General features: G+C 65.6%; 103 protein-coding genes and 2 pseudogenes (1 of these 105 cut by a window edge). 49 read left to right on the top strand and 56 right to left on the bottom strand.

Annotated elements, in window-relative coordinates:
- Positions 1–676, bottom strand: the 5' portion of a protein-coding gene (locus tag U5760_RS15525; protein WP_322012960.1) for a helix-turn-helix transcriptional regulator. The gene continues 143 nt to the left of window position 1, outside the view; the window shows 676 of its 819 coding nt (coding positions 1–676); it begins with the start codon at positions 674–676; its stop codon lies off the left edge, out of view.
- Positions 677–805: 129 nt separating this feature from the next.
- Between U5760_RS15525 and U5760_RS15520 the strand changes: the two genes are divergently transcribed.
- A complete protein-coding gene (locus tag U5760_RS15520; RefSeq protein WP_322012959.1) occupies positions 806–2068 on the top strand; it encodes an FAD-dependent oxidoreductase in 1263 nt (420 codons plus the stop codon).
- Between the two features lie 13 nt (positions 2069–2081).
- Positions 2082–2609, top strand: coding sequence for a hypothetical protein (locus U5760_RS15515; RefSeq protein WP_322012958.1), 528 nt, complete (start codon positions 2082–2084; stop codon positions 2607–2609).
- On the opposite strand, the gene U5760_RS15510 is transcribed toward U5760_RS15515, so the two are convergent.
- Complete coding sequence (locus U5760_RS15510) at positions 2543–3910, bottom strand: sigma-54 dependent transcriptional regulator (protein WP_322012957.1); 1368 nt, start codon at positions 3908–3910, stop codon at positions 2543–2545. The genes U5760_RS15515 and U5760_RS15510 overlap by 67 nt on opposite strands.
- Positions 3895–5364 carry a HAMP domain-containing sensor histidine kinase gene (locus U5760_RS15505; RefSeq protein WP_322012956.1) on the bottom strand — a complete coding sequence of 490 codons (1470 nt, stop codon included), beginning with the start codon at positions 5362–5364 and terminating at the stop codon, positions 3895–3897. Before U5760_RS15505 ends, U5760_RS15510 begins: the two co-directional genes overlap by 16 nt.
- Before the next feature lie 352 nt (positions 5365–5716).
- Here U5760_RS15505 and U5760_RS15500 point away from each other — a divergent pair, with 352 nt between their 5' ends.
- The 5 genes from U5760_RS15500 to U5760_RS15480 all read left to right on the top strand — a co-directional run bounded on the left by U5760_RS15500 (position 5717) and on the right by U5760_RS15480 (position 15598).
- Positions 5717–6841, top strand: a complete 1125-nt coding sequence (locus U5760_RS15500; protein WP_322012955.1) for an efflux RND transporter periplasmic adaptor subunit — start codon at positions 5717–5719, stop codon at positions 6839–6841.
- A gap of 13 nt (positions 6842–6854) precedes the next feature.
- Positions 6855–9950, top strand: coding sequence for an efflux RND transporter permease subunit (locus U5760_RS15495; protein ID WP_322012953.1), 3096 nt, complete (start codon positions 6855–6857; stop codon positions 9948–9950).
- 6 nt (positions 9951–9956) lie between these two features.
- Positions 9957–13184 (top strand): efflux RND transporter permease subunit, encoded by a 3228-nt coding sequence (locus U5760_RS15490; RefSeq protein WP_322012951.1) that lies wholly within the window; start codon positions 9957–9959, stop codon positions 13182–13184.
- Between the two features lie 2 nt (positions 13185–13186).
- Complete coding sequence (locus U5760_RS15485; RefSeq protein ID WP_322012949.1) at positions 13187–14701, top strand: efflux transporter outer membrane subunit; 1515 nt, start codon at positions 13187–13189, stop codon at positions 14699–14701.
- A 153-nt stretch (positions 14702–14854) separates the two neighbouring features.
- Positions 14855–15598, top strand: a complete 744-nt coding sequence (locus U5760_RS15480) for a Crp/Fnr family transcriptional regulator (RefSeq protein WP_322012948.1) — start codon at positions 14855–14857, stop codon at positions 15596–15598.
- A gap of 27 nt (positions 15599–15625) precedes the next feature.
- Here U5760_RS15480 and U5760_RS15475 read toward each other — a convergent pair whose 3' ends face one another.
- From U5760_RS15475 to U5760_RS15450, 6 genes are all read right to left on the bottom strand, one after another.
- On the bottom strand, positions 15626–15880 hold the full coding sequence (locus tag U5760_RS15475) for a hypothetical protein (RefSeq protein ID WP_322012947.1): 255 nt from the start codon (positions 15878–15880) through the stop codon (positions 15626–15628).
- A 201-nt stretch (positions 15881–16081) separates the two neighbouring features.
- Positions 16082–16801 carry a hypothetical protein gene (locus U5760_RS15470; protein ID WP_322012946.1) on the bottom strand — a complete coding sequence of 240 codons (720 nt, stop codon included), beginning with the start codon at positions 16799–16801 and terminating at the stop codon, positions 16082–16084.
- Positions 16802–16954: 153 nt separating this feature from the next.
- On the bottom strand, positions 16955–18847 hold the full coding sequence (locus U5760_RS15465) for an AI-2E family transporter (protein WP_322013248.1): 1893 nt from the start codon (positions 18845–18847) through the stop codon (positions 16955–16957).
- 59 nt (positions 18848–18906) lie between these two features.
- Positions 18907–19560, bottom strand: coding sequence for an ABC transporter substrate-binding protein (locus U5760_RS15460; protein WP_322012945.1), 654 nt, complete (start codon positions 19558–19560; stop codon positions 18907–18909).
- A gap of 227 nt (positions 19561–19787) precedes the next feature.
- Positions 19788–20453 (bottom strand): O-methyltransferase, encoded by a 666-nt coding sequence (locus tag U5760_RS15455; RefSeq protein WP_322012944.1) that lies wholly within the window; start codon positions 20451–20453, stop codon positions 19788–19790.
- Between the two features lie 8 nt (positions 20454–20461).
- Positions 20462–20869, bottom strand: coding sequence for a VOC family protein (locus U5760_RS15450; protein WP_322012942.1), 408 nt, complete (start codon positions 20867–20869; stop codon positions 20462–20464).
- Positions 20870–21281: 412 nt separating this feature from the next.
- Between U5760_RS15450 and U5760_RS15445 the strand changes: the two genes are divergently transcribed.
- Positions 21282–21557: a hypothetical protein gene (locus U5760_RS15445; RefSeq protein ID WP_322012940.1), complete on the top strand. Its 276-nt coding sequence runs from the start codon at positions 21282–21284 to the stop codon at positions 21555–21557.
- A 42-nt stretch (positions 21558–21599) separates the two neighbouring features.
- On the opposite strand, the gene U5760_RS15440 is transcribed toward U5760_RS15445, so the two are convergent.
- Positions 21600–22202 carry a PAS domain S-box protein gene (locus U5760_RS15440; RefSeq protein WP_322012939.1) on the bottom strand — a complete coding sequence of 201 codons (603 nt, stop codon included), beginning with the start codon at positions 22200–22202 and terminating at the stop codon, positions 21600–21602.
- Positions 22203–22390: 188 nt separating this feature from the next.
- Here U5760_RS15440 and U5760_RS15435 point away from each other — a divergent pair, with 188 nt between their 5' ends.
- Positions 22391–23113, top strand: coding sequence for a hypothetical protein (locus tag U5760_RS15435; RefSeq protein ID WP_322012938.1), 723 nt, complete (start codon positions 22391–22393; stop codon positions 23111–23113).
- A 365-nt stretch (positions 23114–23478) separates the two neighbouring features.
- On the opposite strand, the gene U5760_RS15430 is transcribed toward U5760_RS15435, so the two are convergent.
- On the bottom strand, positions 23479–23928 hold the full coding sequence (locus tag U5760_RS15430) for a hypothetical protein (RefSeq protein ID WP_322012937.1): 450 nt from the start codon (positions 23926–23928) through the stop codon (positions 23479–23481).
- On the opposite strand from U5760_RS15430, the gene U5760_RS15425 reads away from it, so the two are divergent.
- From U5760_RS15425 to U5760_RS15415, 3 genes are all read left to right on the top strand, one after another.
- Entirely contained in the window at positions 23917–25527 is a 1611-nt protein-coding gene (locus U5760_RS15425; RefSeq protein ID WP_322012936.1) for a hypothetical protein, read from the top strand. The two genes, U5760_RS15430 and U5760_RS15425, sit on opposite strands and share 12 nt — an antisense overlap.
- A gap of 106 nt (positions 25528–25633) precedes the next feature.
- Positions 25634–26851, top strand: a complete 1218-nt coding sequence (locus tag U5760_RS15420; protein WP_322012935.1) for a hypothetical protein — start codon at positions 25634–25636, stop codon at positions 26849–26851.
- A 50-nt stretch (positions 26852–26901) separates the two neighbouring features.
- On the top strand, positions 26902–27528 hold the full coding sequence (locus U5760_RS15415) for a hypothetical protein (protein WP_322012933.1): 627 nt from the start codon (positions 26902–26904) through the stop codon (positions 27526–27528).
- On the opposite strand, the gene U5760_RS15410 is transcribed toward U5760_RS15415, so the two are convergent.
- From U5760_RS15410 to U5760_RS15395, 4 genes are all read right to left on the bottom strand, one after another.
- The gene (locus tag U5760_RS15410; RefSeq protein ID WP_322012932.1) at positions 27464–27682 is read right to left on the bottom strand and encodes a nitroreductase family protein; all 219 of its coding nucleotides are present in this window, start codon (positions 27680–27682) and stop codon (positions 27464–27466) included. The two genes, U5760_RS15415 and U5760_RS15410, sit on opposite strands and share 65 nt — an antisense overlap.
- A 116-nt stretch (positions 27683–27798) precedes the next feature.
- The gene (locus U5760_RS15405; RefSeq protein WP_322012930.1) at positions 27799–28818 is read right to left on the bottom strand and encodes a zinc-binding alcohol dehydrogenase family protein; all 1020 of its coding nucleotides are present in this window, start codon (positions 28816–28818) and stop codon (positions 27799–27801) included.
- Between the two features lie 55 nt (positions 28819–28873).
- A complete protein-coding gene (locus tag U5760_RS15400; RefSeq protein ID WP_322012929.1) occupies positions 28874–29173 on the bottom strand; it encodes an antibiotic biosynthesis monooxygenase in 300 nt (99 codons plus the stop codon).
- A 147-nt stretch (positions 29174–29320) separates the two neighbouring features.
- The gene (locus U5760_RS15395; RefSeq protein WP_322012928.1) at positions 29321–30220 is read right to left on the bottom strand and encodes a LysR family transcriptional regulator; all 900 of its coding nucleotides are present in this window, start codon (positions 30218–30220) and stop codon (positions 29321–29323) included.
- A gap of 163 nt (positions 30221–30383) precedes the next feature.
- Here U5760_RS15395 and U5760_RS15390 point away from each other — a divergent pair, with 163 nt between their 5' ends.
- Positions 30384–30842 carry a GNAT family N-acetyltransferase gene (locus U5760_RS15390; RefSeq protein ID WP_322012927.1) on the top strand — a complete coding sequence of 153 codons (459 nt, stop codon included), beginning with the start codon at positions 30384–30386 and terminating at the stop codon, positions 30840–30842.
- A gap of 16 nt (positions 30843–30858) precedes the next feature.
- Here U5760_RS15390 and U5760_RS15385 read toward each other — a convergent pair whose 3' ends face one another.
- Positions 30859–33144: a putative bifunctional diguanylate cyclase/phosphodiesterase gene (locus tag U5760_RS15385; protein ID WP_322012925.1), complete on the bottom strand. Its 2286-nt coding sequence runs from the start codon at positions 33142–33144 to the stop codon at positions 30859–30861.
- Between the two features lie 366 nt (positions 33145–33510).
- On the opposite strand from U5760_RS15385, the gene U5760_RS15380 reads away from it, so the two are divergent.
- From U5760_RS15380 to U5760_RS15370, 3 genes are all read left to right on the top strand, one after another.
- Complete coding sequence (locus U5760_RS15380; RefSeq protein WP_322012924.1) at positions 33511–34653, top strand: HPP family protein; 1143 nt, start codon at positions 33511–33513, stop codon at positions 34651–34653.
- An 85-nt stretch (positions 34654–34738) separates the two neighbouring features.
- Positions 34739–35152 carry a MarR family winged helix-turn-helix transcriptional regulator gene (locus tag U5760_RS15375; protein WP_322012922.1) on the top strand — a complete coding sequence of 138 codons (414 nt, stop codon included), beginning with the start codon at positions 34739–34741 and terminating at the stop codon, positions 35150–35152.
- A 5-nt stretch (positions 35153–35157) separates the two neighbouring features.
- Entirely contained in the window at positions 35158–36957 is a 1800-nt protein-coding gene (locus tag U5760_RS15370) for a chloride channel protein (RefSeq protein WP_322012921.1), read from the top strand.
- Between the two features lie 251 nt (positions 36958–37208).
- Here the strand turns inward: U5760_RS15370 and U5760_RS15365 are convergent, their stop codons facing one another.
- From U5760_RS15365 to U5760_RS15345, 5 genes are all read right to left on the bottom strand, one after another.
- On the bottom strand, positions 37209–38453 hold the full coding sequence (locus U5760_RS15365; protein ID WP_322012920.1) for an acyl-CoA dehydrogenase family protein: 1245 nt from the start codon (positions 38451–38453) through the stop codon (positions 37209–37211).
- Positions 38454–38498: 45 nt separating this feature from the next.
- Positions 38499–39263 carry an SDR family oxidoreductase gene (locus U5760_RS15360; RefSeq protein ID WP_322012919.1) on the bottom strand — a complete coding sequence of 255 codons (765 nt, stop codon included), beginning with the start codon at positions 39261–39263 and terminating at the stop codon, positions 38499–38501.
- 59 nt (positions 39264–39322) lie between these two features.
- A complete protein-coding gene (locus U5760_RS15355; RefSeq protein WP_322012918.1) occupies positions 39323–40339 on the bottom strand; it encodes a phosphotransferase in 1017 nt (338 codons plus the stop codon).
- A gap of 25 nt (positions 40340–40364) precedes the next feature.
- Positions 40365–41039 (bottom strand): histidine phosphatase family protein, encoded by a 675-nt coding sequence (locus tag U5760_RS15350; protein ID WP_322012917.1) that lies wholly within the window; start codon positions 41037–41039, stop codon positions 40365–40367.
- A gap of 112 nt (positions 41040–41151) precedes the next feature.
- On the bottom strand, positions 41152–42057 hold the full coding sequence (locus U5760_RS15345; RefSeq protein ID WP_322012916.1) for a LysR family transcriptional regulator: 906 nt from the start codon (positions 42055–42057) through the stop codon (positions 41152–41154).
- A gap of 264 nt (positions 42058–42321) precedes the next feature.
- Here U5760_RS15345 and glgX point away from each other — a divergent pair, with 264 nt between their 5' ends.
- On the top strand, positions 42322–44514 hold the full coding sequence (glgX, locus tag U5760_RS15340) for a glycogen debranching protein GlgX (RefSeq protein ID WP_322012914.1): 2193 nt from the start codon (positions 42322–42324) through the stop codon (positions 44512–44514).
- Positions 44515–44539: 25 nt separating this feature from the next.
- On the opposite strand, the gene U5760_RS15335 is transcribed toward glgX, so the two are convergent.
- From U5760_RS15335 to U5760_RS15310, 6 genes are all read right to left on the bottom strand, one after another.
- Positions 44540–45847 carry an NAD(P)/FAD-dependent oxidoreductase gene (locus tag U5760_RS15335; RefSeq protein ID WP_322012912.1) on the bottom strand — a complete coding sequence of 436 codons (1308 nt, stop codon included), beginning with the start codon at positions 45845–45847 and terminating at the stop codon, positions 44540–44542.
- Between the two features lie 22 nt (positions 45848–45869).
- A complete protein-coding gene (locus U5760_RS15330; RefSeq protein ID WP_322012911.1) occupies positions 45870–47291 on the bottom strand; it encodes a cytosine permease in 1422 nt (473 codons plus the stop codon).
- A gap of 112 nt (positions 47292–47403) precedes the next feature.
- Positions 47404–48597: an acetylornithine deacetylase gene (gene argE, locus U5760_RS15325; protein ID WP_322012909.1), complete on the bottom strand. Its 1194-nt coding sequence runs from the start codon at positions 48595–48597 to the stop codon at positions 47404–47406.
- Between the two features lie 37 nt (positions 48598–48634).
- Positions 48635–49060, bottom strand: coding sequence for a RidA family protein (locus U5760_RS15320; protein WP_322012908.1), 426 nt, complete (start codon positions 49058–49060; stop codon positions 48635–48637).
- A gap of 182 nt (positions 49061–49242) precedes the next feature.
- Entirely contained in the window at positions 49243–50748 is a 1506-nt protein-coding gene (locus U5760_RS15315) for an aldehyde dehydrogenase (RefSeq protein ID WP_322012906.1), read from the bottom strand.
- Positions 50749–50805: 57 nt separating this feature from the next.
- Positions 50806–51477 carry a DUF1028 domain-containing protein gene (locus U5760_RS15310; protein ID WP_322012905.1) on the bottom strand — a complete coding sequence of 224 codons (672 nt, stop codon included), beginning with the start codon at positions 51475–51477 and terminating at the stop codon, positions 50806–50808.
- Between the two features lie 267 nt (positions 51478–51744).
- Here U5760_RS15310 and U5760_RS15305 point away from each other — a divergent pair, with 267 nt between their 5' ends.
- Positions 51745–52668 (top strand): LysR family transcriptional regulator, encoded by a 924-nt coding sequence (locus U5760_RS15305; RefSeq protein ID WP_322012903.1) that lies wholly within the window; start codon positions 51745–51747, stop codon positions 52666–52668.
- Between the two features lie 31 nt (positions 52669–52699).
- Here the strand turns inward: U5760_RS15305 and U5760_RS15300 are convergent, their stop codons facing one another.
- Positions 52700–54088, bottom strand: coding sequence for an aspartate aminotransferase family protein (locus U5760_RS15300; RefSeq protein ID WP_322012901.1), 1389 nt, complete (start codon positions 54086–54088; stop codon positions 52700–52702).
- 55 nt (positions 54089–54143) lie between these two features.
- On the bottom strand, positions 54144–55562 hold the full coding sequence (locus U5760_RS15295; RefSeq protein WP_322012900.1) for a purine-cytosine permease family protein: 1419 nt from the start codon (positions 55560–55562) through the stop codon (positions 54144–54146).
- A 296-nt stretch (positions 55563–55858) separates the two neighbouring features.
- Here U5760_RS15295 and U5760_RS15290 point away from each other — a divergent pair, with 296 nt between their 5' ends.
- The 8 genes from U5760_RS15290 (at position 55859) to U5760_RS15255 (ending at position 67405) form a co-directional block, all read left to right on the top strand.
- Positions 55859–56890 (top strand): histone deacetylase family protein, encoded by a 1032-nt coding sequence (locus U5760_RS15290; protein WP_322012898.1) that lies wholly within the window; start codon positions 55859–55861, stop codon positions 56888–56890.
- A 379-nt stretch (positions 56891–57269) separates the two neighbouring features.
- Positions 57270–58451, top strand: a complete 1182-nt coding sequence (locus U5760_RS15285) for a metallophosphoesterase family protein (protein WP_322012897.1) — start codon at positions 57270–57272, stop codon at positions 58449–58451.
- 384 nt (positions 58452–58835) lie between these two features.
- Positions 58836–60038, top strand: coding sequence for a nitrate/nitrite transporter (locus U5760_RS15280; RefSeq protein ID WP_322012895.1), 1203 nt, complete (start codon positions 58836–58838; stop codon positions 60036–60038).
- 46 nt (positions 60039–60084) lie between these two features.
- Complete coding sequence (nirB, locus tag U5760_RS15275; RefSeq protein WP_322012894.1) at positions 60085–62520, top strand: nitrite reductase large subunit NirB; 2436 nt, start codon at positions 60085–60087, stop codon at positions 62518–62520.
- 17 nt (positions 62521–62537) lie between these two features.
- A complete protein-coding gene (gene nirD, locus U5760_RS15270; RefSeq protein ID WP_415914113.1) occupies positions 62538–62858 on the top strand; it encodes a nitrite reductase small subunit NirD in 321 nt (106 codons plus the stop codon).
- 5 nt (positions 62859–62863) lie between these two features.
- Positions 62864–65596, top strand: coding sequence for a molybdopterin-dependent oxidoreductase (locus U5760_RS15265; RefSeq protein ID WP_322012891.1), 2733 nt, complete (start codon positions 62864–62866; stop codon positions 65594–65596).
- A 50-nt stretch (positions 65597–65646) separates the two neighbouring features.
- The gene (locus U5760_RS15260; RefSeq protein ID WP_322012889.1) at positions 65647–66222 is read left to right on the top strand and encodes an ANTAR domain-containing response regulator; all 576 of its coding nucleotides are present in this window, start codon (positions 65647–65649) and stop codon (positions 66220–66222) included.
- A 10-nt stretch (positions 66223–66232) separates the two neighbouring features.
- Positions 66233–67405, top strand: a complete 1173-nt coding sequence (locus U5760_RS15255) for a CmpA/NrtA family ABC transporter substrate-binding protein (RefSeq protein WP_415914105.1) — start codon at positions 66233–66235, stop codon at positions 67403–67405.
- A 40-nt stretch (positions 67406–67445) separates the two neighbouring features.
- Here the strand turns inward: U5760_RS15255 and cobA are convergent, their stop codons facing one another.
- Positions 67446–68210 (bottom strand): uroporphyrinogen-III C-methyltransferase, encoded by a 765-nt coding sequence (gene cobA, locus U5760_RS15250; protein ID WP_322013246.1) that lies wholly within the window; start codon positions 68208–68210, stop codon positions 67446–67448.
- A 452-nt stretch (positions 68211–68662) separates the two neighbouring features.
- Between cobA and U5760_RS15245 the strand changes: the two genes are divergently transcribed.
- Positions 68663–69538 carry a peptidoglycan DD-metalloendopeptidase family protein gene (locus U5760_RS15245; RefSeq protein ID WP_322012888.1) on the top strand — a complete coding sequence of 292 codons (876 nt, stop codon included), beginning with the start codon at positions 68663–68665 and terminating at the stop codon, positions 69536–69538.
- Here U5760_RS15245 and U5760_RS15240 read toward each other — a convergent pair whose 3' ends face one another.
- Entirely contained in the window at positions 69539–70516 is a 978-nt protein-coding gene (locus U5760_RS15240; RefSeq protein WP_322012887.1) for a LysR family transcriptional regulator, read from the bottom strand.
- Positions 70517–70644: 128 nt separating this feature from the next.
- Here U5760_RS15240 and U5760_RS15235 point away from each other — a divergent pair, with 128 nt between their 5' ends.
- Complete coding sequence (locus U5760_RS15235) at positions 70645–71412, top strand: transporter substrate-binding domain-containing protein (RefSeq protein WP_322012885.1); 768 nt, start codon at positions 70645–70647, stop codon at positions 71410–71412.
- Between the two features lie 63 nt (positions 71413–71475).
- Entirely contained in the window at positions 71476–72594 is a 1119-nt protein-coding gene (locus U5760_RS15230) for a succinylglutamate desuccinylase/aspartoacylase family protein (protein WP_322012884.1), read from the top strand.
- Between the two features lie 91 nt (positions 72595–72685).
- Here U5760_RS15230 and U5760_RS15225 read toward each other — a convergent pair whose 3' ends face one another.
- The 4 genes from U5760_RS15225 to U5760_RS15210 form a co-directional block, all read right to left on the bottom strand.
- Positions 72686–72979, bottom strand: coding sequence for an antibiotic biosynthesis monooxygenase (locus U5760_RS15225; RefSeq protein ID WP_322012882.1), 294 nt, complete (start codon positions 72977–72979; stop codon positions 72686–72688).
- Positions 72980–74254: 1275 nt separating this feature from the next.
- Positions 74255–74815, bottom strand: coding sequence for a transglycosylase SLT domain-containing protein (locus U5760_RS15220; RefSeq protein WP_322012880.1), 561 nt, complete (start codon positions 74813–74815; stop codon positions 74255–74257).
- On the bottom strand, positions 74812–75396 hold the full coding sequence (locus U5760_RS15215) for a hypothetical protein (RefSeq protein WP_322012879.1): 585 nt from the start codon (positions 75394–75396) through the stop codon (positions 74812–74814). The genes U5760_RS15220 and U5760_RS15215 overlap by 4 nt, the downstream gene beginning before the upstream one ends.
- Entirely contained in the window at positions 75393–75731 is a 339-nt protein-coding gene (locus tag U5760_RS15210; RefSeq protein ID WP_322012877.1) for a PAAR domain-containing protein, read from the bottom strand. Before U5760_RS15210 ends, U5760_RS15215 begins: the two co-directional genes overlap by 4 nt.
- 152 nt (positions 75732–75883) lie before the next feature.
- Between U5760_RS15210 and U5760_RS15205 the strand changes: the two genes are divergently transcribed.
- The 3 genes from U5760_RS15205 to U5760_RS15195 all read left to right on the top strand — a co-directional run bounded on the left by U5760_RS15205 (position 75884) and on the right by U5760_RS15195 (position 77934).
- The gene (locus U5760_RS15205) at positions 75884–76114 is read left to right on the top strand and encodes a hypothetical protein (protein ID WP_322012875.1); all 231 of its coding nucleotides are present in this window, start codon (positions 75884–75886) and stop codon (positions 76112–76114) included.
- 161 nt (positions 76115–76275) lie between these two features.
- Positions 76276–76590, top strand: coding sequence for a hypothetical protein (locus tag U5760_RS15200; protein WP_322012873.1), 315 nt, complete (start codon positions 76276–76278; stop codon positions 76588–76590).
- A 60-nt stretch (positions 76591–76650) separates the two neighbouring features.
- Entirely contained in the window at positions 76651–77934 is a 1284-nt protein-coding gene (locus U5760_RS15195) for a LysR family transcriptional regulator (RefSeq protein ID WP_322012872.1), read from the top strand.
- A 390-nt stretch (positions 77935–78324) separates the two neighbouring features.
- On the opposite strand, the gene U5760_RS15190 is transcribed toward U5760_RS15195, so the two are convergent.
- The 3 genes and pseudogenes from U5760_RS15190 to U5760_RS31655 all read right to left on the bottom strand — a co-directional run.
- The gene (locus tag U5760_RS15190) at positions 78325–79647 is read right to left on the bottom strand and encodes a type II toxin-antitoxin system HipA family toxin (protein WP_322012871.1); all 1323 of its coding nucleotides are present in this window, start codon (positions 79645–79647) and stop codon (positions 78325–78327) included.
- Complete coding sequence (locus tag U5760_RS31660) at positions 79644–79823, bottom strand: hypothetical protein (RefSeq protein ID WP_415914115.1); 180 nt, start codon at positions 79821–79823, stop codon at positions 79644–79646. Before U5760_RS31660 ends, U5760_RS15190 begins: the two co-directional genes overlap by 4 nt.
- Before the next feature lie 12 nt (positions 79824–79835).
- A pseudogene (locus tag U5760_RS31655) lies at positions 79836–79967 on the bottom strand (helix-turn-helix domain-containing protein); the annotation flags it as partial.
- 533 nt (positions 79968–80500) lie between these two features.
- On the opposite strand from U5760_RS31655, the gene U5760_RS15180 reads away from it, so the two are divergent.
- Positions 80501–82717, top strand: coding sequence for a TonB-dependent siderophore receptor (locus tag U5760_RS15180; protein WP_322012869.1), 2217 nt, complete (start codon positions 80501–80503; stop codon positions 82715–82717).
- A 16-nt stretch (positions 82718–82733) separates the two neighbouring features.
- Here the strand turns inward: U5760_RS15180 and U5760_RS15175 are convergent, their stop codons facing one another.
- A complete protein-coding gene (locus U5760_RS15175) occupies positions 82734–83708 on the bottom strand; it encodes a DMT family transporter (RefSeq protein ID WP_322012867.1) in 975 nt (324 codons plus the stop codon).
- A gap of 102 nt (positions 83709–83810) precedes the next feature.
- Positions 83811–84446, bottom strand: a complete 636-nt coding sequence (locus tag U5760_RS15170; protein WP_322013245.1) for a TetR/AcrR family transcriptional regulator — start codon at positions 84444–84446, stop codon at positions 83811–83813.
- A 78-nt stretch (positions 84447–84524) separates the two neighbouring features.
- On the opposite strand from U5760_RS15170, the pseudogene U5760_RS15165 reads away from it, so the two are divergent.
- Positions 84525–84941: pseudogene (locus tag U5760_RS15165) on the top strand (LysR substrate-binding domain-containing protein); the annotation flags it as partial.
- 8 nt (positions 84942–84949) lie between these two features.
- On the opposite strand, the gene U5760_RS15160 reads toward U5760_RS15165, so the two are convergent.
- On the bottom strand, positions 84950–86143 hold the full coding sequence (locus tag U5760_RS15160) for an alpha/beta fold hydrolase (RefSeq protein WP_322012866.1): 1194 nt from the start codon (positions 86141–86143) through the stop codon (positions 84950–84952).
- 237 nt (positions 86144–86380) lie between these two features.
- Here U5760_RS15160 and U5760_RS15155 point away from each other — a divergent pair, with 237 nt between their 5' ends.
- The gene (locus U5760_RS15155; protein WP_322012865.1) at positions 86381–87097 is read left to right on the top strand and encodes a hypothetical protein; all 717 of its coding nucleotides are present in this window, start codon (positions 86381–86383) and stop codon (positions 87095–87097) included.
- A 5-nt stretch (positions 87098–87102) separates the two neighbouring features.
- Here the strand turns inward: U5760_RS15155 and U5760_RS15150 are convergent, their stop codons facing one another.
- Positions 87103–87564, bottom strand: coding sequence for a carboxymuconolactone decarboxylase family protein (locus U5760_RS15150; protein ID WP_322012864.1), 462 nt, complete (start codon positions 87562–87564; stop codon positions 87103–87105).
- Between the two features lie 24 nt (positions 87565–87588).
- Positions 87589–88005, bottom strand: a complete 417-nt coding sequence (locus tag U5760_RS15145; RefSeq protein WP_322012862.1) for a cupin domain-containing protein — start codon at positions 88003–88005, stop codon at positions 87589–87591.
- A 93-nt stretch (positions 88006–88098) separates the two neighbouring features.
- Here U5760_RS15145 and U5760_RS15140 point away from each other — a divergent pair, with 93 nt between their 5' ends.
- Positions 88099–89505, top strand: coding sequence for a PLP-dependent aminotransferase family protein (locus tag U5760_RS15140; RefSeq protein ID WP_322012861.1), 1407 nt, complete (start codon positions 88099–88101; stop codon positions 89503–89505).
- Between the two features lie 47 nt (positions 89506–89552).
- Here U5760_RS15140 and U5760_RS15135 read toward each other — a convergent pair whose 3' ends face one another.
- The 3 genes from U5760_RS15135 to U5760_RS15125 all read right to left on the bottom strand — a co-directional run bounded on the left by U5760_RS15135 (position 89553) and on the right by U5760_RS15125 (position 92305).
- Positions 89553–89678 carry a hypothetical protein gene (locus U5760_RS15135; RefSeq protein ID WP_322012860.1) on the bottom strand — a complete coding sequence of 42 codons (126 nt, stop codon included), beginning with the start codon at positions 89676–89678 and terminating at the stop codon, positions 89553–89555.
- Positions 89679–89725: 47 nt separating this feature from the next.
- The gene (locus tag U5760_RS15130) at positions 89726–90646 is read right to left on the bottom strand and encodes an alpha/beta fold hydrolase (protein WP_322013243.1); all 921 of its coding nucleotides are present in this window, start codon (positions 90644–90646) and stop codon (positions 89726–89728) included.
- A 102-nt stretch (positions 90647–90748) separates the two neighbouring features.
- Positions 90749–92305, bottom strand: a complete 1557-nt coding sequence (locus U5760_RS15125; RefSeq protein WP_322012859.1) for an MFS transporter — start codon at positions 92303–92305, stop codon at positions 90749–90751.
- 181 nt (positions 92306–92486) lie between these two features.
- On the opposite strand from U5760_RS15125, the gene U5760_RS15120 reads away from it, so the two are divergent.
- Positions 92487–93377, top strand: coding sequence for a LysR family transcriptional regulator (locus U5760_RS15120; RefSeq protein WP_322012858.1), 891 nt, complete (start codon positions 92487–92489; stop codon positions 93375–93377).
- A gap of 87 nt (positions 93378–93464) precedes the next feature.
- On the top strand, positions 93465–94076 hold the full coding sequence (locus U5760_RS15115) for a LysE family translocator (protein WP_322012857.1): 612 nt from the start codon (positions 93465–93467) through the stop codon (positions 94074–94076).
- Between the two features lie 24 nt (positions 94077–94100).
- On the opposite strand, the gene U5760_RS15110 is transcribed toward U5760_RS15115, so the two are convergent.
- Positions 94101–95573 (bottom strand): MFS transporter, encoded by a 1473-nt coding sequence (locus U5760_RS15110; protein ID WP_322012856.1) that lies wholly within the window; start codon positions 95571–95573, stop codon positions 94101–94103.
- 151 nt (positions 95574–95724) lie between these two features.
- Here U5760_RS15110 and U5760_RS15105 point away from each other — a divergent pair, with 151 nt between their 5' ends.
- Positions 95725–96597 carry a LysR family transcriptional regulator gene (locus tag U5760_RS15105; protein WP_322012855.1) on the top strand — a complete coding sequence of 291 codons (873 nt, stop codon included), beginning with the start codon at positions 95725–95727 and terminating at the stop codon, positions 96595–96597.
- 12 nt (positions 96598–96609) lie between these two features.
- On the opposite strand, the gene U5760_RS15100 is transcribed toward U5760_RS15105, so the two are convergent.
- A complete protein-coding gene (locus tag U5760_RS15100; RefSeq protein ID WP_322012854.1) occupies positions 96610–97785 on the bottom strand; it encodes an alpha-hydroxy-acid oxidizing protein in 1176 nt (391 codons plus the stop codon).
- A gap of 204 nt (positions 97786–97989) precedes the next feature.
- Between U5760_RS15100 and yfcF the strand changes: the two genes are divergently transcribed.
- Positions 97990–98622 (top strand): glutathione transferase, encoded by a 633-nt coding sequence (gene yfcF / locus U5760_RS15095; protein ID WP_322012853.1) that lies wholly within the window; start codon positions 97990–97992, stop codon positions 98620–98622.
- A gap of 10 nt (positions 98623–98632) precedes the next feature.
- On the opposite strand, the gene U5760_RS15090 is transcribed toward yfcF, so the two are convergent.
- Both U5760_RS15090 and U5760_RS15085 read right to left on the bottom strand, forming a co-directional pair.
- Complete coding sequence (locus tag U5760_RS15090) at positions 98633–99301, bottom strand: O-methyltransferase (RefSeq protein ID WP_322012852.1); 669 nt, start codon at positions 99299–99301, stop codon at positions 98633–98635.
- Between the two features lie 102 nt (positions 99302–99403).
- Positions 99404–99913 carry a hypothetical protein gene (locus U5760_RS15085; RefSeq protein WP_322012851.1) on the bottom strand — a complete coding sequence of 170 codons (510 nt, stop codon included), beginning with the start codon at positions 99911–99913 and terminating at the stop codon, positions 99404–99406.
- Between the two features lie 273 nt (positions 99914–100186).
- Between U5760_RS15085 and U5760_RS15080 the strand changes: the two genes are divergently transcribed.
- Together U5760_RS15080 and U5760_RS15075 are read left to right on the top strand one after the other, a co-directional pair.
- On the top strand, positions 100187–101233 hold the full coding sequence (locus U5760_RS15080; RefSeq protein ID WP_322013242.1) for a sensor histidine kinase: 1047 nt from the start codon (positions 100187–100189) through the stop codon (positions 101231–101233).
- Between the two features lies 1 nt (position 101234).
- Positions 101235–101966 (top strand): LytTR family DNA-binding domain-containing protein, encoded by a 732-nt coding sequence (locus tag U5760_RS15075; protein WP_322012849.1) that lies wholly within the window; start codon positions 101235–101237, stop codon positions 101964–101966.
- A gap of 21 nt (positions 101967–101987) precedes the next feature.
- Here the strand turns inward: U5760_RS15075 and U5760_RS15070 are convergent, their stop codons facing one another.
- Positions 101988–102647, bottom strand: coding sequence for a glutathione S-transferase family protein (locus tag U5760_RS15070; protein ID WP_322012847.1), 660 nt, complete (start codon positions 102645–102647; stop codon positions 101988–101990).
- Between the two features lie 307 nt (positions 102648–102954).
- On the opposite strand from U5760_RS15070, the gene U5760_RS15065 reads away from it, so the two are divergent.
- Positions 102955–104307, top strand: coding sequence for a polyhydroxyalkanoate depolymerase (locus U5760_RS15065; protein ID WP_322012846.1), 1353 nt, complete (start codon positions 102955–102957; stop codon positions 104305–104307).
- Between the two features lie 19 nt (positions 104308–104326).
- Here the strand turns inward: U5760_RS15065 and U5760_RS15060 are convergent, their stop codons facing one another.
- Complete coding sequence (locus tag U5760_RS15060; protein ID WP_322012844.1) at positions 104327–104767, bottom strand: cupin domain-containing protein; 441 nt, start codon at positions 104765–104767, stop codon at positions 104327–104329.
- Positions 104768–104975: 208 nt separating this feature from the next.
- Here U5760_RS15060 and U5760_RS15055 point away from each other — a divergent pair, with 208 nt between their 5' ends.
- The 3 genes from U5760_RS15055 to U5760_RS15045 all read left to right on the top strand — a co-directional run bounded on the left by U5760_RS15055 (position 104976) and on the right by U5760_RS15045 (position 106777).
- Positions 104976–105353 (top strand): DUF2946 domain-containing protein, encoded by a 378-nt coding sequence (locus U5760_RS15055; RefSeq protein WP_322012843.1) that lies wholly within the window; start codon positions 104976–104978, stop codon positions 105351–105353.
- Between the two features lie 118 nt (positions 105354–105471).
- Positions 105472–106395 carry a hypothetical protein gene (locus U5760_RS15050; protein ID WP_322012841.1) on the top strand — a complete coding sequence of 308 codons (924 nt, stop codon included), beginning with the start codon at positions 105472–105474 and terminating at the stop codon, positions 106393–106395.
- Positions 106396–106411: 16 nt separating this feature from the next.
- A complete protein-coding gene (locus U5760_RS15045) occupies positions 106412–106777 on the top strand; it encodes a copper resistance protein CopC (protein ID WP_322012839.1) in 366 nt (121 codons plus the stop codon).
- A 68-nt stretch (positions 106778–106845) separates the two neighbouring features.
- Here the strand turns inward: U5760_RS15045 and U5760_RS15040 are convergent, their stop codons facing one another.
- The 3 genes from U5760_RS15040 to U5760_RS15030 are packed head-to-tail and all read right to left on the bottom strand — an operon-like array spanning position 106846 to position 108853.
- Positions 106846–107730, bottom strand: coding sequence for an SAM-dependent methyltransferase (locus tag U5760_RS15040; RefSeq protein ID WP_322012837.1), 885 nt, complete (start codon positions 107728–107730; stop codon positions 106846–106848).
- A gap of 15 nt (positions 107731–107745) precedes the next feature.
- Complete coding sequence (locus U5760_RS15035) at positions 107746–107994, bottom strand: hypothetical protein (RefSeq protein WP_322012836.1); 249 nt, start codon at positions 107992–107994, stop codon at positions 107746–107748.
- The gene (locus U5760_RS15030) at positions 107942–108853 is read right to left on the bottom strand and encodes a hypothetical protein (protein WP_322012835.1); all 912 of its coding nucleotides are present in this window, start codon (positions 108851–108853) and stop codon (positions 107942–107944) included. The genes U5760_RS15035 and U5760_RS15030 overlap by 53 nt, the downstream gene beginning before the upstream one ends.
- Positions 108854–108932: 79 nt before the next feature.
- Between U5760_RS15030 and U5760_RS15025 the strand changes: the two genes are divergently transcribed.
- From U5760_RS15025 to rpoD, 3 genes are all read left to right on the top strand, one after another.
- Positions 108933–109274: an XRE family transcriptional regulator gene (locus U5760_RS15025; protein WP_322012834.1), complete on the top strand. Its 342-nt coding sequence runs from the start codon at positions 108933–108935 to the stop codon at positions 109272–109274.
- 405 nt (positions 109275–109679) lie between these two features.
- The gene (locus U5760_RS15020) at positions 109680–110270 is read left to right on the top strand and encodes a class I SAM-dependent methyltransferase (protein ID WP_322012833.1); all 591 of its coding nucleotides are present in this window, start codon (positions 109680–109682) and stop codon (positions 110268–110270) included.
- A gap of 449 nt (positions 110271–110719) precedes the next feature.
- Positions 110720–112699, top strand: a complete 1980-nt coding sequence (gene rpoD / locus U5760_RS15015) for an RNA polymerase sigma factor RpoD (protein WP_322012832.1) — start codon at positions 110720–110722, stop codon at positions 112697–112699.
- Between the two features lie 4 nt (positions 112700–112703).
- Here the strand turns inward: rpoD and U5760_RS15010 are convergent.
- Positions 112704–112999: hypothetical protein (locus U5760_RS15010; RefSeq protein ID WP_322012831.1), on the bottom strand; the 296-nt coding region annotated here is incomplete at its 5' end.

Below are 112999 nucleotides of genomic sequence, written 5' to 3'. Positions count from 1 at the left end.
CCTCCCCGCTCGCAAGCCGCTCCAGCGCCAGCGTAAGCCGCGCCTGCTGGCGCCATTGCACGAAGCTCATGCCGGTCTGCGCGACGAAATGGCGTCGCGCCGTGCGCGCGGAAAGGCCGGCCCACGCGGCCAGTTCGTCCAGCGTTCGCGTGTCGTCGGGATGCTCGATCAGGCGGTTGGCGATCGCGAGCAACCGGCGCTCCGCCGGCATCGGCAAATGCAGGACCTCCTCGCGCGCGCAGCGGATTTCGTCGAGCAGCACGGCCACGATGCGCGCCTGTTCGGGCTCCAGCGCCCCGGCGCCTTGAGGCCAGCTCGCCGCGCGCCGCACGAGCGCGCGCAAGAGTTCGCTCACCCCCATCACGCAGGGCCGGTCCGGCAGCACCGTGCTCACGTCTGGCGTAAGCATCACGCCCCAGCCGCTCAGAGCGCCGCTTACGCTCGCCTGATGGTCGAGGCCAGGTGGAATCCAGCCGGCGCGATGCGGCGGCAGCAGCCACGCCCCTTGCGCGGTGCGCACACGCACCAGACCCTGCTCGATGCAGAACAACTGGCCGCGGGCGTGGCGGTGCCAGCCGTATTCGCGCGTGCCGAGGCGAAACGCGTTTTCCGGTTCGTCGCCGCCCCAGAACGCGAGCAGCGCCGGGCCGTCCGTACGCTCGCTGAAATCTTCCACGCTGCCGCTCCTTTCTCACTTTGGCCGGATTTCATTATTTCTGGTCCAACTGTCATTATCAAGCATAGGCGTTCCACCCTTAGTCTTGATTGCGTCGCGGGTGCAGCCAGTGCCCCGGAAGGAGAATGAATGTCGCCTACGCATGTCCCGATTCATGTTTCGATTGCGGGCGCCGGACCCGGCGGCCTGTGCCTTGCCCAAGGTCTCAGGCGGGCCGGCATCGACTTCGATGTCTACGAGCGCGATCCCGCCTTGTCGAGCCGCCATCAGGGCTATCGGATCAGGATCGATGCCGACGGTCAGCGCGCGCTCGCGCAATGCCTGCCCGCCGACCTCTATGCCCTGTTCCGGCAAAGCGCCATCGTGTCTTCAGGCGCGCGCTTTTTCGATTGCGACCTCTCGCCTGTGGCCGGCCGCGTGCCCGAGCGCTGGCGGACATCGGGGGACACCTCTGCCCCTCACGCACCGGCAGTGGAAGCCGCCCCGGTGCCCGAACTCGCCACGAACCGGCAGACGCTGCGCGAAATCCTGATGTGCGGAATCGAAGACCGGGTGCACTTCGGCATGCCTTTGCAACGATTCGATATCCTTAATAATGAAACCGTGCGCATCGATTTCTCCAATGGAGAAACGCGCCATTCGACCTTGCTGGTCGGTGCGGACGGCGTGAACTCCATGGTGCGCAAACAACTCGCACCCGACGCCGATCCGGCCGACACCGGCGCCGTATGCCTCTACGGCAAGAGCATCGCCACACCGGCGTTGAAAGCCGACGTCGGCGCGACGCTGTACGAGGGCACGGCTGTGATCTTCGCCGACGGCTTCACGACGATCGTGGACCCCATGCTGTTTCCCGAGCCGCTGCCTTCGCTCGCGGCCCGTCTTGCGCCGCAATGCCGCCTCACCACCGTGGACGATTACCTCTACTGGGCCTTCATCGGTCCGCGAGCCAACCTCGGCATTGCCGCCGGCGCGGCGGCCGCGCACCTCCCCGACCACCTGGCCACGCACGTCGCCGCAATCGTGAGCACCTGGCACCCGCAACTGCGCGCCCTGTTCTCGCGCGCGGACGCCGAAGCCATTTCGATAATGCCCGTGCGCAGCGCGACGCCCGCGATCGCCCACTGGCAACCAGGCCACGTGACACTGCTGGGCGATGCCATCCACGCCATGAGTCCCGCAGCGGGCGCCGGGGCCAACACGGCGCTGCGGGACGCCGCCGCGCTCGCCGCTACATTCGTCGCCGCATTTGCCGATGAACGCCGCCCGGCCTCCTTGCGCGAAGGCGTGGCCCGCTACGAGCACGCCATGCGCGACTGGGCCGCAGCCGCGATCCGCGCTTCGGAAAGCGGTACGCGCCTGCTTTCCGGCCGCACCACGCTTTATCACTGACCCAGGAGCCGCCATGACAGGCAACGACACCTTCATCGTGCACGACCTGCACGCCTTCCCTCTGATCTGGTCGCGCCGCCGCGCCATCGTGCCTGGTTACGCGATGCAGTGGACGCAGGAGATGGACGCGCTGCTGGCGCGGGCGGAACCGTTCGTCATCGTTTTCGAAGAAGGGCAGCCGGAAGAATCGCACGAAGACCGCAAGAACCGCGGTCTCTGGCTCAAGCACAACAAGGCGCTGCTCGGGAACATCTGCCGGGCCGTTATCGCCATCGAACCGGATGCGGTGAAGCGCGCCGCCCTGAAGGCGCAATCGGCCCTCGCTTCGCGGGCGTTCTCCGTGGCGATGGAGGTCGTCGCATCGAGCGAAGCCGCGCGCGAGCGCGCGCGTGAAATCCTTGCCGATGCGTCACATTCGGCCCCTGCGCCGGCCGTCGACCCCGGCACGCTCGCCAGGGTAGCGCAGCGTGCCGCTCAGCTCGCCGCGCCCTGCGCTTCCTCGCCCTCGGCGCCCTTGTCCTCCGACACCTCGATACCGTAGCGCTTGAGCTTCGCGTAAAGCAGCTGCCGGTTGATGTTCAGCCGGCGCGCGGCGTCGGTGCGGTTGTTGGCGCTGTGTCGCAGCGCGCGGCGTATCAGCATCTCTTCAAGGCGCGCGAGCGCGGAGGGCAAGTCCTCGTCGGGCCAGTCGAGGACCGCGTCCGCGCCTGCGCGCTCGCCCTGCAGGAAAGCCAGATCGATCGCGTGGATATACTCGCCGCGCACCATCACGGCCACCCGTTCCATCGCGTTCTTCAGCTCGCGCACGTTGCCGGGCCAGCCATAGCGGATCAGGTGCGCCGCCGCATCGGCGGAAAGACGCTTGCGCGTGCCCGCGCGGGCAAGAAAGTGCTCGGCGAGCGGCACGATGTCGGCAATGCGCGCGGAAAGCGGCGGCAGATGGATTGGCACGACATGCAGCCGGTAATACAGGTCTTCGCGAAAGCTGCCCTCGCGCACGCCGCGCATCAGGTCGCGGTGAGTCGCCGCGATCACGCGCACCTGCACGGGCACGGGCCGCCCGCCCACCGGAGTCACCACCCGTTCCTGCAAGGCACGCAGGATCTTGGCCTGCATCGCCATGCCCATGTCGCCGATCTCATCGAGAAAGAGCGTGCCGTGCTCCGCCTGGCGGAAGGCGCCCTCGCGGTCGGCGCTCGCGCCCGTGAACGCGCCGCGTGCATGGCCAAATAGTTCGCTCTCCAGAAGATCGGCCGGGATCGCTGCGCAGTTCACCGCTACGAACGGCCCGCGATTGTGCTGGCCATGCTCGTGGATCGCCCGCGCCACCACCTCCTTGCCCGAACCCGTTTCGCCGGTGATGAGCACGGTGGCGTCGCTATCCGCCAGCACGCCGATGGCCTTCTGCACGGCGCGCATCGCCTCGCTCGAACCGATCAGCGCTTCCGGCTCGGCGCTCGCCGAAAGCGGCTGCGGCTCCACGATGCTCGCGAGCATGCGCTCCAGCACCTGGGCAAGATCGTTGCGGCCGATCGGCTTCGTGAGGTGGTCGAACGCGCCGAGGCGCATGGCCTCGATGGTGTTCGAGGCCGTTGCGTGCGCGGTCAGCACGGTCACGGCCGGCGCGGCCGGCCGCTCGCGCAGCCGGCGCAGCACTTCGAGCCCGTCGATGCCCGGCATGCGCAGGTCGAGGAACATGGCGCTCACCGCCTCGCGCTCCAGAAGTTCGAGCGCCGCCGATCCGTTCGCCGCAAGGCACACGCTGTGGCCGAGGTCGCGCACGACTTCGGCGAGCGCGTCGCGCATGGTCTCGTCGTCGTCGACGATCAGGATGTGAGCCATGGCAATACCATTTCAAAAGTCGTTCCCTGCGCGAGCCGCACGAAGCGAGCCGTGCCGCCGTGCGCCTCCGCCACTTCGCGCACAATCGAAAGGCCGAGCCCCGTGCCGTCGGGCCGGCCGGTAACGAACGGCTCGAACAGATGTTCGAGGATCGCGGCGGGCGGCCCCGCGCCTTCGTCGTGAACCGCAAAGACGGTGGCGCTGCGCTCGCGCCGCGCCGCCACTTCGATACGGCTGCCGGGCGGCGCTGCTTCGATCGCGTTGAGGATCAGGTTGTCGAGCGCGCGCTCCAGCTGATCGGGATCGAAGCGGGCTTCGCCGCCCTCGCCCGTGCGCGTCATCGTAACCTGCTTCGCCGCCGCGCGATCGGCGTGGCGTGCGAGGCACGCGTCGAGGAACGCGCCGATGGCCACCTGCTCGCGCCGCGGCTCGTCGTGCTCGGTAATGCTGAGGAGGCGCCGCACCAGCGCGTCGAGCCGCTCGATCTGGCCGAGTATCACCTGGAGCGCCTGCGGCTGGCGTTCGGGGCCGGCCGCCACGGCGCTTTCGGCTTTCAGGCGCATGGCCGCAATCGGATTGCGGATCTCGTGCGCGACGCCCGCCGCCACGCGGCCGATCGCGGCCATGCGCTCGGCCGTCGCCATCTGCCGCGCGAGCGTATCGGCACGCTGGCGCGCGCTCGAAAGCCGCCGGCCCGCCTCGTTCAGCGCCAGCACGATGCGGTCGAGTTCGCGCTCGCGCGTGGCGGGCAGCACCGGCAAGTCGGCCACGTCATAGGCATTGAGCGCGCTCTCGATCTGCGAAACGTGGCGCGACCAGGTCATCGTGAGGTGGGTGAGAAGCGCCGCCGCCGCCAGCACCGTCACGAGCAGCACGCCCAGCCCCGCCATCAGCTGATGGTAGCTGCGGCCCGCGAACGTGAGCGTCCAGCTCATCGTCCAGGCCGTGAGGTGCGGGATGGGCCCCGGCAGCGGGCAGGCCGCCAGCAGCAGCGTCTGCGACTGGCCGCTATAACGCATGCTGCTCAGGCGGTCGCTCGCGAGCGCCGCCTCGTTGATGGCGCGAATGCGCGGCAGCTCGCCGGCGGGCGGGTCGGTGCGCTCGATGGCGCCGGCGTAGGTGGGATACGCGTAGGCGAACGAACCCGCTTCGCCGCGCCAGACGCCGCCCTGAATGCCGGGCCGGGTGCGCAGCGAACTGTCCAGCAGATCGCCCAGATGGCGTCGCAACGCTGCGTCGTCCGGGCCGTCCTGCAACTCCGGGTGCGCCGCGCTATAGGAGCGGTACGCCGAAGCGATCGCATCGCATGCGTGGCTGTTTTCGGCGGCGGCCTCGCCCAGTTGCGCGGCCGCGGACTGGTGAAACAGGCCCACCATCAGGAAGCCCGTCGCCAGCGCCGCGCCGACGAGAAGAGCAAGCAGCAGGATCAGCCGGCCGCGTAGGGATCGGAGCATGTCGGTTGGGTATCCGGTTTTCTGTCGCGATGAAGAACGAGGGCATTATCCGATGCGAAAGCCATGCCAGGCGAGCGGCCGGCCTCATGGGCTCCCGACGCGCCGCATCGTCGACTCGCCCAGGCTGCCCGTGTGTCGCAAATCACGACACGTCGTGTTCGGATTCGCGACAGCCGCCGGCCCTCCGCGCGCGGCGAATCCCCGCCAAACCCGGATCGCATCGTGTGCGATGCAACTGGCATGATGGTTGCAGAGCCCTGCGGGCGTGTTACCTCTCCCGCGTGGCCGGCATCGTTTCGATCGAACCCGCATGGCGAAGGCGGCGCGCTACCGGGTTCCCGATCGAGGCGTTATGAAAAGAAAACACATCAGCTGGATAGCACTGGCCGTCGTCGTGCTGCTCGTCGCCGTTGCGGCGTGGTTCTTCTACGGCCGGCGTCCCGCCGCAGCCACGGCCGCCGCGCCGCGCGGCATTCCGGTTTCGGCCGTGGCCGTGAAGCTGGCCGACGTGCCCGTCTATATCGACGCGCTCGGCACCGTCACCGCCATCCGCACGGTCACGCTGATCACCCAGGTCAACGGCATTCTCGATTCGGTCGATTTCCAGGAAGGCCAGCGCGTGAAAAAAGGCCAGGTGATCGCGCACATCGACTCGCGTCAACTGGAAGCCCAGCTTCAGCAAGCCCAGGGCACGCTGGTGCACGACCAGGCGACGCTCGCCAACGACCGCCTCAACCTGCAGCGCTACCAGACCCTCATCAAGGCCGGCTCGATCACGCAGCAGACCCTCGACACGCAGGTCGCCACCGTGAAGCAGGACGAAGGCACGGTCACGGCCGACACCGGCAACGTGAAGAACCTCCAGGTGCAGGTGAGCTACTGCACGATCGCCTCGCCCGTGGACGGCGTGATCGGCCTGCGCCTCGTCGATCCGGGCAACTACGTGACGACCGCGAGCACCACCGGCATGGCCGTGATCGCGCAGCTCGAACCCGCCACCGTGATCTACGCGGTGCCGGAAGACTACCTCGGCCAGATTCACGCGGCGATGGAGCGCGGGCCCGTGAAGGTGCTCGCCTACGACCGCGACAAGCGCAAGCTCCTCGCCACCGGCACGCTGCTCGCGCTCGACAACCAGGTCGACACCACCACGGGCACGGTCAAGGTGCGCGCGCAGTTCGAGCATGCCGGCGACGCGCTCTTTCCGAACCAGTTCGTGAACGCGCGCATGCAGGCCGACACGCTCGACCAGGTGCCGGTCATCCCCACCGCGGCAATCCAGCACGGCACCAACGGCGACTTCGTCTTCGTGGTGGGCGCGGGCAGCAAGGCAGTGCTGCGTAACGTAAAGGCAGGCCCCGTGAGCGGCGACGACACGGCCATCCTCGACGCCGGCGTGAAGCCCGGCGAGCGCGTGGTGACCGACGGCGCCGACAAGCTCGACAACGGCTCGGCCGTGCGCGTCGTTTCACACTGAACGGGCCGCCTCCATGAACATCTCGCGCCCGTTCATCGAGCGGCCGATCGCCACCTCGCTCCTGATGGTGGCGGTGCTGCTCGCCGGTCTTCTCGGCTATCACCTGCTGCCCGTTTCGGCGCTGCCCGAGGTCGATTACCCGACGATCCAGGTCTATACGCAATATCCCGGCGCCGCGCCCGATGTGGTGAGTTCGTCGATCACCGCGCCGCTCGAAGTGCAGCTCGGCGAAATGGCGGGCCTGAAGTCGATGAACTCCACGAGCTCGAATGGCGTCTCCGTCATCACGCTCGAATTCGATCTTTCGCTTTCGCTCGACGTGGCGGAACAAGAGGTGCAGGCCGCGATCAACGCTTCGGCCAGCTACCTGCCCGCGAACCTGCCCTACCCGCCCGTCTACAGCAAGGTCAACCCGGCCGACGCGCCGGTCCTCACGCTCTCGCTCACGAGCGACACGCTGCCGCTCACGAAGATCGAGGACCTCGCCGACACGCGTCTCGCGCAAAAGATCTCGCAGATCTCGGGCGTGGGGCTCGTGACGATCAGCGGCGGCCAACGCCCCGCCGTGCGCGTGGAGACGAATACGGGTGCGCTCAACTCGCTCGGCATGTCGCTCGACGACGTGCGCACCGCCCTCGCCGACGCGAACGTGAACCAGGCGAAGGGCAATCTGGACGGCCGCTACCAGTCGTATTCGATCGGCGCCAACGACCAGCTGCAATCGGCCGAGGCCTATACGGACCTCGTGATCGCCTACAAGAACGGGGCGCCCATTCGTCTCTCGCAGATTGCGCAGTCGGTCAACGGCGCCGAAGACGTGCGCCAGGCCGCATGGACCAACGACAAGCCGTCCATCGTGCTCAACATCCAGCGCCAGCCGGGCGCCAACGTGATCGACGTGGTGGACCGCGTGCAGAAGCTCCTGCCGCAGTTGCGCGCGAGCCTGCCGGGCACGCTCAAGGTCGCGGTGCTCACCGACCGCACGCAGACCATCCGCGCCTCGGTGCGCGACGTGGAATACGAGCTCGCCATGGCCGTCGCCCTCGTGGTGATGGTGATCTTCCTGTTCCTGCGCAAGCTCGCCGCCACGCTCATTCCGGCCGTGACGGTGCCGCTCTCGCTGATCGGCACGCTTGCGGTGGCCTATGGCCTCGACTTCTCGCTGAACAACCTCACGCTGATGTCGCTCACGGTGGCGACTGGCTTCGTGGTGGACGACGCCATCGTGATGATCGAGAACATCACGCGCTACCTGGAGATGGGCGCGACGCCGCTCGAAGCGGCATTGAAGGGCGCGAAGCAGATCGGTTTCACGATCATCTCGCTCTCGGTCTCGCTGATCGCTGTGATGATTCCGCTCCTCTTCATGGGCGACGTGGTGGGCCGGCTCTTTCGCGAATTCGCGCTCACGCTCGCCATTGCCATCGTGATTTCGGCGTTCGTCTCGCTCACGCTCACGCCGATGATGTGCTCGCGCATGTTCAAGGCGCACGATCCCGCGCACGAGCAGGAACATCGCGCCGACTTCTTCGACAAGATCAACGCGCAATACGTGAAAGGGCTCGGCTGGGTGCTGGAGCACCGCGTGCTCACGCTGATCTCCGTGGCCGTGACGGCGGCGCTCACCTTCCTGATCCTGTTGCTCATGCCCAAGGGCTTCTTTCCGGAACAGGACACGGGCCTGATCGAAGGCATCTCGCAGGCGGCGCCCGGCATTTCGTTTCCCTACATGGTGAAGAAGCAGGAAATGCTGGTGAGCCAGATCCTCAAGGACCCGGCCGTCGAGAGTCTCTCCTCCTTCATCGGCATCAACCAGACGAGCCCCACGCTCAACCAGGGCACCATTCTCATCAACCTGAAGGACAAGGGCGAGCGCGACAGCAGCGCCGCCGTGATCCGCCGCCTCGCGGATTCCACGGCGAGCGACGCCGGCATGCGCCTCTTCCTGCATCCGGTGCAGGACCTCACGCTCGACGACACCCTCTCCACCACGAGCTACCGCGTGGGCCTGCAGGCCACCGACCCCGACGTCCTCAACGAATGGACCGGCAAGCTGATCGCGGCGCTGCGTGCGGACCCCGCGTTCGCCGACGTGCAAAGCGAGGCGTTGCAGCAGGGCAACCAGATCCAGCTCACCTTCGACCGCGACACGGCTTCGCGCCTCGGCATCACGCCCCAGGCCATCGACGACGTGCTGTACGACGCCTACGGCCAGCGCCAGGTTTCGACCATCTACACGCAGCTAAACCAGTACCACGTCGTGCTCGCGGCCGACCGGGCATCGAGCGACATGACGCACCTGCTCGACGGACTCTATGTCGACACGTCCTCGGGCGGCGTCGCGCCGCTCGCCTCGATGGCGAGCATGAAACTCGTGCCCGCGCCGGTGACGATCAACCGCCAGGGCCAGTTCCCTTATGCGGACGTATCGTTCAACCTGGCGCCGGGCTACACGCTCGGCACCGCGCTCTCGCACCTTTCTGGCGTCGAGCAGCGCATCGGCCTGCCGCAAACCGTGCAGGCGTCGCTCGAAGGCTCGGCGGCCACCTTCCAGGCCTCGCTCGCCAACGAAGCCTTCCTCGTGGCGGCCGCCATCATCGTCGTGTACCTGATGCTGGGCATTCTCTACGAGAGTTTCATCCACCCGGTGACGATCCTCTCCACCCTGCCCTCCGCCGCGCTCGGCGCGCTCGCGGCGCTCGTCATCACCGGCACGCAGTTCGACATCATCGGCCTGATCGGCATCGTGCTGCTCATCGGCATCGTGATGAAGAACGCGATCATGATGATCGACTTCGCGCTCGAACTGGAGCGCAACGAAAAGCTCGCCCCCGTCGAAGCCATTCGCCGTGCCGCCGAACTGCGCTTTCGCCCGATCCTGATGACCACCATGGCCTCGCTCTTCGGCGCCGTGCCGCTCGCGTTCGGCACCGGCATGGGTTCGGAGCTGCGGCATCCGCTCGGCATCGCGATCATCGGCGGCCTGATCGTGAGCCAGCTGCTCACGCTCTTCTCCACGCCGGTGATGTACCTCGCGCTGCATCGCGTGGAGGACTTCTTCAGCAAGGGCGCGCGCGGCGCCGACGAACCGGACGTCGTGGCGGAGTAAGCGGCAATGAACCTTTCCGAACCGTTCATCCGCCGGCCCGTCGCGACCACGCTGCTCGCCGTGGGCATCGCGCTCTTCGGCATGCTCGCCTTCAAGCTGCTGCCCGTCGCGCCGCTGCCCGAGATCGACTTTCCGACCATCAACGTGACCGCCCACCTGCCGGGCGCCGATCCCGAGACGGTGGCAACTTCTGTCGCCACGCCGCTCGAGCGGCAGTTCGGCCAGATCGCGGGCATCACGCAGATGACCTCGGTCAGCTCGCTCGGCGCCACGCGCATCACGATGCAGTTCGACCTGAACCGCAACATCGACGGCGCCGCGCGCGACGTGCAGGCCGCCATCAACGCGGCGCGCACGAACCTGCCCGCGAACCTCGACGGCAACCCCACTTACCGCAAGGTCAATCCCGCCGACGCGCCCATTCTCATCATCAGCCTCACTTCCGACTCGGCCACGCGTGGGCAGCTCTACGACGCTGCCTCCACGGTGCTCCAGCAAAAGCTGCTGCAAACGCCGGGCGTGGGCGACGTGACCGTGGGCGGCGGCGCGTTGCCGGCGGTGCGCATCGAGCTGAACCCGGACCGCGTGAGCCACTACGGCGTGAGCCTCGAACAGATCCGCACCGCCATCGCCAATTCCAACACCGACCTGCCGAAGGGCTCGGCCGCGCTCGGCGGGGTGGCGTACACGATCGGCGCGAACGACATGCTGTACCACCCGGCCGACTACGCGCCGATCGTCGTCAAGCGCGTGGGCAACGACGTCGTGCACATCTCCGATCTGGGCTACGTGCGCCAGGACGTGGAGAACCTGGAAAACTTCGGGCTCTCGGACGGCCAGCCCGCCGTGCTGCTGATCGTGTACAAGGAACCCGGCGCGAACGTCATCGACACCGTGGACAACGTCAAGGCCGAGCTGCCGTTTCTCGAAGCGTCGATCCTGCCTACCATCAAGCTCAACATCCTGATGGACCGCACGACCACGATCCGCGCGTCGCTGATCGACGTGGAAATCACGCTGATGGTTTCCATCCTGCTCGTGACCGCCGTGACGTTCGCGTTCTTTCGCAGCTGGCGCACGACGCTCGTGCCCGCCATCGTCGTGCCGCTCTCGCTGCTCGGCACCTTCGGCGTGATGTACTTCCTCGACTTCAGCCTGAACAACCTCTCGCTGATGGCGCTCACCATTTCGACCGGCTTCGTAGTGGACGACGCGATCGTGGTGGTCGAGAACATCATGCGTCACCTGGAGCGCGGCGAGCCGCCCGTGCGCGCGGCGCTCAACGGCGCGCGCGAGGTGGGCTTCACGGTGCTCACGATCAGCGTGTCGCTCGTTGCCGTGTTCATTCCGCTGCTGCTCATGGGCGGTATCGTCGGGCGGCTCTTTCGCGAGTTCTCCGTTTCGCTGTCGGTGGCGATCCTGATGTCCATGCTGATCTCGCTGACCGTCACGCCCATGCTGTCGAGCGTGGCGCTGCGCGGCGAGCATGCGGGACACAACGAAGAGGAATACCCCGATTCGCGCTTTCACCGCTTCTATGCGCGCACGCTCGGCTGGGTGATCCGCCATCCGCTGCTGATGGGCGTCGTCACGATCCTCGTGCTCGTGCTGAACGTGATGCTCTATGTGGTGGTGCCCAAGGGCTTCTTTCCGCAGGAGGACACAGGGCGCCTGATCGGCTCGATCCAGGCTTCGCAGAGCATCTCTTACCGGCTCATGCAGCAGAAGTTCCAGGCCATTTCGAAACAGGTGCTCGCCAATCCGAACGTGCAGGCCGTGGGGGGCTTCATCGGCGGCACCAACGCGATCAATACGGCACTGCTGTTCGTGACGCTCAAGCCGCTCGGCGTGCGCCATGCCACGGCCGACGAGGTCATCGCCCAGATCCGCAAGACGCTGGGCGACATTCCGGGCGCAAGGCTCTATCTGCAATCGGCCCAGGACATCACCGTGGGCGGACGCCAGAGCGCCGCGCAATACCAGTACACGCTCACGGCCGACGACCAGAGCGACCTCGACAAATGGGTGCCGCGACTGGTGGCGCAGATGCACAGGATGCCGATCCTCGAAGACGTCAACACGGACCAGCAGGACAACAGCATGCAGGCCACCGTCGATGTGAACCGCGACGCGGCTTCGCGCCTCGGCGTGAATTTCGATTCGATCGACAACGCGCTCTACGATGCGTTCGGCCAGCGCCAGGTCTCGACCATCTACAAGTCGGCCAACCAGTATCACGTGGTGATGGAGCTCGCGCCCGAGTACTGGACCGATCCGGCCGCGCTCAAGGGCATCTACGTGCCGGCCGGCGCACCGAGCTCGGGCGGTGCCGGCTCGAGCGGCAGCGGCAGCCCCGCCGGGGCGGCCGTCGCCACTTCGGCGAGCGAGGCGGCGGCCACTGCTGCCGCGGCTGCGGCCGCCGCGGCGGCCGGTCCCGGCAGCACCACCGTCACGCCGGCCACGGCCGTGCTCGCCAACGGCGAGGCGCTTGTGCCGCTCACCGCCATGGCGCGCTTCTCGATCGACCGCACGGCCATTTCGATCAATCACCAGGGCGTGTTCCCGGCCGTCACGGCGTCGTTCAATCTCGCGCCGGGAGCGTCGATCGGCGACGCCACCCGCCAGGTCGACGACGCCGTTGCGCAACTGCGCATGCCCGCCAGCATCATCGGCAACTTTGCGGGCACGGCGCAGGTATTCCAGCAGTCGGTGGCGAGCGAACCGTTGCTGATCGTGGCCGCGCTGCTCTCGGTCTACATCGTGCTCGGCATGCTCTACGAGAACCTCATGCACCCGCTCACGATCCTCTCCACGCTGCCCTCGGCCGGCGTGGGCGCGTTGATCGCGCTGCTCGTCACGCACACGCAGCTCTCGATCATTGCGCTCGTGGGCGTGATCCTGCTGATCGGCATCGTGAAGAAGAACGCGATCATGATGATCGACTTCGCCATCACCGAGGAGCGCGAGCGCAAGCTGCCCGCCGAAGAGGCCATCACGCGCGCGTGCCTGATCCGCTTTCGCCCGATCATGATGACCACGAGCGCCGCGATACTCGGCGCGCTGCCGCTCGTGTTCGGTTCGGGTTATGGGTCCGAATTTCGCAAGCCGCTCGGCATCTCGATCATCGGCGGCCTCATCTTCAGCCAGATGCTCACGCTCTATACGACGCCCGTCATCTATTTGTGGCTCGACCGGGCCTATCAACGCTTGCGTCGCCGCAAGAAGGAAGCATGACCATGAGTACGCCTTCTCTCTTCGCGCAGTTTGCGCTGCGCCGCTGCGCAGCCGCGCTGGCGCTCGCCTGGCTCGCCGGGTGTGCCGTGGGGCCGGACTACCGCAAGCCCACGGTGGAGATTCCGGCCGCCTTCAAGGAAGGCGTGGCCTGGCAGCGCGCCGAGGCCAACCCGCAGGCCTCGCTGGCCAACGACTGGTGGACCGTCTACGACGATCCCGCGCTCACGCAGCTGGTCGAGCAATCGCTCAAGGCCAATCAGTCGATCGTCGCCGCCGAGGCCGCGTACCGCCTCGCCCAGGCCACCGTCGACGCCAACGTGGCGAGCCTCTTCCCCGTGGTCACGGCGGGCCTGTCGGCCACGAAGAGCGGCACGGGCACGAACGCGGCGACGGGCGGCGTCAGCTCGACCACGGGCACGGTGCCGGGCGTTCACAACACCGTTAGCGCCAATGTCGCGGCCAGCTGGGAACCCGACCTGTGGGGGCAGATACGCCGCGAGATCGAATCGAGCAAGGCAAGCGCGCAGGCTTCGGACGCCCAGCTCGCGGGCGAGCGCCTTTCGATCGCCGCGAGCGTGGTGGACGACTACTTCGCGCTGCGCCAGGCCGACGTCGACATCGTGTCGCTCAGGCAGCAGCAGGGTATCGAGGCGCGCCTGCTCGACATTACGCGGGTGGCCTATACGCAGGGCACCGCTTCAAACGACGACGTGCTCGCCGCCCAGGATGCGCTCGAACTCGTGGTGGCCGAACTGCAGACCACGGAAACGTCGCGCGAACAGGACGAGCATGCCATCGCCATGCTGATCGGCGAGCCGCCCGCGAGCTTCACGCTCGCGCCGCGCACGGACTACGCGTTCAATACGCCGGCCGTGCCGCTCGCGCTGCCGTCGCAACTGCTCGAGCGACGGCCCGACGTGGTGGGCGCCGAACGCTCGGCGGCGGCGGCCAACGCGAAGATCGGCGCGGCCGAAGCCGCATTCTTCCCGGTGCTGGATCTGAGCGCGCAGGGCGGCTTCGAGCACAACACGTTCGCCCATCTGTTTTCGCTGCCCAGCCGCGTGTGGACGCTCGGCCCGGATCTCGCCGCGACGATCTTCGACGGCGGCGCGCGAACCGCGGCGGTTCACGAAGCCGAGGCGAGCTACGACGAAGCCGTGGCCAACTACCGGCAGGCCGTGCTGGGTGCGTTCCAGAACGTGGAGGACAGCCTCTCCTCGTGGAACCACCTCGCGCAGCAGGAAACGGCGTACGCGAACATCTACCGGCGCAACCAGGCGCTATTCGCCAGCACCCAGGCGCAGTTGGGCGCCGGCACGGCCAGCGAGGCCAACCTGCTGACGCAGCAGCTCACGCTGCTGCAGGCCGCGCAGAATCTCAAGGATACCCAATCGTTGCTGGTGCAAAGCAGCGTGGGCTTGATCAAGAACCTGGGCGGCGGATGGAACGAGAGCCAGGACGAGAAAGCGGCGGTGGCAGCGGTATCGGCAGGAAGCGGGACGAAAGCGGTTCAATAGCAACGCGGTCCGCTCAGGACGGTCACAGCGGGTCGGGGCAGTCGGACTATCGTCGGTCGGGGCGAGCAGCGTGCAGACTGTATCGGGAGACAGGTGCAAACACCCGCGCTTAAAATCGGCGGATACCCGACTCCCCCTCTATCCGATCCGCCGATGGACACCCCGCAACGCTATCGCCCGCAACTGGAGACCACCGACTGGTTTCGCGGCCTGCCGGCCGACCTCAAGGACTGGCTGACCGGGCACGGCACGCTCGTGACGCTCGACAAGGACCAACGGCTCTACCGCCAGGGCGACCGCTCGAACGGGCTCTATGCCGTGCTGGGCGGCGCGCTTGCCATCGGCACGGTCGGCGCGGACGGCAAGGAAGCGCTGCTGGCCGTGCTGGGCCCGACGGCGTGGATCGGCGAGATTTCGCTCTTCGACGGGCTGCCGCGCCCGCACGACGCCACGGCGGCCAGCCGGACCCTGCTCATGCACGTGCCGGAAGCGGCGCTTCTGAACCTGCTGGAGACCGCGCCGGGTTACTGGCGCGACTTCGCACTGCTGATGGCGCAACGCTTGCGGCTCTCGTTCTCGAACAGCGAAGACATGACGCTCCTGCCCGCCGCGCAACGGCTCGCGCGCAGGCTGCTCTCGATTGCGGGCGGTTACGGCGGACTACTGGAGCGCGGCGACCGCATCCGGCTTTCCCAGGAGCGGCTTGCCTCGATGGTGTCGCTGTCGCGGCAAACCACCAATCAGCTGCTCAAGAAGCTCGAGAGCCAGGGCATCGTCGCCCTTAGATCCGGGGAGATCGCGATTCTGGACTTCGGGCGGCTGCATGCGGCGAGCCGCGGCGAAGAGCGCGCGCAAGCGCTGAAGGACAGTGGCCAGGCGGCTCTAAAGTCACATTGAGCCACATTGGCGAGCGTCCTGATCGCCTTAAAGACCGGCGGCGAAATGGTCGAACGCAGCGGCATCGCGCGCCCTCGGCGCCACGGTGTCGATACGGCCCACGGCTTCCAGCAGCACGCGCCCCGCCTTCGTGAGCGACAGGCGGCGATGGCCCCCGGCACGCGGTTCGAGCGCCACGAGGCGCCGCTCGAGCAGCGTGCCGAGTTCGGTACGGTTCATGTCGATCTGGTCCGGCGAGTGGCGGACCAGCATCAGCGTGGAAAATTCATGCGGGCTCAACATCGGGTCGTCTCCCAGTAACCGTGATGCCGCAACCAGGGGCACAGGGCCGCGTATGATGGGGTACAAATGTGACAGAAGCATGAATGTCACATTTGCGCTTTCGCCATGAGCGGCTCAAGCTTCGGGCGCGCGCGGAAGCCGTGCGGGCACCACCTTCCACACCGTGCGGTTGTATAGCAGGCGGTATGGCTTCGTTCCTGCTTAGTCGAACGTCAACCGGCCGAAATCGATCGAAACGAGCAGCGGCTCCGGCACCTTGCGCATCGCTTCGTCATACGCATAGACGCGGCGCCGCGTGGGCATGCGGATACCCTGAACTTCGCGATAGCCGCTCACGTAGTTGGCGCCGGGCGCGCCGCCGAGAATATCCACCGTGTAGTCGTGACGACGCATCAACCCGTCCGGGCCGAAATGCGTGATCTGCGTCTTCGTATGGCTTGCGACGGAGTCCGGGAACGTGACCTTCAGGCGCCGCCAGACCTCGCCGTCTTCCTGCCACGGCGCGATCTCTTCGGTCTCGAATCCCGGCCAGGTGTAGAGAAAGGGCGACATGAGGTAGGTCCACATGGCCTTGCCCGCGAAGTGGATCACATTCAGCGCGTCCCACGGAGTCGCGACCGTGTGGCCGCTATAAAACGCTTCGGGATTGTCGCGGCTCGCGAGGCGCGTGCCGTCGGCCTTCTCGATCCACACCCGCTCCGGCACGAACAGGGCGCGCCGGCCAGGCGCCTGAAACGGCGCGATGGTCAGCCGCTCCTCGCGCGTGTCGATTTCGAAGGTCACGCGCGCGAGCATGCCCGGGACCTCCTTGACCTGCCAGATCGCGCCGCCAATGGCGACCTCCGCAGTCAGCCGGCGAAACTGGTTCCAGCGTTCGAGACCGCCGTGGGCTTCAATGGCAAAGGCGAGCAAGTCGTTCATGAATGACTCCCGGTGTAACGCATGGCGCGTGGTTCCATTGGGAGTTCATCTTCCGTGCCTCACGGAAAGACCGGTAGCCTTCGAATACGGATATCTGCTATGCGGCGCGCGCATGACCAGCGGGACCGCTGGTATTGGCCGCCGCCGGTCCGCTCAATTGCCGAAGCCAGCCGGCTTCGCCTCGCTCACCGGCCCCGCCGCGCACTCGTCGATCAGATCGTGCAGCGTAGCCGTGAGGCTCGCGCCCGGATCCTCCACGATGACCGGCCCCTCTTCGCGCCGCAGCGTGCCCACACCCACGATGATCCGTGCGTGCGCGCTGCGCTCGCGCAGGCGGCGCACGAGATTGCGCAGATAAGGCGGCGCCTCCGGCGTGTCGAGCGACACGAGGCAAATCACGTGCGTGCTGCGCGGGTCCACCATGCCCGCACGCGTGCTGCGCACCTGCTCGTAGCTCGTGGTGGCGCACGGCACGCCGCGCCGCTGCAACAGTTGCGCCACGATGGCCACGACCACTTCGTCGAAGGCGCCTCGGCCCGGCACGCACAGCACCGGCTGCGGCGCTTCGCCCGCTCTGCCCTGCGCCTCGCGCGCCGCCCCGCCTTCGAAGCCGGGCTCGTCCGGAGGAAGATGGCGCGAGTCGTCGACCGACTCCAGATCCTCGATGATGTCGAGCAGCGCCTGATTGATGCGCTGGAGCTGCTCGGCGGGCAGCACACCGCGCAGCGCGTCGTTGCGCGCGAAGCGCAGGCCCTCGAGCACGACCTGCTCGTAGTAGTCGATGAGCGGCATGCCCGCGAGCAGACGGTCGGCCTGCAGCAGCGCTTCGTGCGGATCGTCGGCGAGCAGGCGCTGGTAGCAGGTTTGCGCGGGCGTGAGCGCGGGCTGGTCGCCGAGCAGGATGGTCAGGAAGTTGAGGCGATCCACATAGCGGCCCAGGGTCACGATGCACAGCGTGAGCGGCGTGGAAAGCACGAGCCCGATCGGCCCCCAGAGCCAGCTCCAGAAGATCGCCGCCACCACGACCGCAAGCGGCGAAAGACCGGAGCGGCGTCCGTAAAGCATCGGCTCCGCGAACTGCCCCGCCACGACATCGACGACGATGAAGAGAATCAGCGTCGACACGGCCATCGTCCATTGCGGCTGGATGGCAGCCGCGAGGATCGTCGCGGACACTGCGGCGATCCAGATGCCGATGTACGGCACGAAGCGCAGCAGCGCGGCCATGGCCGCGAAGAGCAACGCCCCCGGCACGCCGATGCCCGCCAGCCCGATGGCAATGACCGCTCCCACCGAAACGTTCACACCAAGCTGCGCCACGAAGTAGCGCGACAAACGCTGCGAGGCGTCGTTGATGGCCGTGGTGGTGCGATGCAGGTCGTCCGAGCCGAACACGCTGATCAACCGGTCGCGCAAATCCTCGCGCTGCAACAGAATGAAGATCGTCACCACGAGCACGATAAAGCCGGTCTCAAGCGGCCCGACCACCGGCGAGAGCGCGCGCTGCGCAAGCTGCATGGGCGTGGGCGCGGGCGTATGCACTTCCACCGGCATCGGCACCGCAGGCGCATTGCGCGCCGCGCGGCCACGCGGCTGCGGCGGCGCGGGCGGCGGCGTGGGCGTCACGCGCTGCAGCGCCGTGGCGGCGCGCGTCATGAGACTATCGGCGCGGCCCACGGTCTTTTCCTGCACCGTCTCCACTTTCTGCTCGATGGCCTCCTGATACTGCGGCAGATCGGCGGCAAGCTGCACGATCTGCGCAGCGATCAGCGCGCCCACGCCCGCGAGCGCGAACACCGTGACGAGCACTGCGACGAAGATCGAAAAGAACTGTCCCAAGTGCAGCCGGCGCAGCAACATCACGAGCGGCGCCAGCAGGAAGCTCAACATCACGGAGAGCGTGATCGGGATCAGCACCTGGCGGCCGAAATAGAGGCCGCACACCACCACCACGCAGGTGATGACCGAGGCAAGGCCATGCAGCGTGGGCGTGCTCGAAGGAAATACGCGATTGCGCCGGCCTTGCGGCGGCAGCGGGAAATTCATGTCGTAACGTGGCGTCTTCATGGATCGGCCGGGTGAGCCGCGTGCGGGATCGCGCTCGCTCACGACTTGCCCGAAGTGAGTTCCTGGTTACGCGCCGTGAGGAACTGGATCAGTCCGTCGATGCCGCCCTCCTGGATCTTCTCGTTGAACTGCTGCCGGTAGGTCTGGATGAGCCACGCGCCCAGCACGTTCAGGTCGTAGAGCCGCCAGCCCTGCGGCGTCTTGTACAGCCGGTAGTCTATCTCCATGGGCTTGCCGCTCGTCTGGGCGAGCGTGCGCACGACGGCGTCGGTATCCTCGGGCGCCATGCGCATCGGCAGATAGTCGATCTGCTGGTCGGGCTTGAGCTGCGCCAGCGCGCCCGAATACAGATGGATCAGCAGGGCCTGGAACTGCGCGACGATCTGCTCCTGCTGCGCCGGCGTGGCCGTGCGCCAGTGGCGGCCCATGGAAAGCCGGGTCGTGCGCCGGAAATCGACGTAGGGCAGGATGTCCCGGTCCACGACCCCGCGAATGCGGGGGATGTCGTCCGGCGCGATGGACTGGGTGCGCACTTCGTCCAGCACCTGCTGGGTGGCCGTCTTGATGAGCGCCTGCGGGTCGGACTGGTCCACGGTGGTGTCGGCCCGTGCGGGCGCCGCGCCCACGAGCGGGGCCAGCAGCGCGATCAGGAGGACGAGCCTGGAAGAAAACCGGGGAAGGAGCCTGTTCATCGATGTCTCGCAGAGAATGCCAGGGGCACGGGGCCCCGAGGCGTTCAGTCTACAAGGTCGGGCCGGATCGGATCAGAATGCTGCGCCGCAAGGCAGGCCGTGGCGACGGCAGCGGCGGACTCATCATCCGCCGCAATCACGCAAACCTCGTACCAACGATCCAGCACGACAGCCCCGGTGCGAACTCGCGCCCCGGGGCCATCCCGCGTGTAAAAACTACATCGCGCTCAGGCAAGCCGCACCGAAAGCTCCACGTCCTCGGCAAAGGGCAGGGACAGATAGCCGGCTTCCGGCGAGCGCACGCATTCGAGGTACTCCGGGCTGTAATCGGCGTTGTCGGCAACAATCAGCGCACCAGGCCGCAAATGACGCTCGACGAGGCTCAGAATCTCCGGATAGAGCGCCTTCGCGCCATCGAGCAGCAGCAGGTCCACCGTCTCCGGCAGGTCGACACTGAGCGTTTGCAGCGCGTCGCCCTCGCGGATCTCCACGAGATCGAGTACGCCACCCGCCGCGAGATTGGCGCGGGCACGCGCCACCTTGGACGGCTCGAACTCGCTCGTGATAAGGCGGCCACCGCCGTTGTCGCGCAGCGCCGCCGCGAGGTGCAGCGTCGAAATGCCGAACGACGTGCCGAACTCCACAATCGCCCGGGCCTTGCTGCTGCGCGCCAGCATGTAGAGCAGCACGCCTGTTTCGCGCGATACGGCAAGCGGAAAATCCTTCAGTTCTCCATAGAAGTCGAGATAATCCGTCTTGCTGCGCATGAGGCGCGCCTGCTCTTCGGCCGAAATTGCGGCGATGGCCGGATTCGCCATCGGCGAGGCCGCGTCGGCTTCCTTGAAAAGACGGTCGAGCAACGGTGCAACCGGCGCGGTAGTCAGTGTATTCATGTGCGTGTTCATTCGTCGAAGGTGCCCTGGTATTCCGGCGCGGCGTCGCGGCGCGTATTGATCTCGAACATCACGCCGCCCGGCGCCCGGCAAAAGAAGCGCGAGCCGCGGCCATTGTTGAAGACGTCCGTCTCCATCTCGACGCCCTCGGCCTTGAATCGTTCGTACAACTCCTGAACGGCTTCGAAGCTCGGCAGCTCGAACCCCGCATGAAATGCCCTCGGCCATGCGGGTGTTTCGCCGGCGGCATGGTCGATCACCACGTCGAAACCCGGGCGCTTGAGGATATACGACTCGTCCCACGTCCCTGCGATCGTGAAGCCCAGGTAACGCTCGAAGAAAGCCGCTGTGGCAGCCGTATCGGCCGAAGGAAAGCTCAGATGGTTGAGCTTCATGCTCTTGATAAAGTCCGTCATCGTCGTTCTCGCAACTGTGGCGGAGGCCCCATGCCATGACCGCCCGACGAAGTCAGAATATAAGCAAACGCTCACATTTAAAACTCGCATTGAGCGCACGGCACCGAACCGCGCAATCCCAGGCGGGACAGGGGTTTCGGGCTGCCGCGAAGAGATGTGAGGAAACGTTGCTCACATTCGAAACGAAGCGCGCCTCCCGCCTTCCCCCCTCTGATTAGCAGGGTATGACGGACCCACCCTCTTCGCTACGATGATTGCCAGCCGCAAGCGTACCGCCACAAGCGGGAGACCAGCCTGTAGCAACGCAGAGAACGAGTAAAACCCATAGAAAGAGGTATCCGCCACGCGCCGTTTGCGTAGCGATGCTGGACCGTCAAGAGTCGAAAAGACCGTAGCAACCTGAGAGAACCACATGAAAGCACGGGCAGCGGGGGCAAAGCCGGGCGAGGTTCCGCATGGTGCGAAGACCGCGGATGCGGCCATCGCGCATCTGGAACGTGTATTGTCGGTCGCAGAGGCATGCACGATCTTCGGGCAGCGTTACTGGCTCGAACGCGTGCAGCAATTGCTGGCCGCACCCGACCTGCTTCCGCTGCACCGCGACCGTCTGCGTTATCTGATGGAGCGCCTTGCCAGACCGGCCGACACGACGCAAACGTTTGCCGACGAACCCACCCACCTCCGCTGATGCTCCGCCGATACTCCACCCGAATCACACAGGTGCGCTGAGCTATCTTCTGCCTGGCGGCCAGTTTCCCGACGAAAGTTGCTTGAGCCACAAACTCATGAGGCCCGCGCGGCCGCGCACGCCGTATTTGCGAAAGATGCCGGTGATATACGAATGCGTGGTGGAGACGGCCAGCCCCAGCCGTTCGGCGATCTGTTTTTCCGTGGCTTCGGTCAGCAGCAATTCGAGCACTTTGCGCTCGTGCGGCGCCAGCATGACCAGCATCGCAGCCAGTTCCGTATCGCGTCGCCGCAAGTCCGTCACGTTGCGCGCGACGCCCACGCGCAAGCGCTCGTGCGCGAGCCAGCGTGCCGACCAGGTGATATAGACGTCGCTGCCGTCGCTATGGCGATAGCGGTTTTCGAAACCCACCCGCTTGCGGCCCGCGAGCACCTCGTTCGCTTCCCGCAGCGTCGCGTCCTGATCGGACGGCACCACGAAATCGATGATCTGCTGATCGATGAAGGCAGACGGCCCGAATCCGAAGATCTCCGCACACGCATGGCTCACGTAGCGAATGCGTCCTCGCTCGTCCACGAGGAAGGTCGCGTCGGGCGAAAACTGCGCGGCCGTCATGACGAGTTCCAGGGCTTCTTTGCGCTTCATGGCGTCGGGATTCTCCGGTGCGCTGTTGGGTGGGGCTGCCGGAACCGCGATTCCAGCCATATTACGTGGTTGCATCCGCATCGGACAGGCAAATTTCCGGCGAGGCTGGACATTCAACTGATGAATTCTAAAATGCAAACATCCGAAACGTGAGGGATTCACCGCCAGCACGGCAGAGGGAAGACGACATGACCACGAACGCCAATTCGCCGATGCCCGACCCTTCGGAGTACATCGCGCAGCATCTGAAGTCATTCGCCAACCCCGCGCCCGCCGCCGCGCAGCATCCCGGATTCTTCGTGTATCCCCCAGGGCTCGCGCTGGTAGTCGTGCTGTTTGTCGTGCTGGTGGGAGTTGCGATATTCACGGACCGGCGCCCCCCGTTCAGGATCGGTCGAAGCATGACCTTCGGTCAGCGCCTCTCGTTATGGTGGTCCTGCGCCTGGCGCCAGTGGCTTGCCAGCACGTTCGTCTTCGCCGTCTGCTTTATCGCGTTCCACTTTCTCGTGAGGTCGAGCGGATCACTCTGGAACCTGGAGTCGGATCTGGCGGCGCCCCGCCCCCTATGGAGCGCCCCTGGATGGTCCTTCCTGTTTCCCTTCGCGCCCTTGCTGGCGAGCACGCTGATCTACGTCCTGCTGATCCTGCCTCTCGTGGGCTATATGGTGAAAAGCGGGCTCGTTGCGCACGCCATGCCGAGGCCTGAGCGCTTCGGCATGGCCGAGGCAACGCTGATGGGTTTGACCACGTACGCATGGTCGATTCCGGGCAGCCTCCTGATCGCCTATGTGGGCTGGTCGCTGCCGTACCACGCACAAGGGGCGATTCACGCGGTGTGGTTCGTGGCATGGGGGATGTATATCGTGCTGCCGCGGCAGGTGAGGAGGATCGTGCGCCTCGCGGGGCATTGAGGCGGCTGCCGCCGACCCTTCCGGCCACCTGGCGATGGATTGCCATAAACTAATTATCCATTCTCTTAATCCATAAATTCCTGATTAGCAAACATTGCTCAATTCATACGGACCCGTTGAATTTCCACGAATTCAATTGATTCGCAATCGACCATTGCCGATCCATCGAATAACCAAATGCAATCCGCATATAAAGATTATTTGTCTTGATGCATCGCGTCTTAAAGAGATCGAGCGGCGTAAATTCTTTTATAGCCGGACGCTCTCTGTACGGCAGGCCACATACAGTTTTCTGCGGCCCGTCTTCAATGAAAGACGTGATTGAGTGAATCCGTCATTGCCGCTGGCGAAGCCTCAATCCCAGATCACGTACGCGGAAAATCTCCCGTCGCTTCGTTTCGATTCGCTGCCTGACACACCGCAGCCGATTTCGGTATTGCCCCATGCCGATCGAGGATCGCACGATGAACACCATGCCGCACATCACCAAATTCGTGGTTGCCATTCATGGCATCGGCAATCAGCGACGTTGCGAAACGATACGCTCGGCAGCAAACCAGTTCGGCAATTTCATCAATCCCGGATTGCCCGTTCAACCGCTCGGCCATTACAACCTCGGCGGGGACGATCACGTTGTCGTGAGCAAGATCGAAGGCGCCGCCCCGATGAGCGATATCGGCGTTGCGGAAGTTTATTGGGCCGATGTACCTCGCGGCCTCGCACAGCGCGGCGACACGCTCGACGAAAGCAAGGCGTGGGCGAGAACGGTGGCCGGGCGTGCCCGCAGGCTCTATCTGGAGAAGGTGTACCGCCACGGCGCAGCCGGGAAAAACGAAACGGAGTCGCTGCGCCTGAGCGACCAGAAGGAAAAGGACTTCACCCAGGCATCCGGTGTGATCGACGAGATCGTCGAGGGCGTGGCGGTGCTCGAAAACCTCATGTTCCTCGCAGACCGGGCCGGCATTGCCCGGTTCGACCTCGGGCCGCTTCTGGCCGACTACATCGGCGGCGTGCAGCTTGTGGCCGACTTCGCGTTCTATCGCACCGAAATCGTCGGGCGCTTCCACAACGCATTGATTGAAATCGTCAAGCAGTCGGCCAGCTACTGCACGCCGGAGGAACTCGAAATCTATCTGGTGGCGCACAGCGAGGGGACCGTCGTGACGCTCGCGGGGATCCTGGAGGCCCTGCTTGCCCCCACACAGCGGCGGCGTGACGGCGCAAACGAAGTGGACATGAGCTGGATCGGGCATGTTCGCGGCCTGATGACAATCGGCTCGCCGCTCGACAAGCATGTGCTTCTCTGGCCCAACCTGTGGACCGATATCGGACTCCCTTCGCCCGAGGCGGTTTCCGGTGGCCATCGCGAGCCCCAGGCGCCGCCCGGCCTCCCGCCGGACAAGATTCGCTGGCACAACTACTACGATCTGGGCGACCCCGTCGCCTTCGACGTTTCGGAAACCCGGCGCTACCTGGAAGGCATGGGCTTCGATCGCGCCTTTGACTGGACCGATGCGAAGGAATCCGGAGGAATGGCCGACTATGGCTTCAGCCGGTATCTCTGGCCCGGATACGCTCATCTCGGCTACTGGACGGACCCGGCGGTGTTTGGCCACTTTATCCGCAACGTGGCGTTCAGCGAATTAACCGGCGTGCCCGACGCTCCCCGGCCACCTTCGTCGAATCTGGTCGATCGTGCATGTCGCTGGATTTCGTTTGCCATTGCGTTCGTCGTGCAGTTCGTGGCCGTCGCCGTGCTGGTCGGCACGCTGAATCCGTTCGTCGCTCCCGGAAACCAGTTGAGTCTGCTGCGATGCGTCGTCATCACCCTGGGAATGGGTTGCCAGCTTGCCGGGCTTTGTATCGCCGCACGATTGCCGCGGCTCGGCGGTCGCGCCGCACGGAATTTCAGTGGTTTTTGCCGCTCACTGGCGATCTTCGTCGCCGCCTGCGCGATGGGCACGCTATCGCTCTGGCCACGCTGGCTGGAACACTTCGCGCTCACGGACCTTCGTTTGAGCCCGGATTTGACGCGCTTTCTGGAGCAGGTGCCGGATCCGGTCTCGCGCTTCTGGTACCTCACACCCGCGCTGGGATTCGTGGCGATCCTGATGTGCTGGTGGCCGCGGCGCTTTCCGCCCAGGAAACGCTATCCCCGGGCTGGCCGGACGATTCTGGTTGGCTGCGTGGCGCTCCTCGCCACCACCATGGTCACGATCACGCTATTTACGGTCGGCCCGCAATCGGGCCCTTCGTACCTCGCGCCGACACTCGGTTTGCTTGCCTTCGTGTACGCCTGGTGGATCGGTGTCGTGCTGTTCGATCTCGCCTACATCTGGAACGGATACATCAGAAACTCACGCGTCGTCGAAACATTGCGGGCGTGGATGCATGGGCGTGAAGCCGCGCCATAACGAAAAAGGGCTGACTTCAGGGGAGATGCGGCCAGACCGGCTGCGGGCAAGCCGGGCGCAACCGCTGGCACAGCATCCCGCATCTTTGATTGCGAGGGCATCGGTCATGAAAAAAACGACTGCAATGGGCACCGCCGCGCTCTTTCTCTCCGCGTGCTGCTCGAATTCCGGCACGCAGATCTGGCATGGGCAACTGGGAGACACACCGTATATCGCCACGACGGCCGATCTGCGCCTCGCCCTGGCGAGGCCGCGACAGCCGGCGCTCGCGTCGGCAGCTTCGGGCGCCGACGCGCCGGCGCCCGCCAGTTCGGCCTTCGACCCGAACTACACGATCTGCACCGAGCCCTCGCCCGATGTCGCGAAGGCCATTTCCAACGCGCTCACGGCCAATTCCACACTCAGCGCCGAAGGTTTAAAGGCGCTCGGCGCCAGCGGGGCCAGTGCGTCGCTCAGCGAAACCCTCGCGAAAACGCAGAATGCTTCGCTAACCGAATTGGGCCGGCGTCTGGCAACCACGCAAATGCTGCGAGACGGGCTGTTCAATCTCTGCGAGGCTTATTCCAATGGCGCTATCCAGGCCATCGAATACAGCCTCGTTCTGAGCCGATACGGCGACACGATGGTGACGCTGCTGGCGATCGAGGCGCTCAGCGGCATCGCGGACAATCAGGTCAGCGCAACCGCCAGTTCGAACGTCGCGGCCTCCACCGCGGGCGCTTCCGACGCCGGCCAGCCCGGCAGCAAGAAGAATCAGCCGCCGGACAAAGGAGCCAGCGCAGCTTCGGCAGCCTCTGCTGCCGAAGCTGCGCTGGCCGGCGGCACCAAAACAAATGCTGCGGACCCCGAATCAAACAATTCATCGCCGTTCGCGAACTTCGCGCGCTTTCTGCGTCGCACCGGTCTGATGGCGGGCGAGAACCCGGAGATGATCCGCACCGCCGCTGCGCCGCCCGCGGCTTCGGCTGCAGCATCCGCAAGCACGGTCGTCTCCGGATCCGCTGCGTCCAAAAAGCAGCACACCCGCAAGAACGCCTCGAAACCCGCTACTGCATCCGCCGCCAGCGCCCCATCGACAACGGATACGAAGCCCCCTGCCGACGACAAGGCTGCAATTGCCAACGCAATCGTCCAGCTCCAGAAGGCCTATCTCGCGCAAACGCAGGACGCACCGATCGTCATTCTGTGTGCACAGGCACTGGCTGCCGCGTCCGGCGCCGTGCAGGACAATAGCCTCGCCGGCTACTGCGGACAGTACATCAAGGCGAAGCTGACCCCTGCGTCTGCGGCCTCGGATGCCAAGGCAAACCAGACGCACAACTGAGTACGCGCATCGGGGAAGCAAAGATGAGATCCATCGGACGAGCGCTACTCGTGCTGCTCGGACTGGCCCTATCCAGCGCGGTGCTCCTCTACGTCATTCTCAATGTTCAGGAAAAACCGTGGCAGGACATTCTGACTGCCTTGAGCACCTTCACCGCCGCCGTTGTCGCACTGTGGCTCGGTGTGCGTCAGCAGGTTCGGGACCGGCGGCAGGACATGCTCCGCGCAACGCTGGTTGCGGCCTTCCTGCTGCCTCGCATCGACACGGCCAATTCCCGCGTCAGGCGACTCCATAATCTGCTCAACAGATACGACGATCTGGAAGCGGACAGAAGCGCCGAAATCGCCTGGTTCGAAGACGTCAAAGGCACGACGCTGGCAATCGGTCTCAATGTAACGCTGGATCAATTGCAAGCCCTCACGCCACTGCCCGACAACTGCGCATTTCGTCTCGCCCGCGCGACGGCCCTCATCGATGAAATTGCCAGGACTCTGGGCGATGGTCGCGGAGAATACTGGACTGACGAACTGACTGCCGACAATCGCTCGACATTTCAGTCGTTCTGGTCGAAATGTGCGCTGGAAGCCCAACAGCTCCTGTTTCACATAAACCTCAACTGCAAGGCCGTAGCGGGCGAGCGCTCAGCATTAGCGCCTGGCGATACCTGGGGCACTTAGGACGCTCGCGCCGTAGCACCCCATGCGAGTTCACCGAGGAAGGGCTGAAGCGCATCCATTCGCGCAGTTGTTCGATCTTGTCCTGCGGGACCGCGCGTTCGGGATCGAACGCCTTCGTCGAGCGGCGCGTGCGCGCATAGTGGGTGATGTTCACGATGATTTCCGTGATTCATGGCCTCGCCAAAGTTAGAGGCTTCATGCAAATTCATAAGGAATGCGAATCTCAATTCCAGCCTTGCTTCGCATTCCCGTCCCGGCCGATCCGGCGCGTTACGTTCCGAAGCCTTCGAGCACCAGCTTGCCGCGCGCCCGGTTGCTTTCCACCAGCTCGTGCGCCCGGCGCAGGTTCGCCGCGTTGATGGTGCCGAAGCTCTCATTGAGCGTCGTTCGCAGCACGCCCGCATCGATGAGCGAGGCCACCCGGTCGAGCAGGCGATGCTGCTGGATCTGGTCCTTCGTCTGGAACATCGAACGCGTATACATGAACTCCCAATGCAGCGCGATGCTCTTCATCTTGAGCTTGCGGAAGTCGAAAATCTCGGGATCGTCGATCAGCGCGAGATGGCCTTGCGGATTGAACGACGCGACGATTTCGTCGAAATGGCGATCCGTCTGGTTGAGGCTCGCGATATAGTCCACGCCCTCGAACCCGATACGCTTGAGTTCCTGCGAAAGCGGCTTCGTATGATCGATCACATGATGCGCGCCGAGTTCGGTCACCCACTGCGTCGTTTCGGGGCGCGACGCCGTGCCGATCACGGTCAGCCCGGTCAGTTGGCGCGCGAGTTGCACGAGAATCGAACCCACGCCACCCGCCGCACCGATCACGAGCAGCGTTTCGCCGGTCGGCGCCTTGCCTTCGGGCACCTTCAGCCGGTCGAAGAGCAGTTCCCAGGCCGTAATGGACGTGAGCGGCAACGCAGCCGCTTCCGCAAAATTCAGTGCCTGCGGCATATGGCCCACGATCCGCTCGTCGACCACGTGCAGTTCGCTGTTGGTACCGGGCCGCAGCAGCGAACCGGCATACCAGACGCGGTCGCCCGGCTGGAACAGCGTCACGTCGCTGCCGACGGCGCGCACCACGCCGCTCGCGTCCCAGCCGATCACCTTCGGCTGGCCCGCTTCGGGCGCCATGTTCGCGCGCACCTTCACGTCCACCGGGTTGACCGAAACGGCGTGCACTTCGACCAGCAGATCGTGCGGTCCAGGCTGCGGCTCGGGCAGTTCGAGATCTACGAGCGACTCCGGGTCGCTGATCGGAAGATTGCGGTAGTAGCCAATGGCTTTCACAGTCGTTACCTCCAGGTCACAAGGTTTTTCAACCGGGCGCCGTGCCCGGCCGATGCTAAACGGTGCCGCGCGTTAGCGGCTCGAAGTGGTACAGGTCGGGATCCGCGCAGAAGTACGGCCAGAGCGTGCCTAGAAAGATCGGGAAGTCGGGGTGCGTCATGAAGGCGCTCTGCGAGTCCAGGTGGTCCCACTCGACCTCCAGCACGTAGCACGCCTCGTCTTCGCACTGCGGGCCGAGACGGTGTCCGCGATAGCCGGGCTTGTCCGTCAACAGCGGGGCAACCGACTCCCATGCCGCGGCAAACCCGCTCGCCTTGTCCGCGCTCAGGTAGAAGCGCCCGATGGCGATGATCATTCGTGTCCTCCGCGCTGGCCGTATCGTTCGTCACGCCTTAATGATCGGCGATGGAACGGCCGCCAGAAAGCGGCGCGCCGCGAATTCAGCTTCAAATTGGGATTGAAGATCGGGAAAGCGAAGACGGGGACAGCCGTCTGAAAGCCATCAGGCGGCGTAGGCTTGCAGGCGCTCGCGCAGCAGGTCGCGCAAGGCGTTGACGGTGGGGGAAAGCATGCTCCGGTGGGCGCAGACGAGGTGAAGCGGCGCGGTCTCGCCTTCGAAGTCGGTCAGCGCCGCCACGAGGCGTCCTGCCTTGAGATCGCCCAGCACGTCGAGACGCGATTTATAGGCGATGCCCCGCCCCGCCACCGCCCAGCGGCGCACGAGTTCGCCATCGTCGGTGCTGCGGTTGCCATGAACGCTCACGGCAGTCGGTTCGCCATTGCGATAGAACGTCCAGCGGTCGTGCAGCACGTCGCTCAGTGCAAAGCGCAGGCAGTTGTGCTGCGCGAGCGCCGCGGGCGATTCGGGATACCCATGGCGCGCGAAATATTCGGGTGACGCGCACAGCACGCGGCGATTCTCGGGCACGAGGGGCAGCGCCACGAGCGAGGAATCCTCGGGCACGCCATAGCGAATAGCAAGCGCAATAGGCGCGCGAAACATGTCGGTCACGCTATCGCCTATGTGCACCTGCAACGAAACGGCAGGATGCTGCTCCTGGAATTCGTCGAGCCAGCCGGCCAGCACGCTTCTTCCGAGATCGGACGGCACCGAAAGCGACACGCTGCCGCCGATCATCTTGCGCCCATGGGCCACCGCGTTCTGCCCGGCTTCCACCTGCTCGATCACATTGCGGGCGTACTGGAGGTAGCGCTCGCCGTCGGGTGTGAGACGCAGGCTGCGCGTCGATCGTGCGAGCAGACGTGTGCCGAGTTCCGCCTCCAGACGCTTGAGCCCCACGCTCGCGACGGCAGGCGTGAGATCCAGTTGCCTTGCAGCAGCCGAAAGGCTGCCGTTGTCGGCCGCGCTGAGAAAAATAAGGAGGTCTTCCAGTCTGATCATGTGCCGTTGCGTGTCCCGAAAGCCCGAATCGATCGGTAATCGCACTGTACACGAAGCACCGCGATGGGCGTGGGCGACGCAGTGCATGGCGTGAAGGCCCCCGATGCGAACGCGCTATCATCGGCTTCCCCTCCCTCGAAAACCACCTGAAAGGAGCCTGCGAATGGAAGTGCGCGCCGTGAACGAAAGCGATCTCGAGCTGATCTGCCGCCACCGCGAGGCCATGTTTCGCGACGCGGGCCGCGACACACCCACGCTGCGCACGATGACCGCGCACTTTCGCACCTGGCTCGAACCCCGGTTGCGCGACGGCTCGTACTTCGGCTTCGTGCTCCACGAAGCGGGCGTGCCCGTAGCGGGCATCGGCCTCATGACGATCGACTGGCCGCCGCACCCTTCGCACCCCGAGCAGGACGTGCGCGGCTATGTGCTCAACGTGTACGTCGAGCCGGCTGCGCGCCGCCGCGGGCTTGCGCGCCAGTTGATGAGTCTCGCCGACGCCGAGTTCGCGAGGCGTGGCGTGCAGTACGCCATTCTCCATTCGACCGCGCAGGGCCGCAGCCTTTACACGGGACTGGGCTGGGCGGGAACCACGGAAATGGCCAAGGCCATTCCCGCGTGAAGCGGTAAGCGCGCCGCTACGAAACCGCCTCCCGCCCTTCGCGCAGCATGGCGGCATACGCCGATGCGGACACCGGCCGCCCGAACAGATAGCCCTGCTGGCGCTCGCAACCGAGCGATTTCAGGAACGACGACTGTTCGGGCGTTTCCACGCCTTCGGCCGTGACCCGCATCCCGAGCGAATGCGCCATGGCGACCACGGCCTGCGTGATCGCGGCCGAATCGCGATTGTCGGGCAGGCCCATCACAAACGAGCGGTCGACCTTGAGGTGATGGAGCGGAAAACGCTTCAGGTACGAAAGCGACGAATAACCGGTGCCGAAGTCGTCGACGGAAATCCGCACGCCGAGCGCGTTGATCGCGTTGAGCATCGGCATCACGGTCTGACTGTCGTTCATCAGCAGTCCTTCCGTAATCTCCAGCTCCAGCCCGGCAGGATCGAGCCCGGTCTGGACAAGACAACGCTCCACCTGCTCGACGAGCCCTTCGGTGAACTGGCGCGGCGAGAGGTTCACGGCCATCACGAAGTCCGGCGCCAACAGGCGGCGCCACTGCGCGGCCTGGCGGCACGCGTGCTCCAGCACCCAGTGTCCGATCGCGATGATCATGCCCGTGTCTTCGGCAACCGGGATGAATTCGGCCGGATACACGGGGCCTAGTTCGCCGCTTTCCCAGCGCAGCAGGGCCTCTGCGCCAATCGGGCGGCCCGTCTCGCCATCCACGATGGGCTGGTACACGAGCGACAATTCGCCCGAGGCCAGCGCGCGCCGCAGCATCTGCTCCACGAGGAAGCGGCGCTGCAACCGGTGCCGCAACTCGGTCGTGAAGAACTGGAACTGGTTGGTGCCGCGCTGCTTGGCGACGTACATCGCGGAGTCGGCGTTGCGCATGAGCGCCGCGGCATCGAGTCCGTCTTCGGGAAAACGGCTGATGCCGATCGAAGCGCCCAGATAGTATTCGTTGCCCGCCACGGCGAACGGCTCGGCAATGGCGTCGAGCACGCGCTGCGCGAGCGCCACGATCTCGCCTTCGTCGTCGTGGTGCCGCACGGCAATCACGAATTCGTCTCCGCCCACGCGGGCCAGCGTGTCGCTGTCACGCACGCAGCGCGCGAGGCGCTCGGCCACCACGCGCAGCAGCACGTCGCCCGCCTCGTGACCGCCCGTGTCGTTCACCTTCTTGAAGCCGTCCAGATCGACGAAGAGCAGTGCGAGGCGCGGGCCGCCCTCACCGGTATCGAGCAGATCGTGCATGCAGTCCGCCAGATACGTGCGGTTATAGAGGCCCGTGAGCGGATCGCGGGTGGCCAGATAGCGCAATTGCTGCTGCGCTTCGCGCACCGCGCCGATATCGGTGAACGAAACCACCACGGAAGCCGCCTCGGCCTCGCCCGGCCGGAAGATCGGCAGCACGTTCTCCGTCACCCAGACCACCTCGCCGCTCGCGAGCTCGAGCCCCGCCGTCTGGCCGATCACCGGCTTGCCGGTGCGCAGCGCGCGCAGGCTCGGGCGCTGCGCGTGGCGCATGGGCAGCCCGTTGTCGTCGAGCACACGCGGAATCACGTTCAGGATGCTTTGACCGATTGCGTCGTCGGGCAGCTGCAGGATGCGGCGCGCACTGCGGTTGCATGCGAGCACGGTGTCGTCGCGCGACTGCACGACGATCCCCTCGTTCAGATGATCGACTACGAGACGGTGGTGCTCTTCGCTCTGCGAGAGCCGCTCGGCGATGGTCTGCTGGTTGAGCATGGCCGCCGCGCTCAGGGCGATGTCGCGCAGCAGCGCTTCCTCGGCCTCGCTCGGCCGCCAGGGCGTGCGCTGATACACGGCGAGCGCGCCCAGCACGCCGCCGGCTTCGTTGTCGAGCGGCATCGTCCAGCAGGCGCGCACGCCGCTCGCCAGCGCAATGCGTGCGTACTCGCCCCAGCCGGTGTCCTCGATAAAATCCTCGACGGTCACCACGCGGTTCTCGTACATCGCCGTGCCCGACGGGCTGCTGCCCGGCCCTACCGGCGAGCCGTCGAACTCGCGGTGGTAATGCTCGGGCAACGACGGCGCGCTGCCCACGCGCAAATGCCTCCCGTCTGCGTCGAGCAGCAGGATGGAACATGCCGAGCCCTTGCCCAGCAGGCGCTCGGCGCGCCGGCACACCTCGGCGAGCAGTTCGGGCAACGGCATGCTGCGTGCAATGAGCTTGAGCATGCCGCGCTCGAGCGCGAACGCCTCTTCCGAGGAACCTTCAACCTGGTGCGCGCCGCCTGGCTGCGCACCGCCCGTGCCATCCGCCCTTTCCGAATAGCCCATCACCGCGCTTATCTCCCGGCGCAGCGGCCTGACCGAACCGCCGCGCATGTTCGTGCGTTCTCAGTGCGTGTCGTTCGTGCGTTGCCACACCCGCCAATCGCGGGTCTCTCCTCTGCAATATCGGCACGGCGCCCGACTTCTTGACCACCTGAACTCGCCGCCGCGATCCATCCCGCATTTCCCATCGCATTTCCCATCGTTACCTGTCGTTCGCCATGACGGTCCGATGCGGGTGTACGGGCCGATATATCATGTTGCGATATAATTTCGCCGCTGCCGGGAAACGGGCGTTTGCCGCCGATACTCAATATCGTGCGTCGTCCGCCCCTTCCAGATTGCTTTCACTTCTTTATTCCAGCCTTCACCGTGCCACGCGCCAACCTCGTCCGCCACCTTGCCGCCTTCGCCCCCGCCCCTGTTGCGCTGCCCTGGCGGGAACGGCTGCGTTCGAGCCTCGGCGCGCTCTTCGGCATCGCGCTGACCGGCGGCCTCGCCCACTGGCTGATCGGCCCGGTCGCGAGCATTCCGTTCCTGATCGCGCCGATGGGGGCATCGGCGGTCCTGCTCTTCGCCGTGCCCGCCAGCCCGCTCGCGCAACCCTGGTCGATCCTGGGCGGCAACCTCGTTTCGGCCGCCGTGGGCGTTACCTGCGCGCTCCTGATTGCCGATCCGGTGGCCGCGGCCGCCACGGCCGCCGCCGTTTCCGTTGCCGCCATGTTTGCATTGCGCTGCGTGCATCCGCCCTCGGGGGCCGTTGCGTTGACGGCCGTGCTGGGCGGCCCCGCGGTTCACGCGCTTGGGTATGCGTTCGTGATCGAACCCGTCGCACTCCAGTCGGCCATCCTGCTGGGTTCGGCGCTCGTCTATCACGCCGCCACCGGCCACCGCTATCCGCATGCGCCGGCCAGATCCGCAGCGCCAGTACAGTCCGGCTTCTCGCGCGCCGACCTGGAGGCGCTCCTGCGCGCACGCGACGAATGGCTGGACATCGACCCCGCCGATCTCGAAGCGCTGCTGCGCGAAGCCGGCATTCGCGCCTATGCCCGCAGCTTCGGCGAAATCGCCTGCGCCGACGTCATGACACGCGATGTCGTCAGCATCGGACCGCACACGACGGTGCGCGAAGCCCGCCGGCTGCTGCGCCGCCACGACGTGAAAGCGCTGCCCGTGATCGACGCGCAGCGCCGCGTGAAGGGCATCGTCACGCGCGCCGATCTCGCGGACGATCACACGCACCACCCGGGCCGGCTGCTGGCGAGCCGCCTCGCGCGTTTCCTCGCTCCGCGCGCGGGGCTCAACGATCCCGTGGACACGCTCATGAGCGCGCCAGTCCGCACGGTAGCGGCCACGATGCCGATCGCGGAGCTGGTGCCCCTCTTCGCGGGCCGCGGCCATCACCACGTGCCCGTGGTGGATGCCGAGGACCGGCTAACCGGCATCGTCACGCAGGCCGATCTGATTTCGGGCCTCTACCGTCAATCCCAGGCACGCGCGCCACTGGGCGCCTGACACCGAACGCGCATCCGGGCGACCTGTACGCTCATGTATCACGTTGTGATACATTCGCGTTTTACCCATCTCGATCGATCCGCCGATGAAAAAGCGCACGCGCGACCTGAACAAAGCCGATTTCGAGCAGCTATCGGAGTTCCGCTACCAGATGCGGCGCTTCGAACGCTTCTCCGAACAGGCCGCCCAGGCCGAAGGCATCACGCCGCTGCAATACCTGCTCCTGCTGCACATGAAAGGCTACCCGGGCCGCGAGTGGGCCACTATCGGAGAGCTGGCCGAGCGCCTGCAGGCGCAGCACCACGGAGCGGTGGCGCTGGTCTCGCGCTGCGAAGCGCTCGATCTCGTGGAGCGCCGCGTCAGCGAGCGCGACCGCCGCCAGGTGGAAGTGCATCTGCTGCCAGCGGGAGAAAAGCTGCTCGCGCGCCTCGCCGAGTTGCACCGCGCCGAACTGCGTTCGCTGGAAGGCGCCTTCACGATTCCCCAGATCGACCTGTGACCGCCATGTCCCACGCCTCCCGCAAACGCGATCACAAGCGCGACTTTTCCGCCAACGCGCGGCTGCCCGGCATTGCCGCGCTCGCGGCCGGCATCGGCCTCGCGGCGACCTTCGCCGCCTACGTGCTGCTGAGCCTCATCCACCTTTTCACAAATCTGTTCTTCTTCGGCCGCTTCTCGTTCGCGGACCACTCGCCCGCGCACAACACGCTCGGGCTCTGGGTCATCCTGATCCCGGCCGCGGGCGGATTGGTCGTCGGCTTGATGGCGCGCTACGGTTCCGAGCGCATCCGCGGCCACGGCATACCCGAAGCGATCGAAGCGATCCTGTTCGGCAAGAGCCGCATGTCGCCGAAAGTGGCGGTGCTCAAGCCGCTTTCGTCCGGCATCGCCATCGGCAGCGGCGGACCGTTCGGTGCCGAAGGGCCGATCATCATGACCGGCGGCGCCATCGGCTCGCTCATCGCGCAATGCGTGAAGGTCACTGCCGCCGAACGCAAGACACTGCTCGTGGCCGGCGCGGCCGCCGGCATGACCGCCGTGTTCGGCACACCCGTGGCCGCCGTGCTGCTGGCCGTCGAATTGCTGCTGTTCGAATGGCGGCCGCGCAGCTTCCTGCCCGTTGCCGTGGCGTGCGCGGTGGCGGGCTTCGCGCGCGCCGCATTCTTCGGCGTCGAGCCATTGTTCGCACTGCAAACTGCTCCGCCGCATGCGCTCGCGCTCGGCTCGTGCGTGCTTGCGGGCCTGCTTTCGGGCGCACTGGCCTGCGGCTTGTCGAGTGCGCTCTACAAGGTCGAAGACCTGTTCGGGCGGCTGCCGCTGCACTGGAGCTGGTGGCCCGCACTGGGCGGTCTCGTGGTGGGCATAGGCGGATACTTCGAGCCGCGTGCGCTGGGCGTGGGCTACGACGTGATCGGCGACCTCCTGCATCAGCAGATCTTCTGGCAGATGGCGCTCGGCATCCTCGTCGTGAAGGCCATCATCTGGGTCGTCGCGCTGGGATCCGGCACCTCGGGCGGTGTGCTCGCCCCGCTGCTCATGCTGGGCGCAGGACTGGGCGCCGTGCTCGGCCATGTGCTGCCCGGCGCGGACCCCGCGATGTGGCCGCTCGTCTGCATGGCCGCCACGCTCGGCGCAACATTGGGCGCACCGCTCACGGCCATCGTTTTCGCCTTCGGCCTCACCCACGACAGCAATGCGCTGCTGCCGCTGCTCGCGGCCACGCTGGTTGCGCATGGCTTCGCCACCGTGGTGATGCGGCGCTCGATCATGACCGAAAAAATCGCGCGACGCGGCTATCACATCTACCGGGAGTACGGGGTCGATCCGCTCGAACGCCATTACGTGGATGAGGTCATGTCGCACGAGGTGGAAACGATCGATGCGGACACAACCGTTCGCGAAGCGCTTGCTACCTACTTCGGTCCGGCGCAGACGCGTCGTGCCTGGCCCGTGGTGCGCGCGGGCGCGATACTCGGCATGGTGGACCGCGCGGTGCTCGAGCGCTACGCGCGCGATGCGCTCGACGCCACGCTCGGTGCGCTGCTCGGACAACGCGCGCCCGATGTAGCGTTGCCCGAGGAAACGTGCCGCCAGGTGGCGACGCGGCTGGCAGTTCATGGGCTCGAGCGCCTGCCCGTAGTGGACAACCGCGAGACGATGCGGCTGGTGGGCATCGTCTCGCGCAGCGATCTCGTCAAGCTCTCGCTGGCGCACTTCGAGGACGAACACAAGAAGGAACGGTTCCGGCGCTTGCCGCTGGGCGCCCCGAAACGGCGGTTCCCGCCGGTGCGCAAGACCGGCTGAGGGCACAGCGATAGCGTGGGTGAGAAAAGAAAGTGACATAAACGCCCCGGTGCTGGAGGCGCTTTAGCGTGTTGATAGCGCTTTTCCGTCAAGATACACGCTCTGCCTACCAACTGGGGCCTCGCTTGACCGTTAGTTGCAAATCTATAGACGAGACGCACTGCTCCGATAGCCCCGTACCCTGATAGCCTGATAGACAGCAAAACGCCCTCGCCAGACCTGGCGAGGGCGCGGCACACACGCAGAACGTATTACGCGTGCGGCGTGAGGTAAGGATTGTCGCTGCCCGGCTCGTACTGCCGCTCCTTGACCTCCATGCGGGCGATGCTCTGGAGATGAACCTCATCCGGGCCGTCGGCGAAGCGCAGCGCGCGGCCCCAGGTCCAGCTATCGGCCAGCGGCGTATCGGGGCTCAGCCCCATCGCGCCGAAGGTCTGGATTGCCCGTTCGCAAACCGCGGTGTGCACGCCGGGCACCAGCGCCTTGATCATCGCGATCTCCTTGCGCGCCGCCTTCGCTCCCACGTTGTCGATCATCCAGGCGGCTTTCAGCACGAACAGCCTGGCCTGATCGATTTCGATGCGCGACTTCGCGATCCACTCGCCGACGGGCCCATGCTGGTAGAGCTTCTTGCCGAACGCGGTGCGCGACTGGGCACGCTCCACCATCAATTCGAGCGCCAGTTCCGCAGCGCCGATCGAGCGCATGCAGTGGTGAATGCGGCCCGGTCCGAGACGCGCCTGGGCCAGCGCAAAGCCGCTGCCTTCTTCGCCGAGCAGATTCGAGCGCGGCACGCGCACGCCCTTGAACTCGATCTCGCAGTGCCCTTCGGGCGCGACGTGATTGACCACGGTGATGTTGCGCACGATCGTGACACCCGGTGTGTCGCGGGGCACCAGCACCATGCTCTGCTGGCCGTGGCTCGGTGCGTCCGGATCCGTCTTGCCCATCACGATGAAGAGCTGGCAGTTCGGGTGCGCCGCGTTCGTGATGAACCATTTGCGGCCGTCGATCACATAGTCGTCGCCGTCACGGCGAATCGACGTGGTGATATTGGTGGCGTCCGAAGAGGCCACGGCCGGCTCGGTCATCGCAAACGCGGAGCGGATCCTGCCTTCGAGCAGCGGCTTGAGCCACCGTTCGCGCTGGGCCGGTGTGGCGAACATATGGAGCAGTTCCATGTTGCCCGTATCCGGCGCGTTGCAGTTGAACACCTCCGAGGCCCACGACACCCGGCCCATGATCTCCGCGAGCGGCGCATATTCGAGGTTGCTCAGGCGCGTGCCGGGCTCGTCGTCGCGCAGGTGCGGCAGGAAGAGATTCCAGAGCCCCGCTTCTCGCGCCTCGTCTTTCAGTTGCTCCATGAAGGAGACCGGATACTGCCCGGCATTCACTTCCTCGTGCCATTGGCGGATGCGCGGAACGATGTGCTTGTCCATGAACGCGCGCAGTTGAGTGCGCAACGATTCGACCTTCTCGCTATATGCAAAGTCCATTTGTCCTTCTCCTGTCCTGAAGTTCGGCGTCGATCCACCCTGCGGCTAGATCGTCAGCCCGCCGTCCACAACGATGCACTCGCCGTTGGTATAGCTCGCCGCGTCGGAGACGAGATAGAGCACCGTGCCGGCCATTTCGCGCGGCTCCGCGTGACGGCGCAGCGGAATCTGGGCCATCCAGCTCTCGTACAGCCGTTGGTCCTCGAACAGCGCTCCGGCAAAGCGGGTCTTGGTCAAACCGGGCAGCAGCGCATTCACGCGGATGCCGAGCGGTCCGCACTCCTTCGCGAACGCACGCGTCATGTTGACGACAGCGGCCTTGGTGATCGAGTAGATGCCCTGCTTGTCGCCGGGCTGCAAGGCGTTGACCGAGGCCGTATTGACAATCGACCCGCCGCCGTTCTCGCGCATCAGCTTGCCGCCCTCGACGGACATGAAGAAGTAGCCGCGCAGATTGACTTCCACGGTCTTTTCGAACGCGGACAGATCCGTATCGAGAATGTGGCCGAAGTACGGATTCGCGGCGGCGTTGTTGACGAGAATGTCGAGGCGCCCGTGGCGCGCGCGAATGTGCTGGAAGATCGCGTGGATGTCTTCGAGACGCCCCACGTGGCACGCGAATGCCTCCGCGCTGCCGCCCGCGTCCCGGATCGCGCCGACAACGCCCTCGCAATCGGCCAGCTTGCGGCTCGACACGATGACGTGCGCGCCCTGCTCCGCCAGCAGCTTCGCAATCTCTTCGCCGATACCGCGGCTCGCGCCCGTGACGAGCGCGATCTTTCCCTGAAGATCAAATAATTTCGTAGTCACAATCAACCTCGTCAGATAAGCGCACAACAAGGTGCGCTACATAGTATTGGTCAATACGTTCAGATGAGCGCGACGCCCAGCCTGGCCAGGGCGCCCGTCATTTCCCCCGCCTGCCGCGCCTTCGCATTCGACGCATTGCCGCCCAGCGCCCGCTTCTTCACGCCCTGCGCAATCGCGGCCAGCCGGAAGAAGCTGAAGGCCAGATAGAAGTGCCAGTTCTCGATCGAAGAGACACCGCGAAGCCGGCAGTACTGTTCGACGAGCGCCGCCTCTTCGGGCACACCCAGCGCCGCCCGGTCCAAACCGGCCAGCCCCGTGATCTGGCCGTCCGCGGGCAGCCTCAGGCACATGCAGAAGTAGGCGAGGTCCGCCAGCGGGTTGCCCAGCGTGGAGAGCTCCCAGTCGAGCACCGCGCGCACCTGCAAGGTTTCGCGCCCGAAAATCAGGTTGTCGAGGCGAAAATCGCCGTGCACGAGCGAAGGCTTTCCCGACTCGGCCGGGCAATGCGCCGGCAGCCACGCGATCAGCGCTTCGACCGCGTCGAGTTCGTCGGTCTGCGCGGCCCGGTACTGGCGCGTCCATACTTCGATCTGCCGCGCGAAGTAATTGCCGGGGCGCCCGTAGTCGGCCAGCCCCACGGCGTCGACATCCACGTCGTGCAGCGCCGCCATGGTCCCGAGCAGCGAATCGTAGACGGCGCCGCGCCGCTCGAGCGGCACTTCCGGCAACGCCGGATTCCAGAAGATCGGCCCCTCCTCGTAGCTCATGACATAGAACAGGCTGCCGATCACGTCGCGATCTTCGCAAAGGTGCCAGGCGCGCGCGACCGGAACCGGGGTGCCGGCGAGCGCGGTCAGCACGCGGAATTCGCGGTCCACGGCGTGCGCGGACTTGAGCAGCTCACCCGGCGGCTGGCGCCGCAGCACGTAGCTGCCGCTTTGCGCCTTGAGCAGAAAGGTGGGATTGGACTGGCCGCCGGCGAACTTCTCGACGGACAGCGGCGCGCGAAACCCGGGCACATGCGCTTCCAGATAGCGCCCGAGAGATTCGACGTCGAATTGAAGACCCGCATTCATGGTGTTGCAACACTCCGGATTCACATCAGCCATAGGTGACGAATTCCTGCCGCTCGACACGTTCGAGATGGGGCAGCGAATTGAAGCTCACGAGCGACATGGCGCTCTCGTTGAAGACGTACTGGCAAACGCTGCTGTTGCGAATCTGCATGTTCAGGGCGATGGCGGCAGCGGGGGGCGCCTCGAGCACCTGCTGGGCAAACACGGAAATCGGGCCGCCGGAACTCACCACCAGCACCCGCTTGCCGCCCGAGTGCTGGATGGCGTGGCGCGCCGCTTCGACGCGCGCCTGAAACTGGCGCCACGTTTCGGGCACGCGGCCCGGCAAGCGATCTTCGGCCCACAGGTGGAGCACCTGCTTGAGCCCCTTGTAGAAGTGCTTTTTCGAGCCGTCGCCCGCGTCCCCCAGGGGAACACCGGTTTCGCCCAGAGCGGCGAACAGCGCGTGGAAATCGTATTCGTTGAGCCCCGCGTCCTGAACGACCTCGATATGCCGGTCTCCCATGGCCGCGAGTATGGCGTCCACGGTCTGCTCGTGGCGCCGCATCGTGCCGATCACCACGCGGTCGAACTTCGTTCCGGCCTGCGCGAAGTAGTCGCCCAGCCACAGCGATTGCGTGTAGCCGGAGGCCGATAGCTCGTCGTAGTTGGCGGCGCCGAACGACGCCTGGCCATGCCGCACAAGATAGAGTTCTGCCATGCCGCCCTCGTCTTAACCTGGGGAGAACACTACCGGGATCGGCGCAATTCAGGAAATTTATTATCGTGATAGGCGGCTATAAATTTTCGTGATATCTCGGGCGACGGCTCGCCTACGCACCGCGCTTGCGGACCTGCATGAGGATTCCGATCTGCTCGCGCAGCCAGCGATGCGCGGGGTCGCCCGTCACGCTGCGGTGCCAGTAGCCATGCGACTCCAGATCCGGCAGATCGAAGGGCAGCGTCAGGATACGCGCATCGTAGCGCTGGAGCAGCGCGAGCGGCGCGGTCAGGACCAGATCGGTGCGCATGGCGATCAGCGGCGCAACCAGATAATGCTGCACGCGGGTCTGGATCGCGCGCCGCAGCCCCAGCTTGTTGAGCTCCGTGTCGACGAGACCCGGGCCCTGGCGGCGGCTCGATACGTGGATATGGCCGAAGCCCAGATAGTCGTCGATGGTGAGCTTGCGCTTTCTGAACGGATGATCGTGGCGCAGCATGCACGCATAGCGGTCGCGGAACAGCGGCTCCTGCTCGAGGTAAGGGTCGTCGAGCAGCGGTGCGTCGATGGCGAGGTTCACCGTGCCGCTCGCCAGCGCCTCGGGCACGTCCTTGCGCGTCGTGAAGTAGCTTTCGATACGCACGCCCGGCGCTTCGCGCTGCAATACTTCTTCCAGCGCGGGCAGCAGGATCGCTTCCGTGAGGTCGGTCATGCTCAGACGAAAGGTGCGCTCGCAGGTGGCCGGGTCGAAGTGACCGCCCGCATGCGTGCTCGAATCGAGCAATTGCAGCGCCTCGCGAACCCGGCCGATGATGTTCTCCGCCAGCGGCGTGGGCACCATGCCGGCCGGCGTGCTCACGAAGAGCGGATCGTCGAAGGTCTTGCGCATGCGCGCCAGCGCGTTGCTCACGGCGGGCTGCGTGATGAAGAGCGTCTCCGCGGCGCGCGTGAGGTTGCGCGTGCGATAGACCGCCTCGAAAACGACGAACAGATTCAGATCGACTTTGGACAGACGCATGCTTTCACGTTCCTCACGTTGCTCTCGCCGCATTGCCCCCGGCGGGCGGCGCAGGCAGGCAATCGAGACGAAATGAGGATCGTCGCCGCGCCGGGCGCAAGCGTCAAGAGAGCGATCGACATCGTGGGAGAAAGGAGCGATCCCAACGGCTTTCCTCGCCGGGCTCGAAACTTGCTCGCCTCTTATGTGCACCGGCGCCCTGCCCGTGCTGCGATTGCTGCGATTGACCTAAGGAAGGAGGCTTCGGACCCGTCCGTCGAGATCATGAAAAAAACCGCATCGCGCATTGCCGAGGGGCAACCGTTTCCGCTCGGCGCCACCTGGAACGGTCACGGTGTCAACTTCGCGCTCTTTTCCGCCCATGCGACAAAAGTCGAGCTCTGCATTTTCGACAGCAGCGGCCGGCGCGAAATCGAACGCATCGTCCTGCCCGAGTACACCGACGAGGTCTGGCACGTGTTCGTGTACGACCTGCGGCCCGGCGCGATCTACGGCTACCGCGTCCATGGCCCCTACGAGCCGGAAGCGGGCCACCGCTTCAACCCGCACAAGCTGCTGCTCGACCCCTACGCCAAGGCGCACGTCGGTGCGCTCCGCTGGCATCCCGCCGTGTTCGGCTACACGCTCAAGCACGAGGCGCGCGATCTCTCGTTCGATACACGCGATAGCGCCCCTTACGTGCCGCGCTGCCGCGTGGTCGACCAAACCTTCAGCTGGCACCATCCCTTGCGCGAACGCGTGGCGCGCGAACGCATGATCGTGTACGAAACGCACGTGCGCGGCTATACGATCCGCCACCCCGAGGTGCCGCCCGAACAGCGCGGCACCTTCGCCGGCCTGGCCCACCCGGCGGTAGTGGACGGCATCCGGCACCTGGGCGTGACTTCGGTCGAACTCATGCCTGTCCACATGTTTCTCAACGATTCGCACCTGCTCGAACGCGGCCTGACCAACTACTGGGGTTACAACACGATCGGCTTCTTCGCGCCCGACCCGCGCTACTCGGTAGGCGCACACGCTTCCATCGACGAATTCAAGCTCATGGTGGACCGCTTTCACGAGTCCGGGCTCGAAGTGCTGCTCGACGTCGTGTACAACCACACCGCCGAAGGCAGCGAACTGGGGCCTACGCTGTCGTTTCGCGGCATCGACAATGCTTCGTACTACCGGCTACTGCCGGACACACCGCGCTATCACATCAACGACACGGGAACTGGCAACACGTTGAATCTCTCGCATCCGCGCGTGCTGCAGATGGTCACGGACAGCCTGCGCTACTGGGTGGTGGAGATGGGCGTGGACGGCTTCCGCTTCGATCTCGCGACCATTCTCGGCCGAGAACCCGAAGGCTTCGACGAAGGCGGCGGCTTTCTCGACAGTTGCCGCCAGGACCCGATCCTATCGAGCGTGAAGCTCATTGCAGAGCCTTGGGACTGCGGGCCGGGCGGCTACCAGGTAGGCGGTTTTCCACCGGGCTGGGCCGAATGGAACGACTGCTTTCGCGACACCGTGCGCACGTGGTGGAAAGGCGACGAAGGCAAGGCGCCCGATCTTGCCACGCGCCTGTGCGCATCGGGCGACCGCTTCAACCGGCGCGGCCGCCGGCCGTGGGCGAGCGTGAACTTCGTCACCGCGCACGACGGCTTCACGCTGCACGACCTCGTCTCGTACAACGATCGGCACAACGAAGCCAATGGGGAAGACAACCGCGACGGCCACGCCGACAACCACTCATGGAACTGCGGCGCCGAAGGCCCAACCGACGACCCCGAAATCCGCGCGCTGCGCGAGCGGCAAAAACGCAATCTGCTCGCCACGCTGCTGCTCGCGCAAGGCACGCCGATGATCGTGGCCGGCGACGAGTTCGGGCGCACCCAGCAGGGCAACAACAACGCTTACTGCCAGGACAACGCCATCAGCTGGATCGATTGGGAGGGCATAGACGATGCGGGCCGCGAGCTCGCCGCGTTCGTGCGCCGGCTCACGATCCTGCGCCACGCGCTGCCGGTGCTGCGGCGCAACCGCTTTCTCACCGGCGAGCACAACGACCTGCTGGACGTGACCGACGTGACCTGGCTCTCGCCCGCGGGCATCGCGCTCACGCCCGAGCAATGGGGCGACGTCAATATGCGATGCTTCGGCATGCTGATCGATGGACGCTCGCAGACCAGCGGCATCATGCGGCTCGCCTCGGACGCGACGATGCTGATCGTGTTCAACGCCTACCACGACGTCGTCGAATTCACGCTGCCTTCGGTGCCGGGCAACGACCAGTGGAGCTGTCTGATCGACACGAACGTGCCCGTGCGCGACGAACTGCCGGAATTCGAGGCCGGCGATACCTATCAGGTCACCGGGCGCTCGCTGCTGCTCTTCGCCCTGCACGCGCGCGGCGCGACGCAGCGCGTGTTCGAGCGGCTCGAAGAGAATCTCACGGCCGGCCCGGAGGAGATCTGAGCGACCTCCCCGGTGCCCGCATCCGTCAAGCGTCGCTGCCCACCAGTTCCTTGCTGTGCGCACAGTCCTTCTGGCGCTGCGCGGCGTCGCGGTAGTCGAGGTACTTGCGCTGCGTCACGATATGGTCGGCAATATGCTTCGCGTCGTGCCACACGCCCCAGATAAAGCTCGATCCGCGGCGCGACAGCCACGGCAGGCCGAGGAAGTAAATCCCGGGTTCGCCCGAAACGCCGCGCTGGTGTTTGGGTTTGCCCTTCGCGTCGAAAGCGTTCACGTCCAGCCAGCCATAATCGACGGCATAACCCGTCGCCCAGACGATCGACGTCACCCCCGCCGCTGCAAGGTCCAGTTCGAGAAGCGGCTGGGTCATGCAGGCGGGATCGGGCAGTTTTCTGCGCGCCTCGGGTTCTTCCGGCAGATCGAGGCCGTTGCGCGCGATATAGGCGTCGGCGGCGTCGAGGATGGCCAGATAGCTTTCGTCGCCGCGCGTGATGTTGGTGACGAGATCCGTATCGAAGCGCACCACACCGCCTTCGAACGACTTCGTGAGGCCCACGAGCGTCATGCCACGGTGCGCCAGTTCGCGGAAGTCGATCGTCTCGCCGCCGCGCGCGCCGCTCACGGCAATCGTCACATGCTCCTTGCCGGGCCGCGGAATTTCCGCATCCCATTCGCCGAGCACTCCCAGCCACCAGCAGAAGTCGCGGCCGCGATAGCCGCGCGGCGGCCGGTCGTGCGGGCCAACCGAAAGATAAACCTTGCGGCCCGCGCGCTGCAGTTCGTCCGCGATCTGCACGCCCGACGACCCGGCGCCCACCACGAGCACGCCGCCCTCGGGCAACTGGCGCGGGTTGCGATACTCGGCCGAGTGAATCTGCGTGAGCGATTCGCTCGACGGCGCAATCGGCGGAATCACGGGCCGCTGGAACGGCCCGGTGGCCACCACCACGCGGTTCGCCTCGATGACGCCGTCACTCGTTTCGACCACGAAACCTGGTTGTCCTGCTTTGCGCACCACGCGCTTCACTTCCACGCCGGTGCGCACCGGCGCGTCGATCTTCCTTGCGTACGCAACGAAGTAGTCGGCCACCTGTTCCTTGGAAGCGAACGCGTCCGGGTCCAGATCGAATTCCATGCCCGGGAAACGGTCGTGCCACGCCGGTCCGTTGGCGACGAGCGAGTCCCACCGGCCCGTGCGCCAGCGCTCCGCGATGCGGTCGCGCTCCAGCACGAGATGCGGCACGCCCAGTTTGCCCAGATGTTCGCTCATGGCGATGCCGGCTTGCCCCGCGCCCACGACGAGCGTATCGATCGAGGTCGTTTCGATTGTCATTGCTGTTTCCTTGTGCAAGATGTTATCGCTGTGCGCCGGCTACCGTCACGGAGCCTTGCCGGCGGCGGCGGTACGCGCCGTCACGCGAAGCGAGCCAGTAATAGAGCGGCGAAGTCACGACGAGGCCAACGAGCCAGGACAGGTCGGCGCCGTCCAGATGCGCGGGAATCGGGCCCGCGTACATCGGCGTGTTCATGAAAGGGATCTGCACCACGATGCCCACCGCGTAGGCAATCAGCGCCTGCGGATTAATGCGACCGTAGATGCCGCCATCCACGCGGAAAATGGAGTCGATGTCGTAGCGGCCCGCGTGAATCAGGTAGAAGTCGATCAGGTTGATGGCCGTCCACGGTACGAGCACGACCAGCAGCGCCAGCACGAGATCGACGAAATGGCCCACGAAATCGCGCGAAGCGCCAATCGCTGCGAAGCAGCACGCCGCGAGTATCACGATGGAGAGCACGGCGCGCGCCTTCGAAGTGGGAATCCAGCGCCATACGAAGGTTTGCAGCGAGGTGATGACCGAGAGCACCGCGCCGTAGAGATTGAGTGCGTTGTGGCTAATTACGCTCAGCAGGAACAGCACAAGCATGATGGGGCCAAGCGCGCCCGTGGCCTGCTTGACGGCGTCCATCGTATCGACGCCAGCCGGCACCGCAAGCGCCGCCACGGCGCCGAAGGCGAAAGCGAGCGTCGAACCGAGCGTGCAGCCCAGATAAGTAGCCCAGAACGTCGCGCTCACGCCCACGTCGGCTGGCAGATAGCGCGAATAGTCCGAGACATACGGCGCAAACGCGATTTGCCAGAGTGCCGAGAGCGATACGGTGGCGAGCCAGCCCGCGAGGTTGAAGCCGCCGCGCGTGAAGAAGTCCGCCGTCTGCACATGCGAGAAGATCATCGCGAAGCCCACCACGATGCCGATGCCGAGCACCCAGGTGCCGATACGGTTGAGCACGTGGATGAAGCGATAGCCGATGATGCCGATCACCCCCGACCCCACGGCGCCGATCACGATGCCCACGGGCACCGGCACACCCGCCGCCACGCCGTGCAGCGACTTGCCCGCCAGCACGATGTTCGAGGCGAAGAAGCCCACGTACATCACGCCCGCGATCACGGTGACAAGCAGCGCGCCCCACGAACCGAACTGCGCGCGGCTCTGGATCATCTGCGGAATACCCATCTGCGGCCCCTGCGCCGAGTGCAGCGCCATGAACACGCCGCCCACGGCCTGGCCCACCACGATGGCCACGATCCCCCAGAAGAGATTCAGGTGATAAAGCTGGACGCCCAGTGCGCCCGTTACGATAGGCAGCGGCGCGATATTGCCGCCGAACCACAGCGTGAAAAGATCGCGCACCTTGCCGTGACGATCCTCCGGCGGCACATAGCCGATAGTGTGCTTCTCGATGAGCGGGGCGGACCCGTTCTCTGCTGCTGACATGATGTCTCTCTCCAATGCGGCGCGCGAGCGCGCCAGGTCTCGGGTTAGGCGCGCGCTCATGGGCGGCGCCGGTTTTTGGGGGAGAACGCGCGGCCAGGCGTCGTTCCGCTGCTCAGGCGCGTGCCGGTTCCGGCGCGCGAGCGGGCCACTGCACTGCCAGCTTTTCGAGGAAACCGAGGCACCGTTCGAGCTGCGCGATCTCGACGTATTCGTCCGCCTTGTGACCCTGCTCGATGGAGCCGGGTCCGCACACCACGGTCGGAATGCCGATGCCCTGGAACAATCCGCCTTCGGTGCCGAACGAAAGCGTGCGCAGCGTGGTATCGCCGGTCATCTCGCAGGCCAGTTCGGTGAGCCAGTCCGCCGCGGGATCGGCCGCGAGCGCGGGATAGTCCACGAGCTCCTGCCATTGCACGCCGGTATCCGCGCTCACCGCGCGCATCTCGCCGGCCAGTTCGTGTTCGGTATAGCGTTGGGCGGCGCGCACGATGTCGTCGACGGGGTCGCCCGGCAGGTTGCGCAGTTCGAATTCGAGTTCCGCGCGATCGGGAATCACGTTGAGCGCGATGCCGCCGTTGAGCTTGCCCGTATGCACCGTCGAATACGGCGGCTCGAAGCGCGCGTCCTGGTGTCCGTGCTCGCGCAGGTTGCGGCTGGCATGGCGCAGCCATACCGCGAACTCGGAGGCGAAGTCCACGGCGTTCACGCCGAGATGCGTGAGCGCCGAATGCCCGGCGAGTCCCTTGAAGCAGCAGCGATACGCACGCTTGCCCTTGTGGGCGATGGCCACCTGCATGCGGGTGGGCTCGCCGATGATGCACGCGAGCGGCTTGACCGGTGCGCGCGCCAGTTCGTCGAGCAACCCGCGCACGCCGCGACAACCCACCTCCTCGTCATAGCTGAAGGCAAGGTGAATCGGCAGCGTGCGGCAGTGTTCGACGAAATGCGGCACGCTCGCCAGCACGCACGCGAGATAACCTTTCATATCCGCTGTGCCGCGTCCCAGCACGCGATCGCCCTCGCGCGTGAGCGCGAAGGGCGGCACCGTCCACGGCTGGCCGTCCGTGGGCACCACGTCGGTATGGCCGGAGAGGCACAGCCCCGCGCGATCCTTCGGGCCGATCGTGGCGTAGAGATTGGCCTTGTCTCGCGCCGCGCTGTAGTTGAGCGAGGCCTCGATGCCGAAACCGGCCAGATAGTCGCGCACGAACGCAATCAGGTCGAGATTCGAGCGAGCGCTGCGGGTGTCGAATTCGACGAGCGTTTGCAGCAGCGAAAGCGTCGTTTCGATACGGCTTGAGGACATCGTGCTTCTCCAGCGAAATGCGGCGGAATGGTGACGGTTAGTTCTGTTGACGATCGCGCGGAATGACGGCGATCACGTCGATCTCGACCAGCCATTCGGGGCGCGCGAGCGCGGAGACCACGAGGCCCGTGGAAACCGGAAACACGCCCTTGAGCCAGCGGCCCACCACGTTGTACACGGCTTCGCGGTAACGCACGTCCACGAGAAAGATCGTGATCTTGCAGATGTCTTCGAGACGGCTACCCGATTCTTCCAGCAGCATCGCGATATTGGCCATGGCCTTTTCGGCCTGCGCTGTGACGTCGCCGATTCCCACCGATTCGCGTGTGTCCAGATCCTGGCCGATCTGGCCGCGCACGTAGACCGTGTCGTTGGCGACCACGGCCTGGCACAGGTCGTTGTCGAGCTTCTGTTCGGGGTAGGTCTCGCGGGTGTTGAACTTGCGGATACGCTTGTGGCTCATGTTTTCCTCTGACTTTTGCTCTGAGTTTTCCTCTGATAATCGGCGGCGGTGCAGTCTTGAGCGCACCGTTGGTCTCAATTTACCCGCGGTCGAATTATTTGAGAAACATCGTTTTCATATTCATTGCATAGTTTTTTCCTATACATCAGACGCAGCGAATGGCGGCAGGGCGCCGCCACGCGTCAGTACTTGATCCAGGTGGTTTTGAGGCCCGTAAACTTGTCGAGCGCATGCAGCGACAGATCGCGTCCGAAGCCCGACTGGCGGAAGCCCCCAAACGGCGTCTGCATGCTGAGCGCGTCCACGGTATTCACGGAAACGGTGCCTGCCCGCAGGCTCGCCGCCACACGATGCGCGCGCGCGAGCCGCCCGCTCCAGACCGAGGCCGCGAGGCCATAGATCGAATCGTTCGCCATCCGCACGGCTTCCTCTTCCGTGTCGAAGGGCAGCACCGAAAGCACCGGGCCGAAAATCTCCTCGCGCGCCAGCTCGGCCGTGGGCGTCACGCCCACGAATACGGTCGGCTCGATGAACCAGCCCTTGCCGTTCACCTGCACGGCGTTGCCGCCGCATGCCAGCGATGCCTCGCGCCGCCCGCGCGCCATACTCGCCGTTACGCGCTCGAACTGCGTGCGATCGACAATCGCCCCCATGCCGCTCGCCGGATCGAGCGGATCGCCGGGATACCAGGCGCGCGCATGCTCGACGAGTTTTTCGACGAACGCATCGTGTATCGAGCGCTGCACGAGCAGACGCGAGTTCGCCGAGCATACTTCGCCCTGGTTGAAGAAGATGCCGAAGCAGGCTTTTTGCGCGGCGAGGTCAAGATCGTCGGCGTCGTCGAACACGAGGTTCGGGCTCTTGCCGCCGCATTCGAGCCAGACCTGCTTCATGTTGGAGCGCGCCGCATATTCCATGAAGCGCTTGCCGATCGCGGTCGATCCCGTGAACGCCAGCACGTCCACATCGGGATGCAGGCCCAGCGCCGCGCCGGCCGTTTCGCCGAACCCCGGCACCACGTTGAGCACGCCATCCGGCAGGCCCGCCTCGCGCGCGAGTTCCGCGAGGCGCAGCGCCGAAAGCGGCGACTGCTCGGCGGGCTTGAGCACCACGCTGTTGCCGGCGGCGAGCGCGGGCGCCACTTTCCACGCCACCATGTCGAGCGGGAAATTCCAGGGCACGACTGCGCCGACCACACCGAGTGGCTCGCGCGAAACGAACGCGAGATTGCCCGGCTCGGTGGGCGGCAACTCGCCGTTGATCTTGTCAATCGCTTCGCCATACCAGGCAAACAGTTCGGCCGATGCGGGCACGTCGAACTGCCAGGCATCCGCCACGCGCTTGCCCATGTTCAGCGAGTCGAGCAGCGCGAATTCCTCGCGGTGCGCGGCGATGAGGTCGCCCAGGCGTTGAAGCACCTTCTTGCGCTCGCCAGGCGGGCGGCGCGACCAGTGGCCCGCCTCGAACGCGGCCCGCGCGGCACGCACGGCGAGATCGATGTCCTCTGCGTCGCAGGCGGAGACCTCCGCGAGCAACGCCTCGGTCGCCGGATTGATCGCCGCGAACGTTTTGCCGCTGCATGCCGGCACGAAACGGCCGTTTATGAAGGCTTGCGTGCGCGGCTTGATCCGCGCCGCAAGTTCGCGCCATTGCCGGTAGTCCGGTTGCTGTCTGTTTGCTGTCTCCAAGTCCGCCCCCTGTGTTTAGCCGAATAAGCTGTTAGCCCGGTATTGCGCCCGCCACCGTCACTGATCGCCCGGCACGCCGTACGAAGGCGCGCGCGTGGGATCGGTGGCACGCAGAACGTAGTCGTTCATCTGCGGCTCGTAACGCTCCCACAAGGCGCGCAGGTCCGCAATGGGCGTATCGCTCCAGTCCACGCGCAGCTCGGCCACGGGCCAGCTCGCGCCGTCGAAGATGCAAAAACCCGCCGAATGCACGGGCCCGGCTTCGCCGCCTGCCGCAAGCCCCGCTTCCAATGCGCGCAGTAAGCGCTCGGGCAACGCCCGCGACGCATGCCCGGCAAACGCCTCCACCATCGCGGCGGGCACGCCTTCGTTCGCGAGCAGGTTTCCCACGGCGACGCAATCCGTGCCGCTCGCGCCCGCATGCCTACCCAGCCCGCGCGCGCCGGTGCGCCACGCGGAAAATCCCGCCGCGTCGAGCACGGCGAGCTGGCGCCACTCGGCATGCGCACGCGCCTGCGCGATGCGATCGAGCACGGCTTGCGCGCCGTACCCCGCCGCCAGCTCGGCCAGACCGATCTGGCCCAGACGCGGATCGGTCACGTTCTGGCTGAGCACCACGCCGTCACGGCTTGCCCACAGACAGCGGCTCGGCACAGCGATGCTCGAACTGGTGACGATGCCGCCCACGGCGCCCGTTCGCGCACAGCGCCCTGCAATCGAGAATGTCATGCGCTTGCTCCACAACGGGGGTTGAGGGAAACCGGCGGCATGCAGGGCGCGAGGCGCAGCGGCGCAACGGTTCGGTCCATGTTCGACTCCTTTTCGATAACGGCATGGGCGCAGCGCAGCCGCCATTCGATAGCGTGCGCGCAACCTGCCTCGAATCTATCGAACCAGAATTCATTCGAAAAACATTGTTTGTCTATGAACAGAAAAGCTTTAGACTATGCCCAACGCGGCCGCCCCCCCGGCGGGCGGCGTCTTTCCGGTTGCGCCATGGAACTCACGCCCCTTCACTACTCGCTGCGCCAGCTCAAGTATTTCGTCGCCACGGCGGAGGCGCTGTCCTTCACGGCGGCGGCCAAACGCCTGCACGTCTCGCAGCCTTCGATTTCGTCCGCTTTATCGGAACTGGAAAGCGCCTTCGGGCTGCAGCTCTTCATACGCCATCACGCACATGGGCTTTCGCTGACCGAAGCGGGCCGCGATCTGCTCGGCCGCGCGCGCGACCTGCTCAAGAGCGCCGAAGAACTCCAGACGGCCGCGCGACACTTCGATACGGGCATTGCGGGCACGATCTCGCTGGGCTGCCTGACCTCGGTGGCGCCGCCGCTGCTGCCGTCCCTCATGGGCCGCTTTCTGCGCGAGCGCAGCGGCGTGGAGTTCCGCACGAGCGAAGGCGACCAGGAGTCGCTCTTCGTCGGCCTGCGCGACGGCACGCTCGACGTGGCGCTCACCTATGACATCGACCTTACCGAAGCCATCGACTTCACGCCGATCGTCGAATTTCCGCCGTACGTGCTGCTGCCCGCGAAGCATCGCCTGGCGGGCGGCGAGCATGTGAGCCTGAAAGACCTGCTCGACGAGCCTTACGTACTGCTCGATCTCGCGCACAGCAAGGAGTATTTCGCCTCGCTGTTCGACCGCTACGGCAGCCGGCCCGTGCCCGTGTTCCGCTCGTCGCAGCCCGAAGTCGTGCGCGGCATGGTGGCGAACGGACTCGGCTACAGCATCCACAACTTCCCGCTGCGCAGCGCGCAGACCGTGGACGGCGGCCGTTTCGTCAGCATGCCGATCAAGGAAAAGGTGAAACCGGTGGTGCTGGGCGTGGCGCTTTCCACGCGCTCGCACCCGCGCCAGCTGATCCGCGACTTCTCCACCTTCTGTTGCGAGGAAATCTCGCGCGCCTGGACCAAATAAGGCGCGCGAGCCCCCTCAAGCCCGTTACTCGTTACGCTGCGTTTTGCAGGTGGTGCCAGGTGGCGTCCACGGCGTCGCGCATCTTGCCGACCAGTTCGTCGATCTGCTCATGGTCGATCACGAGCGGCGGCGCAACGATCAGCCGCCCGTTGGTCGAGCGTACGATGGCGCCGCGCTCGAAGCCTTCGGTGCGGCTGTGCCAGGTGAGATCGGCCTCGTTGGCAAAGCGCTCGCGCGTGGCCTTGTCCTTGGCGAACTGGATCGCGCCCACCGCACCCACGCCCTGGATTTCGCCGATCAACGGATGATCTTCGAACGCCGCACGCAGGGCTTTTTGCAGGTAAGGCCCCGTATCGTTTTTCGTGCGTGCCACGAGTTGTTCGCGTTCGAGCACGTCGAGATTCGCCAGCGCCACGGCGGCCGCCACCGGATGCCCCGAATACGTGAGCCCGTGCGCGTAGACGCCACCGCGTTCGACCAGCGCTTCGCCCACGCGGCGGCTCATCACGAGGCCGCCCATCGGCACATAACCCGACGTAAGACCCTTGGCAATCGACACCAGATCGGGCTCGAACCCGAAGTGCCGATGCGCGAACCACTCGCCAGTACGCCCGAACCCGCCGATCACTTCGTCGGCGCAAAGCAGCACGTCGTACTGGCGGCAAATGCGCTCGATCTCCTTCCAGTAGCCCTCGGGCGGAAAGATCATGCCGCCTGCGCCCTGGAACGGCTCGGCCACGAAAGCGGCCACGTGCTCCGGCCCGAGTTCGAGGATCTTGCGTTCGAGCGAACGGGCCGCCTGCAGACCGAACGCTTCCGGCGTGAGGTCGCCGCCGTTCGCGTACCAGTAGGGTTCGTCCACGTGCGCGATATTCGGAATCGGCAGATCACCCATTTCGTGCATGAATGCCATGCCGCCCAGCGACGCGCTGCCCACCGTCGAGCCGTGATAGCCGTTCACGCGCCCGATCATCACTTTCTTCTGCGGCTGCCCCATCACGTCCCAGAAGCGCCGTACCGTGCGAATCAGTACCTCATTCGATTCGGATCCCGAATTGGTGTACACCACATGACTGAAGCGGTCGCCCAGCAGCGAGAAGAGCCGCTCGGAAAGCTCGATCACGGCCGGGTGCGTGGTGTGAAAGAACATGTTGTAGTAGGACAGCGTGCTCATCTGGCGCGTGGCGGCCTCGATCAGCTCGGGGCGCCCATAACCCACGTTCGTGCACCACAGGCCCGACATGCCGTCGATATAGCGATTGCCGTCGTTGTCCCACAGATACACGCCCTCGCCCCGCACCATCACACGCGGCCCCTCGGCATTGAGCGCCTTCTGATCGACGAAGGCGTGCAGATGGTGAGCCGCGTCGCCGCGTTGCCAGTCGCGCGTGGCGCGGCGCGTGAATTCGGGTGCATTCATATGCGATGTCTCCTGTTTTGATTCTCGAGTCTTCAATCGTATCAGTCGTCTTCGGTCAGATTCCGGCGGGCGCGTCTGCCTCGTTGACCAGCGCCGCCGAGGAATCCGGGCGCGCGAAGCGCTTGCAGCCCACGTAATACACCACCGAGGTCAGCACGAGCCCCACGATCCACGAGATATCCGCGCCGTCGAGCCGCTTTGCCACCGGGCCGGTATAGAGGTCCGTGGCCACGAACGGCAGTTGCACGACGATGCCGAACAGGTAAGCAAAGATCGCCACGCCGTTAAAGCGCCCGTAGATGCCGCCGTCCTGGCGGAAGAACGATTCGACGTGGTACTTGCCGTGGCAGACGAGGTAGTAGTCGATGAGGTTCACGGCCGTCCAGGGCACGAGCACATAGAGCAGCAGCAGAATGAAGTTCGTGTATTCGGCGAGGAAGTTGGCCTGGCCGAACAGCGCGATCGCCAGCGAAATCGAGAACAGAATCAGCGCGGTGACGGTGCGCGCGAGCGCCTGGCCGGACCACGAGGGGAAGAGCGTCTGCACGATGGTGAGCGAGGAGAGCGCGCCGCAATACAGGTTCATGGCGTTGGTCGCCGCAATGCCGATCGTGAGCACGATCACCACCAGGCCGCTCACGCCGTGCGTGAGCGTGGTGAGTCCGTTGACGACGTCGCCGTCGGCCACCATCAGGCCGATCATCGCGCCCAGCACCATCGGGAAGATCGTGCCGAGCGAGCAGCCCCAGTAGCTCGCCCAGAACGCCACGCGCGAGCCCGTTTCACGCGGCATGTAGCGCGAATAGTCGGACACATAGGGTGCGTAGGCGATCTGCCACAGTGCCGCCACCGAAACGGTGCCGAGAAAACCCGTGCCGTTGGCCGCATTGCGCGTGAAGAAGTCGGCAGGCAAGCCATGAACCGCAACGATCCAGATGAAGGCGAGCAGCAGCACGGCGCCCGAGCACCACGTCATCAGCCGCGTGTAGGCATGGATCAGCCGGTAGCCGAAGATCGTGGCAAGGAGGCTCAGCACGCCCACGAGCAGCACGCCTTCATTCACGCTCACGCCCGCTGTGATGCTATGCAGCGATTGACCGCCGAGCACGAGGTTCGAGGCGAAGAAGCCGAGGTACATGACCACGACGAGCCCCACCACGAGAAGCGAACCGAGCGAGCCGAACTGCCCGCGGGTCTGCACCATCTGGGGCACGCCCAGTTGCGGCCCTTGCGCCGAATGCAGGGCCATGAACACGGCGCCCACGAGCGTGCCGATCACGATCGCGAGCACGGCCCACCAGAAGGGCTGCTTGAAAACGGTCACGGCCAGCGCGCCCGTGACGATGGTGAGCAACATGATGTTCGAGCCGAACCAGATCGTGAACAGGTCGCTCGCGCGGCCATGGCGTTCGGCATCGGGAATCGGCTGGATAGTGCTTTGCTCGAGGCGTGCGACGGTATCGGACTGGCTCACGGCAGCTCCTGGACTCGAAGATGTGGCGGGTTGACGCATTCACTGTCGATCGCCAATAAAGCCTGGGAAAGAACAAAATTCTTTGCTATTGAATAGGAATTTCCTATGCCGATCCGGCGCTGCATAGACTGATGCGGCATAGCCGGCTAACCCGATGCGCACCCGTCCGCCATAGCCGCGGCCTTGTTTGTGGATCGAATAATCCTTCTTGGTAAAAAAAGGGACGTGCGGCGATAGTCGAGCGGCACCGCCCTCCTGCCCGTACGAGCCGCATCCAACCAGAAACGGAGACACGCATGCTGACCATCCTTGGCGATCGCCACCGCCTGCACCACGGCACCAGCGAACTGATCGACGGCGAACTCAAACCGTGCTTCGAAATGCCGAAGCGCGTCGACATCATCCGGGCGCGGCTGCACGACGCCGGCTTCAGCGAAACCATTGCTCCGGAAGCGTTCGGCGTGGACGCCCTGCGCCGCGTGCATAGCGACGCCTACCTCGAATTCCTGCACGACGCCTGGAGCGAATGGAGCGCCCTTGGCCGCACCCACGACGCGCTGCCCACCATCTGGCCGGCGCGCGGCCTGCGTCAGGACCGGCCGCCCCGAACCATCGACGGCAAGCTCGGCTTCTACTCGATGGACGCCGGGGCGCCGATCACGGCGGGCACGTGGCAGGCCATCGAGGAATCGGCGAATATCGCGCTGACTGGCGCCGCGCGCGTGCACAACGGCGCGCGCGCGGCGTTCGCGCTGTGCCGCCCGCCCGGCCATCATGCGGGACGCGACGTGACGGGAGGTTACTGCTACCTCAACAATGCGGCCATCGCGGCCGCCCACTGGCTCGCGCTCGGCGCCGGGCGCGTGGCGATCCTCGACGTGGACTACCACCACGGCAACGGCACGCAGTCCATCTTCTACGAGCGCGACGATGTGCTGTTCGCCTCGTTGCACGCCGATCCGCTGCTGGACTACCCCTACCTGCTGGGCCACGCCGACGAAACGGGCCGCGGCGCGGGAACGGGCTACAACTTCAACTACCCGCTGCCGTGGGGCACGGCATGGGACGGTTATGCGCGCGCCCTCGATCATGCGCTCGGAAAAATCGCGCTATACCGGCCGGACGCGCTCGTGGTGTCGCTGGGCGTGGATACGTTCGAACGCGACCCGATTTCGCGCTTCAAGCTCGCCTCCGAAGACTATCTGCGCATGGGCGCGCGCATCGGCAAGCTGGGGCTGCCCACGCTTTTCGTGATGGAAGGCGGCTATGCGGTGGAAGAAATCGGGGTCAACGTGTGCAATGTGCTGGCCGGGTTCGAGGCGGCCTGAACGCCGTATTCAGATACGGCGCCTCGTCGAGTTGTGACCTGCGGATCCAGAGCGAGTTGGGCTTTCTCAGCGTCACGGGATCGGAGAGCAAGCCTGCGGCGATATCGGCTGCCCGGTCGCCGATAGCGCCGCAGGCATGTATGCCTGTACGAACATCCTTGCCACGCTTAAGCCGAAATGCCGCGGCCAACAACCATCGGTTGGTTCCGGCGGGCATTGCCTGATCCGGTTGCGATCTGAACTTTTTGTGACAGGGAAACTTTGCCGGACCCGTTCTGTCTGCCGCTCTTGAGGCGCGGCACCGGCCAGGACGCATCGAACATCGGCCCGGGCCGCGCCTTGCAGACATCCCCACGAGGCATACAAGGAGCAGACCGCCATGACCGTTTCCAAGGGTTCGCACGGCAATATGTTCGGCCGCATGAGACCGTCCACGACCGGCTACGCCGTGCATCGCGACCCGCCGCGCGACACGCACTTTCGCGACCTGCCGGCGCCCACCGGCAAAGCACCGTTTCGCCTCGACCTGAAAGACATCATCAGCAAGGCCGACTACGACGCGATCGTGAAGCGCCAGCGTCTCGTGTTCCATCTGAACGGCGACATGGGCGGCATCGGTTACGCGGTGCCGCAGGAACTCGTGGCGGCCGGCATGGAGGCCGATCTTTCGAAAGCCACCAAGGACGGCTCGCTGCCCGACTTCCTCTACATCACCGGCGACTGCGTGTATTTCAACGGCCAGATCAACCAGTATTACGCCCAGTTTTACGAGCCTTACGAGCTTTACCATCGCCCGGTCTTCGCCGTGCCCGGCAACCACGACGGCGAGAACCTGCCCACCGACCAGACCCTCGACGGTTTCATGCGCAACTTCTGCGCGAGCAAGCCCGGCACGAAAACGCCCGAATCGCAGGGCTCGTTCCGCACGGCGATGATCCAGCCCAACTGCTACTGGACGCTCCTCACGCCCCTCTGCTCGATCGTCGGCCTCTACAGCAACGTGCCCGAGGGCGGCGAGATCGTCGCGCCGCAAACCGACTGGTTCGCGAAGGAGCTGCGCACGCTGCCCAAGAGCCTGCCGCTCTTCGTCGCGCTCCACCATCCGCTCTACTCCGCCGACGACTACCACTCCGGCAGCTCGCGCATGCGCAAGGTCATCGAAGATGCGAGCCAGGCCGCCGGCCGTTATCCCGACATGATCTTCACCGGCCACGTCCACAACTATCAGCGCATCTCCAGCGTGCACCCCGACCGCGGCCTCGTTCCGCAACTCGTCACGGGCGCGGGCGGTTATCACAACCTGCACTCCATCATGAAGGTCAACGGCGAGAAGATGGTTGCGCCCGTGAACTTCGACGCAGGCGACGGCGAAACCGTGACGCTCGAAAAATACTGCGACGATCACCACGGCTTCCTGCGCCTCGATGTCACCAAAACGCTCGTGACCGGCCGCTACTATGAAGTGCCGCGTCCGCAGGAGCCGCGCACGAAGGGTTCGCAGTTATTCGATCATTGGCAGTACGACATCAAGAAGCGGAGCTGGGTGCCGAATCAGCTTTAGGTCGGCCACCAACCCGCTTCGGGCGCGCGGCTTTCGGGCCGCCGCGTTAGCGTGCGCGCGCTGCGCCAGTTGAGTGCGGCCCGGTGCCACTCGCACTGCTGCGGTGCACCAGCCCATTCGCCACGATTCCCGTGAGGCCCCGTCCAGCAAGGTCTCGCGCGATTGCTGCGGATTGGCACGGTGCTTGCTGAATGGCTCTCGCATCCCGCAACGGAGCGGGGGCCTGTGAACGGCGGCGGCGTTTCGCGCTCGCCGTTGGACACTGCGGCCGCGCTACGCAAGACGGGCGGGCCGCCGATCTCGAGTCGGGCAATGGCGTTCGACGTGCTTCGCAACCGGTCACTGCACCTACGCACGCCGGCGCGATCCAACGACGGAGCCACCATGGACCGCAGCTTCTGGCGCAACGGCCATACCCCGACACTCGTTTCCGCGTTCCTCTACTTCGACCTGAGTTTCATGGTCTGGTATCTGCTGGGACCGCTGCAGATCCAGATCGCGCAAACGCTCACGCTTACCACGGAACAACGCGGCCTCATGGTGGCCACGCCCATTCTCGCAGGCGCGATCCTGCGCGTGTTCATGGGCATGCTGGCCGACCGCATCGGCGCGAAGCGCGCGGGATTGATCGGTCAGGTGTGCGTGATCGCGAGCCTGCTCGTCGCCTGGCAACTGGGCCTGCATTCGCTGCCCCAAGTGCTGCTGTTCGGGCTCACGCTCGGCGTGGCGGGCGCGTCATTCGCCGTCGCGCTGCCGCTCGCCTCACGCTGGTATCCGCCGCAGCATCAGGGCACGGCCATGGGCATTGCGGGCGCGGGCAATTCGGGCACCGTGCTCGCCGCACTATTCGCGCCGGCGCTGGCCGTGGCGTTCGGCTGGCAAAACGTGTTCGGCATCGCCTGCATTCCGCTTCTCGCCGTCTTCGCCGTCTATCTGGTGTGCGCTCAGGATGCGCCCGGCGTCGTCACCCGCAAACGCCTCTCCGACTACGCGCGCCTGTTGCGCGGCGGCGATACGTGGTGGTTCATGTTCTTCTACTCACTCACGTTCGGCGGCTTCTCCGGCTTCGCGAGCGCACTGCCCGGCTTCTTTCACGACCAGTTCGCCTTCGACGCGAAGACGGCCGGCTGGGCCACCGCCGCGTGCGTGTTCGCGGGCTCGGTCATGCGGCCCATCGGCGGTCTGCTGGCCGATCGCATCGGCGGCACGCGCTCGCTGCTCAACGTCTTCGCCGCCGTCACCGTGCTGATCGGCGCGGCGGCGTTCCATCCGGGCGGTCCGTTCGTTACCGTGCTCCTGTTCGTGGCCGCCATGCTGTGTCTCGGCGCGGGCAACGGCGCGGTGTTTCAACTCGTGCCGCAGCGCTTTGGCAAGGACATCGGCGTGATGACGGGGCTCATCGGCATGGCGGGCGGCGTGGGCGGCTTCGCACTGGCCGCGAGCCTCGGTGCGATCAAGCAGATGACGGGCGACTACGGCTGGGGCCTCGCGCTCTTCGCACTCCTGACCGCATTCGGCTGGGCCGGCATGAGCAATGTGAAACACCGCTGGCGCAATGCGTGGTCCATGGTCGCGGCGCGCGTCTGAGCCGGCGTGCAACACCGCTTTTGCCAACCCACGAGACACACTCCCCATGAATACGAAACCGAAACTCGTCGTCATCGGCAATGGCATGGCCGGCATCCGCACGCTCGAAGAGCTGCTCGCCATCGCACCGAACCACTACGACATCACCGTGTTCGGTGCGGAACCGCATCCGAACTACAACCGCATCCTGCTTTCGCCCGTGCTCGCGGGCGAGCAGAATTTCGACGACATCGTTCTCAATCCGCTCGACTGGTATGCCGAACACGGCATCCGTCTGCATCTGGGCAAGCGCGTCGAGCACATCGACCGGGTACGGCGGCGCGTGATTGCGGCGGACGGCACCGAAGCGCCCTATGACCGGCTCCTGATCGCCACCGGCTCCACGCCGTTCATCCCGCCCGTGCCCGGCCACACGCTGGACGGCGTGATCACCTATCGCGACATCAAGGACACCCAGACGATGATCGACGCAGCGGCCGTCAAGCAGCATGCGGTCGTGATAGGCGGCGGCCTGCTCGGGCTCGAAGCCGCCAATGGCCTCAAGCTGCGCGGCATGGACGTGACGGTCGTGCATCTGGCCAATACGCTGCTCGAGCGGCAACTCGATGCCACGGCGGGCAAGCTGCTGCAACGCTCGCTCGAAGCGCGCGGCCTGCGTTTTCTGCTCAGCAAGTCGACGGCCGAAGTCCTCGGCAACGAGACGGGCGTGGTAACGGGCGTGCGCTTCGCCGATGGCGAGACGCTGCCCACCGATCTCGTCGTGATGGCGGCCGGCATCCGTCCCAATACGGCGCTCGCCGAATCGGCGGGGCTTCACTGCGCGCGCGGCATCGTCGTGGACGACGCCATGCAGACCTACGATCCGCGCATCTATGCCGTGGGCGAATGTGTGAACCACCGCGGTATCGCCTATGGGCTCGTCGCCCCGCTCTTCGAGCAGGCCAAGGTCTGCGCGAATCACCTCGCGCTGATGGGCATCGGCAGCTACAAGGGCTCGGTGCTCTCGACGAAGCTCAAGGTCACGGGCATCGACCTCTTTTCCGCAGGCGATTTCCTCGGCGGCGAAGGCACGGAAGAGATCGTGCTCTCGGATCCGGCGGGGGGCGTGTACAAGAAGCTCGTCATCAAGGACGACAAGCTCGTGGGCGCCTGCCTGTACGGCGACACCGCCGACGGCGCCTGGTACTTCCGCCTCCTGCGGGAAGAGCGCAAGCTGGGCGAGTTGCGCGAGCACATCATGTTCGGCGAATCGGGGATCGGCGACGCGGGCGTGCAAGGCCAGAGCCGCGCCGCCGCGATGGCGGACAGCGACGAAGTCTGCGGCTGCAACGGCGTATGCAAAGGCACGATCGTCAAGGCGATCACGGAAAAGGGGCTTTTTACGCTCGACGACGTCAAGAAGCACACCAAGGCGTCGAGTTCGTGCGGCTCCTGCTCGGGCCTCGTCGAGCAAATCCTCATGAACACCCTGGGCTCCGACTTCCAGGAGGCGCCGAAGGCCAAATCCGTGTGCGGCTGCACCACGCACACGCATGCCGAGGTGCGCCGCGCCATCCGCGAACATCGTCTGCTCTCGCACCGCGCGGTCTACGACTTCCTCGAATGGCACACGCCCAACGGCTGCGCGACCTGCCGCCCGGCGATCAACTACTACCTGCTCTCCACCTGGCCGCGCGAAGCCGTGGACGATCCGCAAAGCCGCTTCGTCAACGAACGCCTGCACGCCAACATCCAGAAGGACAACACGTTTTCCGTGGTGCCGCAGATGAAAGGCGGCGTGACGAACGCGGCCGAACTGCGCCGCATTGCCGACGTGGCCGACAAGTACCACATCCCGATGGTCAAGGTCACGGGCGGCCAGCGCATCGACTTGCTGGGCGTGAAGCAGGAGGACCTGCCGAACGTCTGGCGCGATCTGGGCATGAAGTCGGGCCATGCCTACGGCAAGTCCATCCGCACCGTGAAGACCTGCGTGGGCAGCGAGTTCTGCCGCTTCGGCACGCAGAACAGCACGCAAATGGGCATCGACCTCGAAACCATGCTCGCGAACATGTGGTCGCCGCACAAGGTCAAGCTCGCCGTCTCCGGCTGCCCGCGCAACTGCGCCGAAGCGGGCATCAAGGACGTAGGCGTGATTGCCGTGGACAGCGGCTGGGAACTCTACGTAGGCGGCAACGGCGGGATCAAGACCGAAGTCGCGCAGTTCCTGTGCAAGGTGAAGACTGCCGAAGAGGTGAAGGAATACAGCGGCGCTTTCCTGCAGCTCTATCGCGAAGAGGCCTATTACCTCGACCGCACCGTGCACTACATCGCGCGCGTGGGGCTCGACTACGTGAAGCAGAAAGTAGTCGAAGACGCCGACAATCGCCGCGCGCTACACGAGCGCCTGCTGTACTCGCTCGAAGGCCTGCAGGATCCGTGGGAAACCCGCATCGGCGGCGCGCAGCGTCATCAATACATTCCGCTCAAGGTCGTCGCCTGAAGGACACGCACATGGACATGAAAGTCACCTCCGCCTGGACGCGCGTCTGCGAAGTGGCCGAGATTCCGCGGCTGGGCAGCCGCGTGCTCGAACGCGCAAGCGGCAATGTCGCGATCTTCCGCACCGCCGACGACACTGTCTTCGCCCTCCTCGATCACTGCCCGCACAAGGGCGGTGCGCTCTCGCTCGGCATCGTGCACGGCCATAGCGTGACCTGCCCGCTGCACGCGTGGAATATCGACCTCGCGAGCGGCGACGCCCAGGCGCCCGACGAAGGCTGCGCGCGGCGCTTTCCCGTACGCGTGGAAGAAGGCGCCGTGTTCGTCTCGCTGGACTGAGCGCGATGACGACCGAGACGCGCTCCACGTGCTGCTATTGCGGCGTCGGCTGCGGCGTGCTGATCGAGGCCGAGGGCGGCCGCATCGCCGGCGTGCGCGGCGACCCCGAGCATCCGGCCAACTACGGCAAGCTTTGCAGCAAGGGCATGGCGCTCGCCGACACCGCGCGCAGCACCACGGGCCGCGCGCTGCAACCCGAAATGCGCACGAAGCGCGACGCCGCGCGCGAAACGGTGGACTGGCCCACCGCGCTCGACGCCGTCGCGCAACGCTTCGCGCAGACGATCGCAGCGCACGGTCCCGATTCGGTGGCGCTCTATGTCTCCGGTCAGCTACTTACCGAGGACTACTATGCATTCAACAAGCTCGCCAAGGGCCTGATCGGCACGAACAACATCGACACCAACTCGCGGCTGTGCATGTCGAGCGCCGTGACCGCCTACAAGATGGCCTTCGGCGCAGACGGCCCGCCCACCTGCTACGACGACCTCGAACGCGCACGCACCGTGCTGTTCGCGGGCAGCAATGCGGCGTGGGCGCATCCCGTGCTGTTCCGGCGGCTCGAAGCGGCAAAGGCGGCCGATCCATCGATTCGCTGGATCGTGGTCGATCCGCGCCGCACCGACACCGCCGCCATGGCCGACCTGCATCTCGCCATCGCGCCCGGCACCGACGTCGCGCTCTTCAACGGCATGCTGCATCACCTGATCTGGGAGGGACTCGTCGATCGCGAGTACATCGAGGCGCATACCGAAGGCTTCGCGGCGCTCAAGGCCGCCGTGCGCACTTTCACGCCGGCCATTGCCGCGCAAATCTGCGGGATCGACGAAGCGGACCTGATCCTGGCGGCACAGTGGTTCGGCGCCAGCGAGGCGGCACTCTCGCTCTACTGCATGGGCCTGAACCAGTCGAGCCAGGGCACTGGCAAGAATCTCGCGCTCATCAATCTGCATCTGGCGGCAAGGCAGATCGGCAGGCCCGGCGCGGGACCGTTTTCGCTCACGGGCCAGCCCAACGCCATGGGCGGGCGCGAAGTGGGCGGCATGGCGACGATGCTCGCCGCGCACCGCGACATCGGCAACGCAGCGCATCGCGAAGAAGTCGCGCGGCTGTGGGGCGTGGCGTCGCTTTCGGCCCGGCCCGGGCTGCCGGCCGTGCAGATGTTCGACGCGCTGCGCGCAGGCACGATCAAGGCCGTGTGGATCGTCTGCACGAATCCCGCGCATTCGATGCCCGACAACGCGCACGTGCGCGAGGCGCTGGAGCAGGCGGAATTCGTGGTGGTGCAGGAAGCGTTCACGCAGACCGACACGGTGCCCTACGCCGACGTGCTGCTGCCCGCCGCCAGTTGGGGCGAAAAAAGCGGCACGGTAACGAATTCCGAGCGCCGCATCTCGCGCGTGCGTGCAGCCGTCGCGCCCCCCGGCGAAGCGAAGCCCGACTGGTGGATCGCGGTGGAAGTGGCGCGGCGCCTCGAAAAGCTGCTCGAAACGAAGGCCGCGGAATCGAATCGCAGCTCGCCGCTCTTCGGCTTCGACTCGCCCGAGGCGATCTTCGACGAACACCGCCTGCTCACCGAGGGACGCGACCTCGACATCGGCGGCCTCGACTACGCCACGCTCGACACTCGCGGCCCGCAGCAATGGCCGTTTCGCGCGGGCAGCGTTCATGGCGAAGCGCGCCGCTATACCGACGGCCGCTTCGCCACCGCGAACGGCCGCGCCCGCTTTCACGCGCTGGAGTACCAGCCGCCCGCCGATACGGTCAACGCGCGCTTCCCGTTCCGGCTCACGAGCGGCAGGCTGCGCGACCAGTGGCACGGCATGTCGCGCACGGGCCGGGTGGGGCGGCTCTTCACGCACGCGCCGGAGCCGGCGCTCGACATGCACCCGGGCGACGCCGCGCGGCGCGGCCTGCGCGAAGGCGACCTGGTGCGTGTGGTCAGCCGGCGCGGCGAGCTCGTGCTGCCCCTGAGAGCCAGCGACGAAGTGCCCTCCGGCACGCTCTTCGCGCCCATGCACTGGAACGCGCAGTTCATGTCGAGCGGCGGCATCAACGAGGTGACCGATCCGGCCGTCGATCCGCATTCGTCGCAGCCCGAACTCAAGCACGCGGCGGTGCGCGTCGAGGCCGTTTCCTTGCCGTGGCGCCTGAGCGCGGCGCGGCGCGGCGATGCGCTCGCGCTGCAGGCCGCGGTGCAGCCGCTCATGGGCGCGTGCCGCTACGCCTCGCTCGCGATCGAAGACGATCTGCTCGTGCTGCGCGCCGCCCATGCGGCCGCGCCCGCCGGCTGGCTCGAACAGCTGTACGCGGCGCTCGACCTCCTGCCCGGCGACGATACGCTCGAATACCGCGACGCGCGGCGCGGCCTTGACAAGCGCGCGTTCTGGCGCGACAACGTCATCCAGGGCTTCGTGCTGGCCGGCGACATCGCACAAGCCGACAGCCTGCTCGCGGCCGTGCGGGCCGCTCAGCCGTGGCAGGGCACGCGTCTTGCCGCCTTCGCGGCCCGGCGCGGCGCGGGAGCGGCGGCCGGCGCGCCGCGCGAGCGTATCGTCTGCAGCTGCAAGCAGGTCGGCGCGACGAAGATTCAGGAGGCCATCGCGCAAGGCGCGTCGGTGGCGGACCTGAAGGCGTCGCTGGGCTGCGGCACGGTGTGCGGTTCGTGCGTGCCCGAGTTGCGGCGCATGTGCGAAACGCGTCAACCGGCGCGCGAACCCGCGGGCGTGGCCGGATGAAAGGTCTACACGACAGTCAACACAACGAAGCAGTCGAGCCATCCCCGAACATGCTGCGAGTCCTGCTCGTCACCGATACCGAGAAGCCCATCGGCGATCTGCGCGAAGCGCTCGCGCGGCTCGGCTACGCCATGCTGCCCGATCCGGCCACGCCGCAGGACCTGCACCGGGTGGTCGAGCGCGAGCGCCCCGACGTCATCATCATCGATACCGAATCGCCTTCGCGCGACACGCTCGAGCAGCTCGCGGTGATGAAAGCCACGGCGCCGCGCCCCGTGCTGATGTTCAGCAACGACGCGAACCACCAGCTCATTCGCGCCGCCGTGCAGGCGGGCGTGACGGCCTATCTCGTCGATGGTCTCGCGAGCGAGCGGCTCGCCCCCATCCTCGAAGTCGCGCTCGCGCGTTTTGCGCAGGAAGCCGAGCTGCGCGAGCGGCTCACGCAAGCCGAAAACGAACTCGCCGAACGCAAGCTGATCGACCGCGCCAAGCGCCTCCTGATGGAGCAGCAGAAGTTGACCGAGCCCGCCGCCTACGCGGCGCTGCGCAAGCGCGCCATGAACCAGAGCGTGAAGCTCGCCGAGGCCGCGCGGCAGATCGTCGAAGCCGCCGGACCGAAGGAATGAGGCAACGCCCATGAATCCGACTACGCCCCCCGATCCCGCCGACGCATACATGCCCGCTTTTGGCGGCCCCCCGGAGAAAACCCATCTGAAGATCGGCTTCGTGCCGCTCTCGGACGCAGCGCCTGTCGTCGCCGCGAAGCTGCTGGAATTCGGCCACGCGCACGGCCTCACGCTGGAGCTCTCGCGCCAGCCCTCGTGGGCCGCGCTGCGCGACAAGCTGATCGCCGGCGAGCTCGACGCCGCGCACGCGCTCTACGGGCTCGTCTATGGCGTGCAGTTGGGTCTGGGCGGCCCGCAGACCGACATGGCGCTGCTCATGGTGCTCGCGCGCAACGGCCAGGCCATCACGCTCTCGAACCCGCTGGCCGACGCGCTCGAAACGCACGGCACGCTGCCGCGCGCACTCGCCACGCTCGGCAGAAAACCCGTGTTCGCCCACACCTTCCCTACCGGCACGCACGCGATGTGGCTTTATTACTGGCTCGCGGCGCTGGGCGTGCATCCGCTGCGCGACGTGGAGAGCGTCGCGATCCCGCCGCCGCAGATGGTCGCGGCGCTGGCCGGGGAGCGGCTCGACGGCCTGTGCGTCGGCGAGCCGTGGAACGCGCTCGCGCAGCAGCGCGGCGTGGGCCGCACCGTCGTGCACAGCGGCGAGATCTGGCCGGACCACCCGGAAAAAGTGCTAGCGTGCCGGCGCGACTTCGTGACGGCGTATCCGCAGACCGCGCGCGCGCTCGTGCGCACGATGCTCGAAGCGTGCCGCTGGCTCGACGGCGCGGGACATCGGCGGGAGATCGCGCAATGGCTTGCGCGGCCCGAATTCGTCGGCGTGGATGCGGCGCTGATCGCCTCGCGCCTCGAAGACGTAGCGATGTCCGGCGTGGCGACGCCCGGCGTGCCGCCCGTGCGTTTCTTCGACGGCGGTGCCGTCAACGTTCCGCATGCTTCGGAAGGCGTATGGTTTCTCACCCAGTTCGAACGCTGGGGCATGCTGGCGCGCGGCTCCGACTACCGCGAGGTGGCGCAGGCGGTGAACCAGACCGGGCTCTATCGCGAGGCAGCCCAGGGGATACAGCTCGCTTCGCCTGCGGAAAATCCATCGCCCGTATTGATCGATGGACACCGCTGGGATAGCAGCGTCGATCCGCATGCCTATGTGGAGGGCTTCGCGATTCGCGCATGATTTGGGCATGATTGCAGAGGCTTTGCGAAGCGCGCCCGGTTCACGCGCTGCGCGCCTCGCCGTAAGGCTCAGGCGCTGCCGCCAGCCCGCACGCCGCCTCGCCGATCGCTTTGCCCACGAGTATCACCGCCGGACTCGCGATACCCACCGCTTGCGCAAGCGGTGCGATATCGCCCAGCGTGGCAGTCACGCGCCGCTCCCGTGCCGTACCCGCCCACTGCACGACCGCTGCCGGCGTGTGCCGCGGCAACGCGGCGGCCAACGCATCCGCGATACCCGCGATGCGGCTCGCGCCCATATAGATCGCGAGCGTCATGCCGGTTTGCGCGAGCGCCCGCCAGTCGGGCTCCGATCCGTCGCGCAAATGCGCGGTCACGAAGATCACGCCCGGGCAGTGATCGCGATGCGTAAGCGACACCCCGAGCCCCGCCGCCGCCGCGAATCCCGATGAGATCCCGTTGACGACCTCGACTTCGATCCCCGCGCGGCGCAATTCGGCCATTTCCTCGCCCGCGCGCCCGAACAGGAGCGCCTCCCCGCCTTTCACGCGCACCACGTGGCGACCCTGCAGCGCGTAACGCCGCATCAGGCGCGTGATGAACGCCTGCGGCGTCGAGCGGCAGCCGCCGCGCTTGCCTACGTAGATCGCGCGGGCGTGCGGGGCCAGTGTGGCGATCGCTTCGTCCACGAGATCGTCGATGAGGAGGACGTCCGCGGCGGCAATCGCTTTTGCCGCGCGCAGCGTCAGAAGATCGAGGTCGCCGGGGCCGGCGCTCACGAGGCTGACCTTGCCTCGCGCTTTGATGGGGACTGCGGCTCGCTTGAACATGGCTCTCCGTGGCGGGCGGGAGCCGGTGGATACGGCGCGCCGCCCATGCGTGTGCATTGGGGGACGCCGTTGTCCTCTCTATCGGGTATGCGGTTGGGTCGCGCGAGGTCGTAGCGCTCGCCGCGCCGGCTTCGTTGCCGGTCTTCCCGTCATGCAAGAACGAGGCCAATGGACGCATTTTTTCCGTATTCCGCGCCTGCGTTCGCTACACTACGGCCGCGGCGGATCCCACCGTCCGGACACCGGCGCGCGGGCACCACGAAGGTGCCGTGGCGCGCGCGTTGCCGGGCGGCCGCGCCCGGTCGCGGTGCGAGCCGGGAGCCGCCGCGGTCAACCATCGGCACCGCCGGATCGTTGACAGTCAGAACCCGGATGCGTTGCACGGCGCGCCCGGACGCCAAGCTATTGAAAGAACCAGGTATCGAGCGATGCGAGCAAACCTTAGCGCCCCCCGGCTGACCCTGACACAACGCGGCATCTGCGCCGCCGCGCTTTGCCTGCTGTCGGCCTGCGCCACGCGGCTCGACCCGGCGCCGGTCGTGGACCTCTCCGGCGGCGGCAACCCGGCCGCTCCGGCGCCGGGGCCCGTTGCCCCTGTGGCGGCCGCCCCGGCCCCGCTCGGGCCGCCGCCGCCCGGCTACTACCGCGTGCGCCCCGGCGACACGCTCTCGGCCATCGCACGATCGAACGGCCACAGCGCCGGCGAGCTGATCGGCTGGAACAACCTCTCGGACCCGAACCATATCGAAGTGGATCAGCTGCTGCGCGTGGTGCCGCCGGGCGCGGGCGGCGGCCCGGCGCCGGTTGGTGTCCCAGTCGGTGTCCCGGTCGGCGCACCGGCTGCCGTGGCAGTGGCGCCGGGCCCCGTTGCGCCCCCGGTCGCGCCGAGCGTTGCCGCCGCGCCCGCCGACAACCAGCCGCCCGCCGCCGACGCGGGCAGCCTCGCGCTCGCGTGGCCGGTGCGCGGCCCGCTGCTGGGCCGCTTCAACGATTCGAGCAACAAGGGCATCGACATCGGCGGCTCGGCGGGCGAGCCGGTGCACGCCGCGGCCGGCGGCCGTGTGGTCTATGCGGGCAACGGGCTGCGCGGCTACGGCAACCTCGTGATCGTGAAGAGCGACGCCACTTTCCTCACGGCCTACGCGCACAACCGCGAGCTGAAGGTGAAGGAAGGCGACAACGTGAGCAAGGGTCAGGTGATCGCGGCCATGGGCAACACCGATTCGGATCGCGTCATGCTGCATTTCGAAGTGCGCCGCGACGGCAAGCCAGTCGATCCGCTGCGCTATCTGCCGCCGCAGTGATCAGCGCGGCGCGCTTCGCGCTCGCATGCCGGCGCCACTGCCGGTTCCGCTGCCCACGCGCGGCAGCCTGACCGTGCGCGCCCATGAGACGAGCATGGTCGCCAGTTCCTGAGCGGCCGGCGTAAGCGGCACCGCTGCGCGCTGCAACAGACACACCTGCTGGCCGGCCGGGCGCTGCGCAACCGGAATAACGGCAAGCCGGTCCGCAAAAGCCCCCTGCTTCACCACCACCGACGCCTCCAGCCCGAGGCAGTCCGTCTCGCTCACGAAATGCAGCGTCTCGAACAGCCCCTCCACGGTCGCGACGATCCTGGGCGGCGGCAAACCGTGCGCCGCGAAAAATGCGGTGAGCCGGTTCGTGGCGGCATCGTCGGTGAAGTTCGGGGAACGCGTGGCCACCCAACTGCAATCCGCCAGCGCCGCAAGCGAACGCACACGCGCCAGCGGGTGCCCGCGACGACCCACCACCACCGGCTCCGAAGCGTAGAGCTCCGTGACGGCAAGATCGGTCGTATCGGTATACGGCCCGACGAGCGCGAGCGCGAAATCGAGCGTGCCCTCGCGGATCCACGAAATCATCGTGCGCGACGTGCCGCTGCGCAAACGCAGCGCCACACGCGGGAAGCGCGCGCTGTAGTCGGCCGCGACGGGCACGAGCGTGTCCATGAGCGGCTCGGTCGAAAGACCGAACGACACTTCGCCCGCGTAATCGCCGCGCAGTTGCTGCGCCTCCTGACTCGCCCGCTCGCATTCACCGAGGATGGTCTCGGCGCGCACGAGAAGCCGCTGGCCGAGCGTCGACAGCGCGATGCCGCGATTGGTGCGCGTGAGCAGCGCACCGCCCAGTTCCCGTTCGAGGTTCTGCAACTGCTGCGTGATGCCGCTCTGCGCCACGCCCAGCGCCCGCGAGGCGGCGCGCACACTGCCATGCTCGGCCACGGCGACGAACATGCGCAACTGGGATAGCGTGAGGCTCATGGCTCGCAAGACCAGCGATCGGTAAAAGTGATCATGATAGTCGAATCCGCTCTTTTTCCGAACATATCGGCGCCCTACACTCGGAACGCAATGGCCGATCTTCCGGCCACTCTTCGGGGCCCTTCTCCATGAAACTCTCCGCGCTTTTCCTTTCGGCGGCGCTGGCCGTCAGCGTCAGCGCCCAGGCGCACGACAACGACACGCTGCGACTGGGCATCGACCCCAGCTACCCGCCGATGGACGCCAAGGCGCCGGACGGCTCGGTCAAGGGCTTCGACGTCGATCTCGGCAACGAAATCTGCCGCCGCATTCATGCGCACTGCCAATGGGTCGAACTGGAGTTCTCGGGCATGATCCCCGCCCTGCAGGCACGCAAGATCGACGCGATCATGTCGTCGATGGCGATCACGGAAAAGCGCGAGCAGCAGATCCTGTTCACGTCGAAGCTGTTCCAGTTCAAGTCGCGGCTGGTGGCGCGCCAGGGCGCCGCGCTCGGTACCACAGCCGCGGCGCTGGCCGGCAAGCAGATCGGCGTGCAGTCGGGCACCCAGTTCGAGAGCTTTGCACAGGCACACTGGGCACCCGCCGGCGTGCACGTGGTCGCGTACAAGAGCCAGGACGAAGTGTTCGAAGACCTGATCAACGGACGCCTCGACGGCGCGCTGCTGGGCACCGTCGAAGCCGATTACGGCTTCCTGCGCACGCCGGCCGGCAAGGGCTTCGCGTTCTCAGGCGAACCGATCTCGATGGGCGATCGCGGGGTGGGCATCGGCCTGCGCAAGGACGAAACGGCCTTGCAGGCGCAGATGAACGGCGCGATCGCCGCGATGCTCAAGGACGGCACTTACGCGCAGATCGCCCACAAGTACTTCGATTTCGATCCCTACGGAAACTGAACGCGGCGCGGGCGCGCTGCATGGTTTCACCGCTGATTACGTCATAGATACCGAATACGTTCCATGATCCGCCAAACGATCCCCCTCCTGAGCGCAACCCCGGGCACCACGCGCGAAGTGGTGAGCTACCACTTCGGTCCCGCCGAAGCCGCCCAGAAGATCTACATCCAGGCCGCGCTCCATGCCGATGAAACGCCGGCCATGCTGACTGCGGTCCTGCTGCGGCAGAAGCTTGCCGAACTCGAAGCGCGCGGCGCGCTTGCAGCCCGGATCGTGCTGGTTCCCATGGCCAATCCCATCGGGCTCGGCCAGCACGTGCTCGGCCAGTTCGTCGGCCGCTTCGACCTGACGAGCGGCCGGAACTTCAACCGCCACTTCTTTTCGTTTCCCGCATTGCTCGCGCGCGCGCAGGAGGTGCTGGGGCCGGACGCCGAACGCAACCGCATGCTCGTCCGTCAACTGATGGGCGAGGCGCTCGAACAACATCAACCTCTCACCGAGTACGACTCGTTGCAGGGCGCCTTGCTGAAGCTGTCGTACGATGCCGACCTCATCATCGATCTGCACTGCTCGCTGGAAGCCGTGATGCACGTCTATACGAGCGAGGCGGGCTGGCCCGACATCGAGCCGCTCGCGCGTTATCTCGGCTCGCGCGCCCAGTTGCTCGCCACCGATTCGGGCGGCCAGGCCTTCGACGAAGCGCACAGCCTGCTGTGGTGGAAACTGCGCCAGCAGATGCCGGCCACTCAACCGGTGCCGGTAGGTCCGACGGCGGTGACGATCGAATGCCGCGGCCAGCGCGACGTCAGCCACGAACACGCGCAACAGGACGCCGACGCGCTGATCGACTACTTGCGCTGGCGCGCCGCGCTCACGGATGCCCCGGTCAAGCCGTTCCCCGATCTGCTGACGCCGGCCACGCCGCTCGCGGGCAGCGCGCAGTTCTATGCGCCCGTTAGCGGGATTCTCGTGCATCGCGCGAGGATCGGCGACACGATTCGCGTGGACGATCCGCTGTTCGATATCGTCGATCCCCTGACGGGCGATATCACAACAGTCAGGAGTACGACAGAAGGTATTTTCTATATGCGCCGCGCGATCCGCTTCGTGACTACGGGCGCGCCGCTGGGCCGCGTCACCGGAACGCGGCCCATCCGCAGCGGAGTGCTGCTCGGCGCATGACGGACGGCGGCGCGACTGCGATCCGGCCAGCCGCCCTGTTACGCGAGAAAAGGCGGCCGCGCAGCAGCGTGGCCGCCTCGTACCGGCGCGCTTACTTCACCACGACTTCGGTGTGTTCCACCACCGGCGGTTTCGCGAAGTACGGGCTGACCAGGCGGCGCCATTCCTTGAAGTCCTCCGACTCGCGAAAGTGCACCATGTGATCTTCGACGGTGTCCCACTGCACGACCAGAATGTAATGGTTCGGGTCTTCGATAGAACGCTGCAGTTCGATATCGCGGTAACCCCGCGCGCGACGGAACAGCGGAAAAGCCTGCGCCACCCCCGCTTCGAACTCGGCATGCGTGCCCGGCTGCACCGTGATGTGTGCCATTTCGTAAATCACGAGACTCCCCTCCATTTTGACCTGCGTTGCACAATCCGCTTGCCGCCGGCGCTCCAGGAGGACGCGGCGCGCGGCGAAGCGGCCAATTGCAACGTTAGCATGGAGGCGGGGTTCGTTCAGAAACGCGTATGCAACCCCACGCGCGCGACGGCCTGGATCTGGCCGCTCAATGCGCCATCGGCGGTGTTCATGCCGTTGATCTGCGCGAGCTTGCGCGCTGGTAGACGACCAGCGCATAGACGCTCGTGCGCTTGGGGGTTGCGTATAGCTTTATGAGTCCGTGTAGCCGTCGATCTCGCCGCCGTCATCGTCTGCATTCTGGTAAGGGGCGTCGCTGAGTGGTTGGCCGGTGCGCGAATTAGCAGCCGGACCGTTAGTCGTAGCCTCTGCCTGGCATGCCGAGGGATTTGATGGGGCATTTGCGAACGACGTACGGCTCGTATTTACGTATTCGCAGGAACGCATATAAGTGGCGATGACTCGCGTTGAATGCTGCCAATCGTGTCGTCAACATCTAGAAAGCAATCAGATATTCCAGCCCCTGTAAAGACGACACCTACCGACTGACAGGCGGCACACCACGCTTCGTCACCGAGACAGGCTGCTCGCGGTGTATTCCGTCCGGTCCTTCGATCATGCAGTGAGGATTTCCGCCACTGCCCTACCTACGACCTCCACTATCGAGCGGGTCGACTTTAGCAACGGAACAGGATATCGACATTGCTTATTCCCCCTGTATCCGTGTTGCAGGTAACTTCGGCAAATGATCTGAATAGCGTTGCTCAGCCCGTCCCTTGCTTGCGTCGTATCGATAAAAAATGTATCGCCTGGAGGATTCGTTCTGCCCCACATTCAGTATTAGAACCTCCAGGCCGTCAGCACCGAAATAGAGGGAAACCGGACGTGTCCGTTCCGCGAACTCGACACGTTCCCATCGTTTTGCCTTCGTGTTATAGCGGACTGCGACGCCCTGTAAGTAATTCGAAGTGAATTCTCCAGATATTACGAAAGCGTGTTCCTTTGTGCCTACGCATGCGATCTGTATATCATCGCCGCGTGACTGATCTTCGTCACCTTGATAGAGACGCAAGGGTGCAGCACCATCTGTGCTCAGGTAGTAAATCGCCGTGCTGTCTATGGGATGATCGCGCAGCAATTCGATTGTGTGGCTTCTATCGCTTCCGAGTACGCAACTCGTAACCGCTTCCATTCCGAAAGCGGATTGCGATAGGATGGTGTACCCAACGAACAGGATCGGTAGAAGGGCATGCGCTCTCATCTGGCCATATCACGCAATGGGTGCATCGAATTCGGATCGGTCTTTAGCTTTTCCGCGCATGCACTGATTTTCTTGTAGTACACACCGTTCGAAAGACCGCGATAGAGTTTGTATGCCGCATCGAGCGACCCAGCCTTGTCGACCCAGTATTGCATGTACTCCGTACCAAGTTGAATATTCGTGGCTTCATCGAACATGGCTGGAGAGGCGTGCATAGCGGCGCCGTCCGCGAATGCCTGGTGGGTTTGCGGATCACCTGGCATACGCCCTATTTCTTTCTGCTTTCGGTATTTGTAGACCTGTTGCACAGCCCCTTTATTCATTTGCATAAGACCCTTTGCAGTGGAGCCCGCAACAGTAGCGTTCGCATCGAATCTCGACTCCATGTAGATTTGACAAATTACCAGATTCTCGTCCAGCGTGGATCTATTATTGGTTTGCACCAACTGGCGAATTTCGCGCAGCCGCGCCGAATCGTCAATCTGCACGGTAACAGGCGTAGCATCGGACTTCGGCGTAAGTTGTGCCTTATGTGTCTTGATGACTTTGGTTGTCATAGATACTTGTCCCAATCCGGGTTGAGCGGCGTGACTTCTTCGATTACGTGCAACGTTGCCAATATGGCCTGATCGCTCGTTACGCGTTGTGTGTGACCTTGTGGATCGGTTCGGCCTTCTATCTCGTGACCGTCATCGGTAACGATGCGATAGGGCATATCGCGCAACGGCTGGCCAGTGCGTGGATTCGTTACGCGGAAATGTTGGTCGTAGGCGATGTTTTTCGCATTGGCGGTAACCGGGGCTCTAGTTGACCCCATCAGCGCCAACGCCTCTTCGCTAGTAAAGCTCATGGTCATATGACGTTCGCGTGCAGGGTAGAAAATCGGCGCGGGCCTGCATCCGCAAATATTGATATCGCCGCTTAATGCCCACTGTTTGCCATTCGGCCCGGTGCCGGACCAGTGGGGCCCGCGTGGTGCAATGTAGCCTTCCTGTTTGCACGCGGAACAATACGTCTTCATGCCTAGCGTAGCGATATGTACGGCGGGTGGCGGATTAGAACAGGTGACGGAATCCAGCCCCTCGGTAATTACCGCGCTTCCCGCGCGGTCTCCCATTGCGAGAAAAGTACGGATCATGATGGGTCCCGCGCGACCTGTTCTTCGGTTACGGGACTGTACGTTCCCGGATGCCCGTCGTCCCACGGCGTAAATACGATCCAGTTACCGGTGCTCAGATAACTGTCGACGAGCGCATTGGATTTTCCGTCATAACTCGACAATAGCCCCGCGCCGTCGATAATCGCCGCCTCGCTTCCGTCGCGGCAGATAACAATATCTCCCACCCGGGCCGCACGCAGACCAGCGATCACCCAGCCGCTTGTCGCATGGGTGACATGGCTGCCGCACTCTGTGCACGACCCAATCGTGGCGAGTGCGTATATGGTGCCTTTGCATTCATGCTGATCCGACATTTTCATACCTCCAGAGAATCAGTGAAAAACAACTGGCCTGGCACAACGACAGGCGACAGGCGAACACAACGCGCCCGATAACCTCGTAGCGTTCCCCGTATTCCTTCGGGTGTGAATCGGATAAATCGGACATTTAGTGACGGAACGATGTGATGCGCATAGAGTTGACAAAGCTTGCCATTCGGCAATTTCCGCCTGACACGCGCACGAAGGGGACGGCGGTCTCACTTGCCGAAAGGTACGGTGCGAATCGACATGCCGTCGCGGCTCACATCGGCATCGTCGAAGCAGATTTGATCGGCAACCGTCGTGCACCCGGTCAGCCGCTCGTGGAAGCACAGGTCGCGGAGCGGCTCGGTCTTTCGCGCACGCCGCTGCGCTAACCGCTGAGCGTGCTCGCCACGGAGGGGCTGGTCGAACGCATCGTCGCCCGCGGCTATACGGTGCGGCGCTTCAGCGTGAGCGATATGCCGAAAGCCATCGACGTGCGGGGGTACAGGAGGGTCTCGCCGCGTGCCCGGTGGCCGAGTGCAGCAGGGACGCGATGCTCTCGCGGACGCTGGCCGCCTGCCTGCGCAAAGGCAACGACCTCTCCAAGTCCAGCGTGCTCGCAGAGCAAACCAAAACGCGCTACGCGGCCACAAATGGCGAGTTCCACGCGCTAATCGTAGAAGCCGCGCACAATCATGCCGTGAGCGCGGCGCGGCGCCTGAACGACAGGATTCCGTTGGTGGCACCCGGCACGGTCGTCTTCGACGCGGAATCGCTCATGAAAGAGCACACGCACCTTTCGAAGGAGAGCCTGAACATGTCGGCAGACCGTCTGCACCTGATCGCCCATGCGGCGCCGCGTGCCTGAATGCGCGCCGCATCGGCGTCCCTTCGTGCGCGGCCCCCTCGCTGACGAGGCGATTCGAACGTGAGCCAGCCTGAACTTCTGAACCTCGCGCAGTTGCGCGCCTTTCGCCTCGTGGCGGACACCGGCAGCGCCACGCGCGCCGCTGCCGCGCTGTATCGCGCGCAGTCCGCCGTGACGCGTTCGGTGCAGGAACTGGAAACGGCCCTCGGCGAGCCGCTGTTCGAGCGCAAGCCTTCGGGCATGCTGCCCACGCCGGTGGGCCGCGTCGTGCTCGAACGCTGCGCGCGCATCTTTAGCGAACTCGAAGAGCTCGCGCACTGGTGCGCCTCGCGCCAGGCGCGCCGCGGCGCGCCGGCCGAAGGCGCGCTGCCCGCGTATCTGCTCAATACGCGGCGGCTGCAGCTCTTCGTGGCGCTCGCGCAGCATCGGCACATGCCGAGCACGGCCAGCGCGTTCGGCATCAGCCAGCCCGCCGTGAGCAGCGCCACGCGCGTGCTCGAAAGCGGATCGGGCGTCACGCTGTTCCATCGCGGCCCGCGCGGCGTGCTGCTCACGGCCGAAGGCGAGACGTTCCTGCTGCATGTGCGGCGCGCGTTGAACGAACTGCGCCACGTCCCCGACGACGTCGCCGCCCTGCACGGCAACATCCAGGGCGCGGTGACGGTAGGCGCGCTGCCGCTCGGGCGCGCGCTGATCCTGCCAGCCGCGATCGCGCGGCTCAACGCGCGCCATCCCGGTGTGCGCGTGGTGACGGACGAAAGCGCGTGGGCGTTGCTGGTGGCCGGCTTGCGCGCGGGCGATATCGATTTCATTCTGGGCGCGCTGCGCGAGAACGACGCCGCGAGCGGCCTCGCGACCGAGCGGCTGATGTCCGAAGACATGGTCGTGCTCGCGCGGCGCGATCATCCGCTCGCACAAACGAAGCATGCGAGCATCGGCGAGCTGCGTCATGCACGATGGATCGCGCCGCGCCTGCACTCGCCCGCACGCACGCTGTTCGAAGCGCAGTTCAAACGGCTCAAGCTCAAGCCGCCCGCGCCAGCCGTCGAAACGGCCGACCTCGCGGTGATACGCGGCCTCCTGCTCGGCACCGACATGCTGGCCGCGCTCTCCGCGCAGCAACTGCACTACGAGCGCGAAACGGGGCAGATCGTGGCGCTCGACGTGCCCCTGCACAACACACGTCGCGAGATCGGGCTGACGCTGCGCGCCGGCAGTGCGCCCTCGCCCGCCGCGCGCGCGCTGATCGATGCAGTGCGTCTTGCCGTGGCCGACCTCGCGCCCGCCGTGCGCGAGGTGGAAGGACTGCGAGCCGGTCAGGCAACGGTCGCCCGGCTCGAGTGACAGGCGGCCCGTGACCGGCTCAGACGCGCCTGCTTCGCGGGCTCGCCTTCAACGCATCCAGGCTGCCGAACATTGCACCCTGCAACGCGGCAGCATGCGGTCCATACTGCGCAATCAGAATCTCCGGTGGATAAGGCAACGCCGTTTCCAGAACGTCGCGCAGCGCTTCGCGTATGCGCGGCACGTGCGCCATGCCTCCGCCGACTGCAATGCGCTCAAGCCGGGCGCGACAGAAGGCGTTCGAGCGGCTGGCGCGAGTCGAACAGCGCTTCGAACCGGGGCATGGGGAAGGGGATCTGTCCTGGGGCTTCAAAGCGCTGCAGTGTGCACGCTCGTCGCACGCACAAGCCGATTCGCTAATTTGCGAATCGCTCGGTTAAGCCGGGTTGTCTATCTGGCCTTGTGATTGAAGGCTCCGTCCGGGCTGGCGTAAGGGTTCGCCAATTTGCGTCGTGCCGCTGCATTGGGGTCGGACATGCCCATCTGCTCGCGTAAAGGCACGGGTACGGTGTTTCCGGGTTTGGCGTCTGGCTTGATGTCTTCGAGCCCAGCGCCCCAGGCGTCCAGCATCCTCTTGGCTACTTCGTAGAACTGCGGGTAACGCTGCGCGTACTCGGCGACCATTGGCGTGACCGCGAGGACCGCACGGGTAACCTGATCGCGAGCATCGTCCCTCTCTGCCTTGCTCAACAGGAGTCTCGATCCGCCGTAGGTCTCCAGCAGACGGCCTGAAGACCACACCCGTTTTCCCTGCAGCGGCAGGGCCGGAGGGTTCGCCGCATATTCCGGGTAAACGGTGCCAGTCAGGACGTCATAGACCGGCGCAAGCCGAACGTCTTCGCTGCTGGTGTACACGAGCGCGAAGTTCTTCAGATGGGCATCTGCATTGTGAATGGCATAGTTCAGGAGGATCAGCGTATAGAGTCGACGCGCATTTTCCTTAAGCATCGCGCGCGGTACGTAGATGGTGGTAAGCCTTGCGAGGTCTTCCAGTGACCCCTTGTATTTGTCGACAGCGTTGTTTGGCCTGAGAGCGCAATAGTCTTCGACCGCCAGCATCTGGCCATCCTCTGTGCGGTCAAAACGGCGCACCGCGAGCACTTGCCCGTCGCCAGAAAGCCGCGCTTCGGGGACTGCGAGGCCAGCCTGGCGAGCCACTTCGAGGCACAGATACTCGTTGATCGCAAGACATGGCAAATCATCGAAGCCTGTCTTCAGGATGAATTCCTCGGTCCAGACGGTCGCCCTGTCGTCAGGGCGAACGAGAGCCTTTGGCATGACACCCGACACCCCTTCCGCCACGCCGTGTTCGAGCAGCCGCAGAAGATTATCGCGAGAGTCGGGAGAGGCGAGTAGTGCGGCCATATCGGCTTTGCTGGCGGCTGCGTCGAGCGTGGCGCCTCGCGGGACAACCTGCACTCGTCCGATCGTGTTCGCGCCGGTAAGCGCCAGCAGGCCAAAATCGCTCACGTCCGCGTGCGGGCCAAGCCGGCGGACCATCACTTCCTTCTTGAAGCCCTCCGGCAGATTCATCTGAAAAAAAGGATGCAGATTTTTCCACTCGTACGATGCGGCTCGCACGGGCATGAGCAGGGAAGCAAGGTCTGCCTGGGGTACATCAGGTTGGTAGGTGAAGACATACTGCCCCGCCTCTTGGGTCAGTGTGCCCACTTGCCGGCCGCTAACATAGACGTCGAGGGTCGAGTGACTCATGACTTGCCCTCAGTGGCCTTCAGGCGCTGCGCCGCATTCAAACGGACACGCTGGCGCGACGGCACATCGTCCCATTCGGAGGGCTCAATCAGGACATCATCGAGAGTGCGCTGATGGCCGGGCCGGCGTGCGATCAGGTCCAACCCGACCGCGTTGAAAAGGTTCAGCATCTTCACGGCCCCGATCTCCGGCAGCGTCCCGGTCTCAAACATGCTGATGCGGCCTCGCGGCACTCCGCTTGACTCAGCCACTTGTTGCTGAGTCAGATTGGCAGCTATGCGGGCATGACGAAATACTTCCCCTAATTCAGCAAGAGTCATGTTACGTATATGAGACTTTATCGCAGTTTATGAGGTTAACGTATCGTATATTGAACATCATGGACGTGCAAGGACGTGTCTCATATTTGAGTCATTAGGCCAGAATTCAGACTTAGTGTTAACTATATGAAACGCTATCGATACTTACAGGCCTAAAACCGCGCCCACACGTCGAGCCCGCCGTATTGCGGAACGCAAGCGAACCCGCGCCACCAACACACGGTCGCGCAAGACGGGATCGCCATGGACGCTTTCTTCGCCTATCATTCTGGCCCCGGATATAACCGCCGTATTTCGTTGTTGGTGAAGCCAGATCGAAAGCTTTGAAGGTGTTGTGTAAACGCTGAATACCACTATTGACAGCTATTCAGTTAATGCAAATCGTTCTCATTTGCCATACAATTCGCGCTCCTTATGCGGATTGCATTCGCCTTACGCGCACGGCGTGAAGACGGCTGCAACCGACGCCAGCACGCCGCCCGGTGTTCAAAACCTTCACGGACGGCTGCCAACCCCGAGCCCGTCAACCTTCTATGTCCGCCGTACGCCGAACCACGCCGCCGCTTGCGCTCACGCACACCTCCAGCCGCACCGCCATCCTCGCCGCCATCGCCCTGGCTTTTAGTTTGCCTTCTGCAAGTTTTGCGCAGGCCTCGCCATCGAGCGATGCCGGCGCCGGCACGGGTACGGCGCCGAACAGCGTCCTCCCCGCGGTGAAGGTTCAGGCCACGCAAGACGCCCTGCCCGGCGATCTCGCGCCCACCTACGCGGGCGGCCAGGTTGCGCGCGGCGCCGACTACGGCGTGCTCGGCCAGCAGAAAAACATCGACGTGCCGTTCAGCATGACCACCTATACGGCGAAGCTCATACAGGATCAGCAGGCCCGCACCGTGGCCGATGTCCTCGCCAACGACCCGGCCGTACGCTCCGCTTATGGCTATGGCAACTTTCAGGAGGTCTACGTGATCCGCGGCTTCGAGTTGCAGAGCGACGACGTTTCGCTCAACGGGCTCTACGGCATCACGCCGCGCCAGCTCGTCGAAGCCGATGCGCTCGAGCGCGTGGATCTGTTCAAGGGCGCGAGCGCGTTCCTCAATGGCGCTTCGCCGAACGGCTCGGCGCTCGGCGGCAGCGTGAACCTGCAGCTCAAGCGCGCCGACGACAAGCCGCTCACGCAAGTCACGTTCGAAGGCAGCGGCTCGGGCGAATTCGGCCAGCACATCGACATCGGCCGGCGCTTTGGCAGCGAAGACCAGTTCGGCATTCGCGTGAACCAGTCGAACCGCGACGGCGAAACGAGCATCGACGGCGAACATCGCCGCAGCAACCAGACGGCCGTCACGCTCGACTGGCGCGGCGACAAGCTGCGTCTGGAAGGCGACTTCCTGTACCAGCGCCAGCGTGTGAACGACGGCCGCCCGGTGGTCTACGTGGACGGCACCACGATTCCGGCTGTGCCCTCGGCAAGCTACAACTACGGTCAGACGTGGGAATATAGTTCGGCGGAAGACACGGTGGGCATCCTGCGCGCCGAATACGATTTCCTGCCGGGCTGGACCGCATACGTGACGGGCGGCATGCGTCACACCGACGAACACGGTGAGTACTACTCACCGTACTACGGCGACACCGGCACGACCGGCTCGCGCCTGGGCGTTCCGCGCAAGGACGACGCCAGCTCCGCCGAAGCCGGGGTGCGCGGCCACTTCGATACCGGTCCCGTCAGTCATTTCGTCACGGCGAGCGCTTCGATCGTGCGCGTGAACACGCAGTCGGCATGGACGCTGAGCAACTCGTTTCCCACGAGCCTTTACAACACCGTGCAGGTGCCGTATCCGCCCACGGTCTACTCGGCGGGCATGAACGGCGACCCGCCCACCACGGCGCTCACGCTCACGCGCAGTGTGGCCGCTTCGGATACGCTCGGCTTCCTCAACGACCGCGTGCTCTTCACGGTGGGCGTGCGCCACCAGGAACTGCTTTCGAACGCCTATTCGTCTTCGACGCTCCAGCAGACCGAGGCCTACAACGACTCGATCACGACACCGCTCTTCGGCCTCGTCGTCAAGCCCTGGCAGAACGTGTCGATCTACGCGAACCGGGCCGAATCGCTCTCCGCAGGCGACGAGGCACCGCTCGGCTCGAAGAACTACGGCGCCATGCTCGCGCCCGAGCGCACCAGGCAGTACGAGGTGGGGATCAAGTACGACACCGGCAGCTATGGCGCTTCGTTCGCGGCATTCCAGCTCGAGAAGCCGCAGACCTACACCAACGGCGCCGGCTACTTCAGCGCGAACGGCACCGAACGCCACCGCGGTCTCGAAGCCTCGATCTTCGGCGAGCCATACAAGGGCGTGCGTGTGATTGCGGGCGCAACGTATATCGACGCCGAACAGCTCGATACGCTGAACGGCGCGACGAACGGCAACCGCCCCATTGGCGTGCCGTCGTTCATGCTGAACCTGGGCGCCGAATACGACGTGCCCTGGGTGCAGGGCCTCACGTTCAGCGCCCGCTGGACGCACACCGGCCCCGAGTATTTCGACGCGGCCAACACCATGTCGATCAAGGCGTGGGACACCGTCGACCTGGGGGCGCGCTACGCCACCAGCCTGTTCGGCCGGCCCACCACGTTCCGCGCGAACGTGCTCAACGTGGCGAACAAGGCATACTGGTCTTCGGCGATCGGCGGATATCTGACGCAGGGCGCACCGCGCACTGTACTGTTCTCGATGACCACCGACTTCTGACGCGGTTGCGCGGCGTTCAGGCCGGTGCCGACGCCGTCGCTCGCCGTGCCCGTTGCCGCAGATACACGTTATTGAGCACGAGCGCAGACGCCGTCAGCACGGCACCGGCAATCTGCGCCTCGTCCGGCACGACGCCGGTCAGTGCCGACACCGCGAATGCGGTGATCGGCACCACGTCCATGAATAGCACCCCGTTCATGGGCCCGAGGATCCGGTTGCCCGAAATCCAGCAGAGTATGGCGACGAAGCCCGCCACCGGTCCCATATAGATCAGGTGCGGAACGATCGCCCACAGGGCAGCCGGGGTCGGAGGCTCGATGGCGTGCAGCGCGATGAGCACGACGTTCACGGCGATGATCGTGCTCAAGCCGAGCCAGGTCGTGAAGGTCGTGTACTTCAGCGCGGACCAGCGGGTAAAGTAAGCAGAGCCAAACGTATAAATCACCCAGCACAACGCACCGAGCACGATCAGACCGCTCGCCGCGTAGTGCTGGGGGGCCTGCAAGGCAGCATGCAAGTCCCCTCGCGTAATCACGAGCGCAACGCCCGTGAACGAGAGCAGGACGAACGCGAACGAAAGGAGCGGCGGCGCCGACCGGCGCACCACGGCGTTGAGAAGCAGGCCCATCATGGGTTGCGTGGCCATCATGATGGAAGCATTGAGCGCGCCCTCTGCGCCGCCCAGTTGCTGGCCGAGAAAGACGAACGAACCGAAACCGCAGAAGCCCACCGACCCCAGCAGCCACGCGAGGGCCAGCGACTCGCCGTCCGTGCGCAACGCAGCGCGCCCTTCCCGGCGCAGCAGCAGGATCGCAAAGCCGGCACCCGCAATCAGGTAACGCAGCGTGGTAAAGGTAAAGGGATCGATATGCCTGAGCGCGTCCGTCATGACCGGAAACATCACGCCAATCAGCACAGTCGCGACAAGGCATGACGCAACCCCTTTCCAGTAGCGGCCAGACGGCGAAGCGGGAACGGCGTATGAATTCATGACTGATCGTTCTCAAATTAAGGAAAAATCTGGGCGGCACCTGCTCCTGCAGGGCGCGCCCTCTTGTTTTCCACGCGACAACCGTTTCGCGTCAGCCCATGGTCAGTGCGCAGTCAGCGCACGCAACGCCATATCGACCACCGAAACCAGCGCGGTTTCATCCATATCGACTTTGCCCAGCACACGCAGCCCCTGCACCATGCAAAGCACGTAGCGGCCGGCCTCTTCCGCGTCCAGCGTCCGGTCGAAGTCGCCGGCCTGCTGACCGCGCGCGATGGCCAGACTGAACTGCGTTGCGATACGTCCCAACGTCGACTCGATATGCGTGCGCAGCACGGGATCGCCCGGCAGAAGCTCGATTGCGGCATTCGTGATGAAGCAGCCGTGGCGGCCGGAAAGATGCGTACTCACCTTCGTGTAGTGCAACAGCGCTTCGCGCAACGCCTCGCGCGGCGGCAGGTCGGCAGCGAGCCGCTCCTTCAGCCGCGCGACCGCCCCTTCCGCGTAACGGTCGAATGCCGCAACCAGCAGGCCATGCTTGTCTCCGAAAGTCCGGTACAGGCTGCCGCGAAATACGCCGGTGGCCTCGCACAGCACATCGACCGGCGTGGCATGGTAGCCGTGCTCCCAGAAAACGCGACCCGCCGCCTCGACTGCCTGGTCGACATCGAATTCCCGCGGCCGGCCGCGGTCGGCGGGACGGCGTGTGCGGGGTGAATGAAGTTTTGTCGGAGTCATGGCGACGATAATAGAACCGATCGTTCTCAAAATCAACAGGCCGTACAACCGGGAGCGCCTGCCCGACTCCAGGCTGGTCGCGCGGCGGCGCGGCTCACGTTCAGCGAAGCGGTTTCGGCGGGGGACTGGACGCTGGTCGATGCGAAGTAACGCCAGCACGTGATCGACGGACCGTGCCGGCTCGCGGCCAACAATACGCAGATGCTGCTGGCGGCAGCGCTCGCGGGAGCGGGCGTCGCCTATGGACCGACTTTCGTGTTCGGAGAGCCGATCGCGCTTGGTAAGCTCGTCGAACTGCTGCCCGAATACCGCCCAGCGGAACTCGCGATCCAGGCCGTTTACCCGAGCACGCGGCACCTGCCGCTCAAGGTGCGCAGCTTCCTTGACTATCTGATCGCGGCAGTCGGCGACGAACCGCCGTGGGACCGTACTCCTCAGCCGCGAAAAGGTGCAAGGCTCGCGGCGGCAGGTGCACGACGCCCGCGGCAGTCGTGAGCGGTGTGCTAGGCAACGACAAACCCGGCCGTTTCGGCAATGCCGAGCGGATTCGAGATCCTTAGCTTCCATCCGCGCTCGCTCTCGCGCACCATCACTTGCGTGGCCGTACCGGTCTGGCGCATGCGTTTGCCATCCGGCAACGTCGCCGTCACGATCCAGTCGATCAGCACCAGCGCGACGTCGCCGCTCACGAGCGTACGGCGCACTTCGTTGTGAATCTGCGGCTTTGCCTTCAATACTTCGGATAGCTGACTTCTTAACGCATAATGACCGCTCGCCACGCTCTTGCCATCGGCCATGCGCATCGTCGCGTTCTCGCTGAACACGGCGAGCACGCCATCGACATCACCCGCATTGAAGGCCGCGTCGAAAGCCACGGGCACCTGCTCCGGCGAATGGATCGCGCCAGCAACACCGCCTGACTCCAGTTCGCGCACAAACTGCCCGATCAACGTTGCGAGCACAACGGGCGCTTCGAGTGGCGGGAGGTGGCCCACGTCAGCCAACACATGCAGACGCGCACCAGCAATGCGCGGCAACAGTCCCTTCTGCAAGGTCTCCACCGGGTCGACCTGGTCCTTCTCGCCCGCGACCACCATCACCGGCACCGCGATCGAGGCGACCTCGCCGCTGATGTCTTCCAGCATGGCGGCGTTGGGCCAGGCTGCCTTCGCCTGCGGTGCGCCGCGCAAGCCGTCGGCAACGACCTGCTCGCGTTGAGCCGGTGTAAGCGGATTCGCTGTGAGCACGTTATCGAGCACCCATTCGATCGACTCGCGCGACGCATAGGACGCCGCCATGGCAGCGCGCTGTTCTTCGGGCAGCGCCATCGGCGAAGGAGGCGACGGCGCGACCAGCACGACACCCGCCAGCCCTGCGGGGCGGCGCGACGCCAGGCATTGCGCGACCTTGCCGCCCATCGAATGACCGACCAGCACATAGCGCTGCAGACTCAGCGCTTCGATCACGTTTTGCGCATCGTTCGCCAGATCGGCAATCGCATAGCCCTGTGTGGGCGCCTCCGATTCGCCCCAGCCTCGGTGGTCGGTGGCAAGCGTGCGATAGTCGTTCGACAGTTCTCCCATCACACCGTCCCAGGTTCGGGAAGACCCGCCCCAGTAGTGAAGAAACACGAGCGCCAGATCGCCTTCACCCTGTTCGCTGACATGTATCGTTGGGCCATTTGTGCGGATATGCATTGCGATGCTCCTCGATCTGATGTGCCGCCGGCACGGGATTAGGCCGATTCGGGCTGAACCCAAACCGTGTGAGCATCTTGTAATCAATCGTTTAGATTGATAATCCACTATTCATTATTGGCATTCGATCGTCTGATGATCGAATTAAGTCAGGTTGCCTGTCGAAGACGATGACCATGCATTGCGGCGCCTGGCCACCGGACGTAGTAAGCTCAGTGCCGCTTAAAGGAACCCACCATGCGTACTTTCCGGGCACGTCCCGATTGCCCTGGCAACGCTGCCCGACGCACGCGCGTCTTGCTTTCGCTACTGGCGCTCTTCGCCGGCCCCGGCGCGTATGCATCGGATACCGACGCAACCGCCACGCCTTGCGCGAAAGCCGATGCCGGTTACGTGCTGGAAGACAGCAAGCGCGCTTCGTTCGGTTCAACGAACCCGGTGCAAGCCTGCATCGACGTATTGAGCCCGCAAAATGAGGAAGGGCCGCGCCGCCTGCGCATCTTCGTCGATGGCAAGCGGGTGATTTCGAACGACGCGGTGGCGCTCGGACCGGACGAAGAAGGCGCCAACGGTGGACCATTCGTGCCGCTCGAGATCAGCCACGGCTCGCTGATCGTGCGCAACGCGACCGGCGGCGGTCCGCTGCGCGTTGACGAAACGTGGCGCCTGACAAACCGCGGCGGACAATGGGTCGTCGCGGGATGGGACATCGACGGCTCGGATTCGCACAGCGCCGCAGACAGCGGCGGCGAATTTCACACGAGCGTCAACGCGTTGACAGGAGCAATACAGGACAGCTACGACCCGCCCGAAGACGACCCGGCGAATACGAAGCGCTCCACACGCCATAGCTGCACGTTGCCCGCCGGGTGGCGCAGCCCGCCCCTCTCGCAGATCGGGGCGATACGCAACCGAAGCTGGCATTGCGACCCGAAACTCGGCAAGCCGCTATAGCACTCTCAACCCGCGCTTTCCAGCACGGCCTGCGGCGTACTGCGAAAGCTGATTGCCATGCGGTTATACGCATTCATGAGGCCGATGGCGATGGTGAGATCCACGAGCTCTTTCTCGTCGAACACCGCGCGCGCCGCCTCATAGGCCGCATCCGGCACACCGGTTTGCGCTACCCGCGTCACCGATTCGGCCCACGCCAAAGCCACGCGTTCGCGTTGATCGAACAGGTTGCCGGCCTCCTCCCATGCCTGCACCAGCGCGAGCTTTTCCACTTTCACGCCCTTCTTCAAGAGGTCGCGCGTGTGCATGTCGAGGCAGTAGGCGCAGTTGTTGATCTGCGAGACACGCAGATACACCAGTTCGACGAGAACCGGCGAGAGGCCGCTCTGCGAGACGTAACCATAGACCCCGCCAAGGGCTTTGGCGCCCGCAGGGGCGATCTGGTTGTAGTCGAAACGCTTGCTCATGGTTTGCTCCTTGTTGAACGGGATTTACTTGACCGGTGTGGTGAGCACCTTGTCTTCGGTATCGACGACGAACACTGCCAGCAGTTTCGCGGGCTCGGTCTGGCTGGCATTGCGGCTCACGCGATGAAACGAGCCCGGTGCCTCGAAAAAGCTTTCACCCGCGTGATAGATCCGCTTCGGACCATTGTTAACCTGAGATTCGATCGCGCCCGAAACCACATAGGCGTATATAAACGCCGATTTTGCATGCATGTGCGGGGCCGACGCGCCGCCCGGCGCATAGTCGACCACCACGGCCTCGAGCGACTTGCCGGGAATGTTGGGGATACCCTGCGCGAAGTTGGGCGTGACCGTTTCACCCACCGTCTGCGCCCCGGCGGGCATTGCCATGGCAAATGCAACCGCGAGGCAGGTGGTGCGCAGGACAGTTCGAATGTTCATGAATGTGTGGCTCCTTAAGTTCCCTGCATTCTGACCCGACGCTGGATCACAAAAAAGAACCAGGAATGAACATTTCTTCTGTACCATGAATCGATGAACGAATCGCTACAAATCGCACTGGACCGGTCTGCGAAAACGTCGCTCGCCGAGCAGATCCGCATGGCCATCAAGACCGCCATCGAACGCGGGGTGCTCGCGCCGGGCGGGCGTCTGCCCTCGTGGCTGGATCTTGCTGCCCAGCTTGGCGTAGCCCGCGGCACGGTGCGCGAAGCCTATGACCGGCTTTCGGACGCCCAGCTCATCGTTGCCTCGCGCGCCGCCGGCACGCGGGTGGCCGAGCGCCCGCCCGCGCCCCTTGCGGCGGAGCATCCACCCGATCCGGGCTCCTTCATGGCAATGTACAGCGAGCTCACCGCCGGTCCCGCCATCTTCCAGATGGGGGTGCCCGCTCACGAGACGCTGCCGGCGAAGCTCTTCGCCAAGGTACGCTCATTCGCGCTGCGGGCGGAATCGAGTGCCTCGGTCGTCTATCCCGACCCGCGTGGCGAGCCCGAATTGCGGCGCGAAATCGCCGCTTACCTCGCCATTGCTCGCGGCATCGCATGCTCGCCGACCCAGGTCATCGTCACGAGCGGTTTCAGCGGTGCGCTCGGGCTGGTGCTCCGGGCACTCGATCTCGATGGACGCAAAGCCTGGGTGGAAGATCCGGGCTTCCCGTTCACCCGGCACGGCCTCGCACTCGCGAACCTCGCCCTCGCGCCGGTTCCGGTGGACGCGAACGGCATGAACGTCGACTACGGCCTGCGCTACGAGCCGGATGCCGCGCTGGTCGTCGTCACGCCCGGGCAGCAGGCACCGCTTGGCCCCACGCTCTCGCTCGCAAGGCGCCTGCAACTGCTGGAATGGGCTGCGAAGCAAAACGTCTGGATCATCGAAGACGACTACCTGAGCGACCTGCAACTCACCGGGCGCGCGGCGCCGGCGCTTGCCGCGCTTGATCGGGGGCATCGCGTCATTCACATCGGCTCGTTCAGCAAAACGATCAGTCCGGCGCTACGGCTGGGATTCGTCGTCGTGCCTTTGCCGCTGGTGTCGCGGATGGCGGAAGTGGCGGCATGCCTCGCGCCGGCCCCCTGGCCTTCCGTGCAGCTCGCCACGGCGCAATTCATGCGCGACGGACACTACCTGCGCCATCTTCGCCGCCTGAAGCGCCTTTATTCCGCGCAACGCGAGACCTTGCTCGCGTGTCTCGCGCAGCATGCGTTCGAAACGGCGACATCGGGCCTGGGCGTCCTCGTGAGAGTGCCCGACGGCGCTTCGGATGTTGCCATCACGAGAGAGCTGCGTCAGTTTGGGCTCGGACCCGCCCCCCTGTCGCCCTGGTTCATGTCGCCGTCTTCCGCGCGGTCGGGCCTGCTGCTGGGTGTTGCAACCTCGCCGGAACGAAGCGTCGTTCGAGCCTGCGAGAAGCTGCGTGAGGTGATTGCACGTTTCGCTTGACGCTTAGGATAGCTAAAGCGCGAGCAGAAGCGAGGAGCTTGAATGGATCATTGCAAGACTCCGCCCGATTTGAGCGCCGCTTCGATTGCCTCGAACTGGAGGCCGGTCCTGTGGCGCCGGTCTGCGGTGCCGTCCCTGCCGTCCAGAAACACGATCTGCTCGGTATAGGTCACACACGTTCCGTCTCCTTGCGGAGAATGAACGAGATCGCGCGCCCCGATCAGGTGTACCTCAGGAACGCCGTGATACTCGCCGCGATGGCCTCTGGAGCATCCTCAAAGGTGTAGTGGCCGGCGCCCGGCAACCGATGCACCCACGCATCCGGAAAAAGCTCGCTGAAGAGCGGGAGAAAGTGCCCGGAATGCAGCGTGCGGTCGGCCATGCCCCAGATCGCCAGCGCGGGTCTTGCAGCGATCGCGCGCCGGGCGGCTTCGTCCGGGACCTCGAACCGGTGCGCGCCAATGGCGAATCCCCTCGCCCAGCCAATTGCCCCGGCACAATCCGCCGGTGTGGCAAAGCGGGACCCGTAGGCACGCAGCCAGGCATCGGTAATCACCGCGTGATTTTCGAAACCGTTGAGCTTCAACGTGCTGAGGATGTTGAAGCCAAGCTCGCCCAGCACCGCATCGAGGCGCCCGGCGGCTTCGGCTTTTACGATCCAGCGGAACCATGGGGAGACCTCTGCATTCGCGCTGAGGCGATCGAACGCCGAGGCCTGTCCGAACGGCGTGGGCCCGTTGACGCTGACGATGCGCCCGATCCGCTCCGGATGGCGTGCCGCGAGCCCCATACCGACCGGACCGCCGAAGTCATGCAACACCAGCGTGATGTCGCGCAGATCCAGCGCGAGAACGAAACGTTCGAGATTGTCGATATGGTCCTGCAACCAGTAACTGCGGTTCTGCGGCGTATCGCTCCGACCGAAGCCCATATGATCGGGCACGACAACGCGATACACGCCGCGCAGCGACGCAATCAGGCTTCGGAAGAGGTACCCCCACGTGGGCTCGCCGTGCAGGCAGAGCACGACCGTGCCTTCTGGCGGCCCCTCGTCCACGTAGTGCATGCGAAAGCCGGGAGCGTCGATGTAGTGCGGAGCGTACGGGTACGTTCCGTCGAACGTATCGATGGATCGGTTCATGAAGCGCCTCCTTTGCTGAGAGGGAATGGCAACTGCTTCCGTCATGTAGTTTCATATTGAAACCAGAATGGGTTATAGCAACATTGGTTTCAATTTGCAACTTCATTGCGCGGATGCCCGCACGGGTGTGTGCGCTTCCCGGTCGGCAGATTCATCCTGCACGCGCACGCGGCTCAGGAACGCGAACGCGGCCAGCGCACAGAGCAGCGTGACGACCGCCAGCCCGTCGAGCAGAAAACCGAACGCCGTGTAGTAGGCGGTCTGCAGCGTTGCGTGCGCGGCGTCGGGCAAACGCGCTGCGGCATGCACAAGATCGCCGGCCGCGAGCCGCGCGGCGGCTTCGGTCACCGCGGCCGGCTCCGCGTGCGGCAGCCGCGCGCGCAACTGCCCTGTCGTCAGTGCGGCGAGCAGCGCACTGACCACCGCCAGCGCCACGCCCTCCCCGGCCACGCGCGTCGTGCTGAAAATGCCCGTTGCCATGCCGGCCCGCGACTTCGGCACGACGCTGACCGAAAGACCGTCCATCAATCCCCACGGCAGGCCGGCGCCCACCCCGATCGCCAGCATCGGCCCGACCGCCGCCGCTCCGGCGCCGGCACGCAACGCGCCGCCCAACGCGTACAACCCCGCCGCCGCGATCACGAGCCCGATCCCCGAGATCGCCCCCGCAGACAGCCAGCGAGTCAGCGTGGCCGCCACGAACGGCACGACCAGCATCGGCGCCGAAATCGCTAGCATGAGCCCGCCTGCGTGAATCTCGTCGTAGCCCTCCACGCCGATGAAGCGCAGCGGCAGCACGACGAGCAGCACGATATAGCAGTAGCAGGTCGCCACCGGCAACACCTGAACGCCCACGAAGCGCGGATAGCGAAACAGCGAGAGGTCCAGCATCGGCCGGTCGGCGCGCAGCTCGATCGCGACGAACGCCAGCGCGAACACGGCGAAGGCCACGAGCAGCCCGATCACCACGGCCGAGGTCCAGCCCCGCGTGGGCGCCTCGATCACGCCGCACGTGAAGCCGGTGAGCGCCGCGGTGAAGGTCGCCGTGCCGGCCCAGTCGAGCCGCCGCGCATGCGGATCGCGCGACTCGCGCATGCGCGGCACGCCGAACGCGAGCGAAAGCGCGCCTGCCAGCGCCCCGGTCGCGAAGATCGCGCGCCAGCCGAAGTGCGCGATCAGCCAGCCGGCCAGCACCGGCCCGAAAGCCAGACCGATCCCGAACGTCGTGCCGAGCGCGCTGAACGCCCGCGTGCGGGCGTGGCCGTCGAACTCCTGCGCGAGCGCGGCGGTACCGCCCGCCAGCGCCGCCGCGGCCGCAACGCCCTGCGCCGCGCGCAACAGATCCACGGCGAGGATCGTCGGCGCGAAACCAAGCGCCAGCGAACTCAACGTGAAGCCTGCCACGCCGCAGGCAAAGAGCCGCTTGCGGCCGAACCGGTCCGCGAGCGTGCCCGCCGCCATGAGCAGGCTGCCGAACGCGAGCATGAAGGCGTTAGTGATCCAGTTCGTCGCGACCGGGCCGCCGCCCAGGTCGCGGCCGATTGCAGGCGTCGCCACCGCGCCGCCGGAAAAAGCCAGCGGCAGCGCGAGCGCAGCCATGCAAACGGCGGCGAGCACGACGAGCCGCCTCGCCGTATCGGGTGAATTCGTGGTGTCCATGGTCGCTCCCGGTGAAAAGCCTGCACATCGCACGGCAGTGCAGCAGGCAGAGCGACAGACGATAATCCGGATTCAGTCGGCGAAAAATAAGGTGAAATTCCGCAGATAACGGAGTTGAATTCCGCAATGAACCGGACCCGATCCGGTCAGTCGATCAACGGATCCGCAACGGCAGGCAGACATGGACAATCTCAATGGCATCGTCGCGTTCGTGCGCACGGCGGAAGCGCTCAGTTTCGTCGCGGCCGGGCGCAAGCTCGGCATCTCGGCCTCGGCGGTCGGCAAAACCATCGCGAAGCTCGAACGCTCGCTGGGTGTGCGGCTTTTTCACCGCACCACGCGCCGCGTGACCTTGACCGACGAGGGGCGGCATTTCCACGAACGCTGCCACCGGATTCTCGAAGAACTGCGCGACGCGGAGGCCATGCTTTCGGAGGCCGCCCAGACACCGCGCGGGCGGTTGCGCGTGAGCCTGCCCGTGATCGGCTATCGCTTCCTGCTGCCGGTGCTGCCGGCCTTCAGCGCGCGCTATCCCGAGATCGAACTCGATCTCGACTTCAACGACCGGCTTGTCGATGTGGTGGAAGGCGGCTTCGACGCGGTGATCCGCAGTGGTTCACTCGCCGATTCGAGCCTGATGTCGCGCCGGCTGGGCCCGTTTCGCTTCGTGCTCTGTGCCGCGCCCGGCTACGTAGAACGCTGCGGCCTGCCGCGCACGCTGGCCGCGCTCCCCGAGCACGCATGCGTGCGCTACCGCTTCCCGACCACGGGCAAGATGCAGCCGTGGAGCCTCATGAGCGACGGCAGCGAGCCGCCGAACCTGCGCACGGCGATGACCTGCAACAACATGGAGGCGCTGCGCGGCGCGGTGATCGCGGGTTTCGGCATCGGCTTCATGCCGGACTTCCTCGCGCACGACGCGCTGGAAAGCGGTGCGCTCGTCACGGTGCTCGACGATCACACGATCGCGCCCGGCCAGTTCTCGATACTCTGGCCGTCCAGCCGCCAGCTTTCGCCGAAGCTGCGCGTCTTCGTCGACTTCATGTGCACGCACCTTTTTCCCGAACCGTGAAAGTCGATGCGGGCGCTACAATCGAGATTCGTGCTTCGTTGCTTTTCGTGAAACCACCGCAGAATCCGCATTGTCAAGGAGACCGGAATGACCGCATCGGGACTGTTGCTGTTCGCCATGGCACTGCTGGTTACCGCGGGCTCGCCCGGCCCCAGCGTCGCCGCGCTCGTCGCGCGCGTGCTGACCAACGGCGTGCGCGACGTGCTGCCGTTTCTCGCCGCGATGTGGCTGGGCGAGGCGCTGTGGCTCGGTTGCGCGGTCGCGGGTCTCGCCGTGCTCATTCACACCTTCGAAAAGGTGTTCCTCGTGCTGAAGTTCGCAGGCGTCCTCTACCTGCTCTATCTCGCGTGGAAGATGTGGTTCGCACCGGCGGAACTGTCGCGCAGCGATCTGCCCAGAGGGCAGTCGCCGTTGCGCATGTTCGTGGCGGGTCTGGGCGTAACGCTCGGCAATCCGAAGATCATGGTCTTCTATCTTTCGCTCCTGCCCACCATCGTCGATCTCTCGCACGTGGGTGTCGCGGCCTGGGCGCAACTCACCCTCACGATGTTCGTCGTCCTCGTCTCCGTGGACCTGGGGTGGTCGTTCCTCGCCTCGCGCGCTCGCGGGCTGCTCAAGAGCCGCCGCGCGGTGCGAATGGCGAATCGCTCGGCCGCCGTCATGATGGCCGGCGCCGCCGCCACGATCGCCACGCGCTGAAACCTTTACCGCCAGCATGCGGCGTCACGCCCCCGCGTGCAGGCGCCGATGCAGCGGCCCCAGCGCCGTCGAAAGCACCACGCACACCGCCAGCACCGCCACGAGCGCGAACATCGTCGTCCTGAACGCGTGCACGTAATCGACGACCTCGGGATGAGCGCCCAGCGTCGAAAAGAACACACCGCCCAGGGTTGCCGCGCCCACGGCGGCGCCAATCTGCAGCGTGGCCGTGACCATGCCCGAAGCCACCCCGGCACGCGCGGGCTCCACCTCGGCCAGCACGATACGCACGACGGAGGGCAGCACGAGCCCCTGCCCCATGCCGATCGCAGCAAGCCCCACGTAGAAACCCACGCCCGGTTCGCCGGCTCCGGCGAGCGCGGCGGCTGCCGCGAGTCCGCTTGCCAGCAGGACATAACCCAGCGTCAGCACGCGATAGCCGCCGAAGCGGTGCACGAGGCGCGGCATCAGGAGCGGGCTCGAAAGAAACCCGAGCCCGAACGGCAGGATCGCAAGCCCCGAGGCAAGCGGCGACCAGTGCAGGCCGCCTTGCAGATAAATGCCGTAGGTCAGGAAAAACGCGCTCATCGTGTAGAACAGGAACGCCAGCGCGAGGCCCAACGCGACGACCGGGTTGCGAAAGAGCCGCACGTCGAGCAGCGGGTCGTTGCCGGCGAGCAACTGGCGCCACTCCACGCGCAGCAGCAACCCCAGCATGGGCAGCGCGCCAATGAGGCACGCGACCATCCAGAGCGGCCAGCCGGCTTCGCGCCCGCGCGTGAGCGGATAGACGAGCATCAGCAGGAATAGCGAGAGCAGCAGCGTGCCGGGCAGATCGATACGCTGGCCGCGCGGCGGCCGGCTTTCCGGAATGAAGCGCCAGCTGCCGATGAGCGCAAGGATGCCGATCGGCAGATTGACCAGAAAGATCGCGCGCCAGCCGAGGCCGAACGGATGCAGGCTGATCAGCGCACCGCCGCCGAGCTGGCCGATCACGGCCGCGAGGCCGAAGACGAAGCCGTACAGCCCCATCACGCGCACCTGCTCGTGCGGCGTGAACACGCTGCGGATCGTGGCCAGCACCTGCGGCGCGAGGATCGCGGCGAAGAGGCCCTGGAGGATGCGTCCGGCCACGAGCACACTGCCGCTGCCGGCAAGGCCGCAGAGCGTCGAAGCGACGACGAAGCCGGCCATGCCCACCATGAAGACACGCTTGCGGCCGTACAGGTCGCCGAGGCGTCCGCCCGTGATCTGCACGACGGCGTTCGCGCAGGCATAGGCCGAAACCACCAGTTGCAGCTCGGTGGCCTGCGCGCCAAGTCCGTCGCGGATGGCGGGCAGTGCGAGGTTGACGATGAAATAGTCGAGCGGCGGCAGGATCGCCCCCACCAGCAGGACGACGAGCGCCCAGCCGTGATGGCTGCGGGCGGCCTCGCCAGCGGATGCGGAGGGGACTGCCGCCGTCTCGGCGCAGGCGGCAAGCGTGTTATCGGTCATGGAGGGTCATCTCGAAAACAGGGCGGGAATGAGCGCCCGGCCACAGGCGGCCGGACCCATTCGATACGGCATTGTGGCGCTGCCGCATGGTTCGGAAAAGCGGGAATTGATGGTAGCATCCATCGAGTTACTCGATGGATGAGAGGGCACGATGCGCGGTTTCGAATTCGACCAGTTGAGGACGTTCACGGTGGTGGCGGAGGCAGGCAGCCTTTCGGCCGCCGCACCGCTCCTGCATCTTTCGCAGTCGACGGTGAGCGAGCAGGTGCGCAAGCTCGAGGAACGCGCGGGCGTGCCGCTCTTCGCGCGCAGCAAGCGGGGCGTGGAGCCCACGCCCGCGGGAACGCGTCTGCTCGATCATGCGCGGCGCCTCGTGGCGCTCAACGAAGCCGCTTTCGACGAGCTGCGCGGGCAAGCCATCAAGGGCGAGCTGCGCGTCGCGATCACCGAATACTTCCGGACCAACGAAGTGGCGGGCATGCTCGCGCGCCTGCGCGAGTGCTACCCGCAGCTGAGCCTGCACATCTGCGCGATGAAGAGCGCGGATATCGGGCTCGCCCAGGCGCGCGGGCAAATCGATCTGGGCGTGGTGATGAATCTCTCGAGCGGGGCGTTCCGGCCCGCGGCCGACAGCGAGCGCTGGGTGCTGCGCCGCGAGCCTATCCACTGGGTCGCGGCCGCCCCGTTGGCGGAGCGGCTGCCCGAGCGCCTGCCGCTCGTGCTGCTGCCCGACGACTGCATGATGCATCAGGCCGCGGTGCAGTCGCTCGAGAAAAGCAGCGTGCCTTATGAGCTCGTGCACAGCGCATCCGGCGTGGCCGGTCTGCAATCGATGCTCTCGGCCGGGCTGGGCGTGGGCTGCCTTTCGGCCTCGGCCGTTTCGGAGGGCCTCGTGAAGCTCGGTGCAAAGTATCAGCTGCCGGCCCTGCCGGAAGCCGTGTTCTCGCTCACGCCGCCGCATCCCGGCGAACGGGAGACAGTGGCGCGGGCGCGAGAGGTGCTGGCGCGGCAGCTGCTCGTGTAACGTCCGCGGGCGTTACCGGGACTGAGGGCGCGTGCGGCGCACCCCCGCAGCGCGCAGGGCCGCGAGATCGGGGAACCCATCCACAGCCATCAGGAGGTCCGCCTCGGCGAGGATGGAGCGCACCACGTGGACGACGCCGGCCGTGCCGCCCAGCGCCAGGCCATAGGCATACGGCCGGCCGATGCCCACGAGGCTCGCGCCCATGGCAAGCGCCTTGACGACGTCGGTGCCCGAGCGGACACCGGAATCGAACCAGACCGGCACGTTGCCGCACGCAGCTACGAGGTCGGGCAACAGGTCGATCGAAGCGATGCCGCCGTTGGCCTGGCGGCCGCCGTGATTCGAGCAGTAGACGGCATCGACGCCGACGTCGATGGCGCGCTTCGCGTCGTCGGGATGCTGGATGCCCTTGACGATGAGCGGCAGGCGCGTGATCGAGCGCAGCCACGCCAGGTCTTCCCAGGTCACGGTCTGGCCGAAGACGGACGCCCACAGGCCCACGGCCGCGGCGATGTCCTCTTCGGGCGGCGCCTTGAGCTTCGCGCGGAAGTGCGGATCCGAGAAGTAGTTGGCGAGCGCCACGCCGCGCAGTTGCGGAAAGTTGCTGTCGTTGAGGTCGCGCGGCCGCCAGCCGGTGAGCCAGGTATCCAGCGTCACGACGATGCCGCGATAGCCGGCCGCCTCGGCCCGCCGCACGAAACTCGCGGCAAGGTCGCGATCTTTGGGCGTGTAGAGCTGGAAGAAGGCATCGCCCCCGCCGAGCGCTTCGGCCACGGTTTCGAGCGGATCGTTCATCAGCGTGGAGGCGATCATCGGCACACCCGCTGCGGCCGCGGCCTTCGCCGTGGCGATATCGCCATGGCCGTCCTGCGCGCATACGCCGATCACGCCGATGGGCGCCAGCATCAACGGCGCAGCGATGCGCTTGCCGAAGACATCGACGGAGAGGTCGCGCACGCGCGTGTCGACGAGCATGCGCGGCACGATGCCCCACTCGGAGAAGGCTTCGACATTGCGGCGCTGGGTGAACTCGTCGCCGCAGCCGCCTTGGACGTAGCTCAGGACGGACGGTGGCAGCGCGGCTGTCGCGCGCGCCTCAAGCGTCCTGAAATCGACGGGAAGCGCCGGCCGGACGCCGTGGAGGCCGGCGAAGTAGATTTCGTTCTGGTAGTCACCGAATGACTTCATGGTCACCTGCTCGAGTGGGTGGGCGATCTCTGGGCGTTGAGCCGCATGGCCAGAGGGGGTGAACGCATGATGTCGGGATTCGCGCGCGGATTCTGTCGGGTAGGCGACAAGTCGAGGCGCAGGTGCCCTTGACGATGCCATTCTCGCGATGCCATGGCTTCATAATGACAACCCCGTTGCCCGCCCGCCAGAAAGGAAAACGCATTGAATCCCGCCACCCTCCAGCTTCACGCCGATGCGCAATTCGCGAGCCCGTATGCCATGTCGGTCTTCGTGGCGCTGCATGAAAAGACGCTGCCGTTCGAGCTCCTCGCCGTCGATCTGGGCAAAGAGGAAAACCGGGAACCGGCGTACGCGGCGAAGTCGCTCACGCAGCGCGTGCCGCTACTGGTCCACGATGGCTTCGAGATCACCGAGTCCTCGGCGATTACGGAGTACCTCGAAGAAACGTTCGAGGGCACGCCCCTGTATCCCGCGGACCGGCATCTGCGTGCGCGAGCGCGACAGGTTCAGGCGTGGCTGCGCAGCGATCTCCTGCCGATCCGGATCGAGCGCTCTACCGAGGTGGTTTTCTACGGCGCCCGCAAAGCGCCGTTATCGGATGCGGCTCAAGCCGCCGCGCATAAGTTGTTCTCCGCAGCCGATGCGCTTGTGCCCGCAAAGGGCGGCCATCTTTTCGGAGCGTGGAGTATTGCCGACGCCGATCTCGCGCTGATGCTCAACCGGCTTGTGCTGAACGGCGATCCGGTACCGCAGCGTCTCGCGGACTATGCCCGCCAGCAATGGCAACGGCCGTCGATCCAGCGCTGGGTGGCGCTGGATCGTCCGCCGCTGTGAAAGCTCGCGCCTAACCCTTCACCACCGTAATCGCAAACCCGTCCCACCCTTTCGAGCCCACCGTCTGCACGGCGGTGCTTTCGAGCCGCGCATCGTGCGCGAGCCGATCGACATAGCGCCGCACACCCACCACGTCGTCTTCGTGGCTCGCCGGGTCGGCCACGCGGCCGTCGCGCACGACGTTGTCGGCCACAATCACTGTGCCTGGCCGCGCAAGCTTCAGCACGCGTTCGAGGTAATGCGGGTTGTTGCTCTTGTCCGCGTCGATGAAGACGAAGTCGAACGGCGGCGTGCCGTCTTCGAGCAGGCGGTCGAGCGTATCGAGCGCCTGCCCTTCGATCACCGTGACCTTGTCGCTCACGCCGGCCGCCGCGAGGTTCGCGCGTGCCACCGCGGCGTTCCCGGCCACGGCTTCGAGCGTGACGAGCGTGCCGTCCGCGGGCAGCGCACGCGCGAGCCAGATCGCGCTATACCCACCCAGCGTGCCGATTTCGAGCACGCGCCGCGCGCCCTGAATGCGCGCGAGCAGATACAGAAACTTGCCCTGATTGGGCGCGACGTTGATGGCCCTCAGGCCCGCTTTCGCGCTCGCGGCGAGAGCGCCGTCGAGCGCCGCGTCCGCTCCCACGAGACGCTCGCAAAACCATTCGTCGACAGCATGCCAGGCTGGTTCGGTCATCGCATTGCTCCAGAGTGGTCAGGCTCGCCAGCTTATCCCAGCGCCGGCTCGAACGCAGGGACCCACCCAGGCAGCGGCGCCGCCGCGAACAGCGCTCGCGCTTCAACCCACACGCAGTCCGTTCGCATACTGGGCGCAACGCATCGCCACATTGAGGCCGCGCCCGAGCGGCATGCCCACCAGCACGCCCCACAACGCGTACGACATTGCAGCAAAGGCACCGGTCGCCGCCCACGGCTGGCCCGATTCGACGGCGTAATGCATGAAGGATTCCGCGGCGAACGTCACGACGATCATGGCGAGCAGACTCGGATCGCCGGGCAGGCGCACAAGCAGACCGTCCCGCCCACGACGGTATTGCAACGCCCAGCGACGCGCGTGCAGCCAGCCGAACGCCGCGCCCACCGCCACCGCGACCACCGTGACGAACAGGTCCACGTCGCCCGCATGCGGAAAGAGCGCGCCGAGACTTCCGAAGCCCGTCGCCAGAAAAATCACGGGGCCCAACAGCGGCCTCGTCGGACGCACTTCGCGCGGGAAACAGCGGTTCACGCCGATATAAAGCAGCACGCACAGCAGGACAACGACATAGGAACGGGAGAAGTGAGCCACGATGCACTCCGTTAGGGTTGAGGCGGATCGAGCGGGTTGCAGCGAACACCGTGGACGCGACTCTAACCATTTGGCTCTGGTTGAAAACCGGCTTGCGACGAAATGCGCTTTGGCGCGACGAACCGCCGCCTCGCGCGACGAACGGCGGCAAAGCCCGCAAGGCTTTCCGGCCCGCGCGGGGCCGGTATATGCTTGAATCCCCACGCACCGCACTCCGGAGGCCATGCGATGCAACGGTCATTCAACGTCACCGCGGAACAGCGCGCCGCGCAGATGTGGCAAGACGCTTCGCCCGGCGCACGCCGGGTGCTCACGGCACTCGGGCTCGCCACCTTCAACTGCCTGATCGGCATTGCCCTCTGGGCCGATCATGCCGATGCGGACCTCGTGCCGTACCTCATGTCCGCCAACGGCATCGGCTTCAGTGCCTGGTTCTTCAGCACGCTGGCCGACAGGCTCGCGCGCCGCAAGCTCGGCGTGCTGCCGAAGGTGCTGATCGTCACCCCGCTCAGCGTGGTCGCCGGCTTCGAGATCGCGGCCTCCACCGTGGGACACGCCCCGCATCTCTTCGGTCCCGCGGGGATCGAGCGGTGGCTCGCTTATGGCTCGTCGTTCATCATCGCGGCGGCGGCCTGCGCGCTCTTTACGCTGGCGATCCAGACCTCGCGCATGCGCACCTCGCTCGAAATCGAACGCCGCAAGGCCGCCGACGCGCGCCAGGCCGAAACCGCTGCCCGGCTCGCACTGCTGCAGGCGCAGATCGAACCGCACTTTCTCTTCAACACGCTCGCGAACGTGCAAAGCCTGATCGAGCGCGACCCGGCCCGCGCGAATGCCATGCTCTCGAGTCTCAACCACTATCTGCGCGGCAGCCTGGGGCGCACGCGCGCGGCAACCTCGACGCTCGGCGAAGAACTCGATCTATGCGAGGCGCTGCTGAAGATCGCTTCGATCCGGCTGGAGGAGCGCTTGCGCTACACGTTCGAGATTCCCCCCGCGGTGCGACATCTGCCGTTCTCGCCGCTGCTGCTGCAGCCGCTCGTCGAGAACGCCATTCGCCATGGCATCGAGCCTGCGGTCGAAGGCGGTGAAATCCGCGTGCGCGCCGCGCTGTCCGGCGGCATGCTCACGCTGGGGGTGACGGACAGCGGCGTGGGGCTCGCGCAGGGCACGACGGGCGCACTGCATGGCGGCGTCGGGCTCAATAACGTCCGCACGCGGCTGAGAAGCCTCTACGGCGAACGCAGCCGCCTCGATATCAGCGACAATGCGGCACCCGCAAAGGGCGTCACCGCCACCCTGCTGCTTCCCACTCACTGATATGCCGACCGCCCTGATCGCCGACGACGAGCCGAACCTCTCCGCCGACCTCGCCGGCCGGCTCGCGCGCCTGTGGCCCGAACTCGCGATCGTGGCGAAACCGCGCGACGGCGTGGCCGCGCTGGCGGCGCTCAATGCGCTCAAGCCCGATATCGCGTTTCTCGACATCCGCATGCCCGGCATCGACGGCCTGAGGCTCGCGGGCCTCGCGCCCCATGCACGCATCGTGTTCGTGACGGCGCACGACGACTATGCGGTCGAAGCCTTCGATCGCAGCGCGGTGGACTACCTGCTCAAGCCCTTGACCGACGCGCGGCTGCTGCGTTGCATTGCCCGCCTTCAGCGCGAAGCGCCGGCACAGGGCGAGCCGCAACCGGGCCCTGCCGCAGCGGCACCGCGCGAGACGGCGCCGGTGCGCTGGCTGACCGTGAGCGCCGGCGACACCACCCGGCTCGTTTCCGTGGACGACGTGCTCTATTTTCAGGCCGCCGACAAGTACACGGAAGTCGTCACCGCCAGCGCGCGGCACGTGATCCGCACGCCGCTCAAGGAGCTTTTGCCGCGGCTCGACGCCGATTCGTTCACGCAGGTTCATCGCAGCGTGATCGTTGCGTACGCAGCCATCGACCGCGTGGAGCGCGATCTGATGGGCAACCTCAAGATTCACCTGCGCGGCGATGCGACGGTGCTGCCCGTGAGCCGCGCGTATGCCGGCATGTTCCGGCAGATGTGAGCGGATGCGGCGCGCCGCCGCTCAAAACTCCACGTCGAGTTCGTCGATATCCTCCGTCTCCGACTTCGCCGCCTCGATCCACTCCGCCACGAAGGGCTGCTTGAGCACGCGCATGCAGTAGTCGGCGATATCGCGATCGATCTTCACGTCGTAGGTCAGAAGACGCGTGACGACGGGCGCGTACATGGCGTCGGCGGCACTGATCTCGCCGAACAGCCACGGGCCGCCGTATGCCGCGAAACATTCGCGCCAGATCTTCACGATGCGCTCGATATCGTCCTGCGCGCGCGACCACACGCGAAAGTTCGGGAAGTGCCCGCGCAGGTTCATCGGCAAGGCCGAGCGCAGCGCGCTGAAACCCGAGTGCATCTCGCCGCAGATCGAGCGGCAATGCGCGCGCGCCTTCCGGTCTTCGGGCAGAAGATGCGCCTGCGGACAGATTTCGTTCAGATACTCGCAGATCGCGAGGGTGTCCCACACCTTGATGCCGTCGTGCTGCAGGCAGGGCACCAGAATCGAAGGCGAAAGCAGCAGCAGTTCGGCGCGCGCCGCGGGATCGTCCACGGGCACGGCCACGGTCTCGAAGGAAAGGCCCGCGAGCTTCGCCAGCAACCAGCCCCGCATCGACCACGACGAATAGTTCCGGCTGCTGATCGTCAAGGTCGTTTCCGTCTGACTCATGCGCGTCTCCGAATGGCGGTGCCGGCCTGAATGGCCGCTGAATAGTCGCAAAAGTGCGCCGCGCACCGCGAACGGCAGGCGATGCACCACTTTACGGCACGGCGCCGGTTGCGTTCTCGTAGCGCGCCGTCCTGTGCCAGCGAAGCCAGGCGCATCCCGTTCGCATGCCACAGCGCCACGCCGCATCTGCAAGGCCTTCGTGCAAGCAACGTGCCAGTCGCCGGCGCGGCGCGCTTCCGTGCGCTGGCTCACGTATTGCTTGCGCCTCAGTGTCGCCGCTGCGGCCCCACGCCCGACCCCGCGCTCCATGAACCTGCTCGCATACCCGCTCTATCAGGCGTTCGCCGATCTCCTGCGTCCCTGGCGTACCAGCGCCTCGTTCGCCCGTGCCATGCTCGCCGCGTGGCCCACGTCCACGGCCCCCTTCGGCTTCGACGCCCGCTATTTCGACGCATGCTGGGAACTCGTCGAAATGATGGGGCTCACGCACGGGCGGCCGCCGTTCGGTATCGATACCGTGACCGTGAGCGGCGAGCGCGTGAGCGTTCACGAGGAATACGTGAAGCGCACGCCGTTCGGCTCGCTGCTGCACTTTCGCAAGGACAGCGCCGTGCCGCAGCCGCGCGTGCTGATCGTCGCGCCCATGTCGGGCCACTTCGCCACGCTCCTGCGCGGCACGGTGCGCACAATGCTCGCCGATCACGACGTCTATATCACCGACTGGCACAACCCGCGCGACGTGCCGCTTTCCGCGGGCCGCTTCGGCTTCGACGAATATGTCGAGCACGTGATCTCGTTCATCCGTCGCATCGGGCCGGATGCGCATCTCGTCGCCATTTGCCAGCCCACGGTCGCCTCGCTCGCCGCCGTTTCGCTGATGGCCGCCGACAACGATCCGGCCCAGCCGGCCAGCATGACGCTCATGGCCGGCCCGATCGACTGCCGCGTGAATCCCACGCGCGTGAACGAGCTCGCGAACAGCAAGCCTATAGAGTGGTTCGAGCGCAATCTCATCGGCGTCGTGCCCGGCGGTTTTGCCGGTGCGCAGCGGCGCGTTTATCCCGGCTTCGTGCAGCTTTCCGCCTTCATGTCGATGAATCTGGAGCGGCACCTGGCCTCGTTCGCGGACATGCATCGCGAACGCTCGAAAGGCGACCCGGCGAAGGCCGATTCGATTCGTACGTTCTACGAAGAGTATTTCGCCACCACGGATCTCACCGCCGAGTTCTACCTCGAAACCGTGAGCTCGGTGTTCCAGCAATACGCGCTGCCGCTCGGCAAGCTGAAGGTGGGCGAGCGCCTTGTCGAGCCGCACGCCATCCGCCGCACGGCGCTCTTCACGATCGAAGGCGAGAAGGACGACATCTGCGCGGTGGGCCAGACGGTGGCGGCCCAGGACCTCTGCTCGGCGCTGCGGCCCTACATGAAGACGCATCACGTGCAGACCGGCGTGGGCCACTATGGCGTCTTCAACGGCCGCAAATGGGAATCGCAGATCTACCCGATGGTGCGCGCGACGATCCACAACCACGAGCCGCGCGCGCGCCGTTTCGCCGCCACGTCCGAGACCGGGGCGCACGGCGAGCAACTGAGCCTGCGCGCCCTGCTGGACGCAGAGGCCGCGACCGCCGCCGTCATCGCGAAGGCGGCGCAGACCTGAGGTTGGGCCCGGTCCGGGCTCAAGCGCCCGCGGTGCTCCACGACGTGGGCGCGGGCACCGCGCAGGGCGCCTCCACGTCGATCGATTTGAAGTCGGCGGGGCTCACGATCTCCAGATACTCCATGTCCGGCGAGTAATCGAACAGATAGTGCGCGATGCCGGGCGCCTGATGCACGCAGTCGCCCGCTTCCACGAGCGTCTCCTGCTCGCCGTACATGAAGCGAGCCCAGCCCTTGAGCATGATGACGATATGGAAGTCGGCTTCGTGCCGGTGCCAGCCCGTGCCCTGCTCGGGCGCGAGGTTCGCGCGCACGAGCTGCGCGACGACCTTGCCGTGCGTCGCCGCCGCGATGCCCAGATCGCGATAGAGGAAGAAGTCGCGCAGTCCACCGCCTTCGAATCCCGTGTCCTGCGGCTTGACGTGCGAAAAACGGGTAGCGAATTCCAGTTCCGTAGCCATGACCGGGCTCCCCTTGAATAATGGCGGCGGTCATTCAAGCATTTACCGTTCCAGTGCGACGAATCGCGGCATACGCCCGCGCGCATGGGCGCCTTCAGCCGTGCGTGGCATAATCGGCGCACCTGATGGCGTCACGCTGCACCGGTACGCAACGCACCACGCCCTCCCTGCACCTGAACCGCGCCTTCGTGGCGCACGTTGGCGCCGCATGGCACGCATTCGTCTATTGAAACTCGGCAGCCTGCTCGGATTGCTCGCAATCCTGATGAGCACGCTCGCGCCGACCGTTTCGCAGACGCTGGCCGCCCATCACCGGCTGGGGAACGCGCTCGCCACCTATTGCACGGTCGAGCCGGGCGCCGCAAACCCTGCGCAGGACGGCGGCAATCATTCGCTCGCGCAGCACTGGCAGGCCTGCCCGTATTGCAGCCTGCTCGCGCACGTGCCCGTGCTGCCCGGCGCCACCCTCTCGTTTGCCGTCGCGCTCGCCGTCACACGGGCGAGCGCCGCGCCGGTGCGTCACGCAGTCCGCGCGCTCGTTGCCCACACCGCCGCGCAGCCGCGCGCCCCGCCCTCTCTCTCCTGATCCGGTCTTTTCACGAACGAACCGAACGCCGCGCGGCACTGGCCGCAGCGGCGGTTCGCCGTCGCGCGTTGCCGCATTGGCGCGCGACGGCGGGCACACCCATCAGGAGAACACACTCATGCGTACGCTCTTCGGGCGCCGTGCCGTGCCTGCGCGCGCCGCCCTGCTCGCCTCGACCGCGCTCGCCTGCGCGGCCGGCACCACGACCGCCCACGCGCACGCCGTAGTCGGCGACCGCGTCTTCCCCGCCACGCTCACGGTCGACGACCCCGGCGTGGGCGACGAATTCGACACGCAGTTCGGCCACATCAAGTCGCCCGACGACAACGGCGACAACATGAACGTCAACACCGTCTCGTACGAGTGGGACAAGCTCATCACGAAGAACCTCGCCTTCAGCGTGGCCAGCGACTATGTGAGCCAGAACGCGCCCAACGGCGGTTCCGCAAAGGGCTGGGACAACGTGACGCTCGGCGTGAAGTACCTCGTCTACGCGAACGCAGCGCACGAATTCATGGCGTCGGTCGGCCTCGAAAGCGAGATCGGCGGCACCGGCGCGAAATCCATCGCGAGTTCGTATTCGACCTTCACGCCCGAAGTGTATTTCGGCAAGGGCTTCGGCGACCTGCCCGCCGCGCTCGGCTATCTGCGGCCCTTCGCGATTACCGCGCAGCTCGGCCCGAATCTGACCACGGCCACTTCGGACAACGGACCCGATTCGTTCGGCTGGGGTCTCACGCTCCAGTACAGCATTCCGTATCTGCAGAACCAGGTGAAGGACCTCGGCTTGCCGCAGCCGTTGAGCAACCTGTACCTCGTGGTCGAAGCGCCCATGAGCACCTGCACCGCCGGCGCCTGCGCGGGCCAGACCACCGGCACCATCAACCCGGGCGTGCTCTGGCTCAACCGCTACGGCCAGTTCGGCGTGGAGGCGCAGATTCCCGTTAACCGGCTGACCGGCAATCATGTCGGCGTGCTGCTCGACGCTCACCTGTATTTCGACGACATCTTCCCGAATTCGCTTGGCAAACCCCTCTTCTGATCGAAGGACACCGCTCATGAAACTGTCTATCGCCGCGCGCGGCACCGTTGCCGCGCTCTTCATCGCCGCCTGCCAGCTCGCGCACGCGCACGCCTATCCCACCCACCAGGCGCCCTCGGCCGGCGCGACGGTGCCGGCCACGCAGAAGGACGTGGCCATCGACTTCGACGACGAAATCGAACCCGCCTTCAGCTCGATCACCGTGACGGATGCGCAGGGCAAAGCCGTCACGAGCGGCAAGGCCGAAGTCGACGGGTCGAACAAGAAGCACATGTCGGTGGGTCTCGCGCCGCTGACGCCGGGTGTCTATACGGTTGCGTGGGTCGCCGTCGCTGCGGACGGGCATCGCACGCAGGGGCACTATACGTTCACGGTGAAGTAGGACTTGGGGGAGAGGTGGTGGCGGCGGATGCGCGCCGCCGCCTCGGCTTCAGACGCGTTCAGGTGTGTTCAGATACGCTCCGCATAGACCGATCGCTCGATCGGCATGCACGTAAGCGTGCGCCCCGTGGGCGCGATATAGCGCTGCTCCATCTCCTGCGGCTCGGGCGCTTCGATCACGCGCCAGCCATAGGACGCCAGCAACCCAGGCAGTTCCGCCGGATCGATGCCATAACGCCAGATACCACGCTTCTCCACGAAGCGGTGGTAATACACGGCGTGGCCCGCCATCGGCGCACCTTCCAGGAAATCGCGGCGCACGTAGGTGAAGGCAAGGCGGCTGCCCGGTGCAGCCGTCGCGAGAAAAGCGAGTGTCTTGCGCACGCCCGCTTCGTCGAGATATTGCGTGACGCCCTCCCAGATGAAGAACGTCCGCAGCTGTGGCACGTAGCCGTGTGCGGCGAGCGTGGCATCGAGCGCGTCGCGGCCCAGATCGGCGGCCACGAGCCGGATCTGCGGCGGCAGCGTTCCGAGACGCTGTGACAGACGCCGCCATTTCGCATCGATATTCGATGTTTGATCCACTTCCCACGCGCGCACGCCGGTGCCCGGCAGCATGCGATATGCGCGCGTATCGAAGCCCGCTCCGAGATTCACGAGCGCCTCGATCGCTCCCAGCGCCTCGCGCAGTTTCTCGTCGATAAAGCGCTTGCGGCAGAGCATGCCGCCCCATAGACCGGGATAGCGTCGTTCGGCAAACGCGGCCATCACGCTTGCCGCGCGCGGCCCCATGCGGGCCAGCGCGGCGCGGGCGGTGGGCGGCAGCAAGGCGGCGGCGAGATCGTCGGTGACGATCCGCTCGCGCGGCGCGAACCGCTGCTCCAGCGCGACCAGCGCCATCGGCCCCACTCCGGTTTGAGCGGCTTCGACAGCGCTGGCGGCTTCGCGGGTCATGGCCGGCCGGCTTGCTCAGGTATCCGAATGATTGAGTTGACGCCGACGGCCCTGCACGCTGACCACCGAATCGAATAGCGCCTCGGCGCGGGCGAGCTCGTCGAGCGCGTGGTCAAGACGCGATTGCGCCGCGCCATAAGGCACCGGCGAGACGTCGAATTCGGTCTCGCCGCGTACAGCCCGAAAAGCCAGATCGACGTTGCGCGAGGCTTCAAAAAAGCGTTGCGCAGCCTCGGCTTCTCGTGAACGGATGATGATCGCCATGGAGGAGTTCCATTGTTAATTGCGTCCAGTCGGCGGCGCGGGCACCGCGCCCGCGCGCGTGCACACCCGAACGCGAGCCTGCGGCGCGCGCGGCGGCCGCAGATTCGGCCGGCGGCAAATCGAAGAGATCGCGCGTGACGCCGCGCGCCGCCTGGGCGGCCGGCTGGCTGCGCAGGCGCTTCGTGAGGTCGGCATAGGCTTCGAAGTCGCCGTTGCGGGCCGCCTCGTGGATCGCGGCGAGATCGCGCGCCTTGACGAGCGAGGGCTGCGTGAGGCGCACGAAATACGGTGCTTCCAGTTCGACAGCCAGTGCGATCGGATAGGACCTGGCCGCCGTTGCCTCGGCTTGCGCGCCCCGCTCCGCGCGATCGACCACGACCGTGGCCTGCGAAGCGCACGGCGCCTTGCCCGTGCTCACGCTGCGCAGCCGTTCGGGACACACGCCGAGGCTGCTGCCAATGCTCAGCTCGGTGGGCGACGCGCAAACCAGCGCGTAATGATGATCGCGCTCGCGGCCAGAAGGCCAGGTCGCGCGGCTCGCCACGAACACATGCACGGGCAGCTGCCGGACCTGCCCACTCGCATCGACCCAGGCATTCCACACCAGCGCGTCCTCGCGCTTGCGCGACGCCGTACGCGCGCGCCCGGCTGCGGGCGAAAAAAGCGCGAGCAGCGACCCGGTACGCAGCGCCGCCACCTGCGCGCTGGTGCCGAGCGACTGGCTGATGCCCCACAGGAACCGCCCGCCGCCCAGCCGGCGCTCCCACTCCTTGCGCAGGATGAGCGTAGCGAGATCTTCCCCAGTCTCCGATCCGGATCGGGACCAGCAAAAGGTGGGCGGTAGGTGTTTCAGTGCCATCGACTTCCTCGGAATGCAGTTGCCCGGTCGATTCGCCGGTCAATTCAATAACCGTTACTGTATAGGTATAATGCATGACATGGAAGCCCTAGATAGACATTTTCCCGTGCAGGAGCTATTGAACCGGCTAACGGCGGATACCCGCTCCGCTAGCGAAATAGCAAGGCTTTCGGGAGTCAGTCAGCCTACTGTTTCGCGACTTCGGTTGTCGAACGGACGCCGGCTGCGCCGGAGCGCGTCATTCAATAAGCTATGCAGTTTCTATGGCGTCAAGGCGCCGCCCCCCGGGCGGCACGACGCTGCCTATAACGAATTGCTGCGCAACGCGATCGTGGAAGCGTGGGACGGCTCGGAAGAGCACGGCCGCGCATTGCTCGTGGTGATAGAAGGTTTGAAGGAGATGAGCGGACGACCGCGCTGACGAAGCACGGAGCGCGGCACGAAAGAGGAAGAGGACGATAAAGTCAGAGGTAGCCGGCCGCGATGTGCGGCGTGCACCCATCAGGCAGAGGCAAGGCGCCCACAGGTCGCCACCCGATGCAGGCGCGCCGGGCAAAGGTCACCGGTTATGGGAAAACGGCCCGGTGCAAAGGCCGATTCTTCATAGAAAATCTGTCGGAAACGCGCGATGCGGCCGCCGGAGAGCCACGCTGTGTGCCGCAATTGGGCATGCGGGGGTGCAAGATCCCAAATCCGGTTACCTTGCACCCGTCGGCGGGAATCCGAGGTATTTATCAGGCGGTTGCGCGTGCCTGACATCGCTGCTCGCCTGCCTCGGAGCACGCAGATCGACTATGCTGTGGACCGCCTCGAAAGGGAACCCCTCATGGACCGGACCACCATAGATACGTATACAGGCGCAGCACAACGCTACGCCGACGAATGGGCCAGCCAGCCACAGCCCGACGACCTTTATGCCCTGCTCACGCGCCATTTTCGGCCAGGCGGCACGACGGTCGATATCGGCTGCGGTTCGGGGCGCGACGTAGCCTGGCTCAACGCAAACGGATTTCCAGCCGCGGGCTACGACGCCTCTGAGGGCCTGATCGCACAGGCCTCGGCGCACTATCCGCAGTTCACCTTCCAGCAGGCCACGCTGCCCGAACTCGCGGGCGTGGCGAACGCAGCGTTCGACAACGTGCTCTGCGAAACCGTCGTCATGCATCTGCCGCCTGCGCAGGTCAGCACGGCCTGTGCGCGGCTCCTCGAACTCCTGAAGCCCGGCGGCGTCCTGTTCCTCAGCTGGCGCGTGACGGAGGGCGAAAGCGTGCGCGACGCATCCGGGCGCTTGTATTCGGCATTCGAGACCTCAATTGTGAGGCAAGCGCTCAATGGCACCACGCTCGCGCTGGACGCGGCTGCCGTCAACCAGTCGTCGGGCAAACGCGTTCATCGTGTGGTCGCCATTCGTAATTGAGTGCCGGAAGGCGTTTTTTTGCGACAAGCGAGGGGGAAACGGTTAGGCAATTTGCCGCAGCGGATATCGGCCACGAGCCGGTCTTCGTATTGATCGGAGGATTGAAACCGCGAACCCGATGCGCTTTTTGGCGTCGAACGCAGCCTGGTGGTTGTAGACCGTGCAGAAAGGACTTCGAAGAGATTGCGATCCGACCCTGTGAGAACCTGAAACTGTGCGTTGCACACGACGATTCAGGTTGCCTCGCATGGCGTAACGCACTACCATACGCGATCTTTCTGCATTGCACGAAAATTCAGGCCGCTTCACGCCCTGTGCGTGTCGCGCTCGCCCGGCGGAACCGGCATTCGCCCCCGCCCATTCCCCTGCAATTTCGTCATCGCCAGGACGCAACGCTGCTGGCGCGTGACTCATTTTGCCCTTGTCAGGCCCCCTTCAAGGAGAACGTATTGACAAGCCATGACCGGGACGACGTGCTGGCCTCGTCTGCCCGCCCTGCCCGCCGCGCATCGAAAGACAAGACCGGCGATACGACTCAGCTCGACACCAGCTCGCAACTCGAAAAGCGCCAGCACCAGATGCGGGCGCTGATCAAGCTCGGCCGCGAACGCGGCTACCTCACGCACGCCGACATCAACGACCATCTGCCCGATAACTTCGCGCAAACGGCCGCGCTCGAAACCATCGTCGCCACGTTCAACGACATGGGCGTGCAGGTGTACGAACAGGCGCCCGACGCCGAAACGCTGCTGCTCAACGACGAAGCGCGCGCCGACACGCAAAGCGACGACGAAGCCGACGAGGAAGTCGAAGTCGCGCTCTCGACCGTCGATTCGGAATTCGGCCGCACGACCGACCCGGTGCGCATGTACATGCGCGAAATGGGTTCGAGCGAACTGCTCACGCGCGCCGGCGAAATCGAAGTCGCGAAGCGTATCGAAGACGGCCTGCAGGAAATGATCCAGGCGATCGCGGCGTGCCCGTCGATCGTCGCGACCATTCTCGCGGATGCGGACCGCATCGCGGCCGAAGAAATGCGCATCGACGAGCTCGTCGACGGCATCGGCAGCGACGAGGCCGCAGCCGAATCGGAAATGGCCGATGCGGACGACAGCGAAGAAGTCGAAGCGCAGGCCGACGACGCCGACGAAAGCGAAGACGGCGACGAAGACGACAGCGACTCGGGCGACGCTAGCAAGGCGAACGAAGCGCTGCTCGAGCAGCTGAAAGCCGACGCGCTCGCGATCTTCGCGCGCGTGCGCACGCTCTTCGACCAGATGGCATGCACGACCGACTCGGAAGCGCGCGCCTCGGCCGCCGAAATGAAGATCTGCGAAGAGATCCAGCGCGAGCTCGCGCCGATCCGCTTCACGGCACGCACCATCGACCGCCTCTGCACGCTGCTGCAGGCGCAGGTCGCGGCGATCCGCGCCATCGAGCGCAACGTGCTGGCCATCGTCGTGGACCGTTGCGGCATGCCACGCGAGACCTTCGTCGAGCAGTTCCCGGGCCACGAAACCGATCTCGACTGGACCACGCGCATGGCGGCGAAGTCGAGCAAATACGGTCCCTCGATGGAGCGCAGCCTGCCCGCGATTCAAGCCGAGCAGCGCAAGCTCGCCGAGATCGAAGCGGCTGCATCGCTTTCGCTTCAGCAGATCAAGGCGATCAACCGCCGCATGACGGCTGCCGAAGCGAAGATGCGCCAGGCGAAGGGCGAGATGGTCAAGGCCAACCTGCGTCTCGTGATCTCGATCGCGAAGAAGTACGTGAACCGCGGCATGCAGTTCCTCGACCTGATCCAGGAAGGCAATATCGGCCTCATGAAGGCCGTGGACAAGTTCGAATATCGCCGCGGCTGGAAGTTCTCGACCTACGCCACCTGGTGGGTGCGCCAGGCCGTGACGCGTGCGCTCGCCGATCAGGCGCGCACGATCCGCGTGCCGGTGCACATGATCGAAACGATCAACAAGCTGAACCGCATCTCGCGCGAGATCCTGCAGCAGACGGGCGTGGAAGCGCATCCGGCCGATCTGGCCGCACGCATGGGCATGACCGAAGAGAAGGTGCGTGGCATCCTCAAGATCGCCAAGCAGCCGGTCTCGCTGGAAAGCCCGGTGGGCGACGACGGCGATGCGACGCTCGGCGACATGATCGAAGACGCCGGTTCGGCCTCGCCGGCCGACGCGGCGATCCACGCGAACATGCGCGCTGCGATCGACGAGGCGCTCAAGGCGCTTTCGCCGCGCGAGGCGAAGGTGCTGCGCATGCGTTATGGCATCGACACGACGTCGGATCACACGCTCGAAGAAGTGGGCAAGCAGTTCGACGTGACGCGCGAGCGTATCCGCCAGATCGAAAGCAAGGCGATGCGCAAGCTCATGCATCCGAGCCGTGCCGACAAGCTGCGGCCGTTCCTGGAGCGTTAAGCCGTTATATTTCGGCTGATGTCTGGCTGAAATGAGGAAAGCCCGTCACGAAAGTGGCGGGCTTTTTGTTTGGTGGGTCGATGTTTGCCGGTTGTACGGCCGGGCGGATGAACCGGCTTGAGCTTGTTTTTCGATATGAGAACAGTGTGGCTGGATAATCGCGCAGGCAGTGCCCGCGGTGCCAGGTCTGATAGGCAGAGAAGTCAGCGGGCCAGGAGCCGTCCCTGTGGACGGCTCTCTGCAGTGGTACGGGTCGCTGGTTTTCCGGGCCGGTAAACGCCGAAACCCCGGTCTCCTTTT

It is taken from the genome of Paraburkholderia sp. J12, from assembly GCF_905220215.1.
Classification (GTDB): Bacteria; Pseudomonadota; Gammaproteobacteria; order Burkholderiales; family Burkholderiaceae; genus Paraburkholderia.
The sequence above is the reverse complement of the archived record's forward strand: the minus strand, read 5'-3'. Positions and strand labels throughout refer to the sequence as shown.

What these genes read in the sequence shown, in the direction of transcription:
- U5760_RS15170 (WP_322013245.1), bottom strand. Translation starts at nt 84,446, where the DNA reads ATGACTCCGACAAAACTTCATTCACCCCGCACACGCCGTCCCGCCGAC.
- U5760_RS15175 (WP_322012867.1), bottom strand. Translation starts at nt 83,708, where the DNA reads ATGAATTCATACGCCGTTCCCGCTTCGCCGTCTGGCCGCTACTGGAAA.
- U5760_RS15040 (WP_322012837.1), bottom strand. Translation starts at nt 107,730, where the DNA reads ATGACCCGCGAAGCCGCCAGCGCTGTCGAAGCCGCTCAAACCGGAGTG.
- U5760_RS15255 (WP_415914105.1), top strand. Translation starts at nt 66,233, where the DNA reads ATGAATCCGACTACGCCCCCCGATCCCGCCGACGCATACATGCCCGCT.
- U5760_RS15045 (WP_322012839.1), top strand. Translation starts at nt 106,412, where the DNA reads ATGAAACTGTCTATCGCCGCGCGCGGCACCGTTGCCGCGCTCTTCATC.
- U5760_RS15150 (WP_322012864.1), bottom strand. Translation starts at nt 87,564, where the DNA reads ATGAGCAAGCGTTTCGACTACAACCAGATCGCCCCTGCGGGCGCCAAA.
- U5760_RS15310 (WP_322012905.1), bottom strand. Translation starts at nt 51,477, where the DNA reads ATGACATTCTCGATTGCAGGGCGCTGTGCGCGAACGGGCGCCGTGGGC.
- U5760_RS15475 (WP_322012947.1), bottom strand. Translation starts at nt 15,880, where the DNA reads ATGTTGAGCCCGCATGAATTTTCCACGCTGATGCTGGTCCGCCACTCG.
- U5760_RS15050 (WP_322012841.1), top strand. Translation starts at nt 105,472, where the DNA reads ATGCGTACGCTCTTCGGGCGCCGTGCCGTGCCTGCGCGCGCCGCCCTG.
- U5760_RS15105 (WP_322012855.1), top strand. Translation starts at nt 95,725, where the DNA reads ATGCGCGGTTTCGAATTCGACCAGTTGAGGACGTTCACGGTGGTGGCG.
- U5760_RS15130 (WP_322013243.1), bottom strand. Translation starts at nt 90,646, where the DNA reads ATGAACCGATCCATCGATACGTTCGACGGAACGTACCCGTACGCTCCG.
- U5760_RS15235 (WP_322012885.1), top strand. Translation starts at nt 70,645, where the DNA reads ATGAAACTCTCCGCGCTTTTCCTTTCGGCGGCGCTGGCCGTCAGCGTC.
- U5760_RS15240 (WP_322012887.1), bottom strand. Translation starts at nt 70,516, where the DNA reads ATGAGCCTCACGCTATCCCAGTTGCGCATGTTCGTCGCCGTGGCCGAG.
- nirB (WP_322012894.1), top strand. Translation starts at nt 60,085, where the DNA reads ATGAATACGAAACCGAAACTCGTCGTCATCGGCAATGGCATGGCCGGC.
- U5760_RS15140 (WP_322012861.1), top strand. Translation starts at nt 88,099, where the DNA reads ATGAACGAATCGCTACAAATCGCACTGGACCGGTCTGCGAAAACGTCG.
- U5760_RS15480 (WP_322012948.1), top strand. Translation starts at nt 14,855, where the DNA reads ATGGACACCCCGCAACGCTATCGCCCGCAACTGGAGACCACCGACTGG.
- U5760_RS15500 (WP_322012955.1), top strand. Translation starts at nt 5,717, where the DNA reads ATGAAAAGAAAACACATCAGCTGGATAGCACTGGCCGTCGTCGTGCTG.
- U5760_RS15320 (WP_322012908.1), bottom strand. Translation starts at nt 49,060, where the DNA reads ATGAGCCACAAGCGTATCCGCAAGTTCAACACCCGCGAGACCTACCCC.
- U5760_RS15445 (WP_322012940.1), top strand. Translation starts at nt 21,282, where the DNA reads ATGAAAGCACGGGCAGCGGGGGCAAAGCCGGGCGAGGTTCCGCATGGT.
- U5760_RS15100 (WP_322012854.1), bottom strand. Translation starts at nt 97,785, where the DNA reads ATGAAGTCATTCGGTGACTACCAGAACGAAATCTACTTCGCCGGCCTC.
- U5760_RS15375 (WP_322012922.1), top strand. Translation starts at nt 34,739, where the DNA reads ATGAAAAAGCGCACGCGCGACCTGAACAAAGCCGATTTCGAGCAGCTA.
- glgX (WP_322012914.1), top strand. Translation starts at nt 42,322, where the DNA reads ATGAAAAAAACCGCATCGCGCATTGCCGAGGGGCAACCGTTTCCGCTC.
- U5760_RS15305 (WP_322012903.1), top strand. Translation starts at nt 51,745, where the DNA reads ATGGAACTCACGCCCCTTCACTACTCGCTGCGCCAGCTCAAGTATTTC.
- U5760_RS15020 (WP_322012833.1), top strand. Translation starts at nt 109,680, where the DNA reads ATGGACCGGACCACCATAGATACGTATACAGGCGCAGCACAACGCTAC.
- nirD (WP_415914113.1), top strand. Translation starts at nt 62,538, where the DNA reads ATGAAAGTCACCTCCGCCTGGACGCGCGTCTGCGAAGTGGCCGAGATT.
- U5760_RS15395 (WP_322012928.1), bottom strand. Translation starts at nt 30,220, where the DNA reads ATGATCAGACTGGAAGACCTCCTTATTTTTCTCAGCGCGGCCGACAAC.
- U5760_RS15510 (WP_322012957.1), bottom strand. Translation starts at nt 3,910, where the DNA reads ATGGCTCACATCCTGATCGTCGACGACGACGAGACCATGCGCGACGCG.
- U5760_RS15460 (WP_322012945.1), bottom strand. Translation starts at nt 19,560, where the DNA reads ATGAACAGGCTCCTTCCCCGGTTTTCTTCCAGGCTCGTCCTCCTGATC.
- argE (WP_322012909.1), bottom strand. Translation starts at nt 48,597, where the DNA reads ATGTCCTCAAGCCGTATCGAAACGACGCTTTCGCTGCTGCAAACGCTC.
- U5760_RS15260 (WP_322012889.1), top strand. Translation starts at nt 65,647, where the DNA reads ATGCTGCGAGTCCTGCTCGTCACCGATACCGAGAAGCCCATCGGCGAT.
- U5760_RS15230 (WP_322012884.1), top strand. Translation starts at nt 71,476, where the DNA reads ATGATCCGCCAAACGATCCCCCTCCTGAGCGCAACCCCGGGCACCACG.
- U5760_RS15155 (WP_322012865.1), top strand. Translation starts at nt 86,381, where the DNA reads ATGCGTACTTTCCGGGCACGTCCCGATTGCCCTGGCAACGCTGCCCGA.
- U5760_RS15485 (WP_322012949.1), top strand. Translation starts at nt 13,187, where the DNA reads ATGAGTACGCCTTCTCTCTTCGCGCAGTTTGCGCTGCGCCGCTGCGCA.
- U5760_RS15350 (WP_322012917.1), bottom strand. Translation starts at nt 41,039, where the DNA reads ATGGCAGAACTCTATCTTGTGCGGCATGGCCAGGCGTCGTTCGGCGCC.
- U5760_RS15400 (WP_322012929.1), bottom strand. Translation starts at nt 29,173, where the DNA reads ATGATCATCGCCATCGGGCGCTTCTACCTGAGCGCGGACAAGGCGAGC.
- U5760_RS15285 (WP_322012897.1), top strand. Translation starts at nt 57,270, where the DNA reads ATGACCGTTTCCAAGGGTTCGCACGGCAATATGTTCGGCCGCATGAGA.
- U5760_RS15200 (WP_322012873.1), top strand. Translation starts at nt 76,276, where the DNA reads ATGCTCTCGCGGACGCTGGCCGCCTGCCTGCGCAAAGGCAACGACCTC.
- U5760_RS15385 (WP_322012925.1), bottom strand. Translation starts at nt 33,144, where the DNA reads ATGGGCTATTCGGAAAGGGCGGATGGCACGGGCGGTGCGCAGCCAGGC.
- U5760_RS15330 (WP_322012911.1), bottom strand. Translation starts at nt 47,291, where the DNA reads ATGTCAGCAGCAGAGAACGGGTCCGCCCCGCTCATCGAGAAGCACACT.
- U5760_RS15215 (WP_322012879.1), bottom strand. Translation starts at nt 75,396, where the DNA reads ATGATCCGTACTTTTCTCGCAATGGGAGACCGCGCGGGAAGCGCGGTA.
- U5760_RS15515 (WP_322012958.1), top strand. Translation starts at nt 2,082, where the DNA reads ATGACAGGCAACGACACCTTCATCGTGCACGACCTGCACGCCTTCCCT.
- U5760_RS15420 (WP_322012935.1), top strand. Translation starts at nt 25,634, where the DNA reads ATGAAAAAAACGACTGCAATGGGCACCGCCGCGCTCTTTCTCTCCGCG.
- U5760_RS15355 (WP_322012918.1), bottom strand. Translation starts at nt 40,339, where the DNA reads ATGAATGCGGGTCTTCAATTCGACGTCGAATCTCTCGGGCGCTATCTG.
- U5760_RS15300 (WP_322012901.1), bottom strand. Translation starts at nt 54,088, where the DNA reads ATGAATGCACCCGAATTCACGCGCCGCGCCACGCGCGACTGGCAACGC.
- U5760_RS15065 (WP_322012846.1), top strand. Translation starts at nt 102,955, where the DNA reads ATGAACCTGCTCGCATACCCGCTCTATCAGGCGTTCGCCGATCTCCTG.
- U5760_RS15080 (WP_322013242.1), top strand. Translation starts at nt 100,187, where the DNA reads ATGTGGCAAGACGCTTCGCCCGGCGCACGCCGGGTGCTCACGGCACTC.
- U5760_RS15210 (WP_322012877.1), bottom strand. Translation starts at nt 75,731, where the DNA reads ATGTCGGATCAGCATGAATGCAAAGGCACCATATACGCACTCGCCACG.
- U5760_RS15245 (WP_322012888.1), top strand. Translation starts at nt 68,663, where the DNA reads ATGCGAGCAAACCTTAGCGCCCCCCGGCTGACCCTGACACAACGCGGC.
- U5760_RS15110 (WP_322012856.1), bottom strand. Translation starts at nt 95,573, where the DNA reads ATGACCGATAACACGCTTGCCGCCTGCGCCGAGACGGCGGCAGTCCCC.
- U5760_RS15390 (WP_322012927.1), top strand. Translation starts at nt 30,384, where the DNA reads ATGGAAGTGCGCGCCGTGAACGAAAGCGATCTCGAGCTGATCTGCCGC.
- U5760_RS15145 (WP_322012862.1), bottom strand. Translation starts at nt 88,005, where the DNA reads ATGAACATTCGAACTGTCCTGCGCACCACCTGCCTCGCGGTTGCATTT.
- U5760_RS15160 (WP_322012866.1), bottom strand. Translation starts at nt 86,143, where the DNA reads ATGCATATCCGCACAAATGGCCCAACGATACATGTCAGCGAACAGGGT.
- U5760_RS15495 (WP_322012953.1), top strand. Translation starts at nt 6,855, where the DNA reads ATGAACATCTCGCGCCCGTTCATCGAGCGGCCGATCGCCACCTCGCTC.
- U5760_RS15090 (WP_322012852.1), bottom strand. Translation starts at nt 99,301, where the DNA reads ATGACCGAACCAGCCTGGCATGCTGTCGACGAATGGTTTTGCGAGCGT.
- U5760_RS15075 (WP_322012849.1), top strand. Translation starts at nt 101,235, where the DNA reads ATGCCGACCGCCCTGATCGCCGACGACGAGCCGAACCTCTCCGCCGAC.
- U5760_RS15125 (WP_322012859.1), bottom strand. Translation starts at nt 92,305, where the DNA reads ATGGACACCACGAATTCACCCGATACGGCGAGGCGGCTCGTCGTGCTC.
- U5760_RS15450 (WP_322012942.1), bottom strand. Translation starts at nt 20,869, where the DNA reads ATGACGGACTTTATCAAGAGCATGAAGCTCAACCATCTGAGCTTTCCT.
- U5760_RS15465 (WP_322013248.1), bottom strand. Translation starts at nt 18,847, where the DNA reads ATGAATTTCCCGCTGCCGCCGCAAGGCCGGCGCAATCGCGTATTTCCT.
- U5760_RS15345 (WP_322012916.1), bottom strand. Translation starts at nt 42,057, where the DNA reads ATGCGTCTGTCCAAAGTCGATCTGAATCTGTTCGTCGTTTTCGAGGCG.
- U5760_RS15440 (WP_322012939.1), bottom strand. Translation starts at nt 22,202, where the DNA reads ATGAAGCGCAAAGAAGCCCTGGAACTCGTCATGACGGCCGCGCAGTTT.
- U5760_RS15055 (WP_322012843.1), top strand. Translation starts at nt 104,976, where the DNA reads ATGGCACGCATTCGTCTATTGAAACTCGGCAGCCTGCTCGGATTGCTC.
- U5760_RS15025 (WP_322012834.1), top strand. Translation starts at nt 108,933, where the DNA reads ATGGAAGCCCTAGATAGACATTTTCCCGTGCAGGAGCTATTGAACCGG.
- U5760_RS15070 (WP_322012847.1), bottom strand. Translation starts at nt 102,647, where the DNA reads ATGAGTCAGACGGAAACGACCTTGACGATCAGCAGCCGGAACTATTCG.
- U5760_RS15290 (WP_322012898.1), top strand. Translation starts at nt 55,859, where the DNA reads ATGCTGACCATCCTTGGCGATCGCCACCGCCTGCACCACGGCACCAGC.
- U5760_RS15120 (WP_322012858.1), top strand. Translation starts at nt 92,487, where the DNA reads ATGGACAATCTCAATGGCATCGTCGCGTTCGTGCGCACGGCGGAAGCG.
- U5760_RS15455 (WP_322012944.1), bottom strand. Translation starts at nt 20,453, where the DNA reads ATGAATACACTGACTACCGCGCCGGTTGCACCGTTGCTCGACCGTCTT.
- U5760_RS15335 (WP_322012912.1), bottom strand. Translation starts at nt 45,847, where the DNA reads ATGACAATCGAAACGACCTCGATCGATACGCTCGTCGTGGGCGCGGGG.
- U5760_RS15280 (WP_322012895.1), top strand. Translation starts at nt 58,836, where the DNA reads ATGGACCGCAGCTTCTGGCGCAACGGCCATACCCCGACACTCGTTTCC.
- U5760_RS15205 (WP_322012875.1), top strand. Translation starts at nt 75,884, where the DNA reads ATGCGCATAGAGTTGACAAAGCTTGCCATTCGGCAATTTCCGCCTGAC.
- U5760_RS15115 (WP_322012857.1), top strand. Translation starts at nt 93,465, where the DNA reads ATGACCGCATCGGGACTGTTGCTGTTCGCCATGGCACTGCTGGTTACC.
- U5760_RS15060 (WP_322012844.1), bottom strand. Translation starts at nt 104,767, where the DNA reads ATGGCTACGGAACTGGAATTCGCTACCCGTTTTTCGCACGTCAAGCCG.
- U5760_RS15030 (WP_322012835.1), bottom strand. Translation starts at nt 108,853, where the DNA reads ATGGCACTGAAACACCTACCGCCCACCTTTTGCTGGTCCCGATCCGGA.
- U5760_RS15265 (WP_322012891.1), top strand. Translation starts at nt 62,864, where the DNA reads ATGACGACCGAGACGCGCTCCACGTGCTGCTATTGCGGCGTCGGCTGC.
- U5760_RS15520 (WP_322012959.1), top strand. Translation starts at nt 806, where the DNA reads ATGTCGCCTACGCATGTCCCGATTCATGTTTCGATTGCGGGCGCCGGA.
- U5760_RS15190 (WP_322012871.1), bottom strand. Translation starts at nt 79,647, where the DNA reads ATGAGTCACTCGACCCTCGACGTCTATGTTAGCGGCCGGCAAGTGGGC.
- U5760_RS15365 (WP_322012920.1), bottom strand. Translation starts at nt 38,453, where the DNA reads ATGGACTTTGCATATAGCGAGAAGGTCGAATCGTTGCGCACTCAACTG.
- U5760_RS15470 (WP_322012946.1), bottom strand. Translation starts at nt 16,801, where the DNA reads ATGAACGACTTGCTCGCCTTTGCCATTGAAGCCCACGGCGGTCTCGAA.
- U5760_RS15490 (WP_322012951.1), top strand. Translation starts at nt 9,957, where the DNA reads ATGAACCTTTCCGAACCGTTCATCCGCCGGCCCGTCGCGACCACGCTG.
- U5760_RS15505 (WP_322012956.1), bottom strand. Translation starts at nt 5,364, where the DNA reads ATGCTCCGATCCCTACGCGGCCGGCTGATCCTGCTGCTTGCTCTTCTC.
- U5760_RS15180 (WP_322012869.1), top strand. Translation starts at nt 80,501, where the DNA reads ATGTCCGCCGTACGCCGAACCACGCCGCCGCTTGCGCTCACGCACACC.
- U5760_RS15370 (WP_322012921.1), top strand. Translation starts at nt 35,158, where the DNA reads ATGTCCCACGCCTCCCGCAAACGCGATCACAAGCGCGACTTTTCCGCC.
- U5760_RS15035 (WP_322012836.1), bottom strand. Translation starts at nt 107,994, where the DNA reads ATGGCGATCATCATCCGTTCACGAGAAGCCGAGGCTGCGCAACGCTTT.
- U5760_RS15435 (WP_322012938.1), top strand. Translation starts at nt 22,391, where the DNA reads ATGACCACGAACGCCAATTCGCCGATGCCCGACCCTTCGGAGTACATC.
- U5760_RS15220 (WP_322012880.1), bottom strand. Translation starts at nt 74,815, where the DNA reads ATGACAACCAAAGTCATCAAGACACATAAGGCACAACTTACGCCGAAG.